Below are 115,343 nucleotides of genomic sequence, written 5' to 3' on the forward strand. Positions count from 1 at the left end.
TATCCTGACACAGGGGGGTAGCGCGAAGCGCCTCGGTGCGCTCTGTGGTCATATCTATTCTTAATTAATAAGAAGCTGCGCCTCTAGCGTGCGTCTACAAGACAAAGCTCTACCCTGTTTATTTGGCTACTCATTTTCTTCTCATTCTGTTCTCTTTGTGCAATACGGTTTTAGAGCCAATGATTCACAAAGAGGTTAAGAGGCGCTGCGCTTTTAGAGTCTGGTACTCATGATTTTATAATTATTAAGGCATAAAAAAAGCCGCATAAAATGCGGCTTTGGAGGTTAGTCTCACTTCACTTTGGGCGTGTCTCCAAAACTTAGTGAATACGTTACCAAGGAACTGTTTTATTGATTAGATAGACTCTAATGCAATTTTAACCATTTCGTTAAACGTGCTTTGACGTTCGTCAGCGGGTGTTGCTTCGCCAGTGATCACGTGGTCGCTTACGGTAAATAATGCCATTGCGTTTGCGCCGTACTCAGCTGCAACACCGTATAAACCGGCTGTTTCCATATCTACAGCTAGCACGCCTAACTTATCTAAATCTTTATAGAAAGTGTCGTCTGCTTGATAGAAAGTGTCGGTTGTGAATACGTTACCTACTTTTGCTTTAATACCTAGCTCTTTTGCTGCATTAACGCCGTTTAAAAGTAGATCGAAGTCTGCGATTGCAGAAAAGTCGTAACCACGAACACGTGCACGGTTTACGTTTGAATCTGTACTTGCACCTTGTGCAAAAATTACGTCACGGATTTTAATGTCGGTACCAATACCGCCACATGTACCAATGCGTATAATGTTTTTTACGCCAAAGCTAACAATTAGCTCACGTGCATAAATAGACATTGATGGAATACCCATGCCTGAACCCATAATGCTTACTGGCTTACCTTTGTAAGTACCTGTAAAGCCAAACATGTTGCGTACACCAGTTACTTGTACCGCATCATCTAAAAAGTTTTCAGCAATATATTGCGCACGTAGCGGATCGCCTGGCATTAAAACTGTTTCGGCGAAATCACCAACATTTGCATTTATATGAGGAGTACTCATTCGTTGTTTCCTTTTTATTTTGGCGCGTTTAATTGAGTTAAAAAGCTGTCGCCATATTCAAGCTCAGACAAGTTAAACCACTGTGCTAGTGTTTGACCAATATCTGCAAAACTGTTTCGTTCACCTAGCGGTGTATTATCCATACCAGGCTTGTACGCTATCACAGGTACGTATTCACGCGTGTGCTCAGAACCTGGAAAGGTTGGGTCACACCCGTGGTCGGCAGTGATCATTAATACATCATCTGCATTTAACTGGTTTAGTATAGTTGGTAAATAGTCATCAAATTCTTTTAATGCTTTAGCGTAACCTACTGGGTTACGGCGATGACCAAATTTTTCATCAAAATCAACCAAGTTGGTAAAAATTAAGCTGCGATCAGGTGCTGTTGAAATAACCTCGCTGGTTTTTTCAAGCAAGTTCATAAGCCCTGGTGCTTTGTGCTTTTGGGTTATGCCTTGATGCGCGTATATGTCTGAAATTTTACCAATACTAATTACTTCGCCGCCGTCTTTTGCTAAAACATCTAACAATGTTGGTGCTGGCGGAAGTACTGAATAGTCACGACGATTACCTGTTCGTGCAAAGTCTTGACTATTTGAACCCAAAAATGGCCGCGCAATCACTCGCCCTATATTCATTTCATCAAGCAGCGCCCGTGCGATTTCGCAAACTTGATAAAGCTTCTCTAGACCAAATGACTCTTCATGCGCGGCTATTTGAAACACGCTATCTGCTGAGGTGTAACAGATTGGTTTACCTGTTTTTACGTGCTCTTCACCTAGCTGTTCTAATATGGTTGTTCCTGATGCATGGCAATTGCCTAAAATGCCAGGAATACCTGTACGAGCTATAAACTCGTCTACAAATTCTTGTGGGAAACTGGGCTGTGTTTTTGGGAAGTATCCCCAATCAAATAACACAGGTACGCCAGCCATTTCCCAATGGCCTGATGGAGTGTCTTTTCCGCTAGAAAGTTCTTTAGCGTAACCCCATGCACCTTGTGGTGCTTGGCGGTCTGACACTAAACACGTTTCTCCACCGGCGGCTTCACAGGCATCGACTAAACCTAATTTTGATAGGTTAGGAAGCGAAAGTGCACTGCCTGTTTCGTCGTAATATGCTTTTAATAAGTGAGCGAAAGTATTGGCGCCAAGATCACCAAATTTATCTGCATCTGGTGCTGCACCGATTCCTAGGCTATCTGCCATTAAGATAATTGCTCTTGCCATTTTGACCTCACTTTGTTTCTAGGTGGTTACTTTATCTGCTGAACGATTTTTCCGTACAGGACAAAAGTCCTGTTTCATAAAACCTAAACATTATAAATTTGCGTTCTTAAGCGAAGCAAAAGAGATTAATCGTGTCTTTTTTGCTATTGTGATCTACCAACAATATATCCTTCTGTGTGGGTGAGAACTTTAGTGACACGAACAACTATTATAGCTATTGCTGGCGCGTCTGCGTCGGGCAAATCTCTTTTTAGCCAAACTATATACAACGAGTTGGTTAATGAGCTTGAACCGGGCGCAATTGCCATTATTGAAGAAGATGCTTATTACAAGGATCAGTCGCATTTGCCGATGGCTCATCGTACGCAAACGAACTACGACCACCCTGATGCATTTGAACATGAGTTAATGCTTGAACATTTAACTCAACTTCGTAGCGGAAATTCAGTAGAAGTACCAACATATGATTATGCACAGCATACCCGCAGCGATAAAACGCGACGTGTAGCCGCTGCAAAAATTTTAATTGTTGAAGGTATTTTATTACTGAGCGACAAAGCGCTTAATAAAGAATTTGATATTAAGGTATTTATAGATACCCCTTTAGATATCTGCTTAATGCGTCGTATGCAACGTGATATGGAGCAGCGAGGCAGAACGTTACAATCTGTTGTTGAACAGTATCAAGCAACTGTAAGACCGATGTTTTATCAATTTATTGAGCCTTCTAAGCATAATGCAGATTTAGTAGTGACTCGAGGCGGCATGAACCGCGTTGCGATTGATATTATAAAAAGTAAAATTAAATATTTACTACAAGAATAACAACGGGAAACATTTGTATGACAACATTTATGAGCTTAGTAGGCATGTGTGTGCTGCTGGGTATTGCCTTTGCCGCGTCAACTAATCGCAAGGCAATTAATTTAAGAACCGTTGCTATAGCATTTGCAATGCAAGTTGTTATTGGTGGCTTTGTTCTGTTTTTTGACGCAGGAAAAAACGTATTAGCAAGTATGTCGGCCGCTGTTTCATCGGTTATTGGCTATGCCAACGATGGTATTGGCTTTTTGTTTGGCCCTCTGGCTTCACAAGACACACTCGGTTTTATTTTTGCAATTCAGGTTTTGCCCGTTATTGTGTTTTTCTCAGCGCTAGTTGCTGTTTTATATCACATTGGCATTATGGATTGGATTATTAAGATTTTAGGCGGTGGTTTACAAAAGCTTTTAAAAACCTCGCGCACAGAATCACTTTCAGCAACGGCAAACATTTTTGTTGGCCAAACTGAAGCACCGTTAATTGTTAAACCTTTTATAGCAACAATGACCAAGTCTGAGTTATTTGCTGTAATGGTAGGTGGCTTAGCCACTGTAGCTGGGTCTGTAATGGCTGGTTACGTAATTATTGGTGTAGAGCTTAAGTACTTAATTGCAGCCAGCTTTATGGCGGCACCGGGTGGTTTTTTAATGGCAAAAATGATTGTGCCAGAAACAGAAACACCTAAAGATAACTTAGCTGATTTAGATTTAAACGATGACGATAAACCGGTAAACGTAATTGATGCTGCTGCATCAGGTGCGGCAAATGGTATGCATTTAGCACTTAATGTTGGTGCAATGCTACTGGCATTCGTAGCGTTAATTGCGCTTCTAAATGGTTTATTAGGTGGTGTAGGCGGATGGTTTGATCATCCAACATTAACGCTACAAGAAATTTTAGGTTATGTATTTGCTCCTGTTGCATGGTTACTAGGTGTACCGTGGGATGAAGCAATTATAGCCGGCAGTTTTATTGGTCAAAAGATAGTAGTAAACGAGTTTGTTGCTTACTTAGACTTTATAAATTATCGCGATACGTTAAGTGCGCACACACAAGCAATTGTTACGTTTGCTTTGTGTGGATTCGCTAACTTATCATCGATAGCCATTTTACTAGGTGGGTTAGGCGGTATGGCGCCTAGCAGGCGGAAGGATATCGCACGCTTAGGGCTCAGAGCAGTGTTAGCAGGATCTATGGCTAACCTTATGAGCGCAGCAATTGCTGGGTTTTTCCTCTCGCTAGCTTAGAAACTTAAGAGATGAACCGGTGTTGCAAAACAAGAAGTTAGTACTTTAAGGGGTTAAAGTGCTATCTGACTTGAACGATACTTCACCAAGGGCCGCAAGGCCCTTTTATCGTTTTAGGGCTTTAATAAAGTTATCTTTTTTCTTATATCCTTCTATTTATTTTCATTATGAGTTTTTTACAACTCAATTAACCGCTAATACTTTGTAAATTTAGCAATTTTAAACCACACTTAATTAAGTGTTTTCAAGCCTAAATTGACTAGTTGTAGTGAATTATAATCTGACCTTTTTTATCCTTTTTTTATCATTTAGCACTTTAGCTGAAGAGCCTTTGCTGGTTGTTACAGAATTAGCACCACCTAATCAAGTTTTAATAGACGGTGAAGTTCAAGGTAAAGGGACACAGTACATAAGAGATATATTTAAACAGGCTGGTTTAACACCAGACATACAAATGTACCCTTGGGCCCGCGCCTACAAAATGTCAAGCGAGGAAAAAAATACGTTTATTTACAGCATTGCTCGCACGCCAGAACGTGAAGATCAATTTCAGTGGGTAGGGGAAATTGGTCGCTTTGAAATGGGATTTGTTGGGCTATCAGACAGAACCGATATAGTAATCAATAATATTAACCAAGCAAAAAATTACAAAATAGCTATGCAACATAACGACTTCTCGACCCAAACTCTCACTAAAATGGGGTTTGAGGGCGTTATAACTTCAGATATACAGCATTCTTATAAGTTACTACTAGCCAAAAAAGTAGACCTAATATTGGATGACCCGCTTTATATGCTCCAATATAGTGATTACTTTAAACTTAAACCGGGCCACTTAAAATTTATTTTTAAAATAGATGCATTAACAACGGTTGCTTATTTAGCTGCAAATAAAGATACAGATAAAGTTCTTATAGAAAAAATGGAAGAAGCGCACAAACAAGTGAGTAAAACTCAAATAAGCCCTTACGGTAAATGAGTTAAATTACACGCGGGTTTTGAGTTAAATGATGTGCAGGTGAGGTAAATAATTAACAATAAGTGGTATTCGCTCAGCGGTGCTTGAACTCTCTCTTCTACGCTTTTACTAATTAAAGCTATACAGACTTTTTATAGCACCTAACACAGTCACTAAATAGGTGTTTATATTAGACCTTGGGGTCAAATAGAACCACTTTAATTGTGATCCTTGGTATTAGGTCGGGCTGTTGAATAAGTTAGGTTTGTTTCAGACACAAAAAAAGCGCCCTAGGCGCTTTTTTTCATTTTACTTAAAAAGTAAAATTATACAGCTGTGATGTTATCAGCTTGAGGACCTTTTTGACCTTGTGAAAGAGTGAACTCTACACGTTGGCCTTCAGCTAAAGTTTTGAAACCTTCGCTTTTGATTGCTGAGAAATGTGCGAAAACGTCTGGGCCATTTTCTTGCTCGATGAAACCAAAACCTTTAGACTCGTTGAACCACTTAACTGTACCTGATACGATGTTAGACATTGTAATATCCTGATATAAAAATAAAAAATATGCTCATATGAGCGGGTGTAGCAAAAAATGAGATGGTACTTTAAAAACTTCAGGACGGTACTACAAGTATTACTTATACAACAACGAAATGGAGATTTATAGCTTACATGCTTTCTTTCTAGCTGCGGCCCACTATATAGATAACCAAATATAAGTCAAGCACTTCCTTATTTTATTGAGCAATAAATAATCAACCTGTATTTATATGCTTAAAATTCAAATTCTAGGGCAAGTCTAAAACTGTGGTTTTTTTCAGACTGGCTAATTTCACTTATAAAGCCAGCTTCCCACTTTAGCTGTTTTTGGCCTTCAAACCGGTATAGCCCAATAAACCCGGGACCAATTCCGATAAAATCTTCCCCTGCATATAACTCAATAGAGGGTTGAAACGCAGACAGGTATCGGTAACGATATTGTGCCCTAAACTCTGTTTCCCATTCGTTCTCTATGTCTTGCCCCCATTCGTATACCAAAAAAGCATTCATGGTGAGACTTGCACGACCAAACTCTTTTTCAATTACAAAACCGGAGGTTGCTTCGTATGAGTCGGCGTCATGCTGTTTTTCAAATTCAAACAAAGCGCCCCAATCAGCCCATAACCGGCCTTGCTCTATTAGTTGCCATCTAAGCTCCAATTCATACGCTTGCAAGCCAAAGTCGCCGTTATCATCTCGCTCACCCACTAAATAACCTTCGAGTGCCATAGTGTCGTTAATGGCGCCACCTAAACCAATACGTTGAGCTAAAATATTGCCACTGTCGGTTTGATGCGACACAAGGCGCCACTCAAGCTCGCGCTCAAACGGCAACACATACGGGTGATAAACTTTATCTACTACTATGCCATCAGCATAAGCGAGCTTAGGTATTAATAAACAAAAACCAATTAATACAGTGGCTGCAAATAGGTTTATTGCTTTCATGATTTTTCCTTAGTGATTGATTTAGGCATAAAATAACTAGCAGATAAAAATAACACGCTGCTCAGCACATAGCTTAAAAGACTGGTTAAATTTGGCGTAGCCTCATAACCGATCAGAGCGCGCAATACTCTTCCAAACTCTGAATTTTCGGTTAAAATGTCACGTAAATCCCATACGGTTACTGTTGTTGCTATCAAATCAATTTGGCTCGCTAAATCAAGCGCCACAACTAGTTTTGCCGCACTATTTAAAGCTAACAATACCAATAAAGGGGTAAGCCCAAAGCGCTGTTTGATTGCACTCAATAAAAAATACAACAAGACGCTAAAGCTGCTGCATATTCCCAACCCTAAAAAAGTGCCAATAAATAAACTTTGAGCCGCTTCGTTGCTTTGCCAAAAGCCAATCAGGTAAATAATGTAGTGACTTAAATAAAGTGTCATTACACTGATAATCGCAATCATAAAAGCAGCTGTTGCTTGTTTAATGGCGTAGTACAGTGCACTAATAAAAATTAAAATACACAAGCCAATTTGGGCATATTCTAAACCCTGATAGTCAAACAAGGGGCTCATTAACGGCGCACTTTTTACAAACAAAAATGAAAGCCCGATCCCTAAAATAAGCCCTCCCAACAATTTCATTAAACTTTGCTTGGCTACAACTTGGAGTAAAATAAGTAAAATGGCCACCGGCAGTAACTGGTTTAGACTCATCACTAGGCTAGTTATTAGCATTAGAACGCTCCTTTTCAGTCACTATGACAGCACCACGCGCCGTATTGGGTGAAAACTCGCCAAAAAATTCATAGCGCCCAGGGATTAATGGCCCGATATAAATAACGCTTTTGCGCTTTGGGTAAAGTACTTTCTCTCGATTGAGATCGAAACTGTCGAACTCTTCAGGCGTACTATCTTGATTTTCGATTAACAAGCGTACCTTTTTATTGGCCGGCACGACGATTTCTGCGGGGTAAAACAAATGATCTTTAAGTACAATACGATAGTCTTTACTGGCGGCGTTAAATGATAAAAATACACAACAATATAAGTAAGGCCTAATAAGTTGTTTAATCACATTTAGCTCCTGCAAAAACTACCTGTACTTTTAAGCCACCCAAATCACTATCCGTTAAGTGAATTTCAGCGCGATAAATAGCAATAATATGCTGCACTATTGCCATGCCTAAGCCCGCACCTTGTTCACCCGAAGGGTGTTGGTCACCGCCAACACGATAAAAACGGTTAAATATCCGTTGTTTTTGATCGTTCGTCATACCTGGGCCACTGTCTTCTATTTGCCAAATACGCTGCTTGTGCATCTGCTTTAGTGTTATTTTTATTTGTCCATTGGCTGGTGCGTACTTTATAGCATTGCTAAGTAGGTTTGAAATTAGCGTCACTAAGGTAAATTCATCACCGTTAATGATAAAATCATCTCCCTCAAGACTGATAGTGTGATTTTTAGCCTCTATTTTTTCATACAACTGGCTAACACCTTCTTGCGTGATCGCTAATAATGACTGCTCCTTAAACTGTTTTTGCCACTGCTCTGGCTGAGTACGCCCTAGTATTAGCATTTGCTCGACTATATTGGACAGTCGATTAATACCTTGGGTCATGGCTTGTAGTTCTTGGTTATCTCCTTGTTGAGCTGCCAAATTGTGCACATTAATTTTTAAACTGCTCAGGGGAGTACGTAATTCATGTGCCGCATCAGAGGCAAAAAAACGCTCTCGTAAATAGGCGGTTTCTACGCGTTTAAATAAATCGTTTAAGCGGCTGATCACCGGTTTTATTTCTTCATCTGTCACCTGCCAATTGATCGCAGTGAAATCATTTGCTTGGCGCAGAGCTAACTGTTTTGATAAACGGGTTAATGGTGCCAGTGCATATTTAACAAAAAAGCTAATAAATAGCGCAAGCAAAGGAACCGCCCAGAGCATAGGCAACATAGCTGATAAAATAACCGCCTCGGCTAGTTCAAACCGCTTAGCAATCGGCTCGGCAACAATAACGGTGCGTAAAGATGTGGCAAAAACGAATACCCGCATTCGCTGCCCTGCAATATTAAGCGTTTGAAAACCCGCTTGATACTGGCTTAAATTTAGATTCAATTCATTAGAGCCACTAAGGAGCTCACCGCCTTGCCAAATTTGATACAGTAACTGGGCGCTGTCTTGTATTTTTGGCGCCATGGCGTTTATAGATAAAGGCTGTTGCATCAACACTCCAGCGACCACTTTTAGTTCACTATCGAGTAATTGCTCACCATGGCTCATACTTTTTTGGTAGCCTTTGACTAAAGCTAAAAAGCAGGTTAACACCATCATTGACAGTAAAATAAGGGTTAAACGCTTACGAATTGACATAGAGTATGGTTACCTTTGTAAATTCAAGTTTGTGCAATCTAGGGGCGTTTTAATCACGTGGGCTATCTCTTTCCCACGACATAGCCAATACCACGGAGAGTTTTAATAAAATCGCTGGGGAATTTTTTTCGTAGGTGATGAATATGTACTTCAATGGTGTTGGAGCCAACTTCTTCTCCCCACTGATACAGTTTGTTTTCTAACTGCTGTTTAGATTGCACGCGACCTTGGTTTTCCAACAGCGCCTTTAGCAGCATGTACTCTTTTCGTGGCAGAGAAAGTAGCCCATCGTTGAGTGTGACACTATGCGCTGACGTGTCCATAGTCACTTCGCCACACTGTAATAAACTCGACTGAGCTTGATTTACTCGGCGGCTCGCTACGCGCAAACGAGCAAATAATTCGGCTGGTTCAAATGGCTTAGCTAAATAATCATCAGCGCCCATATCAAGCCCTTGCACTTTGTCATCTATGCTACTTCGTGCAGTTAGTATAACCACCGGAATCACTTTTTTTTGTGCTTTTATGTGCTTTAAAATTTGTGAACCATCACCATCGGGTAAACCTAGGTCAAGTATAACCAACTCTATTTCACCACTGCCTAAGCATTGCAATGCATGCTTAACCGTTGCGCTATGCTCTACACTGTAGCCTTCTTGGCGCAATGAGCGGCAAAGCCCTTGCGCCACAAGATGATCATCTTCAACTAATAATAAATGCATTGTTTATTTTGCTATCTCTTTAGTTTTTTATCTACTTTAGCTAATAAAGAGCTAATTGCTTGTTGACGATATTTATCAGCTTTAGCACGAGTATCACGAATACCTGCTGCTTGCGCAACTAACAAATGGGCTTTAGCTTGCTGATATTCACGTTCGTCATATAAAAACTCACCATACAAGTAGTTAGTATCAATGCCTTTTTTGTTAAAAGCGAGCGCTTGCTTAAAAAACTTGTCGGCGGTGTCATCATCACCAAAACCAATAGGCCACCCCGGTACTTTACTGTATAAGGTTGCTAGGCTGGCATACGCTGAGCCACCTAAAGCACTGTCGTCTATTTTAAGGGCTTGCTCTAATGACGCTTTTGCATCTTTAGCATAGCCCAGCGCCCCTAACCCGCCCTTTGCGCCAGCAAAACTGGCCAGTACAATGCCGTTCCACGTATAGCTATTTGCTGAATCAGGGTAGCTTTCAATAAATTGAGCACTTTGCTCACTTAGTTGAGTAAAGGCTTTGATTTGTGCATCATCTTTAAGCTCATAATTAGCAACCGCCCACTGCTGTTGAATAGCGAGTAAATCGCTTTGTTCGTCTGCAAATACCGGCGATGAAAACACACTAACAATGCTTAAATAAGCTACTAAAGTAAATTTTTTCATAATAAATCCTCTATTAACCTAAAAACTGTTTTATTTTAGGGAGCTGTTTAGCAATTGCGTTATCCACAATACGTGGAAAAACACCATTGATACGTGCAAAAAGTTTCTCAGGAAAACCAATAAATCGTCTGGTTTTATTTGAGTTTAATAACGCAACTAACTCATCAGCTACCAACTGCGGGGAGTCCATTTGATTACCAAGCGCCTTATTCATTGCTCGTATTTGTGCATCATTAATATCTGTATCGGTTGCTCTTGGTGCTAAATAACTAACTTTAACGGGTGTGTCTGAAAGCTCTCGTGATAGCGCTTCGCTAAAACCACGTAAACCGAACTTACTAGCACAGTAAAGTGTTTGATACGGGTAACCTATGCTGCCAAATGACGACCCAACATTAACTATGGAGCCTTTATTCGCGTGCAACTGCGCTAAAAACAGCTGACATAATTTCATAGGGACGGCTAAATTAGTGCTCAGTAGATTATCAATTTGCTCACTACTCGATGCACTTAAGCTTTGCATTACATTAATGCCTGCATTGTTTATGAGTAACTTAGCGCCCCCTAATTTTTTGGCTTTAATGGCGAGTGCCAACATGTTTTCGGCAACCGTTAAATCCCCCACAAAAACTATACTACCGGGACATTGGCTACTTAACGTATTGAGGGCATCACTATTTCGCCCCACCAAGAGCAGTTGCCAACCTTGGCCGTGTAATGTTTTAGCAATCGCTTGACCAATTCCACCTGTCGCACCAGTTAATACACATAAGCCGGTATTCATGCGTGTTGCTCTTGTGCTGATGCTTTAAAAAACGGCTCGTCATCTAAAGCGCGAAAAATATCGCCGTACAAACGGTAAAAACATTTTGCGCCATGTAAAATAGCCTGCTGATCCGCCTCGTCGGTAATTTGATTCATTAAGTTTTCAAAAAACTTTACGTGCTCTATATCAAGCGCGCCGTGAGAGGTTAAATAGCTAAACGCTTTTTTAGGAAGTCCTACTGCATTTGCTATGTTTGATGCGGCTCCATCAGCAAGCGCAATTGAGGTCCCCTCTAATACGTGAACCATACCAAAAAAGCTAAGCGGATTTTTACGTGCAATACTATCGTAGGCATACGACACCATCATTTCAGTGGCGAATTGTGGCTGACTATAGCGCACACTTTCTTTATCAAACCCACAGGCTGCAATGTCGTTTAGCACCCACTCTTGATGACCAATTTCTTCTTCAATATATTCAGCTACCGCTTCACGTAACCATTCTTGCTCATCAGTTAAACGTGCGCCAAGTGACATCATTAAAGGAACGGTGTGTTTTACATGATGATAAGCCTGTGCTAAAAACGAGGCATACTCTTCAAGCGTTGCTTGTCCGTTAAATACACGCTGTATAATTGGCGCAGCTAATAAGTACTCACGCTCGTTTTGAGTTTGTGCTTTTAATGTATTAAAAAAATCACTCATGGATCACTTCTCCAAGTCGGTAAAACTGTTCAAAAATAGGGCTGTAGTGCTGGCTAATTGCCGCTCGTTTAGGGCGATTATTAGCGGTTAATAATCCTTGCTGCTCGTTTAAAGGTTGGGCTAAACGGTGCCACTTTTTAATCTGTGCGTAGTCAGGAAGTTGCTGGTTTACTGTTTTTAAATGTGCTTTTAATTGCTCATCACTAAACTCGGGTGCCGCATAAATAAGCGCGCTTAAAAATGGCTGGCTTTCACCAAACACCACCGCTTGCTGTATCGCACTTTGGCTTAAAATTAATGATTCAGGCCATTCGGTGCTAACATTACGCCCCATACTGGTGATGATCAGATTTTTTACTCGCCCTTTTATGTACAGCTTATTATTACGCTTAGATACTAAGTCGCCAGTGGCGTACCAGGTATTTGGGTTATGCGGCGCTTGATTTAAATACCCTAAAAATAACGATCCTTTAATAAATAACTCACCATTTTCAACTTTGGTTTCAACGTGCCCTAATACTTCACCAGCACTATTTATATCGTCATAGTTGGGGGTGTTTAAACTCACTACTGAGGCCGCCTCAGACAGACCATAACCTTGATAAACCGGTAGGTTATATTCTCGTGCAGTTAAAATTAAAGATTCACTAACCCGTGCTCCGCCAACAGCAATAAACTTAAGTGACTTTGGTGGCTGCCAGCCTTGTTTTGCAAAGGCAACTAAACACGTTAATAACTCAGGCACTAAAATAAGGGTGTTAGGTTTTACACTATCGATTGCACCAATGAGTTTGTTAGGTTTTTTTAACCCTGAGCCAACAAAACCTAATTCGTTTAGCGGCATTAAATGTATACAACCGCCACTTAACAAAGGCGCATACACACCCGCTATATTTTCCAGTAATACTGGCAGCGGAAGTAAGCATAAATGCACGGGGTTACTAATGTTTATTTGCTCACATAATGACTGAGCTACCTGCATTTGGCTTTGTGTTGATAAGCACACCCCTTTTGGCTCGCCAGTAGAACCTGAAGTAAATGTAATTTTTTGCGTACCAGTAAAATAGCCCACGGGTTCAATCGCATCGAGCTGATAAATATAAAGGGTATAATGCTCAAATAATGTTACCGACAATGAATGCTTGCCAAGCGAATAACGAGGCATATCACTAATAAAAAACTGCGCACCACATTGCGCTAGCACATACTGTGTTTGCTGCTGACTAAAAAAATGGGCGATAGGCACCGTAACCTTGTTTGCTGCACTGGTTGCGGCATCAACAACCAGCCAAGCTGGAGTGTTATCAAGCTGGAAGGCAATTGCACCTGAGTCTAAAGCGTTAAAAATAGCTGTTAGCTTATTAGTTTCTTGTTGTAACTCCAAAGCGCTAATAGGCATCACTTTATTGGCTAAGTAACTAACAACCACTGGCCCATTCGCTACCTTATTAATATTATTTAATAGGCTCATAAGCTCCCCAACGCGGTCATTAAGGCATTAATTTGTTGTGTGTTTTGCTGTTTAATATTTAACAGCATGGGTGTGTTAAGTACTTGCTGATGTGCCTGCGCTAAATTAACAATGCACACCGTAGGTTGGTTTGCATAATAACTCCCCCAACTTAATGGGTTTTCAACTACAAAGCTGTTAGCAACAGCAACTTCAGTGCAGTTAACACCCAGCATTCGAACCATCGCCCGTACTTTTTTTGTGGCGCAAAATACTAAATACTTAGCTTCAGTATTGTAAAGCGCCTCGTTAACAACAATAAAATGACCAAGCGTTGCCCTGCGATGTGAAGAGCATAAGTTACCTAGCTCAAATATTTTGCTACGCGGAGTTTGTTCTAATAAAAAGTGCTCAATGGGCTCTGCAGTGTACTGCTCAATAAATAAGGGAGAGGTAGCTTGCCTTAAACCTAACGTACATTGCCCCTCAATTGTTGTGTATTGACAAAGTAGTGGCATAAATGATTTAAGCGTTGCATTGTAAGCTACTAAAAAGCCATCTTTTACCGCAGATTCTAGTGCATTACGATGCTCATCATTCTCTCGAGCAGTTATTAAATGTGCCGAATTTGATATGTTATCTAGTGATAAATTTAACTGTGCTAATTGCATAAACATCGCCCGTTTAAGGAGTATGTTTATAAGTTAAAGAGCGAAACTTAAAAAAAACTTAAGAAACAAAAAAGCCCTTAAATAAATTTAAGGGCTTTTAAAGTAAAGTTTATTTTTAGCTATTTGGCAACGCGTTTACGGCGTCTATTAAACCAAACTAATGGTGCTAGTAGTAAGGCAATAAAGCCAACACTACCGCTGCTTGATTTTTTCTCTACAACAGGTGCTACCGGTTCAGCTTCGTTTTTAACCGTAACAGTAGTTTGTTGCATTACAGTTGCAGTGCCATCACTAACCGCAACTTCAAAAACAAGATCTTCATCAGCGGTGATTGCTGCTGGTGTAAATGAGAGTGTAGCTGTATCTTCCCCTGATAATGTTGCTGCAGAACCACTTACTTGAGTCCATGCAAATGTCAACGTATCGTCATTTCGATCTGATGCACTTGCTGTAATGGTCCCTGTTTCTGACTCACTAATTTCACTTGATGCGTTTTCAACTAGTAATAACGGCATCGCATTGTCACAAGAAGTGATTGAATCTCCTGCTACAACTGTTGAGAACACAGGTGACAATACATTTGACATTGTTAAATTATCAATCCACCAACCAAAATCAGAAACTACAGCGTCAGATGAAATACGGAAACGTACTTTTGCTTGGTTACCATTTAATGCAGTACCAAAGTTGATTGTTTCATAATTACCATATGCACCAGACTCCTGAATATTTCTACCAGTGAATGTACCGCGCTCTTGTAAAGCCTGAGATGTGTTTTCAATAAGCTCACCATCGTAACCTACAGAAAATTGTCCCCCCATTTCAGTAACATCAGTCCAATCACCATTATTTACGCTAATTTCTACAACACCACCATCCCAGTCTTGCTCTATAAGGTATAGATGCCAGAATGAAATTTCGAAATCACCAGCGTAACCAATTTCAAACGTTTTAGACTCGATTGCCACATCTGATTGGAAACCATTATTGTTTAAGAACATAGTCTGAGCCCCCAAGCCAAAACCAGCTTGGTCAAAGAAGCCTATGTTGCCACTATTATCCATACTCTGAGTGCCAACAGCGTTGGAGCCACCAAACATTACGTTTTCAGATAGGTCAAATAATGATGAGGCTGATACTTCCATATCATCTGACACTACTGCATTCACTGGTGATTTATCTTCAAATGCCATATTTACAGTGAATGAAATAGAATCTTCTAGTGCTTCAACAATATCATCATCTGTTTCTAGCTCAGGGAAAGTTACTTGTATCTCTAGCGTTTCAGCGGTACCTGCATCATTTAGAGTCAGCATGATTTCTTCGCTTATTGATGTAGCAAATGGCGCTGTTTCACCAAAAGTGACCAAACCTTCATTTTCAAGAGTCACATCATGGTCACTAACAACTGTCAGCTGAGCTTTAGTACCGGATAGCGTTTCACTACCACGGTTGACTATGCTTACACTGATAGACCCTGTTTCACCTTTATCTAAGATATTGTCATTTGAACAAAAACCAACTTCTGCGCCATTAAATGCGTTATTAACCATTACATCTGATAAAGCAAAGGTTGCAAGCTGAGTTTTGTCTGACTCCACAACCCCAGTTAAATCGGTACTGAAACGCTCAGGTGCTTCTGCACCTAGGCCCATGCCACGTTTAGCAAATGCTTCTAAAATTAGTGTGTAATCTGCGGGGTCAACAGCATAGGCAGCAGCCAATATTGCGTCGCGAGCTTCAGTATATAGTGGAGCTACTGGTGTTAATTTGTAACCTGCTACAAGGTAATCTGCCATACGACTTTGTGCATCTTCAAAACCATGTGCATTTATTAACGCTACATAACTTTCCCATAGCATAGTTGCCCATATTTCACCTGCAGCATGCGGCGAAGCTACGTTAGTTGGAGAAATACCTACATCTTCACCTGCTGCCTCTGTAATATGACGGAATGAAAGAGGGTTAACATCTGTATTTGTAGAATATGGTACACGACGAATACCGTAGTAGAAGTCCTCTACGAATGTGCCACTCCCGTAAGCTTTTTGGAACTTGTCGTTACCTGCAATATTAATATCATCAGCTTTTGCAATAAACATTAATGAATGGAAATCACCCCATCCTTCACCCATTGCACGTCCTTGGAAGTTAATTAACCCCGATGAATTACCAACCAAGCGGTTACTGATATAATGACCCCATTCGTGTGCAATAATACCGTTATCAAAGGTGCCGTCTTTCAATGTTGCCCTATTAAACATATCAACAGTAACAATATCACCTGCAGCAATTAAGTCATAGATAGCTTTACCATCAGCAAAATTTAAGCCCAGATTAGGAATAGATACAGCATCGTCTGCCCCACCCATTGGGGCTGGCTCATCTGTATCGGGGTTATTATTTACAACAATTGCACCGATTGCACCTGCATCTTGCGCATTAAGTACTTTTTGAGTAAACGCGCATGAACCACGGTCAATAATTGCAATTTTACCAGCGAGATCTACTGCATTTACAGCAGGCTCACATCCGTCGTTGATACTTTCAGAGTCTGTAGCATTACCATCGTCGATACGAACAACTTCACCTTCGATATCACTAAATTGATTCTGACCAAAACTTGATGGTTGTGTTGAGTTTAATAGCCCTACACTTGCATTTGATGTAACTGTTACACCAAAATCTACGCCTACCATTGCATCTTTACTATCGTATAGGTACATCTGCATACGTGGGCTAGCGCCATCAGCTGGGGTAGACATATTTGCATTATTACGACCAGAGTTATCTTGCGCTTGAGCTTCTATTGGATCGCCCTCAATCCCACCACGTTCGTAGTTAGTTAACTGAGCAACATTTGACGTTTCATCAAAGCCATGATCATAAAAGAAATCATGCAGAAAGTTATTCATGTAAAATAAGTTTACAATAGCAGCTTTTCGATTTTCGTAACTGTTTGCTACTTGGTCAACCTGATATGGATAATCGAAAGTAAAATCTGCAGTTGTTTCAGCAGTAAAATCCCCCTCACTAAAATCTTGCGGCGCTACAACATCGGCATAAGCAAATACATTATTGCCCGATGTTGTCGTTGCATCGTCAGCTAACCATGGATCCATAGTACTTATTTTGTTGTAGTAAGATAAAGAAACCATTGGCGCATCTAAAATCTCTGTTTCATCTATCTGCTCTGGTCCATCGGCAGGGATTACATCACCATGAGGACTTTCCATTGGGTAGCCGTCTTGATTAGCGTAAACGCGATAGTTGAAATCTGTTGCATGTGATTTTAAATTTTTCTTAAAGTAAACTTTATTATTTTGCGAGCCGATTACGTAGCTGTAATAATCACTTTCTAGCGAGTTAGCATCAGCAACTTCTATTTCTATATAATAAGCAGACTCTAATTCGCCAGCAACTTCGAAAAATACTTTTTTAGCTCGAGGCTCACCGATGATGACTTTTGAATCATCTGCAGATGTTGCTTTGTATTTAGCATACCCACTCTGTTCACCAATTTTTGTAAGTGACACATTAATTCCTGCCAACTCTCTAAAAACAGCCTGAATACTTTGCTCTGCAGTTAAAAAGTTATTCAATACTGCAAATGAACCATCAACAGAAGCTGTGTCGGCAAAATAACCAGAGCCAGCAACTAGGTTAAACTCTTTATCCATTACTAAATTGTATTCGCGGTTAAATACTTCAATACCATGTACTTGCTGTCTATACTTTGCAGTAATAGAGCCACGCTTTTGCTGATGTAAATCAGCTAATACAGCTGAAGCTACTGTACTTTTTTGGCTACTTACACCCGTTAATGACTCTAGATAAAAGTCAGCTGCATATTTATTTCGCATAGCAGGCTCAATCAGAGCCATATCCGGTTTAGCTTGACCAATAGCTTGCCATAAAAATGTGGCTTTACCCATTTGAGCATCAAAAATGGAATTATGGCCTGAAACTGTAGTTCGTGCTGCTAAAGCGCGTTGCTGAACTGCAGCTGGAACCATTGTTTGTGATTTAGATTGTGCGGTAACATCGAAATACTGCGCTGATTCAGCTGCGGTTAGTTGGCCTGCTGATAATGTAGCTGCAACTATTGCGGCCACAGTAGAAACTTTGAAACTAGACATAAAACACCCTGTTTATATTTTGTAATTTTTATTTGATTTTTGTATTTTAAATGCAATACATGTAAACAGTAGCAACATAATCTATAAATACAAAGCACAGACCAATCTAATTTTCAAATTAAGGTAAAGAAATGCAAACAAAAAATATTTTTTCATCTATGACAATTATTACAACTCTCATATTGATAGGGTGTACAAATGATAATCAACCTAAAGATACCCGATTGACTAGCGATGAAAACTTAGTTGATACTATTGATGAAAGAAGTGTAAAAACATATATTAAAAAAAATAGAGAGCAGCAAGTTAGAAGTATTTTTTCATCAGGTGACAAATTAACTTATTCATCTCAGATTTTAAAAAAAGGTGATGTCGTATTTAACCAAACAATGGGGCAAAAGGGAGTTATAACGGGGTCAATTATTGTAACACTTCTGGGTAACTCTATCCCAATGGATTTAAGTAAAAAATTTAAACTATCAAAGCTTACTCAGAATAATTATAAATTATTAGCAGAAAAAAATAGTGATATTGAAGAATTAGTTACTTACCTGAATAGCCATGACCAAATTTCTAATGTGGAGATTTCAGTAAATTACTCACCTATAAATACGCAATTTTAGTATATGGGCTTATCTATACTAACTAGGCTCTGCCACTACGCAGCGATTACGGCCATGCTCTTTAGCATGGTAAAGCGCTTTGTCTGCACATTTATATACTTGGTCGATGTTATTGCTGTGGGTTGGCCAAGTTGCAATTCCGATTGAAACGGTAATAAAACCGATTGTTTCCATTTGCGTTGTTTCAACAGTGGTGCGTAATCGCTCTGCTATTTTTAGAGCGCTTTGGCTATCTTCATGAGGCAATACAAGTAAAAACTCTTCACCACCAATACGCGATACAATATCCCCTTTTCGAGAGATCTTTTTTATAATATCGGCTAATACTTTAAGTGCTTCATCGCCTTTATCGTGCCCAAAGGTATCGTTCACACGTTTAAAAAAATCGATGTCTATTTCTAAAATAGCGAAGGGTGTTTGTCAGCGGATCGGTTTGGGCATCGTGCTTAAGTTGCCCTATTTGTGTTTGTAAAATATTGACGCCATTAAGCATCGCCAGCTTCAATCTTTGGCTTTCAAAGTACCACGCTTTTATTCTTTTTAGCTTTTCTATGCTGTTTACTTCGTCGAGTCTGTTTGCGCTACTAGCGAGTTGCTTTAATGGGCGTGAAATAAAATACGAAAATACACCTATGAGTATGAAGGTGAGCAACGCCATGGGGAGCGTTCTTGCAAATACTTCCATGATTAATGTATCTAGAGACGCAAGTGTTGCTTTGATGGGACGTTGGGCAACTACGCCCCAGTTTGAATTAATAACGGGTGAAAATCCTGCGAGCATTTTTACCCCTTTGCTGTTTACAACAACGGCTTGCCCGCCTCTCCTGTAATAACCGCATTAATTACTTTATTATTGGCAACGCTTGTACCTATTCGTTTACTATCTGGGTGATACAGGATTTGCTTATTAGCATCGACGACATAAAGGTGCGATCCCCCTTCGTAAAAGTGTTGCTCTAGGAGATCATTTAAAATATTTCTTTCTTTTAAATATAACGAGCCGCCCACGTAGCCTAAATAATTCCCTTCTTCGTTAAATAAGGGATGCGATATAAATATAATTAAATTATTGGCTGCTGACATGTACGGCATACTAATAAGTGACTTTTTTTCTTTTAAAGCCTGTGTTGCGCCGGGAGAGGAAATTGATTTTCCTATGATTTCAGGTAAATAAGGGGATGTGGCATTTATAACCCCATTCTTACTTATAACTACTGAATTAAAGCTATTTGTTTGCAAATTTAAACGCGTTACTTCTTCTTGCAGTAATGCTGCATTATTTATGTTTTGCTCAATTTTATTTGCTGAATATGCAAGTTGTTGTTTTGCCGACTCTAAAAAGTTGTCGGTTGCTGAAGCTAATTTATTAGCGTAAGCGAAGTTACTTTCTAATGTATGGCTTACTAACTGCTCTTTTTGTACTTGGTACGTTGAATGAAAACTACTAATAAGCGTGGCTAAAGCCGCAGAAAAAGCCAATAGCACAATAAGAAGACGCAGATTAAGCACAGGAAATAATTTATTCAGCAAAAGTAAACAGCCCACAGTACACTGCTATTAAAGCAAGTACTTTGTTAAAAAGTATTTACAATTATACCCCGCCATTTATTAATTATCTAATATTTGAGCACATAGTGTATTTTTAATAACCAGCCAAATAACTTTTTATTACATTGTGACGTTACATTCCCTCTACTAACTAGGGTGCGCTTATTTTGCAGTTATATAAAAAAATAGATAAGCTGCTTTCACTGTTCATTTTATTTAGCTTTGGAGTGTATTTTGCTAAATAAGTATGTTTTATCGTCAATTATTTTTATATCTGGGTGCTTAATGCCATCAATTAAAGCGGTTGCAAAACCAGCTCTTTCTCTTGAGGAAAAACTAGGGCAAAAGTTAATGCTCGATTTTCGCTATTTTTGTGAACAAGGCACTGGTAAACATTGCAGAACGCCTATCACAAAGCTACCAGAGTCATTGGCGCGCGTAATCAGCGACTATAACATTGGTGGCGTCATATTATTTTCAGAAAACACACAGTCAATTGAACAAACCATTACGCTTAGCCACCAACTTCAAGTGGCTGCCAGTAAATCTTCAAGTAAACTGCCACTATTTATATCAATAGATCAAGAGGGCGGAAGAGTTGCGCGTTTGCCGCGTGATATTGCAACGTCATTCACGGGCAATATGTCTATTGGTGCAACCTATAAACAGCATGGCGTTGACTTTGCTACTAAATCAGCAACAGCTATTGCCAATGAGCTAACAGCTCTGGGGATCAATGTAAATTATGCACCCACCGTTGATGTGAATATGAACCCAGACAACCCCGTTATAAATGTACGCTCGTTTGGTGAGAACCCACAACGAGTGAGTGAACTTGGCGCAGCACAAGTTGCTGGGTTTGAGAGTAATGGCATAATTACATCGCTCAAACATTTTCCGGGACATGGCGATACTCACGTTGATAGCCACACAGGACTCCCTAACGTTGCCCACTCAAAAAGGACTATTTACGAACAAGATTTAGCCCCTTTTAAACACATTATTGCTAAGCAAAACCCCGGTATGATCATGACAGCGCACATACAATATCCTGCGCTTGATAGCTCAACCTTTGTCTCTGTAGAAGACAAAACAATGATTAAACCCGCCACTATGTCGCGCACTATTATTACCGACATTTTAAGAGGTGAGCTTAACTATAAAGGCGTAGTGGTTACCGACGCACTTGATATGGCTGGTATTAGTCAGTTTTTTACACCCATTCAAGCTGTTATAAATACATTTTTAGCCGGCGTTGATATTGCGCTTATGCCTATAGAAATAAGAACGCCCGATGATATAAAAAAGCTCGATGAGCTTATTAAGTCGTTAGTTAATGCTGTCGAGTCAAATCAGTTAGATGAGCAAGAAATAACACAATCGGCTGCGCGTATTATTTCGCTTAAAAATGCATTTGAGTTATCTACTGAGTTTGACCCTATTAATGCAGTAGTTAATGCAAAAAGTATAATAGGCAATAAACAACACAGAAAAATAGAAGCTGAGCTTGCTTTAGCAGCAATAACACAGGTAAAAAACACAGAAAACACATTGCCACTAAATTTAAATGATGACCAACATATACATATTATTATGCCCGACACCCGTAAGTGTATGGCTATGCAGCAAGCAATTGAATCTGCAAGTTCATCATCTATTACGTTCAGCTGCAGCAGCTTACAAGGGTTTGACCCCGCACAAGCAACCCAGAGCATTAAAACAGCTGATATTGTTATAGCGGGTAATGCCACACCTAATCAAAGCGCGGTTGAAATTGGTGGCATGGATGATTTAAAAGATGACCCTAATTTTGCGCTTAATACGCGCGAACAGCCACAAGCGCTTGAGTCACTGCTTGCCATGGCTAACAAATTTAATAAGCGTACTGTATTTATAAGTTTGAGGGCTCCTTACGACATTGCTAAATTTGGCGACTATGCCCACAGTGTACTGGCCTCTTATGCTTACAATATTGATGTAGACAAGCTCGAGCGTGTTTCAGGCCCTGCCTTTACCGCGCTCGCTAAAGTATTAGTAGGCCAAGCCACTGCCAATGGCACCTTGCCTGTTACAATTAAACCGCAAAAAGGCAATTAACATGAAACTAAATTGTGATTTAGGCGAAAGCTTTGGTTCATGGAAAATGGGGCTAGATGATCAAGTTATGCCACATATTAATATGGCGAACATTGCTTGTGGTTTTCACGGCGGTGACCCTGATGTAATAGCAACAACATTAACGTTAGCTAAAAAAAACAACGTAACGGTAGGCGCGCATCCCAGTTACCCTGATCTTCAAGGATTTGGACGACGCTCTATGGCGTTAACAACAAGCGAACTAACTAATTGTATTCAGTATCAGATAGCAGCGCTTGAAGGCATGGCAAAAATACAGGGGCTTACGTTAAGCTATGTAAAACCACATGGTGCACTTTATAACGATATGATGGCTAACAACGACGTGTTAGCAACCATTATATCTGCTGTCGCGAGCTACCCTAGCAAACTAAAGCTAATGATTTTAGCGACTAACCAAGCAGATAAACACATCCAGTTAGCTAAACAGTTTAATGTAGAACTAGTACTCGAAGCATTTGCAGATAGGCAATACACTGATGAGGGCTTTTTGGTCTCTCGCAAACTTGATGGCAGCGTGCATGATAAACCCGCCATAATTGCACAGGTCAAACAGCTTTTACAAACAGGCAGTGTAACCACACGCTCAGGTGAGCAACTAATGCTTAATGCACATAGCCTATGTGTGCATGGAGACAATAATGATGCAATTGAGCTCATTAAAGAAATAAAAGCACTGTGTGACTGACCTTTAGTAATATACGAAAGCTGTAAACCCCCTTTACAGCTTTTTACCCCAACTTGTTAAATACACCCATAGAGTTAAATATGAGCTTCATCGCATTGCACTGTTAATTTAATAATCCCTCACTTATAACTGTACATGAGTTAACAACAGGGATTAACAATGAAACAACTTTTAGCACTTAGTTTTATATTAAGCGCAAGCCATTTGGCTAACGCAAACGACAATACACACACATTGCAACTTCAAGATGTATTTGATTTAGAATATGCAAATCAAATAGATATTACTGACGACGGAAAAACCGTTTACTTTGTGCGAAACCGCATGGATATAAAAACAGACCGAAAAGTGGGAAACATTTGGTCTGTTGATTACAAAACCAAACAAATGCAGCCGCTCACTTCAGGCGTTCATATGGATTACTCGCCGGTACTTTCTCCAGATGGGCAGCGCCTTGCTTTTATATCTACCCGCGATGGCAGCAGCCAAATTTATATGAAGTGGCTTAAAACCGGTGCCATTGCCAAAATAAGTAATTTAACCAGTAGCCCTCGCGCTATTAGTTGGAGCCCCGATTCAAGCCAGCTTGTATTCAGCATGTTTGTACCAAGTAAAAACACGCCACCGGTTAATTTGCCAGGAAAACCGAAAGGCGCAACGTGGGCAGAGCCAGCTAAATTTATTGATGACGTATACTATCGAGCTGATGGTGGTGGATACTCGCAAAAAGGCTTTAATCAATTATTTACTCTTGATGCTAACGGCGGAAATGCTAAGCAGCTTACTAGCGATGAATTTGATAACGCAGGTGATGTTAGCTTTAGCAAAGATGGCAGCTTACTTTACTACTCTGCGAATAGGCATAAAAATGGTGAACTCAAGCCTACAAACAGCGAAGTGTATAAGTTAAATCTTAATACATTAGCCATTGAAGCTATAACAAATAGAAATGGCCCAGATCAACAACCCAAAGTCTCTCCTGATGGTCGTTACCTTGCGTATACAGGATATGACGATAAACGCACTAACTACGAAAATACTCAACTTTACATTCGTGATTTAAAAACGGGTAACACCAAAAGCTTAACACCCAACTTTGATAGAAGCGTTGGACAAATAAAATGGGCTGCAAACTCTAAAGGGGTTTACTTTAGCTATGCCAATGAAGGGCAAACTACCCTTGCTTATCAACCTCGAAGTGGCAAGCGTAAAGTGATCACCGAACAAATTGGCAGTGTAGCATTTGGACGACCATACTCAGGCGGAGATTTTGATGTAAGCAGCAACGGCGATATCGCGTTTACACTTGCTGACACTCAACGCCCTGCGGATGTAGCGAGCATTAAACGCGGTAAAACTCAGCGCTTAACCACGCTTAATAGCGATGCGCTAGATGATAAACAACTAGCAAAAGTGGAAGAGATTTGGCTTAAATCAGGCCACGACCAATTACCTATTCAAGGATGGATTGCTTACCCACCAGGATTTGATAAATCTAAAAAATATCCTCTAGTACTCGAAATTCACGGCGGACCGGTGGCTAATTATGGTCCTCACTTTAGTGCCGAAGTTCAGCTTTTTGCCGCAAATGGTAATGTGGTTTTATATATGAATCCGCGCGGAAGTGATTCGTATGGGAAAGAGTTTGCACAAACCATTCATCATAATTACCCAAGTAATGACTTTGATGACTTAATGTCTGGGGTTGATGCGCTTATTAAAAAAGGGTTTATTGATGAGTCTAAACTATTTGTTACCGGTGGTTCTGGCGGAGGTGTACTAACAGCATGGATTGTTGGACATACAGATCGATTTGCTGCAGCTGTTGTTGCTAAACCTGTTATAAATTGGATCAGCTTTGTACTAACTGCCGACTTTTATCCATTTTTTGCTGATTACTGGTTCCCAGGCAAACCATGGGATCACATAGCGCATTACATGAAACGTTCGCCAATTAGCTATGTAGGTAATGTTACTACACCCACAATGCTGCTTACAGGTGAAGCAGACTACCGCACACCTATTTCTGAAACAGAGCAATACTACCAAGCACTAAAATTACAAGGTGTTGACACCGCGATGGTTCGCATACCAGATGCATCGCATGGTATTACAGCTCGCCCTTCTAATTTAATGACTAAAGTTGCTTACATTCAATGGTGGTTTGATAAGCACAGTAAATAGCATTACATTAATTAAATTACTAAAAGCCACTTTTTAAAAGTGGCTTTTACGTATGTGCAAAGTGTAAACCCCCTTTACACTTTTAGGGCATATTAAATATCGGACTTAGTCTATTTCTCAGTTAGTAAAATTTCGGTTTATAGCTTTTTTATAGTTTGAGTTAGTAAAAAATCGGTTTGAGTCACTGTTTATAGCCTTTCAGTTGGTAAAATTTTGTTTTGTGAAAGGTATACGTTAGTAAAAAATCGGTTTATAAATCGAATTTAAACACCAAAAAAAACAAAAAATAACGTTTTTGATTACTTTAATAGCTCTTTAAGGCCCCTTTACAGCAAAAAAGCACTTACAAAACGCTTTTATTAAAGGGTTAGTTAAACTCTGATCTACAAATTCGGTTAGCTAGTTAAAACGTGATCCGCATATCTATAGTTGGTTAAAACCTGATCTCAACTAACTAAGTAACCTAATGTAAGTTTTATTTCTAATACACTATCCGCTTTTAACACTAATAAAGGCTTTACTATTAGTGAGTGCAGCAAAAATATTTATGACACATAAAAAAAGGGCCTTACGGCCCTTGAGTAACACTATCTAGAAATTTTTAGAACTGGTTCATGGTGTTATCTTCACCACCGGCTTTTAACGCGTTATCACCAGAGAAGTACTCTTTGTGTGTATCACCAATATTAGAACCTGCTAGGTCTTGGTGTTTAACAGATGCTTGTTCACGGCGAATTTCTTGGCGTTGTACATCACGTACATAAGCAAGCATACCTAAGTCACCAAAGTAGCCTTCTGATAAAATATCCGTGCTAAGTGCTGCAGTATGGTAAGTAGGCAGCGTAATTAAGTGGTGGAAGATACCCGCTTCACGTGCACCATCACGTTGGAAATTTTGTACCAATACATCAGCTGCGGCTGCAAGCTCTGTTGCATCCATTTCTGGTGCCATTAGGCCTTTGTTATCACCAAGGCTTGGGTAAGCGCTCAAATCGCGACCCGCTTCTTGCCACTCTTGGTACACTTGCTCACGGAACTTAAGCGTCCAGTTAAACGAAGGTGAGTTGTTGTACACTAGTTTAGCATTTGGTACTTGCTCTTTAACACGGTTTACAAGCTCAGCAATTTGTTTTACGTGTGGCTTTTCTGTTTCAATCCACAATAAATCAGCGCCAGATTGTAGGCTAGTTACACAGTCAAGTACTACGCGGTCTTTCTCTGTCCCTTCACGGAACTGGTATAGGCCATTTTCAAGGCGAGTAGGTTTACACAGCTCACCGTTGATTTTCATTGCCGTATCACCTTCGTTTAAGTCCTCTACGCCATTAATAGGTGTAGTCTCTAAAAAGGCATTGTACTGACTTGCTAAATCACCTGGAGTTTGTGATACCGGCACTTTTTGAGTCAAGCTTGCACCTAACGAATCAGTGCGCGCAACAATAATACCGTTGTCGATACCTAGCTCTAAAAATGCATAGCGAACCGCATTAATTTTTGCTAAAAAGTCTTCGTGAGGCACGGTTACTTTACCCGCCTGGTGACCACATTGTTTAGCATCAGATACTTGGTTTTCGATTTGAATAGCACATGCACCTGCTTCAATCATTTTTTTAGCAAGTAGGTAAGTTGCCTCTTCGTTACCAAAACCTGCATCAATATCAGCAATAATTGGCACAACATGTGTTTCAAAGTTGTCAATTTTATCAAGTACAGCTTGAACGTTGCCGCCATTCGCTTTGGCTTCATCTAGGTCATTAAATAAGTGGTCAAGCTCACGGGCATCGGCTTGCTTTAGGAATGTGTAAATTTCTTCAATAAGCGCTGGAACAGATGTTTTTTCGTGCATACTTTGGTCAGGTAACGGACCAAACGCAGAGCGAAGTGCAGCAACCATCCAACCACTTAAGTAAACATAACTACGTTTAGTTGTTTTTTGGTGGCGTTTTATAGCCATCATCATTTGCTGGGCAGTAAATCCATGCCAACATCCTAAAGACTGTGTGTATTGGCTTGAATCTTTATCGTAAGCGGCCATATCTTCACGCATTACGTCAGCTGTGTATTGTGCAATTTCTATCCCAGTACGAAAGCGATTTTGTAAACGCATGCGAGTTGCATACTCTGGGTTAATTGCCTGCCATGCATTACCTTGAGATTGGCATAAAGTAGAAAGTGTGTCGGTTTCGCGTTGATATGTTGTCATAATAAATTCCTTCGAACGGGTATATAAATAATTTAATGTTGTGAGAGTGGCAACGTTGCTAGTGCTCCGTAGCGCTTAATTCAACATTAGGCTTATTTTTTAGATTTAGTAAATTTATAGTTTTTATTACGACTATATTTTTTGTGAATATCAAAAACACACTCAACATGACTTTTTTACGTTATTGTTGCTCAAACGCACAAATACTATGGCGACCGTTTAAGGAAGGCAATTATGACCCACACTCTCACACATTCAGGACTCAGCGTAGATTTAGAGCTTGCTGACTTTGTTAAAACTAAACTATTACCTGGTACACACTTATCAGAACAACAATTTTGGCAAAGCTTTGCAAAGATTGTTCAAACGCTCACGCCAATAAATAAAGCGCTGTTGGCTAAACGCGAACAACTGCAACAACAAATTGATCAGTACCACATTGCAAATAAAACGTGGGATAGCAAGCAATACCAACGTTTTTTAAGTGACATTGGCTACCTAGTGCCAGAGCCTGCAAATTTTAAAATTGAAACACAACAGGTTGAACCCGAAATAGCGGTTACAGCAGGCCCACAGTTAGTTGTTCCAGTAAGTAACGCACGCTTTGCACTTAATGCAGCTAACGCACGTTGGGGCTCGTTATACGACGCCTTATATGGCACAGATGTGTTAAGTGAAGATGACGGGGCAGAAAAAGGCACTACCTATAATCCGGTTCGTGGCTTTAAAGTAATGGCATACGCACGCCAGTTTTTAGACAAAGCACTGCCACTTGAAAACGGCTCACATATTGAAAGCACCAATTATTCTGTTGTAAACGGCGCATTAGTTATTACGCTGCGTGACAGCTCTCAAACCACTTTAGCTGACCCCTCTCAGTTAATTGGCTACCAAGGCGAAGCCCAAAACCCAAGCGTTGTATTGCTTAAAAACAATGGCTTACATATAGAATTACAGATAGATCACCACCATATTATTGGCCAAGCTGATAAAGCGGGTTTAAAAGATGTGGTACTTGAAGCAGCCCTAACTACTATTATGGATTGTGAAGATTCTGTAGCCGCCGTAGATGCACAAGATAAAGTGCAAGTTTACAAAAACTGGCTTGGTTTAATGCAAGGTAACTTAGTCGAATCGTTTAAAAAAGGCGACAAAGTTGTAGAACGTACGTTGCAAAGCGACAAAACGTATACTTCTATTGATGGCGGTACCATAACGCTTAAAGGCCGAAGCATGATGTTTGTAAGAAACGTGGGCCACTTAATGACAAATCCAGCCATTACAGACGTTTACGGCGAGCCTGTTTTTGAAGGTATAATGGATGCAATGTTTACTGCCACAGCCGCCCTGCACGACTTAAATAAAAATTCTGGCGTAAAAAACAGCAGCGCGCAGAGCATTAATATTGTAAAACCTAAAATGCATGGCCCAGAAGAAGTTGCTTTTACAAGCACACTATTTACCCATGTAGAAGAAGCCTTAAACTTACCTAAAAACACCTTAAAAATGGGTATTATGGATGAAGAACGCCGTACATCTGTAAACTTAAAAGCATGTATAAATGAAGCAAAACAACGTGTTGTATTTATTAACACCGGCTTTTTGGACCGTACAGGCGATGAAATTCACACCTCAATGCAAGCAGGTGTTGCGCTCCCTAAAGCTGAAATAAAACAACAGCCTTGGATAAGTGCTTACGAAGATCGCAACGTAGATATTGGCCTTGCCTGTGGATTAAGCCAAAAAGCTCAAATAGGCAAAGGCATGTGGCCTATGCCTGACAAAATGGCGCTGATGATGGAGCAAAAGTTAGCACACCCTAAATCGGGTGCTAATACAGCTTGGGTGCCCTCTCCTACTGCCGCAACGCTGCATGCTATGCACTACCATGATGTTAATGTTTTTACTGAGCAACACGCAATCGCTGAGCGAGCAATAGCAAGCCTTGACGACTTACTTACTCCGCCACTCATGCAAGACCCATCAACACTCTCTAAAGAAGACATACAAAGCGAACTTGAAAACAATGCACAGGGTATTTTGGGTTACGTAGTACGCTGGATAGACCAAGGTGTAGGCTGCTCTAAAGTACCCGATATTAACCATGTAGGGCTAATGGAAGACAGAGCAACACTTAGAATATCTAGTCAACATATGGCTAACTGGTTATTACATGGCATATGTACACAAGAGCAAATTACTTCCACTATGGCAAAAATGGCCAAGGTAGTAGACGGCCAAAACGAACACGATAAAGCCTATACCCCAATGGCAAGCAGCCCTGAAACACTAAAAAATAGTATTGCGTTTCAAGCAGCCCTCGCCTTAGTACTTGAAGGAACAACACAACCTAGTGGCTATACTGAACCGTTATTACATAGCTACCGTATACAGTATAAGTTACAGCAAAGTTAATACACTCCAAATGTTTAACGCTGTATCTTAATTGTTTATTTCGTGTCAAAACCAGCCTTAGGGCTGGTTTTTTATTCTCTAAAACAACAAATAAGCACACCAATATTTTTTAAAAATGTGTTTAAACACAATTAAAACAACTAACTTTAAAATAGAAACACATAAAACAATAACCTCTATGAATACCTAACATTTCTGTAAATACAAAAAAGCGTGTTTTGTATACACAAAACACGCTTTTTAATTTGTATTTGATATAAAAAATGACGTTAAGGTTATTTTTTTATTATTGCATTGTGATACACATTTTGTACGTCATCACAGTCTTCAAGCATATTTATAAATTTATCGAAGTTAGCAATAACCTCTTCATCATCAATTTCAATATTAACTTGAGGGATAAAAGTAATTTCGTCTACCTCAAAGTTAATACCTTCAAATGCGTCTTCAAGAGCTGTTTTAGCCTTAAAGTATTCTGTAGGCGGTGCAAAAACAGAAATTTTTCCATCTTCAGCTTCTACGTCAGCAACGTCAACGTCGGCCATCATTAGCGCTTCTAAAACAACTTCATCGTCATCGCCTGCAAAGCCTAATACTGCATAATGATCAAACATATGGGCTACACAACCAGGCGTCCCTATTTTTGAATCAGTTTTAGTAAACGGTAAGCGCACATCTTTAATGGTTCTGTTGGGGTTATCAGTTAAGCAGTCAACAATCACCATACAATTACCCGGCCCATAGCCTTCGTAGCGAGCAACAGAGTAATCCTCCCCTGCTCCACCGGCGGCTTTCTCTATTGCTTTTTCGATAACGTGCGCAGGAACTTGGTCTTTTTTAGCTTTTTCGATTAGACGACGCAAAGTTTGATTTACTTCAGGATCGGGTTCACCATTTTTAGCAGCAACGTAAATCTCTTTACCGTACTTTGAGTTTACTTTTGTTTTTGCATTAGCTGTTTTGATCATAGAACTTTGACGAACTACAAATGCTCTACCCATTTTGTGCCTCTAATAAATACATTACATTTTTTATTATTTTACCAATTCAAAACGTATTGGGCTAGTAAACCTTAGTGAATGAGCGCCCATATTGTGAGAGGTAAATTTACTAAAGCTAACAAAGCATCAATTTAACATAACTCGACTTTTTTGGAGTAGCTTTCAACTAAAGCAACCAAATCGTAAAAATCATGCAACACATAATCAGCTTGATCAGCATAAGGAGGCGTTTCATTGGGAGCATATAAGCAGGCACGCATATTAGCATTGTGTGCAGCTTGAATATCGTATAAGTAATCGCCTACGTACAATAGGTTATCTGCGCTAATATTCCAAAGCGTAGCAATAGCATTTAATGCACTTGGATCGGGTTTTGCCGGTGCGTCACTTCGTGTTAGTACTGTACTGATAGGAAGCGGGTTATTTTTTAATTTAAGTGCAGCGGCTTTGTCAAAATTACGCGTCACTATTGCCATAGGAATATTTCGTTCATTTAATAGTGCAATGGCTTCACTTACACCTGGCAACAACGTGGCATGTTGTGCATCTAATAATTCGTGCTGGTGAACAATGTTCATTGCCTCTTCGCGCATATAAGGAGAAGGAAGTTGCGCAATAAAGTCGAGTAAATCTTCGTTATCGGGACAGCCAATTTGGGCTTTAATAAGTGAGAAGTCGAGTTCTGACGATACCAAAGTACCATCTAAATCAAAAATAACACCATGGATAGCCTCTACCTGAGTCGTCATACCAATCCTTGTTTGTGAAAATAATTAGTTGAGCTTTTTTCAAACATAAAAATACTCTGAGCTTACACCCTTAAATGGGAACAATTAATACTAATTATATTTAAATTAATAGTGCGAGGTGGTCAGTAACTTCACTGCAACTACCAATGAACAAAAGCTTAGCAGCTAGTTGTATGTTGCGCAAAACAAGGTAAATATAAACAACCCAATTTTTTACGTAACTTGGTATTTTACCGATCAATTATGAACGCACGTTAAATAGTGTAATAAAATACGCACTTAAATAAGCGCGTATTTTATATTAACAATGAGTTAGTTAGCCTCAAAGCGAGCTTCAAGCCAGGTATCATCCTGAGCAAAGTTTAGGGTTTTAACTTTACCTTTGCCTTCAACGTTCACCATATTTACTTGTGATGGCCATAAATCACGCAGCGCACCATTACTCATTTTTATCCCTTGAATTCCCTCTGGGATAGGCGCTTCTTGATAAACCCAAAAAAACTTACCATCAACCTGAGCGCCAACAAAGTTAAGCGGCACAACGTCACCATTTAATGTTTGCAAAGCCACATGTGACTCAACATATTTGGCAAAGCGTTGTTGATCGGTTTTATTGCTAATTATATCAATTTTACCTTTAAATAAGCTGCTAACAGCATGCTCAGTATCGTGTAAGTAAAACCGATGCATAAGCTCAACATTATGCGTTCTTTTGTTAAAAAGCACAGTCGTTACTGATGATTTTAATTGATGCGCCATACTTGGCGCAGCAATTAAAAAGCAAACAACAATAAGCAAAAAACGCATTATTGCTGTTCCTCTACTTCATCCTTTGCGTCTTTTTTCTCATCGCTTTTAAGCTCTGTTTTAATATCTTGCATGATATCGCGACTCACTTTAGCTTTACTCTTACTCTTTTTAAATACTTCAATACGTGAAGGAATAATGCGACGTGGGTAGTTATTGTTTTCTACATCAACGTCTGCAGTTTCCCAGCGTGGATCAACACTTACTGATACAAGCGGCTTATTTTTATCAGTAACTATAAGCTTTTGTACATTTTTATGATTACGACGCCAAATTTCAGCAGGAATGTAACGCTCTTCTTTAGTGCCATCTTCATACGTGAGCTCAAGTAAAATTGGCATCACCAAACCGCCTAAGTTTGAAAATTCCATCACGTAATAGTTTTGATCGTCACTTAAAGCACGGTCTAGCGTTTTACGCTCCCACGGCTCAAGCCCTTTTAAAAACTTGTTGTACGCGTTGCGCTCTTTATTCGTTACCGTGAAACGATCATTTTCGTCATAAAAATCAGTAATATCAGGGTTTTTCTCAACCCATGTTTTTTTACCTTCTGCACGGTTACGCTCAACAAATAACGATGTTGGTTTGTCAGCTTCAATATCACGTAGGCGGCTATAATCTATATCTGGATTTTTAGTATCTAAACGCAGTTGATACACTTTATCCAACGAGATATCTACATGGTCGGTAGTGTAAAACCAGCCGCGCCAAAACCAATCTAAATCAACACCTGACGCCTCTTCCATAGTACGGAAAAAATCAGCAGGGGTAGGGCGCTTGTATTTCCAGCGCTGTGCGTACTCTTTAAATGCAAAGTCGAATAAATCGCGGCCTAAAATCACCTCACGTAAAATATTAAGCGCGGCAGCAGGTTTAGTGTAAGCATTAGGGCCTAAGCGAAGTACGCTATCTGATTGCGTCATAATAGGCACCTGAACTTCAGATTTCATATACGATACAATATCACGAGGCTCAACACCCCAAGGAATAGTAGGATCCCATTCACGTCCGGCAACACCATCTAAAAAGCTATTTAAGCCTTCATCCATCCACGTCCACTGACGTTCATCAGAGTTAACGATCATTGGGAAGTAAATATGGCCAACTTCATGAATCACTACGCCAATCAAAAAGCGTTTTTCAGACTGAGAATAGGTGCGTGTACCGTCATCTTGTAACTTAGTACGCGGACCATTAAAGGTAATCATTGGGTATTCCATACCACCTACCGGACCATTTACCGATTGTGCAGTTGGGTAAGGGTAATCAAACGAATACTTTGAATACACCTCCATTGTGTGCACAACAGATTCAGTAGAATACTTTTTCCATAAGTCGCCACCCTCTTTAGGGAAGAAAGACATAGCCATAACCAGTGGTTGAACATCACCGCCTTGCTGATAGCCTTTTGCATCCCACATAAATTTACGTGAAGAAGCCCATGCAAAATCACGAACATTATCGGCTTTAAATCGCCATGTTTTCGTTTTGTCTGTGCCTTCTTTTTCGTTTTCGAGTGCTTCTTCTTCGGTCACAATAAACACAGGTCGCTTAGCAGTTTCAGATTGCTTTAAACGTTTACGCTGCGTGCTTGTAAGTACCTTGCTTGGATTATCTAACTTACCCGTCGCCGATACAATGTGATCAGCGGGTACTGTAATTTCTACGTCGTAATCGCCAAATTCAAGCGTAAATTCACCTGAGCCTAAAAAGGCTTTATTCGTCCATGCTTCGTAATCTGTGTACGCTGCTAAACGCGGAAACCACTGGGCAAGTAAAAATATATCGTTGCCATCTTTTTCAAAATGCTCATAACCTGAGCGTGCGCCAACAGCATCTTCTTCAACAATATTGAACGCAAAGTCCATGCTGAACTCAACTTCTTTACCTGGCTTTAACGGCTCATTCAAGTCAATACGCATTAATGTATCTACAATTGTTACACGTAGTGCTTTACCGTCTTCGTCTTTAACATTGCTTATTGCAAAGCCAAGCTCGTTGTCACTCATAAATTGCTGGCGACGTAACTGCCCTAAGCTCAGTTTTGCAGGCTTTTGCGCAGGCAGGCTTTGTAACGTGCTTTTAAAGGTTTTAGTGGTTTCAGCAATTGAATCACTTTTAAAAATATTTTGGTCTAACTGTAACCATAAATATTTTAATGTATGAGGTGAGTTATTCTTATACTCAATACTCTGGCTTGCACTAAGGCGACGTTTTTTTTCATCTAACTTCACGTCAATATCGTAGTTAACTTTTTGCTGCCAGTAATTTTCACCTGGTTCACCCGCAGCACTGCGGTACACGTTTGGTGTCGGCAATGCTTCATCCAACTGACGAAACTTATCAACAAACGAGCCTTTTGTTTGTTCAACTGAAGACGCAATAGCACTACCCGACATTACCATTGGCAATAAAAGAGCACTAAGCGTAAGACTTATTTTTTTCATTGTTAGTCCTAAAATAATTTTGTGATCATACTGTGTCAAATGTAGCCGTTTTCTTCAATTAAATAGCGACCAAACACCCTATTTTTAGGGTGGTATTCACTAAAGTTTTGTACGCACAAATAACAATAATTTGTTAGCTATTTTAATTCATTTAAAAATGTAAAGGGGGTTTACAAATTTTAAACCGATTAGAGCATTAAAACACACTCGTATTAGCCAACTTCAGGTCAAGTTCATCAAATGAGATTACAGTAAAGTTAAGTGAGATTTTGAAGGTCCACGCTATGAAATTCTATATTGTAAAAAAAGCACACAAACTAGACGCTATTCCTGCTGAAAAAGAACTACTTGAGCGCTATAAAGCTGACCATTATTCTTATGTAGATATTGTGTCGGCCTGCAACAAAGAAGATGCCCTAAAACGGCTAACCACTGAACAAAAACACAGTAAAAAACAGCTCATAATTGGCGTAAATATTGCGGTGTTTTCACTAATTTTAATTATTTGTACGATAAATTGAAATTACCGTAGTTTTTGGTTGATCTTTGTAGTCATTTGTATTTAAAATCGCCCACCTTTTTATTTGAGGCAAATAAATAACGACTATTTATCCTCAAATATTATCGATTACAAGTAAGAAATGCGGTGGGCTCATGGATTTTTATATCCTAAAAAAACAACAAGAACTAATTGCAATCCCAGCCAACGAAAATAGCTGTAAGCAGTACCTAGATTCAGGTTATTTTTACATTGATAAAGTAGCTGCTTGTAACGAAACTAACGCACTTAAAAGACTACAATCCAAACAAACTAAAACGTTAAAAAAACCTCTGCTCATCGCATTGATTGCTTTGCCAGTAATTTTTGGCATTTGGTACAACTTAAGCTAACTGTTTAGTTATACTGAGGCTTGCATCTTTAGCAGCCTTGGGTATATTGGCGCTCTTACTGGTTTTTAAGAGCGCGACATGAAAGTCCTTCACACCTCTGATTGGCACCTTGGCCAACAATTTTACGAACACGACCGCCGTGTTGAGCATCAAGCATTTTTTACCTGGTTACTTGCCACACTTGTTGAGCAGCAAATAGATTTGTTATTAGTTGCAGGTGACATTTATCATACGGCAACACCCAGTGCCAGCGCCGAAAACCAACTTTATCAGTTTATAAAAGACGCCAAAAAGCTTTGCCCACAGCTGCATGTAGTTATTATTGCTGGCAATCATGACTCTGCAAATCGTATTTTAGCGGCTCAGCCTTTACTTGCTCAATTTGATACCCACGTAGTAGGGCGTTTTGATGTATCAGCGCCTGGCGATATTATTATAGAAATAAATACTAATAATAAACGCGCTGTAATTGCTGCTATGCCTTTTTTGCGCTCAAGCGATGTCAACTCAATAAGCCAAACAAAAAACGGCCCTAGCTATGCACAGGGCGTTGCAAATGCCTATGAGCTTGCTTTAGAGCATGCCTATAAAATTAATGAGCAAAATTCACCGTTTATAGTAATGGGGCACTTACACGCTAAAGGCGGCGACATATCAAGCGATTCAGAGCGCAACTTAGTGATAGGTGGTGAAGAGTCTATTTCAGCCAATGTGTTTGGCAATAAAGCCAACTATGTAGCTCTAGGCCATTTACACAAAGCGCAACAAGTTGCTAAAAACGAGGCTATTCGCTACAGCGGCACGCCTATTCCCATGTCGTTTTCAGAGCGTAACTATACGCACCAAGTTAATGTTATCGAATTTAAAAGCTATAAAAAACAGAGCGTTAGCACAACTGTAAACCCCCTTTACATCCCGCGCTCAGCCGACGTTATTATTTTACCAAAAGGGGAGTGTGTGCCACTGAATGACTTATGTGAACAAATTAAAGCACTCGATACATCACAACATACTATTGCCCCTTATTTACGCGTAAAACTTAAATCAAGTGATACCGACACCACCTTCAGAGAACAAATAGAACAAGCACTAGAAGGTAAGCACGTAAAATTTTGCGGTATCGAACGCGTTCGTGAACAAACAACCCAAACCGACAACGACACAGTATTTGAAGATTTGAGTGAAGTTGAAATGCTCAATCCGCTCAATTTATTAGAACAAGCCTTTGCAAATGATAAAGACATGGCAGGCCAGAGCGTACCCGATGAACTGAAAACACTGTTAAACGATGTAATAAGTGAACTGACGGAGCAAGAGCAACTATGAAAATAACCGCAGTACGCATTCATAACTTAGCATCAATAGTAGACGCCGAAATCGACTTTACTCAAGCCCCACTGAAAGATGCGGGCTTATTTGCCATAACCGGCGACACCGGCGCGGGTAAAAGTACCTTTTTAGATGCTATTTGTTTAGCACTTTATACAAAAACGGCTCGCCTAAAAGGCGATAAAGGTAACCTAATTGATTTTAATGGCGACAGCATAAAATTAAACGATGCGCGTAACTTACTACGCAGAGGAAAGTGGGAAGGCTTTGCTGAGGTTGACTTTGTAGGGCAAGACAAACACCTTTACCGCGCCCGTTATTCTATACAGCGCACCCATAAAAAAGTAACCGGTAAATTAAAAGTCGCCGAGCACACGTTAGTTACCCTACCAGATGAAACATTAATAGCCGACAAAAGCCAAACCTTAAAACAAATAGAAAGTAAAATAGGTTTAAGCTTTGAGCAATTCTCGCGTGCGGTATTATTAGCGCAGCACGAATTTGCTGCATTTTTAAAAGCCACTGGCGATGAACGCGCGCAATTATTGGAGTGCCTAACAGGCACCGACAAATTTAGCCTAATTGGTAAGCGTATTTTTGAACGTAACAAAGAGTTAAAAGATAAGTTTGATTTACTACAAGCAAGCCTTTCAAGTTATACCTTATTGAGTGAAGACGAATTAGCAATAAAACGCACCACGCTTAATGAGCTAAAAAAGCAAATAGAACACACTAAAAAAACAATAATAAGCACAGAGCAAAATCTAAACTGGTATAAGCAAGCCACTACACTTGAGCAAGCTCTTGAAGAAGCCACTAAAAATCAGCAGCATGCTACCAACGAGCTTGCAAAAATTGCTCAACAGAGTGAACAAGCAAAACAAGCACAAAGCGCACTTGAGATAAAAGATAACCGAAAACGACATGAGTATTTAACGGCGCAAAATAACACACTAAATAAACAAATAAGTGACTTAAAAAATATTGACCATACAACGCTTATTGATGAGCAAGCAAAGGCACTTAAAACCAAACAAAGCGAATTAAAAACAGCGCAAGAGCAAAAGCAATCTGCAGAGCCAATTATTGCAAAAGCCCGCGAGCTCGACAACCAGCTTGCTATTCACACACAAAGCATTACTAGCCTTACTCAGCAAAGTGATAAAGAGCAGCAACAACTTAGCGAATTACAAATTCAGTTTAAACACAGCCAAACCGTGCTTGATGAAACAACTAAGCTAAATACGCAGCACCAGCAATGGCTTACTGAACATACGCAGCTTAAACCGCTCGCGAATGATTGGAATTTTTACCAACACAGCTTTAATACGTATTTAAGTGCCAATGAGCAACTTAATGCAACAGCAACCCAAAATAAGCAACTGCTAACAGAGCAAACCAAACAGGCTGAGCTTTTAACAGCGCAAAATAAAAAGGTAGAGCAGCAAGAGCAGCAACTAAGTCATGATCAAAAAAACCTAAACGAGCTGAACGAGCACCAACGCCAATTCAATATTGAGCAATGCGACAGCGTACTTAAAAATATTGATTACTTAAAAGAGCAGCGAATACGCTACGCTCAATTTACCCAAGAGCTTAAGCAAAGCACACAAGCGCAAAATAATATTGCAGCTAAACTTAGCCAAAGTGAGCAACAGCAGCAGTCGCTTTTACAAAGCCTAGCAACGTGCGCGCAAGCACTTAAACATAACGAATATGCGCTAAACCAAGCTCGCCTGCGTGCTAGCGAAAACGTAGAGCATTTACGCACTCAGCTTATTCCCAACGAGCCATGTGTAGTGTGCGGGGCAAAAGAGCACCCGTATGCAAGCAACCAAAGCCCGCAATTAATTAACCTAATAGCCGATTTTGAAGCAAGTTATAATCAGGCTAAACAGCTACACGATAGCGCTCAAACTAAGCTGCATCAGCATCAAACACAACATGCTGTACTTGTCACTGAGCACGCCCAGCACAGTCAAGCCATACAAAGCGCACAGGCAAAACAGCTAGAAATTAAAACAACAATGCAAGGAACGCGTACAGAGCTTAACGATTTAACAGCGCAGCAGCTTGATGAAACCCACGCCCAGCTCAGCAACCAAAAGTCTCACTATTTTGAGTCGCAAAAACAGCAAACAGCCTTGCAAGAAAAAGTAAACCAGCAAACAAACATCTTGAAAGCAGAGCAACAAACACAACAGCAATTGCATAATTTAAACAGTGAACTAACCAATAAACTAAGCCAAGTAAATACAAAGCACGCTGAGCTAACGTCGCAAATTAATGAGCTCACTACAACGCTTAATGCACAATTTGAACACAGCAACTTTTGGCAACAGCTTCAATCAGGCGCACTGAACCTAAATGATTTAAGCCAACAGGTTGAGCAGTATCAGCATACATATGCGCAACTTGAGCAAAGTCAAAAACAAATAGACACAGCCAATCAGCAATTACAGCAGCTTACGCCACAAATAACTAAAAGCGAAAGTGCACTTAAAACGCTAAAAGGTGATTTAGACAATGCTCAAAAGCTACAAAATACAACACAAAGTGAGCGCCTTGCGTTGTTTAATAACGAGCAAATAAGCGTAAACGACTACCAAACAAAAATTAATGCCCAGCTTGAGCAATGCCAAGCTCAGTTAACTAACAGCCAGCAAACATACGATAACGCTGTAAAAAAACGAGACGAGCATGCAATTGAGCTTAAAAACGCAGAGCTGCGTTTAGCCGAGCAAAGCACGGAGCTTAAAACACTTGAAGAGCGCTACAATGAATGGTTTAGCGACTTTAAAGCCCAGTACAGTGAAGCAACGCACGAGCAGATCACAATTTTACTAACGTTAAGCAGTGAGCAAATTAAAGCCCATTTAACCCAGTTTGAGCAGCTTTCAGCTGCACTTACTGATGCAAATGCAGCGCTTAAACAGCAACAAAGTGCACATACAGATCACCAAAATACTAACAAGCCATCACAAAACCATACTGAACTCACCGAGCAATTAGCGGCATTAAATGCAAAGCAAACTGAGCAGCAAAACAACTTACTTATCACTAATACTGCCATAGAACAGCACAACCAAAATGCCAAAGCACTTGAGGGTAAGCAAACTGAGCTAGCCACCCTTAAAAAGCGAGTTGAACAATGGCACTTACTTAATAAAGTACTAGGCGATGCAACCGGTAAAACCATGCGTAACTTAGCGCAAACACAAACGCTAAAAATTTTACTGCATTACGCTAATAGCCACTTAAAAACCCTTAATAAACGCTACGAGCTTACAGCCATTGCGCAATCGCTCGATATTGCCATTATTGACCGCGACATGGCCGACGAACAACGTTCGGTTAATACGCTCTCTGGCGGTGAATCGTTTTTAGTATCACTAGCACTTGCATTAGGCCTTGCATCGCTTTCGTCAAACAAAGTGCAAATCAACTCTTTGTTTATTGACGAAGGGTTTGGTACGTTAGATAGCGAAACACTCAGCGTTGCTATGGACGCGCTCGATTCGTTGCAAGCACAGGGCCGCAAAGTAGGGGTTATATCGCATGTGAGCGAAATGAGCGAACGTGTAGCCACGCAAGTTCATGTAAATAAGCAAAGTGGTGGATACTCCACTATTGAAGTTTTATAAGCTGATTAAAGGAGTTAAAAATGCCGACATTTACAGGCGAGCAAGCAACACATTACGATAGTCGCATTACCCGCTTAGTACCTGGTTATGAGCTATTACACCAACTTACCAATGCACAACTACTCGCTACGTTAGCAGACAACGCGCATATTTTAGTAGTAGGAGCCGGTACAGGTAAAGAAATACTCGCCCTTGCCGCGCTTAACCCTACTTGGCAATTTACCGCGCAAGATACCTCAAGTGATATGCTCGCAATTGCTAAACAAGCGTTTGAAGAGCACGGCATAGCAAAGCGCGTTAACGTTATTGAAGGCGAGCTTGATAAGCTATCTACTAAGGCCGATTCGGCACTATGTCTACTCGTAATGCACTTTTTAAAAGACGACGGCAGCAAAAAGCAGCTACTCAAAAACATTAAAGCTAATTTAAATAAAGGCGCAAACTTATTTATTAGCGATTTAATGAAACCCGAAACCGACTTTGAGCGCGAAGCACAAATTACTGTGTGTGCCGATTTAGGCTTAAGTGACGCAGGGCAAGCCTACACAGCTCAAAATTTAGAAAGTGAGTTTTACCCACTTGATAGAATGCGCTTAAGTGAATTACTTAACGAGTGCAAATACGGCATCCCTAAGCTTTATTTTAAAGCGCTGGGATTTAGCGGATACGTTGTTAAATAGTCTTAACCTTAGCACCGACCTGGCTTCAGTCGGTGTTTTCCTTTGAACACATTCTTACATCTTCTAACAGGTACAAACAAAGCTCTCACAGTTTTATTACTAATTAGTGAATATGATTATACTCATAACCAACACAGAGAATAATCATGAAGAAAAGTTTAATTGCCCTTTTATTACTGTCTGGCTGTGCCTCTCAGGGCGTTGATCGCGATGACCAAGGTCATATCATTAAGCATTACTATGCTACGGTCGAATCAATTGAAAAGGTAAAGCTGTCATCAGAAATCGGAACCGGAATCATGGTTGGTGCAGGCATTGGTTTAGCCGAGGATTTAGATGGTAACACCGAAGACATGATCAGCGGTGCAATTGCCGGAGCATTGATTGGCGGGCTTTTTACGGCATTATTTGAAGGCGGTAACACAGCATATCAATACACACTTAACGATGTAGATAACGGCGAGTTTAATGTAATTCAAAAGAAAAAACTGCCGAAAAGTACTCGCTGTGTAAGAGTAAAAACAGGAAATAAAGTAAAGCTAGAAGCGGCTAATGACAGCTTTTGCCTAAATATAAATAACACCAAAAGCTAACCTAGCTTCAAGGCTCGTATTATTAATTACTTACAAAATGTTGCAATTAAACAAACCCATTAAAATTACTTTTTGGTGTGCTTTGGTATAAGCTCTTTAGCAGTATTTTTATCCATCAAGGAAGCACTATGAAGTTTGAACAGTTATTAAATAATTTTGATATGGGCGTGTGTGTTGAGCAACTTCAAAAAGAGTCGTTATTAGACCTGGCTTTACTTTTTGTCACTGTTGATGGTTCTATTGCTGACGAAGAGTTAAATGTAGTGAGTGCTTGGGCACAAAAAATTGAATGGAACTCAGCAATAGAAATAGACAATTACATAATAGAAATGACTAAAAAATGTGTTTCAGCGGTGCAAACAAACGAAATAGAGTCATTTATTCAACACCGTATGTCGCACATTATTGACCAACCAATGAGAGTGTTTGTTTTAGAGCTTCTTAAGCAAGTAATTGAAGCTGATGGCATAACCCACGAAAACGAACTTAAAGCATTGAAAATTGTTGAATCTATAGTGTAATTAAAATATTAAAAGCTCGGTTACTGAACGTTAAACAACCCAGAACCGGGGACTTTTAATCAAATTAAGTTTAACCAATCTCTTTAAGCGCAGATAGCGCCGCCTGCGCTTTATCGGTTTGTACAAAAATATGGTCGTGATAAAACGCAGCCACTACATTGGCGCTAATATTATGCTCGGTTAATTTGGCCGATACCGCAGCGGTTAAACCAACAGCCTCCAGACTTGAATGCACATTAAGGGTGATTAAATTATATTTACCTTCGTAAGTAATACCGGCTTTATCGGCGGTATCTGCATTTAAAATAAGGGTTAGGCCTTCTTCTTCAACGTAACTAGCAAGCGGGTTTAAATGAACGTAGTCAGCAAGGTCGCCTGCTAAACAGCAAAATATATATTCACCCTGTTTAAGCTCGGGGTTCATTGATTTTAATAACGTATTTAGCTCTAAAATTCCCACCATGCTGACTCCTTATATTTTTAATTAGCTGTTTTAAGCTTAGCTACAAGCTCGCTTAAACGGGCTATTTTAATATTACTTAACTGCCTGTAATCAAAGTACGGGCACACAATAATGTTATTCGTTGTATCAATTGCAAACTCATCATCTAGCCAATTAAATTGCGCATTAAGCTTACCTTGCTCTAATAAGTTTTTAGCATGGGTTCGCCCAGCAATAATATGCAGCTGGTTTTTATTAGTGCCGTTAATAATGGGGACACTAAATAGCAGCGCTGTTTTACTGTTTTTTTGCAGTAAAAATGTATCGCGATACGCTTGCCAGCTATCGGCTTGTTTAGCAAAGCTGTAATGCTCGCTGGGTAGCGCAAACAATACTTTAGCGTATACGTTAAACACTTTACGCCAGCCATTACCACAGTGCTGGTTTATGGTATTTATTTGCTCGTTTATTACAGGCTCAACACTTTGCAGGGTTTCAAAGTAGGGCATAGGCGGTGCTTTTGCCACATAAACGGCTACGCTAAAGGCTTGCTCACCTAGACCAATAGCTTGCTCACTCACACTAGCTCGCCTTTTTTTGCGCTAAAATACGGTCGAGGTTATTGGCAAAGTTTTGGCGGTCGGTTTGGCTAAGCGGTGGTGGCCCGCCACTCATTTCTACGCCGCTTGAGCGCATGGTATCCATAAAATCGCGCACGTTTAATAGCGAGCGAATATTCTCTGGCGTGTAAAGCTCACCACGCGGGTTAAGTGCTTGACCACCGTTATCTATAACTTCACTGGCTAGGGGTATGTCGCCAGTAATAACTAAATCGCCTTTTTCTACACGCTTTACTATTTCGTCATCGGCCACATCAAACCCGCTCGAAACCTGTACGCGGCTTATAAATTTTGAAGGCGGAATGCGCATTGCATGGTTAGCCACTAAAATGGTTGGTGTTTGCGTGCGCTCAGCGGCTCTAAAAAGTATTTCTTTTATTACCACAGGGCATGCGTCGGCATCTACCCATATTTTCATGCTTAAATCTTTTAATTGCTCTAGTATTTAGCTGATCCTATAGCAATTTATTTTAATCGGCTAGCAAACTTTATTTGGTTAAAGCCGTACAAACTGCATCACATTTAAAAAGGAGCTTTCATGAAGGCCATTACGACTATTTTACTTATTACAGGGTTATTTTTACTCACTGCCTGCACAAGTGCACCTGAGGGCATTACTCCGGTTAAAAACTTTGACCTTGAGCAATACAAAGGTAAGTGGTACGAAATCGCCCGCCTAGATCACTCATTTGAAGAGGGCATGGAGCAAGTAACCGCAACTTACACAGTAAACGACGACGGCACAGTAAAAGTGCTCAACAAAGGTTTCATAACTAAAGAGCAAAAGTGGGATGAAGCAGAAGGCTTAGCAAAATTTGTAGAAGGGACTGACACAGGCCATTTTAAAGTCTCGTTTTTTGGCCCATTTTATGGTGCTTACGTAATTTTTGAATTAGACCAAGACCACTACCAATATGCATTTATTACAAGTTATAACCGTGATTATTTATGGTTTTTATCACGTACACCTACCGTTAGTGACAAGCTTAAACAGCATTTTATAGCTAAAGCAAACAAACTAGGCTTTGCCACAGAACAAATTATTTGGGTTAAACAGTAGGCTATTTAGCTATGTAAAGGGGCTTTACAATTGTTGTGCTAATGATTGTTACAGCTGTAATAAAACGATCATCTTACTGTAAGGTAAGTTAAATATGTTCGGGCTATATTAGCTGCACTTGCAACGAGACATGCAAGTGTTGGACATACTGAATATCCCCCCTATTGTTGGCAAGCTTTATAGCTTGCCATTTTTTTTGCCTAAAATTAATGGCTTTCTTTGGATCAGATTTTTACTAACTAAAGTGAGTTTACTATCAATAATAGTCCTGATGAGCCAATCAGTAACATATTTAAAAAGCTAAATGGCTTAATCAAACTTTCTATAAAATTATAAAAAATCGTTATAATTAATACACTTAACCCCATAAAACCACAAAACAGTAAAGCTCCATATCCTTGCTGCGTAACAACACAGAACAATAAACTTAGTAAAATACTGATCCAAGCAACTATTAGCAGCAAATTACTTTGCAGCTTAGAGGGACGCGTTGTAAACACCGTTTTAAAATGCGCTGGTTTTGCCAAAGCAAAACCATTAAAAGCAAGCAAACAGAGGCTAAAGCTAAGTAAATCAATCATGCTTTTTGCCTCTTTTTATTATTGGTTAGGTTATTAGCTGTTTTTTTAGATGCGCTAGAAGCAGTACGTAATTTTTCGGTTTGTACTAAAAACAATATGCTAAACAGTAAAAATACCGCATCGAAAATAAACAAGGCCCATTGTTTATTAAGTAAGTAGCTCACTATATTGCCCTGTGTAGTGAGCGCATTTATTGCCGGTACACTCAAACACGCGAGGGCATTTATGGCAGCCATTACACGCCATAGCAGCCTATCGCGCTTTAAAAGTGCCATAAGGGCAACCACTAACCATGCTAAAAAGAACGCTGTAACTTCTTTTTCACCACGCCCTGCTAAGGTTGGACTAAGTAATCTATTGGCAATAAAAAAAGCGCAAGTAGCCAGTGGTAAACCCATAATAGTGGCAAGGTTTAAACCTTCGACTAACTGTAAGCCATATGAGACTTTACCCTTATTACGCTCGCGTATGCGTTTAGCCCACATTATGCAGCCAGAGCCAATCATTACGCAGCCTGCAATACCGCCAAGTACGTATAACCAGCGCAGTAAAGGCGTAGCAAAGCGCCCTGTATGCATAGAGTTAAGTGATTCATAAAGTGCTTTACTACTGCTAAGTTCGTCATCAGTCTGTGCAACTAATTCGCCAGTAGCGCCACTAAACAAAAGCCGCGGAGATTGATCGCGAAGCGCCTTTGCAGGGCTCACCAATACCGTTACTGTTGAAGCGGCCATATTCGGTTTACTAACCTGAACACGCGTAATATCTGCGCTAGGCCACTTAGTATAAACTTGATCCAAAATAGTGTTTATAGGGAGCAAATCTGCACTGCCTTGGGCGTTATTAGTCACGTTATTGCTAGGTGTTACATCGTTAAAAAAGCCACGCATACCCTTGTCGTAGGTCGTTAACGCAGGGTAGGGGAACAACATAAATATAAGCGTAATAATGCCTGTGTAGGTAATCATTAAATGAAACGGCAAAGCAAGTACCGAGCTTAAATTATGCGCATCTAACCAGCTACGAGTCCCTTTATTGCGCCTAAAAGTAAACATATCTTTAAATATGCGCTTATGAATAACCACGCCCGAAATTATTGCCAGCAGCATAAAAAAGCTGGCAAAACACACCACCCAACGCCCTGTTATGGCATCTAAATAATAAAGCTGATAGTGCAACCTATAAAAAAAGTTACCGCCTTTGGTTTCAACAAATGCGGGCAGCGCTTGCATAGTGTTTGGGTTTAATTGGGTATTTACAAACTGGCTGCGGCGCTGTCCTGGCTCTTTAGGTTTTGCATAGCCATATACTAAATACGGTATTCGCTCTTCGGGCAAGGTAATACGCCAACTAGGGGAGTTTGCAGCGTGCTGATTTAAGTAATCAAAGCCCTTTATAATTTGCTGCCTTTGCGCGGCCACTCTGTCGGTTTGAGCTTGCACATTGTGAATAGCAGGTTGATTCCGAAGATTTATTTCGTCTCTAAAAAAACTCGCTGTGCCTGCAAAAAATATTACATAAATAATCCAACAGGTAAGTAAGCCCACCCAGGTATGCAGCCAGGTCATCGACCTAAAAAAGCTGTCTTTCATAGCCAACCCTTCAGTAAAGCCAATACAGCAACAAAAAAACCGGTACTTAGTAAAATACTGATCCATGCAGTTTTTAACGACTTAACCGAAAACGCATAAATAAACACACCGGCGTAAATTAAAATACTGATAGACACACACAGTAATACGGCATCTTGCTTAGGAATGGGCAGTAGCACACTTAATAATGAAATACACGCTGAGGTAAACGCATAGCCACCCACTATGGCAATAATAAAACGCAAAAATACTAGCACTCTATAGCTTTGGGCCACCTTTAAAAGCGCAGCTAGGTTAGTTTTTGTAAAAGGTGCTATGTGCAGAGGTGCCTGCATAGTTAACAAATCCCTTATTCAAATACGAGGATAAAAATAAGGGGTTATTATAAAGCTTACAAATACAAAAGATAGTGATTCTCATTTGTATATTATAGATAATTTTACATTAGTGGCTAGCATGTTGGTAAAATACTGATCTCTGCCGTTTTAGGGTTATTGCTTAGCTAATAACGAAGGTTTACAGTGGTCAATACTGGCAAGCCAAAGAGTAAATTTAAAATGAGCAACCACGAAAAACTAAATTATGTAGAGTTACCCGCGTGCGATTTAACAGCCACAAAAAGCTTTTTTACTAACGTGTTTAACTGGCAATTTACCGACTACGGCCCAGAGTATACGGCGTTTAGCGGCCAAGGACTTGATGGTGGCTTTTTTAAAGCACCGCTTAAATCACTTACTCAACATGGAGCCGCACTGCTGGTGTTTTACAGTAACGACATTCACGCAACCTATAAAAAAGTAGCGCAATATGGCGGCAAAATAGTAAAACCTATTTTTGAGTTCCCCGGTGGTTGCCGCTTTCATTTTACCGAGCCTAGTGGTAACGAATTTGCCGTATGGTCAGAAAAACAATAAATATATCAAGTGATTAGTTGTTATTTTTAGATGAGATCACGATTTTACCAACTAATAGCTAGTTTGAGTAAAATAAACCGATTTTTTACCAACTCATTAGGTCTAAATGGCCATTTAGAACAAAATTTAAGCATTTAAGGCCAAATTTATATGGTTCCCATCAATTTAATTGAGCAAGTTAGTAAATGCGTGATCTGTGAACCTCATTTACCGTTAGGTGCTCGCCCCGTTATACAATTTAATGCCAATGCGCGTATTTTAATTGCCGGCCAAGCACCGGGCATAAAAGTACACGAAACTGGCAAGCCCTTTAACGATGCTAGCGGAAACCGCCTACGCGAATGGCTTGGGCTAAGTGTTGATGAGTTTTATGACCCGCAAACAATAGCTATTTTACCTATGGGCTTTTGCTACCCAGGTAAAGGTAAGTCGGGCGACTTACCTCCGCGTAAAGAATGTGCACCCGCATGGAGAGCGCAATTACTGGCCGCTTTGCCAAATTTAGAGCTTACAATCGTGCTCGGTAAATACGCGCAGGCTTATCATTTACCGCATACTAAAAACAGGCCCTTAACCGAGTTAGTAAAATCGTGGCGTGAGTATTGGCCGGAGCATTTGGTGCTACCACACCCAAGCCCACGCAATAATATTTGGCTTAAAAAGAACCCATGGTTTGCAGAAGATGTACTGCCAGAACTTGCTGAGCGTGTTGCTAAAATATTAAACAAAGAGCCACAATGAATAGCTATAAATCAAACGGTTATATGCTTGTAAAGGGGCTTTACAGCGCCAACGAGCTAAATGTACGTCTTGCAAAACATAATAAACGGCCAAGCGATAACTTAACTACAGGTAAAACAATTAAGCTTAATGCGGGTGACTTACTGCTATTTTCAGCCAATATGATTCACCGAGGCTTATACGGCAAAAGCCGTTTAGCACTGGATATTATTTTTTGCGAAAATGCACCACAGCTTACCGCCTTTATCAATGCAGCAAACACTCCAAACTCGGCAATCGCTAATAAAACCGCTAATCCACAAGTATTTTTTAACCCACTTTAAACCCGCTATAACCCCATTTAACACAACACTTTTTCGCTTAACTATAAATATTACTAATAGTTTTGAATAAATAAACATCACTGTTATTTATTTTAAGACTCGTCAGTATGAAATAGACGCAAAATTATCCAATAAAAATAACCTCTATAATGGAGTTGCAGCTATGACAACTGAACACACACAATCACACACACGTTTAAAGCCTGCTTTATTAAAGCAAAAAGCACTGACTTTATTTACGCTCAGCGCATTAAGTGTGGGTATGGCACAAGCCGCCGAGAATAAAGTGAATAAAAGTGAGCTTGAAACCATTACCGTCACTTCGCAAAAGCGGGTGCAATCACTGCAAGATATTCCTACCTCTATTCAAGCGCTTTCTGGCGATTACCTCGAGCAAAACAGTGTTGACGATTTACTCGCCCTAAGCGAAAACCTACCTAACGTGCATATAACCGAAACCTCAAGCAGCAAACGTATTTTTGTACGCGGTATAGGCTCGGGTACTAACTCAGGCTTTGAGCAATCGGTTGCTATGTATAAAGATGGCGTGTATTTAGGGCGCGGGCATCAGGCTAAATTTCCATTTTTAGATATGCAGCGCCTTGAACTTATAAAAGGCCCGCAGTCGGTTATGTTTGGTAAAAACGCCACAGCAGGTGCCTTTAGTATGATCTCAAATTCGCCAACCGATGTACTTGAAGGCAACGTATCGGCAGAGTTTGGTTCTGATAACGAAAAGCGCTTTACAGGCGTTATAAATATTCCTATTAACGATGATTTAGCCATACGTATTGCCGCGTTTGACCACTCTGTTGATGGCTTTTTATATAACCAAGCGCGCCAAAGCGACGAGCAATCTAACGACTCATCAGGTGCGCGTTTATCAATAGATTGGCAAATAAACGATGATATAAACGTATTGTTTAAGTGGGAACACGGTGAGTTTGAATCGCATGGCTCGCGCTACCAATACATTATTGATACTCCCAACCGCGACTTACAAATAGCAAGCGATCCAACAAATCCGGGTAACGTGGGCTATCGCTCACTTTTACTAAGCGACAACTCAGGCCTTGATTACACAAGTTTGGTATCGGGCGATGGGCACCCAGGTGGGCTTAATGAGCAAAGTAAAACCACGCTTGATAACGCATCACTTAAATTAACCTATAACCATGGCGAATACGAATTTGCCTCTGTAACCACGTATAGCGAGTACGATTGGGATTCAACTTTTGATGCCGACTTTTCAGAAGTTCCGCTTATAAAACAAGACTACTTAGAAACCTATAACCAGTTTACGCAAGAGTTTAGAGTAAGCTCGCCAACAGGGCGCACGCTTGAATACGTAGCGGGCATTTTTTACATGAGCAGCGAACTGAAACACCCAAACGATATTTTATTTGGCGCATCGTTACTTATTCCTGATTTAGTGGGTACATCATTGGGCGTAAATGCGCTGTTTGATCAAGACCAACAAAGCTACTCAGCATTTACCGCCCTTACGTGGAATGTAAACGCGCAATGGCGCGCTAATTTTGGCTTGCGTTATCAAAAAGAAGAAAAAGAAGTAAGCAGCGTACAAAGTGTGTATAGCGTATTTGAGCCAAACACACCGCAAGCAGTACAACAATTTGCCAATGCCGCTGCGCCCACTATTGCAGGGCAGCTCTCAGGCGCGGGGGTACATAACCTTAACGCTAAGCGTGATGAATCGCACTTATCACCCAATATTAGTGTGCAATATTTAGGGTTTAACAACACCATGTTATTTGCAAGCGCTGGCATAGGCTACAAAGCCGGTGGTTTTGATGGCTCTGGCTTAAATGGCTCGCAAGGTAATACGGTTGATGAAAATTCAGGCTTTGAGTTTGACGACGAAAAAGCCACTAATTTTGAATTTGGTATTAAAGCCGAGCCAATTAAAAATACTCTACAAGTAAACGCTACACTGTTTTACACCCTGTACGATGACCTACAAGTATCTGAATTTAATGGTAATGCATTTGTAGTTAAAAATGCTGCCGAAACCAAAGTAAAAGGGATTGAGCTCGATTCGCGCTGGGCAATAAATCAAAGTTGGCAGCTATCGGCAAACCTTGCTGTGCTTGATTTTGAATACGAGCAATACGCCAGTGCCTCGCCAACAGTTATGCAAAGCGAACTACTTGGCCAAGCATTCCAAGATTTAACCGGGCAAACGGGCGCGTTTGCTCCCGATTACTCAGGCAATATAGCGATTGATTACAATACCGAGGTATTTTCTAATTTAACTTTAAGTAGCAATTTAGCGCTTAACTTTAGTGACGATTACTTTTTAGAGCAAGATCTTGACCCAATAGCCAAGCAAAGCGCTTTTGAAAAGCTAAATTTACGCATAGAACTAGGCAGCAGTGAAGGAGATTGGTCGGTGGCGTTATTGGCTAAAAACCTAACCGATAAGCAAACTTTTTCGCAGGCCAACGATGTGCCGGTAATTAGCTACGCACACCGTTTTTTATCAGAGCGTGGGCGTAGTTATCACGCACAATTTAATTATCGCTTTTAAGTTTGTCAGCAGGGATAAGTTGCTGGGCTAAACCTAGCAGCTTTTCTCGCATCCAACTATTTACTAAATCGTCGTCGGCTTGTTCGTGCCAATACATGTGGACGGGCATTAACGGCACATCAAACGGCAAGCTAGTTACATGCACAGGCATTTGCTCTTTTAATACCTGCGCGTATGCGTTTGGCATGGTCATTATCATGTCGCTTTGGCTAATCACTTTAGTCGCCGCAAAATAATGTTCACATTTAAGCACTACATTACGGGCAAGTGCATGCTTTGCCAGCGCCATATCAATAATATCTACCTGCGCACCTTTTAACGACACCAACGCATGCGATGCCTTTGCGTAACTTTGTACGGTTAAGTCATTTAATATGGGATGACCGTGCCTACAAATTAGCGAAAAATGCTCATTACAAATAAATGAATTTTTTATGTGGTTGCTCGTTGGGGTAAGCACATCAATGACTATGTCTAGCTCTTGGTTTTCGAGTGATTTTTCCATATCAACATGCGAAACCTGTCGGCTGTTAATTGTAATATTAGGAGTGTTTGTAAGTAGGTCGCTCATTAGTGGCGGAAAAAATATCGATTCTAAAATATCTCTAAAGCCAAATTTAATTTCCCGCTTAAAGGCAGCTATATCAAAAAGCCGCTCGTTGTTCATGGTTGCCTCTAATACCTGCACCGACTCAATCACTTGGGCTATTATTTTTTGGCAAAAAGGCGAGGGCACCATACGCCGACCATGGCGAATAAATAAGGGGTCGTCAAACTTATCTCTTAGGCGCGAAAGCGCATGGCTAACTGCTGGTTGCGTTAAATGCAGCTTATCTGCAGCACTGGTAATGCTCCCCTCTTGGTATACCGTTTTAAGTATTACAAACAGGTTTAAATCTATCTTTCCATGCATAGCATTTATGTTTAACCATTAATTAACATCACTTCTATTTATCTTAAGCGAGACTAAACTAAAGTCAATAGACTTTAATTTAGGATTATTATGAGCAATACACTAGAGCAGCAAGCCGCAAAAATGACCATAGGCAGCGATAAATTTAAACTTATTATGCCGCCTAAATTTAACACCCTAAACGAGCAACGCACCTACGAAAAACAGCGCCTAGCCGCGGGCTTTAGAGTATTTGCTATGTACGGTTTTGATGAAGGGCTTGCGGGGCACATAACACTTCGCGACTGCATAGAGCCCGATACATTTTGGGTAAACCCCGTAGGTATGCACTTTGCGCATATTAAAGCGTCAGATCTTATTCGGGTTGATCATAAAGGTAATATTATTGAAGGCAGCACACCGATTAATAATGCGGCGTTTGCTATACATTCACGTATACATATGGCGCGCCCCGACGTAAACGCAGTAGCCCATGCGCATACACGTTATGGCCGTGCGTTTTCAGCACTAGGTGAGTTACTTAAACCAATTTCGCAAGATGCTTGCGTATTTTACGAAAACCACAGTGTATTTGATGTATTTAGCGGCGTAGTAGCCGACAGCGAAGAGGGCGACATGATAGCTAAATCGCTGGCTGATCACTGCGCTGTTATTTTGCAAAACCATGGTTTACTTACCGCTGGTTGGTCGGTTGATGCCTCAGTTGCCAACTTTGTATTGCTAGATAGCTGCTGCCAAAGCCAGTTATTAGCACAAGCCGCAGGCGAGCCTAAGCTTATCTCACACGAGGTAGCACTACATACAAAACAAGCCAATGGCTCAGAGCTGGTTACATGGGGGAACTTTCAGCCCATGTATCAGGTCGTTGCTGCACAAGATAACAGCTTTTTAGATTAAAAAATGGCAATAACTTAGTTTTTGATAGACTAAATTTTACGCGGTAATGGCCCACCCCCCCAAAGCCGCATTAAACACCATGCACTCACACGCAAACACACATTATAAAAATACGTTGAGAGTTTTATGACTATAACAACAATTAAAAACCACGCCGATGTTGGCAATTTAAACCTTGCTGAAATATCACCAGCGCAACTTCCTCGCTCTACTTATCATGCCATTTTACAATCGGCCCAAAACTTTGGTGATACAACCGCTATTGAATACATTTTAGATGGCGACTGTATTAGCGAAGCGCAAATTCCGTTTGCAAAAAAGCTTATTCACCGCATTTTAATGACCTTTAAAGGCAAAAGCTTTGCTAATCCGCACCGTAAAATGAGTTACAAAGCGCTCGCAAAAAACGTAACAGGGCTTGGCAATGCATTGCACTCGTTGGGTATTACTAAAACCGAGGTAACCTCGCTGGTGTTACCTAACTTTCCAGAAACCTATGTATCGCTTTGGGCAGCAGAGGCCGCAGGCATTGCAAACCCCATAAACCCCTTGCTTGATGAGTCCATAATGAAAGAAATTATGATCTCAGCCAATACCAAAGTAATTATTGCCCTAGGCCCAGTGCCTGGTAGCGATATTTGGCAAAAAGTAATGGCAATTAAAGAGCATATACCCGGCCTAAAAGCGGTTATTAGCTTATTTGGTGACGACATAGCGTGCTCGAAAAATAATAAAGTACCCGTGTATGGGTTTAAAAAGTTACTGGCTGCGCAAAATACGCAAGCAGCTAATTTTACTTTGCCTGAGCAAAGCGATGTGTGCGCGTATTTTCATACGGGTGGTACCACCGGCCTACCAAAACTTGCAAAGCACTTGCACTTAAACCAGCTCACCAATGCAGGGCAGGTTAATTTACTTTCGCCAGTAAACGCAGGCGATACCATGCTAGTAGGCTTACCTATATTTCATGTAAATGCGGCGGTAGCCACGGGCATAGCCTCAGTTATGAAAGGCTGTAAAATTTTACTCGCAAGCCCATCTGGCTTTAGGGGTAAAAACATCATTCAAAACTTGCTCACCCTAATTAATAATTACGATGTAGCCGTTATGACCGCCGTACCTACGGTTTACGCTGCTATGGTTGAACAAATTACTTCGCAAAAAATTACTGTACCACCGCTTAAAATGAAGTTTGCCATTTGTGGGGCTGCGCCGCTTTCATCAGATTTACAAGCCCTGTTTACTAAACTCACCAATACCCCACTGGTAGAGGGTTATGGCTCAACTGAGGGCAGCTCGGTAAGTACGTTAATGCCTGTAAATCCAATTAATAAAGAGGCTTCTGTAGGACTACCAATACCGGGGATTACGCTTAAAATTGCCGATATAAACGAGCAAGGCACGCTTGTTAAAATGTGCGATACACTCGATGTTGGCGAAATAATAATAACCGGTAATAACGTATTTCCGGGTTACGTAGAAGATGCGCATAACCAAGGCGCATGGGTAGTTGATGAAAACGGCCAACAATATTTTAGAACAGGGGATTTAGGAAAAATAGATGAGAGCGGGTATGTATCGTTATGCGGTAGGCAAAAAGAGCTAATAATACGCGGCGGGCACAATATAGACCCCAAAATGATAGAAGATGCCGCAACCAGCCACCCCGATGTAACACTTGCAGCCGCCGTGCCACGCCCAGACAGCTACGCAGGCGAAGTGCCGGTACTTTACGTCATGCTAAGCCTACAGAGCACGCTTAAACTTGATGATCTCACCACATATGTTAGCGCCAACATACCTGAGCGAGCAGCAATACCAAAAGCTATTTATATAATTGACGAAATACCGCTTACTGCTGTAGGTAAAATTTATAAACCCGAACTGGTTTGCCTAGAAATAAAACAAACCATTACAGAGGCAATTAACGCGCATTTAAAAAACAAAGCCGTGCAAATAAACGTATTTGCTGATAAAAAGTTAGGCATAAAAGCAAATATTTTTGTGAATGAAAACGAAATAAACGAGTTACAGCCTCAAATAAAGGCGCTGTTAACCCCGTTTTCATTTAACTATGAAGTACTCGCTATAAAAACAATAACTAACGAGGTCGCCTAATTTGAATGCATCTTTTTTAACAGAAATAATATTACCCCTAGCCTTAGCGCTCATTATGTTTGGTATGGGTTTAGGCCTTACAACTACTGACTTTACAAGACTTTTTAAAAAGCCCATAGCAATTGCTATGGGCTTGGTAGGCCAAATTATCGCCATGCCGCTACTGGCTTTAGGTTTATGCTATTTACTTAATTTACCCACACCAATTGCAATAGGGTTAATGATTTTAGCCGCATGCCCTGGCGGTACTATGTCAAACGTAGTGAGCCAGCTAGCAAAGGCTAATTTAGCGCTTTCGGTAAGCTTAACCGCTGCCTCAACTGCTATTAGCATTATTACCACACCGTTTATTATTGGCTTTGCCATGCACCAATTTGCGCCGCAAGACGATGCCAGCTTTTCAATATTAACTACATCACTTGGGCTATTTGTAATCACCTTAGTGCCTGTAACCATAGGTATAAGCCTGCGCCATTTTAAAAGCGAATTTGCGATTAAAAGCGAGCCGTTTTTTAGGCGTTTTTCGTTATTTTTTATGCTCGCCATGATAGCCGCGCTAGTAATAAAAGAACGCGCCTTACTGGCAAGCTCGTTTAACGATGTGTTTTGGGCGTGTATAGCACTTAATATTGGTTCAATGATCATTGGCTTGCTAATAGCAAAGCTTTCAAAACTATCTTTAACTGATTCGCTAACACTTGGCATTGAAGTAGGGATTCAAAATGCATCGCTGGCTATTTTAATTGCTATAAGCTTTTTAAATAAGCCTGAGTATGCCGTAACTGGTGGTGTATATGGCCTTGCCATGTTTATTGGGCCACTGTTATTAATTGCTGGGCTTAAGTTTAAAAACAAACGCCTTGTAAACGCTTAAAAAATAATGCGAAGCGCCAAATTTTAGTTCACTAAGTTTGGCGCTTTTTTTTATAGCTATTAACGTTTAAAAATATGCTGCACTTGCCCACGTAACCATACTAAAGCGTCGTCTTTATCAGTACTTTGATGCCAGTATAAATGCTGATAAATAGCAGGCATAGTGGTGGGCACAGGCCTTGCTATTAGTGTGTCATCCAGCAATTGACTTGCAACCATTGAAGGCAAGGTAAGTAAAAAAGGCGCGTCTTTTATTACCTCTTTCGCGGCAAAATAATTTTGACAACGTATAGCTACCTGCCTATTAAAACTCAATTGCAACAACGCAATATCTTCAATAACAGTACCTGTTGCCCGGTTAGATACCGCCACATGCTTAGCCGCTAAATAATTGTCTATATTGAGTTGGTTTTTAAGCGGGTGGTTTTTTTTCATGAGTACACAAAAGTGATCACTTGAAAGAACAGCATGGCTAATGGGCGCTTTTATTGGCCGTGCTACATCAATTGCCATATCTATTTGATGATTAGCTAATTGCTTATGCATATCTTCACGGCTTAATTTTACGCTCGCTAAGCTTGCATTGGGAGCATGTTTTGCCAGTGCAAGTTGCAATTTAGGCAAAACAATAGGCTCTATTGCATCGTGCAGAGCTATTTTAAAGGTTTGCGCAGTGGTCGCTAAATTAAAGTCACCGCAGGCTTGTAGCACTTGGCGTAATTTTTCGAGTAAATCTATTAGCTCGGGTGCCATACGTTGGCACGCAGGGGTGGGCAGCATTAATTGCCCTTGGCGCTCAAATAACGGATCGTTTAATACAGTGCGCAAACGTTTTATAGCATGGCTAACTGCTGAGGGCGTTATGTACAGCACCTTTGCGGTTTCGCTCATGTTTTTTTCACGGTATAGGCATTCAAATATTTTAAGTAAATTTAAATCTAACTGTTGAATATTTTTAGCTTCTATCATTATTACCCGCCCATACTATGAATGTAATTCACACTTAACTGGTAATATATTTCATTTAATTCATTGGGGCGAATGTTTTATGCTGGGTTAACTAAAAAATAAACAGGCAACCCTAATGAACTTTGAGCCAAGCCAAAAAAGCCAAGACTACCTAAAGCGTGTAACTGCCTTTATGGATGAACACGTATTGCCTATTGAACAAGCAGTAGTTGCGCATAACCATGCTAAAAATAATTCAAACGATTGGACCACTTGGCAACTAAGTGAGCACATTGAGCCATTAAAAGCGAAAGCAAAAGCCGCTGGCCTGTGGAACTTATTTTTACCCGATGCAGAACTAGCACAAGGTTTAACCTGCTTAGAATACGCCCCTATTGCAGAGCAAATGGGTAAATGCTTATTTGCATCAGAAATATTTAATTGTAATGCCCCCGACACCGGCAATATGGAAGTGCTTTATCACTTTGCAAACGATGAGCAAAAACAGCAATGGTTAACCCCATTATTAAATGGCGATGTTCGCTCAGTATTTGCTATGACCGAGCCCGATGTCGCTTCATCAGATGCGACAAACATGCAAGCAACCATAGATGTTGATGGCGACGAGCTTATTTTAAATGGCAAAAAATGGTGGACCACCGGCCTTGGTCATCCTAATGCACAAGTGGCTATTTTTATGGGGCTTTCCAATCCCGAAAACGATAAACACAGCCAGCATTCAATGGTACTTGTGCCGCTAAACACACCCGGTGTAAACATTAAGCGTATGCTAAGTGCCTGTGGCGATTTTGATGCCCCCTACGGCCACGGCGAAATGGAATTTAATAACGTACGCGTACCAAAGAAAAACCTTATTTTAGGGTTAGGCAAAGGCTTTGCCATTGCACAGGGGCGCTTAGGGCCTGGGCGAATTCATCATTGTATGCGCGCAATTGGCGCAGCAGAGCGCTGTTTAGAGCTCATGATTAAACGAGGCCTGTCGCGCAGCGCTTTTGGTAAACCCTTACTTAAATTAGGCGGTAATTTAGAACGTGTAGCGCAAGCGCGTATGGCAATAGATCAAGCCCGCTTATTAACGCTGCACGCGGCATGGAAAATAGACACTCAAGGCGTTAAACATGCCATGACCGAAATATCGAGCATAAAAGTAGTCGTGCCTAATATGCTGCAAATGGTCTCAGATATGGCAATACAAGTGTTTGGTGGCGCTGGGGTGTCGAGCGACTTTCCTATTGCCTCGTTTAATGCAATGGGGCGTATTTTACGCCTTGCAGATGGCCCAGACGAAGTACACATGGGCATGGTTTCGCGCCTCGAACTTAACAAATACCGCTAAGGCAACACCATGAAAACACGACTAATAATAACAGGTGGAGCCACAGGACTGGGTAAAGCGTTAGCCCTGAGTTACGCAAGTAATTTGGGCGCTAACTTACAAATTTGTATTGCCGATATAAACGCCGAGCGTGCAGCCATAACCATTAGTGAGCTGCAAGCACTAAAAGCCGATGCTTTTTTTTACGCCTGCGATGTAACCAAGCAAGCAGATGTAAAGGGGCTTTACGATATTATCCAAACCAAGTGGCAGGGCGTAGATATTGTTATTAATAATGCAGGCGTAGCCACGGGTGGCTCGCTTGAGGGCGAATCGCTTGAGCAATGGCGGTGGATTATGGATATTAATTTGCTCTCTATGGTGCGGGTGTGCCAAACGTTTTACCCCGTATTTAAGCAACAAGGCGGTGGCTACTTTATTAATATAGCCTCACAAGCAGGGCTTACCCCTATTCCGTTTATGAGCAGTTATAACGCCGTAAAAGCAGCGGTTATTGGCTTTAGCGAAACCCTAAAGCTTGAACTCGCCCACGATAATATAGATGTAAGCGTAGTGTGCCCAAGCTTTTTTAAAACCAATCTTGATGAATCAATGCGCACTAGCGAGCCGGCCATGAAAACCATGCTTAACCGTGCCTTTGAGCGCTCTCCCATAAACGCAGAGCAAGTTGCCGATATTATTTATACGCAGTCACTTAAACGCCCATTTTTAATTTTGACCCATAAATTAGGTAAACAGGCCTTTTTAATGAAAAAACTACTCCCCGTTGAGTGGTACATTAAAAGCATGCTGAAAAAAACACGCTCTATGCAACGTTTAAAATCAAAATAATAAAGGCTAGCAATGAACACACAATTATTAGATCAAGCCAAAAACGTACGCCAAGGCGAAGAGCTCGACACACAAAAAGTAGATGCCTGGCTTAAGCAACACATTACACAATTAACTGGCGAGCCAAGTGTTACTCAATACGCAGGGGGGGCATCAAACTGGACCTACTGCTTAGAATACCCAGAGCAATCGCTTATTTTACGCCGTGCGCCCAAAGGCACCAAAGCCAAAGGCGCACACGATATGGGCCGCGAGTTTAAACTTCAGCAGGCACTAAAACCAGTTTACGGCTATGTGCCAAATATGGAGGCGTTTTGCGACGATGAAAACATACTCGGCACCGATTTTTACGTTATGGAAAAGCTTACGGGGATAATTCCGCGTAAAAATTTACCACGCGGATTAACCCCCACGCCCGAGCGCACTAAAAAGCTGTGCGAAAACGTACTCGACTGCCTAGTAGAATTACACAAAGTAGATTACAAACAGGCCAATTTAAGTCATTTAGGCAAAGGCGAAGGCTACACCCAGCGCCAAATTAGCGGCTGGAGCGAGCGCTTTACTAAAGCCAAAACTTGGAATGTACCCAGCGGTAAAAAAGTCATTAAGTGGCTTGAAAACAACATGCCAAGTAACGAGCGTATTTGTATAACACATAACGATTTTAGGTTTGATAACGTTGTGCTTGATGCAAACGACTACACCAACGTATTGGGTATTTTAGATTGGGAACTTGCCACCCTTGGCGACCCATTGATGGATTTGGGCAATACATTGGCTTACTGGGTAGAGCCAGGAGATGACTTTTTAGCCCAAGCCACGCGCCGTCAACCCACTCACTTAGAGGGTATGCTAACGCGCAAAGAAGTAGTGGCCTACTACTGTAAAAAAATGAATATAACCGTAGATGACTTTACCTTTTACGAAGTGTACGGGCTATTTAGGCTTGCCGGCATTGTGCAGCAAATTTATTACCGCTATCACCATGGGCAAACTAAAAACCCCGCCTTTAAACACTTTTGGGTGTTTGTACATTACCTTTTATGGCGCTGTAAAAAAGCCATTAATAACCAAGGTAAAGTCTAATGTGTATTTTATATTTAGTACGCCATGGGCAGGCCAGTTTTTCGGCTGATAATTACGATACGCTCTCAAGAAAAGGGCAACAGCAAGCCACACTACTGGCTGAATATTTAGCTCAAAAGCAGCTAACACCCGATGCTGTATTTGCAGGCACTATGCTGCGCCATAATCAAACCGCAGAGCTTAGTTTAGCAAGTGCTAATAATACGCCTGTGGTAATAAACGATGCGCGATTAAACGAATACGATCACGAGCATATTTTAGCCGTTTATAACCCACAGCTTGCCACCCCAAGCCAAGTTCGGGCGGTACTTAGCAAGCAAGCCGAGCCTATGGAATACTTTAAAACGGTATTTATTAGCGCCATACAGCAATGGGTACTCAATCCCGACAGCACTCAATATAACGAAAGCTTTAATGCATTTACTGCGCGTGTACTGGGCGCATTTGAACAAATAGCCAATGAAAACCACGGTAAAAAAGTACTTATTTACACCTCTGGCGGGCCTATTAGCATTATAACCAGCCATTTAATGGGGCTAAAGCTCGAGCGCTTTATTGATATTAATTGGAGCTTAGTAAACGCAGGCGTAACCAAAGTAGTGGCGCGCGGCAAAGGAAAAAATCAAAAATTAACGATAAGTAGTTTAAACGAGCATCACTTTTTAGAATGCCACCTACAACAAAAATTAATTACATACACCTAAGGATCTAATTATGCGCAAAAACATACTAATAACAGGTGCAAGTTCAGGCTTAGGCAAAGGCATGGCAAAGGAGTTTGCAAAACAAGGTTGTAATCTTGCTTTATGTGCTCGGCGCTTTGAGCTGTTAGAGCAGCTAAAAAGTGAGCTTGAACAAATAAACCCAAATATAACCATTAGCATAAAAGTGCTTGATGTTAACGATCACGAACAAGTATTTAGCGTATTTAATGCCTTTAAAGAAGAGCTAAACGGCCTTGATAGAGTAATTATAAATGCAGGGATGGGCAAGGGTTCTTCTATTGGTACGGGTTACTTTAATGCCAATAAACAAACCGCACAAACTAACTTTGTGGCCGCACTTGCGCAAGCTGAAGCCGCAATGGAAATTTTTAGAGCGCAAAACCATGGTCATTTAGTGACTATTTCATCTATTAGTGCTGTACGTGGTTTTAGGCGCGCCATGACCGTTTACGCTGCCACTAAAGCGGCTATTACCTCATTAAGTGAGGGCATACGCATAGATGTAATGCACACGCCTATAAAAGTAAGCTGTGTACATCCAGGTTTTATAAGAAGCGAAATAAACGAAAAAGTAAAAACAGTGCCGTTTATTGTTGATACCGAAACTGGCTGCAAAGCACTGGTAAAAGCAATAAATAAAGAAAAAGCCAACAGCTTTGTGCCAAGCTGGCCGTGGGCATTCCTGCATTGGATTTTACGCATAGCACCGCTGAGTACAATTCGTAAAATGTCTTGAGTGTTATAAATTTTAGGTATTAAAAAAGGTGGCAAATGCCACCTTTTTTAATTGTTTAATACTTATAAAAGTGCAAACAACTTTTTAAGCTGTGGCATGTATTCACTTACTAATGCTAAATTACTTTCGCTAACAAGTGACTCGGTTGTATCAGCAGCGCTTGACGCATTACCTAACGAACCCATTAACGATGTAGCGCCTTTATCTTTAGCGCTTTTCATGCTTTGAAAACCACCCATTAATTTGTTTGCTGTTTCTTTATTTTCATCAGACAAACCCGATTTAAGGTTTTCTATGTATGCCATAGACACTTCAGAACCCACGGTAATTAACTGCTCAGGCGTAAAGCCATAGCGAGTTGTTACGCTCGCAAAGCTTTTATACAGTGATTGCTCTTTAATCATATTGAGGGCTGTATTTGCAAGCGCGCCTTGCTCTGCTGTAGTTTGATCTGCGGTTGCACCTAGCATGCTGCCTAAGTCTACGTTTTTTAACGCGTCTTGAGAGCTCGCCCAGCTTGTTACAGCAGGTAAGGCTTTCATGTAGCTTTGTAAATCACCTTCGGTGATATCTTTAGCAAAACCAGAAAAGCTCATTGCTAACAAGCTCAGTGATACAAGTAATTTTTTCATGCAGGTACTTCCTATTATCGAAAATCGATTATTATATTAGGCCCGTATAAGGGCTGCGCAATTAAAAACTAAATAATTGCCTATGCCAATCTAAATTTATTTATTGGCGTAAATGCTTACTCAACTTTGCATTAACCGCCTATTTAGCTTATTCACCCTAAGTCAATGTACAAATGGTACAATGCATTTTTAACAACGGAAACTGAATGCAATGTTAACAATTTCAAATACAGTCACTATTGATGAGTGGGAATTAGAGCTCACCGCTATTCGTTCTCAAGGTGCCGGTGGCCAAAACGTTAACAAAGTCGCCAGCGCTATTCATTTACGTTTTGATATTAATCGCTCTAAATTACCAGACTTTTATAAAGAACGTTTACTTGCTTTAAACGATTCGAGGATCACTAAAGAGGGCGTTCTCATCATTAAAGCACAAAGCCACCGTACCCAAGAGCTTAACCGCGAAGACGCGTTAAAACGCTTAAAAGATCTCATATTAAGCGCTACCAAGGTCAATAAAGCCCGCCGTGCAACTAAACCAAGCCGTAATTCGCAGCGTAAACGCATGGATAAAAAAACTAAACACGGCCAAACAAAAGCATTGCGCGGTAATATTAAGTTTTAGCAATAAACCTAAATGGATGCGCCTAACTATATCAGTGCAAGGCGCATTACATATTAAAAGTTAAGTAGGTTAGCAGGAGAGTATTGGTCGGTTAGAATTTTGGTATTTTTAGGCCAATCTTGCTCATCTTGTGTGTACTGCATGTAATTGCTTATGGCGTTTATATCTACATCATATTTTTTAAGCTTGGGCCCAAGCGCTTTAACACGTTCGTTAAGTTGAGCCTTAGTTGGCATAGCTTTAAAACCCGCTAAAATAATACGGTTGCTTCGATTAGCGCGGCTTACGTTAATAAAATCGCCAAACACGCTATGGTAAGTTGCCGACTCGTGCTCGTATAGTTTACTACTCGAAAATGTATTCGCAGCAACTACGCCGCCATCAGCCAACACACCTTTAACCTCTTCAAAAAACTCTTTGGTTAACAGGTGCTCAGGAATGTAGTCACCGTTAAACGCATCAAGAATGATCCAATCGTACTTTTTCTTTTTAATAGCCGCGCGTTTAATAAAAATACGGCCATCTTGAACACTAGATGTCACTTTATCGTTTTCAATAAAGCTAAAGTAGTCGCGAGCCACACTCAATACAGCGGGGTCTATTTCTACATTGTGTATTTTAGCCGCAGGGTATAACTCATGAATAACATTCGACAATGTGCCTCCCCCAAGCCCAATAATTAATACATTTTTAGGGTTTTCGGTTACTAATAAACTCGCAAAAGTAAGCTTTGTGTAGTTGAAAACGAGCTTGTCGGGGTCGTTTTTGTACATGCAACTTTGACTTGTTTGGCTACTTTTAGTGTTAAATTTTAAGCAGCGTAAATCGCGAGTTTCATCAACAATAATATTGCGATATAAAGAGCGCTCTTCGTGAATAACATTAGCTAAAGCAGCGCCTGAAAACACACTAAGTGCTAAAAATACATATTTAAGCATGCGCAAGCTCCTTATTATTAGCAACACTGTTTACAGCAATTGCAACAACACCTAGCACACCCAACGTAGTAGCAAAGGCACTAATAATGGTGTTTACATCAAACGCGAGTACAAAGTAAAAAGAGGTAATAATAGTGCCCAAGGCACTGCCAAGCGTGCTTACAAAATACAAAATACCTGCAACTTGGCCGCTTCTTTCGCTGTCGGTAACCAGCAACCTTACTGAGTACGGCGAAATCATACCTAATATAATGGTTGGAATAAAAAACAACGCAGTAGAAGCGAGTAACGAGCCATAACGGCTATCTTCAATATGGGTAAAAATAAATTCCATTATGGGCTCAGCAAACAACGTAATAGGCACAACCATAATGCTCGCAACTAAAAATATTAATCCGTATTTAGTCAGCGACGCATTTTTTGTACTTAGCTTACCGCCAAGCAAGTAACCAAACGACAAGCTAAGCATAAACACAGTAATAATACTGCCCCAAATATGTACACTACTGCCGAAGTAAGGCGCTAAAATACGCCCTCCTAATAGCTCAATCCCCATAATGCAAAAGCCACTGCAAAAGGCTAAAAAGTAAATCAAAGCGTTTGTTTTTAAAGTCATGTTTTTATCGTTATGTAACTATAAGTAGAGCACCATATTAACGTGATGCCACCAGAGTCGCTAGTGTAATAATTAGCCGTTTGTAGGAATAAAAAAAGTATTGCTTATTAATTTATTGCGCTATCATTTTTGTTATAATATAACACAATTTACTTTGTTGTATTGTCGGTTAATTGTACTTGTACCATTTCGCTTGATTAAGTGATCTACTTAAGTGTGGAAAAACGTGTTGATAGCCAGCCAAAATATTTGTTATTTAGTTGCTCTCGGCAATTTCTCCTGCTTTGCTCTACCTTCTGCATCTGTGCAGTCGTAAATAAGAGTTTTTTTACGCAGGTATTTCCACCTTTAGCCCCGCAAAGTAATTAAGTATTATTGCGGGTTAGTATTTTTAACCACCTTGCTATTTTGTAATGTAGTTTTCACCCTAAAGCGCTTTAGTGTAGTGGCTAAAGCGCTTTTTATAACGAATACATAAGTTTATTAAGCCACCCATCGGCCTTCGATGGTTTATAAATTAACACAATGTCTTCACTGTAATGACTGTTAACCCCCTTTACAGTTAATTTTGTAAACCCTAAATCATCAATCACAAAATTTGCTAAATACGCCAACGCCAAACCATTTTGTACTACCTCTATTAGTGCACTGTAATCGCTACATCTAAATACAATATTGCGCGGTGCAATATCGTCTTGCCAGCCGTCGGAGCCTATTCCTTGCTCAAGGCCGCACAGGGGTGAAAACAAAGGGCATGCAAAAGCTGCGTGCAGTAATTGATTTTTATTAAGCGTTAAAGAGCCAGTTTGTACTAGCTGATGATCAGCAGCTCCAGCCACACTAAACCCAGTATTAAATACATCAACCGCTACTAAATTAGTATGTGAGCTGTTTTTTAATGCCTCGCGAGTTACTAGCGCAATATGCGCAGCGCCTGATGCAACTTGGCTTATAGCTTCACCTTCAAATACATTATTAATACGTACCGAACAAGGCAGGTTGCCAAGAGGGATAAGTAACTTTTTTAAACCACTTTTAAGTAAAATTGCAGGGCCTGCAATAACTGCATTAAATTTATGATTATCGCTTTTAAAACGGCTAGTAAGCTGCTGGTAATTATGAACTAAATCGCTACTGTGCTTAACAAACTCTTTGCCTTTATCATTAAGTACTAAAGTTTTGCCCACACGATTAAACAGCTCAGTGGCTAAGTTTGCCTCAACCTTTTTTAGCGTTTTAGACAGCGCCCCAGGAGTAATATTAAAATGCTTAGCGGTTGTGTGCAGGTTTTGCGAACTCGCCATATGAATTACTTTTTCAATGTCATCTAAATGCATAGCACCAAACCGTATTGATTAATAGGAAACAACTAACAACTTATTATCGATTATTTATATATAAAAATCAGCTTATAGTGGCGCTATATTTATTTTTGAGCATTAACATGAAACACATACTGCTATTTTTTATTTTATTGTCGAGCGCAGCACTTGCAAGCGCCCCTCAGCACAATGCACACAACACACATAAAACCCACAGTTATGTGGGGTTTCATGGCATGGCGCTTATATTAGCCGGCGATAAAATACTTGCCAGCCACATGCCTTTATACGCCCCCCCACACAACTACCAAATAGTGTACGAAGTTACTACCAATGACACCCACCTTAAAATAATTAAAAAGGCACTGAACGAATCACTAAAAAAACAAACTCAGATCACTATTTTACCCACTAAATTTGATTTAAATTTATTAATAAATAAGATGACACCCACATTAAATACCACTGTGTTTAATGGCCATTTTGAGCGCGGTGGTACAGCTCTGTTTTCGACAAAGCTGACTTTTAAAAACCCGCTATACATTAAAAAACTCGCTTTAACAAAACCCACAAAAGCAGAGTTTGATTTAATAAAGCTATCTGCAGGGCGAGGGTTGGTTATTCATAAAATACAAAGTAAACCAAGCTATGACTCGTTAATTTTAGTAGCACTAACTAACGGGAAATATAACGGAGAATTAAAGTGTGATGCGCCAGTAACCACAGCGCTTACCAGTAAGCTGAAGGCCTGTTTTAAAAGCGCCCCAAGCTATTTAGAAACTCGCGATTTTGCAGTTAATTAATCTATAGCCCTATATACAATGACACCCACTGCTAAATATTGAAGCGTGACGTGTAGTGGCTGATACCTGAAGTTAGCGTTTAGATGGAAAGATTATAAATGCATGACTGGCTGTTATGAGCGATAACCGGTCATTGAGGATGGCTAAATTTAGGGCTAATTAATAGATAAAGTTGTGTCGTTTATTCATATAGTCAAGCAAACGAGCAACGCGTATATCCTACATTTAAATTTATTTAAAATCTTGAAATACCCTCGGTTATTTGTTGGAATGTGGATAGATGATCTTGAAGTCAGCAAAAATATGCGTGATGAGCGCACTATTAAATTGTTAGGCGTTGCTGAACAAGGAGAGATATTCAATGGCTTTTGCCCTCGCACCAGATCAAGAAAATGCTTACCCATCACTCATTACGGCATTGTGCGCGCGCGATGCGTATACTAGAGGCCATTGTGACCGCGTCTGTGCGCTTGCGTTGGAAGTGGGGCGTGCGGCCGATTTGAGTGCCCCCTCATTAGATGACTTGCGTATTGCCAGTCAATTACACGACGTGGGTAAGATTGGAGTTCGTGATACTGTTCTCTCGAAGCCTGGAAAGCTCACACCTGATGAAAGGGAAGAGATAAAGGCTCACTCGGTTATCGGTGAGAGAATAATTAGTGAGACATTCCTGACAAACAGAGACGAGGTCGCGTCTATTGTCAGACATCATCATGAAGCATTTGATGGAAGCGGATACCCAGACGGACTGGCTGGTGCCGATATTCCCCTGAGTAGTCGAATACTTTCGATCATTGATGCGTATGATGCACTGACGACTAGCAGGCCATACCGCATGGCTAAATCGCACCTTGAAACTATGAATATCTTGAAGCATGAAGTGGACACGAAGTTTGATCCAAATATTTTTTTGTTGTTTACAAAAGTCATAAAGGCCAGTTCGGCACGTGCCTCGTAAACGCTCGTTCCTAGAATACGGTGAACGCTGCCTAAAAAGTCTCTGCAGATGACATTTGATCCGCCACCCACTTTTTTGCTAACGCAAAAGCAGGCGTTGTCTCAAATGCACCTGAGCTCAGGCGTTGCTAATGTCTGCAAATGGCACTCAGCAGTCACTTGATAACCTAGAATACTGATAATAATTGGCAAGATATTTTGCTTTAGTGATTAGTTTTTTCGGCGGCCACAATGGCCGCTAATATGGTTTAATACTAGTCAAAGGCACATACGTACTTATTGCGCTGTTTGTGTGATTATAAACCCACTATGGCGCTGCGCCTTTCCATTAAAATTACATTGCGCCACACACCATTTAATTTACCTAGTTTCTCTCGGTTTCCAACCTGCCTAAAACCATTGCGAGCATGTAAAGCAATACTATTAGTATTTTCAGGGAAGATACTGGCTTGTAGCATCCATATACCGTTGCTTTCTGATTCATTAATGAGTGCACAAAGCAATGCGTGCCCTAAACCTTTACCTTGGGCTTGGTTTGCAACATATACACTTACCTCGGCAACGCCCGAGTATACCTCACGGCTAGAAACGGCAGATAACCCGGCCCAGCCAAGCACCTTTTCATCCTCAACTGCTACAAGACGACAATAGTTGAGCATAGAACTATTCCACTGTTGCCAACTTTTCGCTTTAGTTTGAAAAGTCGCGTTGCCGGTATCAATACCTTGCTGATAAATATTTTGAACGGCTAAAAAATCGTTCTCTGAAAATGATCTTATGATCACAGTATTTCCTTTCAACTATTATTATTCCTTAAAATTAGCGGTCTACTTATCAATGAGTTAACGGCTAATTTTAATAACCGCTAACATATCGTCGTCATCCTCATCGAGGCCAACTTCTTCGAACCCAAAACTTGTATAAAAGTTTTTAGCAACAGGATTTTGCGGGTTATAACAAATCTCGATTTGTTTAAGCTTAGGAGTTGCTTTAATCTCTTCAATTGCCATAGCCAGTGCTTTGCGCCCAATGCCTTTATTTTGATGAGTTTGATCTACCATAAAGCGCCAAATAGAAACCTTTGTAGGGGTTTCTTGTACCCACATAAAAAAGCCTACTGGTACACCATTTAAGTAAATAGCTTTACAGGTATAACCGCTATTGTAGTGCGCCTCTATTAATGACCACATATTGCATGCCACGTATTCTTCTTGTGTTTTAGCAACCTCTAAATCGCATATGGCTTCGTAGTTATCGGCGGTGATGTCTTCCAATGACAAATTCATGTTTTTCCTTTAGAGAAACTTTGTGTAATTAGTAAGCTACCAATGAATGTACCTATAATCAATCAAATGAAGATATTGATTTTTATAAACCCTAAATTAGCCAAATTAATAATCTACAAGTCTATTTAAAACAAAAAGGCCGCTGTAAATAAATACTGCGGCCTTTGTTTTTAGCTAAACTTTTTTAGATTAGCTATGTTTAGTAAGCGCCTGCGCTGTAAATAAGCTCGTAGCTGTGGCTGTAAATCTCAAGGATGTTACCAAACGGGTCTTCCATGTAGATCATGCGGTATGGCTTTTCGCCAGGGTAGTAGTAACGTGGCTCTGGCATACGTTTTTTACCACCTGCAGCAACAATACGATCCGCTAAGCCTTCTACATCTGGGTCTTGTACACAGAAATGAAAGATACCGGTTTTCCAGTATTCAAAGTTATCTTTAGGGTTTTCTTGGTCTTTAAATTCAAAAATTTCTACACCAATACGGTCGCCTGTTGAAAGGTGCGCTATTTTAAATTTTTCCCAATTTGGACCAAATACATCGGTACACATTTCGCCGATGGGGCTGTTATCTTCAGTGATCACGGTAGGCTCCATTATGGTGTACCAGCCCATCACCTTAGTGTAAAACTCTACGGCTTTTTCAACATCTGGTACTGAAATACCAATGTGCGAAAAACTACGTGGATATGTATGACTCATAATGCTTCCTCTTTAACGTGTGACTTATCTAAGTTGATGGAGTTAGTTTACGAACCTGTACTTATTAAGTAAAATTATCATTAATCATCATTTTGAGTACGTTTTGTAATGATAAACCCGACATGGTTAAACACGTTTTGTACGTTGGTTGAGGTAAATCATTTTACCCAAACCGCCGAGCGCCTTTTTATGACCCAATCAGGCGTGAGCCAGCATATTAAAAAGCTAGAGCAGCAAGTAAACTGCGCGCTATTAGAGCGCCACGGCAAACAATTTACCCTTACCGTCCATGGGCAGAACTTGTATCAACAAGGCAGCTTGTTATTAAAAGAATGGCAGTTTTTAGAGCAGCAATTAAAAGATGACTCGCCTTACAGCGGTTTAGTAAAAATACAATCGCCTGGTAGTTGTGGGCTAAAGTTTTACAATCAATTATTAGCAATGCAGGTAGAGCACAAGGAGCTAGTAATAGATTACCGCTTTGCTCCCAATACCAGTGTTGAACAAGCGGTGGCAAATCACAGTGCAGATATTGGCTTTTTAACTCAAGCGCCAACCCTTAGCGAAGTTACTAGCCACAAAATTGGTAAAGAAGCTTTATTATTAGTAACCCCTGCACATATTAAAAACCCAACATGGGAGGTTTTATGTGAGCTTGGCTTTATTGGCCACCCCGATGCAAAACACCACGCGCAGCTATTACTTAGCGAAAACTACAGTGAGTTTGAGCATGTTGATCAAATTAAGCAAACGGGGTTTTCTAACCAAATAAGTTTAATACTGGAGCCGATAAGTTTAGGGTTGGGTTTTACGGTTTTACCTGCGCATGCTGTTAGCGCATTTAATAAACCCGGACTGATAAAAACGCACCACTTAGCTAATCCGATTAGCGAAAATATTTATGTGTGCCATCACCGTAATAGGCCAATGGCAAAGCGCATGAATACAGTAATTGAAGCAATAAAATCAGGCTAGGGCGCGTATAACTGCGCCCGTAAAGCCCCTTTACAGCGTTGGTTTTTGATAAGGCTCAAAAAAGGGGCTCGTTTTTAACTTACTAATTTGGCTTTTAAATCAACTAAATCGGTTGCAATGGTGGTTGGCTGAATTTCCCATGGGTCAAAAATAGAATCCTCAGAACGCTTTATCCACGCACCGCGCATGCCATGCGAAATAGCGCCGGTTATATCAAACGGATTACTCGAAATAAGCCACGTGTTAGCACCCGTTGAATTTGCCTCGCGTAAAAAGTGGCTGTAAACACCTGGGTTTGGTTTAAATGTTTTTATATCGTCGGCGCTTACTACGCCTTCAAAATAATCACTTATGCCTGCCGTTTCGAGCAAAGTATTTACCGCATCAGCAGCGCCATTAGAAAATGCAAACAACCGGTAATTTTTTGCTTTAAGTTGCTCAAGCCCTTTTTTAACATCGTCAAAGGCGGGTAAAATTTTATATTGTTCAAGCAATTGCTGTTTTTGATCATCAGAGAGTGTTGTTTTGTGCGCTAGGCAAGCGTAGTCTAACGCCTGTTTAGTACACACTGAAAACGGAACATAGTTTTGCATTAAGCCGCGCCTAAACGAATACTCCAACTGTTTTTCACGCCATGTATTTGAAAAATTTTGTGCTTTATCGCCAATCATATTTTCAAGTAAAGATAGTACGCCGTGGGTGTTTATTAGCGTGCCGTATACGTCAAATGCGAGTGTGGTTGCCATGTTTGCTCCCAAAATTTAAGTTACTTGTAGCCTAATTGTTTCGATCTTAACTTACTTTGAACAACTGCTCAACGTTGTTGATTTGTTATATAATAAGGTACAGCAACAACACCCACGCTATAAACGCTAACAGAAACCCCGCAACATTTTAATTAAAGAAACAGCGCTTTCAAACCAGAGATACTCGCTCGTTTTAGAATGGCTAGAACGGCTGTTGAGCTTATAAGTGCAAGTTATAAATCAAATTAAGTAATAGCTAAAAGTAGAGGGTTACTGATTTATCTGATTGCTTTAGACTTTATCTAATAGGCAAAATAAGGATAACGGGTCAGTCAATAAATTTGATGTCTGAAGTCAAGATTTGACCCATTTGGTTTCACATTTGGTTTCATTTGGTTTCATTTGGTTTAGACCCCTTTGGTTTAGCAAAAGATTATATTTCTTTCATATATAATCACCTACCCTTAACCCTAGATGAGGAGTAACAATAGGCAATTAAACAGATTTAGTAAGAGGTTTTTTCAATGAAATGAATTATTTTGATATATCAGTTTAATGGTGGATATTTTTTTTCAAAAGCTTTATAAACTTCGGCCTCACATGAAGAGATGACACCATAAATACTTCTCAATATTTTCGCTCTCTCTTGATCATCAGTAATTTTTAATGCCTTAGTGCTTTCTAAAGTGCAAGCGCTCCTGACAGGGAAAATAGCTTTAGCGCCATCCTCCGAATTCAGATGCCTACCTGATAGTACTTTTAGAAGATCCTGAACCTCTCTAAGCTTTAACGCTACGAAAGTATCATAAGCTATTGGTGAATCGTTATTTTTCTTTTTGAGCCAAAAGTCATCACTCGCTTTTTTTACTTCTTTTAGTAAAGAATTTATTGAAGAAATAATAGTATAAGTTTCAGACCTTGAAGCTAACTTTTTTGCATTTTTAAATAATATATGCCAGCCAATAAAAGCAATAATAGCCGAACATAAAATACTTACTATTACAGGAGTGATTTCCATATCTAATTCCCTACATATCATATTTTATTGCACTAGGGTCTTGTATAGCATTTGAGATATATTCATTAATTTCATAAATATATGACATATCATCTGATTTTAATTTTAAGATACGCAGTAAATCTGCTTTTTCTACATAGCCAAACCTTATAAGTCCACCAAAAGATTCCTCCATAAATGAAGAGGTCATTGGAATATCTAGGTCATTGAGGTCTAGCTCCAAATGTTCATCAGACGCTAAGCAATCAGAAACCCATTTTCTTAAGTGCACTTCTCTGAACTTCGTGCCATTATCTTTTCCATCGATCTTTGAACGACCAAATGGAATTTTAGAAAAATCTTTTGAAAGTTTTTTAAACATGATCATCCTGCTTTGTATGGGATTTGCCATTCTATAATAGTTCCCTTTATAGGGTATTGTCCTTCTTCTACAATTTTAATATCATCTTCTTTATCCCTATAATATATGCCTTTTCCACTATAAATCAATAAACTAGTATCATGGTTTTTATCGTATGTTCTTAAGATTTCTCTAGAACCTTTACCTCGCCCAGGTTCATCTATCTTACTTGAGACATCTAAGACAAGTGCATGTTCAATTCTTTGACCCTCATTATAGTGGTCCGGACTAATTGTGGACATTGTTGAAGGTATACCCCTGCCTCTATCATATACAACAAAATGTAGGGCTGAGTTATTTTTGTCAAAGTGGGCGAATTGCCACCACCTTTTATTTTGTTCATTTGTGTCAGGTTTGTAGCTATGATGCCTAACATTAGACATTGCCTCTAGTATGCTTGCTTGGAAAATGTGCGCTTCTGATTTAACAACAGTAAGTCCCGATCTTTTTAAAGCTTCAATTGCAGACTTCGCATGTGCTACAGGTTCTGTACCGGATTGAAAAAAACAATTTTGCTTAAATAAACTTTCGATTTTTTTTAATGAACCTGGTTTAATTGCTTTGTAAAAATCATATTCAGAAAAGACCTTCTTAGCACCTTTACTTTTTGGTTGAGAAAAAGTAATCACGTCTGGCTCACTAGCAATTAGTTGAGCTGACGTAATTTCTGCAAATAACATTACCGCCGCTGCTGCAGACATTCTTTCAAGATGTTCAAAGTTTATATGCAATTTTAAACGAAAGCGAAATACAATATGATGAATTGAGTTGATAAAAGTTAACGTTTCATACCTGCCATCATTTGAGTATACATCAATGAACTCAGGTGAAAATATTTCTACTCGCCCTTTAGTCTTTATATCAAAAACAATACCATTACTTTTTAGGAATTCTATTACACTATTTAACGGATGAGTCATGTTAGTATTGAGCACTAAAATATCCTTTCATCTAACCTTAACCCCTGAGGCATTTGAAGATTAAGCGATATTTAAAGGGGTTTTCCTTTAAATTTTTTAATTTTAATGTAAGTACTAACTTTTAGCTTTATGAAGATGATAGTTCTCACTAAATCAATGATATATATATACCCTGTTGGTTGCAACGTTTCTTATATTAACAAGCTATTCTCTGTTCTCAACACTATTTATAGCAAGTAACCGTTTCTTTAATTACAAACATTATATTTGAAGAGTTTGCAAACCAAATGAATCTAATATTGACTTCATATGTCATTATTTAATAGGTTCTGTTGCACTCAACCCAACCAATATTCAACAAACTTAAAACCTTTCTCCTGATACCTTTAACCTTTTACCTCGTTGTGTAAACCCCCGTTACATTTTGATTAAAAAACCCACACCTCAACATGTGCTAAGGTGTGGCTTTTTTGCAGCAGCTGTAACTAAAAATTAAGCGACATTAGCTACTAATAACTCGTTACGTACAAGCTCTGCGCCTTTGCTTAGGGCGTTAAGTTTGCCGTTTGCGATGTCGCGGGGCAGGGGGGCCATGCCGCAGTTGGTGCATGGGTAGAGTTTATCGGCATCTACATATTTAAGTGCTTCGCGTAGGGTGCTGGCCACCTCTTCAGGGGTTTCTATAGTGTTGGTGGCTACATCAATTGCGCCTACCATTATTTTTTTACCGCGTACCAGTTCTAGTAGCTCTATGGGTACATGTGAGTTTTGGCATTCTAGCGAAATAATATCTATATTCGATTTTTGCAGCTTAGGGAATACTTCTTCGTATTGTCGCCACTCGGTGCCGAGGGTTTTCTTCCAATCGGTGTTGGCTTTAATGCCGTAGCCGTAGCAAATATGCACGGCGGTTTCGCATTTTAACCCTTCTATAGCTCGCTCAAGGCTGGCTATGCCCCAGTCGTTTACCTCATCAAAAAACACGTTAAAAGCGGGTTCATCAAATTGAATTATGTCGACCCCTGCGGCTTCTAACTCTTTGGCTTCTTGGTTGAGTATTTTAGCAAATTCCCATGCTAGTTTTTCACGGCTTTTATAGTGATCGTCATACAGGGTGTCGATCATGGTCATTGGCCCAGGCAGTGCCCATTTAATTGGTTGACTGGTTTGCTGGCGTAAAAACTTGGCGTCTTCAACAAATACCGATTTAGTACGAGACACAGGGCCAACCACTGTGGGTACGCTGGCGTCGTAACGGTCGCGAATTTTAACTGTTTTACGGTTTTCAAAATCAACGCCATTTAAGTGCTCAATAAAGGTGGTTACAAAGTGTTGACGTGTTTGTTCGCCATCGCTGACTATATCTACGCCTGCGGTTTGCTGCTCGTGCAGAGCAATTCGCAGGGCGTCATGTTTGCCATCAACCAGCTCACTGCCTTTTAGTTTCCACGGTGACCATAAGGTTTCGGGTTCGGCAAGCCATGACGGTTTTGGCAAGCTGCCTGCTGATGATGTGGGTAATAGTTTTTTCATTATAAATGCTGCCTTTAATTTTGTTGTGTGATTAAGCGATACTTGCCGAGAACTGCTGAAGTACTGACTGATAAGGCTTAATAAAGTGCTGCTCGGTAAATTTGCCTTGCTCAACCGCTAATTGACCTCGCTCTGCGCGGTCATACACAATTTGCGTTAACGAATGATCGTCATTTTTTAAATTCGGTTTATAACGGCTACCAGCGGCGGCGTTGGCGTTATAAATTTCTGGACGATAAATTTTTTGAAACGTTTCCATAGTGCTAATGGTGCTAATTAGTTCAAGGTTGCTGTAGTCGTTGAGTAAGTCACCAAAAAAGTAAAACGCTAACGGTGCAACGCTGTTTGGTGGCATAAAGTAGCGCACTTGTAAGCCCATTTTTTTAAAGTATTGCTCTGTTAACGATGACTCATTAGGCTGATACTCTACGCCTAAAATAGGGTGTAAATTTTCGGTTTGCTGATAGGTTTTGTTATCAGACACGCTTAAGCAAATAACCGGTGGCTTTTTAAAGTGCTGTTTATAGGTATTTGAGTTTACAAAGCATTTAAACAACTTGCCGTGTAAGTCACCAAAGTTATCAGGGATACTAAATTGCGGTTTGCTTTTGTTATGCTCAAGCAATAACACGCTAAAGTCGTAGTCGCGCACATACGATGAAAAGTTATTACCCACCATGCCTTCAAATTGCTCGTTGGTTTGGCGGTCAATAATATTGGTTTTTAATACCTCAATTGACGGAAATACCTTACCACTGCCTGCAATGTCTAAATCAACCGAAATGATTTTGAGCTCAACCTCGTAACGATCCCTTTGTGGGTTATCCCAACTGGCCAGTGCATTAAAACGATTGTTGATCATTTTTAGGGTATTACGCAGGTTTTGTTGGCGGCTTTCGCCCCTTGCTAAATTAGCGAAATTGGTTGTAATACGTGTGTTATTTGATGGGTGGTAGTTTTCATCCAAGCTAGTGCTTTTAATAGTAAATGTAAGATCAGTGCTCATAGCCGTATCCTTTCAATTTGAGTGGTTACTGCTTTTATTAATTGGTTGTTAAACCGATATAACGGTTAAGCAGTAGTGATGCTTTGCAGAGTTAATGAATTTATACGCGGTATGCAGCATGAAGAAAAACGGGTTTATTTCAGGTAAAACATGAGACAGATTCACGCTTGAGTGAATTCATTAAGTTAGCAATATTGATTAGTTGCTGATGAGGGGTAAAACTCAAATTAGACGTCTAGATTTCTATTTAACAAAGTAAGCTATGCAGTTTATTCATATAAAACCTGAATAATATTCAACGCTTTTAGAACACGCTTATCGTTTGTACTGGTAGGTCTGCTATTTAATAAAGTCTAATTAATTTAATGATTTAAAAGTCACAACCCACGTTAAAAATTTAATATAAAGCTAAATGAGGAAATGTTTATTTTTTAAATACAATGTAGTATTTAAAAATAGGGCGCGTAATTAAACACATTGATAACCACGTGACGAGGAGCGCTAAGCTTACGTTGTTTGAGCGTGCTTTATAAATTCATCGTAAATACTGTCTTTAATAAGCCTGTCGGGCGTAAAAGCATAATAATGCTGATAAACATTTTCAATTGTACCAATATAATTAACGTCGTAGTGACGCTCTACTTCGGCTCTTACCGAAATAGGCGCAGGGAATATGCCAAACCCTTGTTCACCTAACGACTTCATTAATGCGCTGTCGTCAACATGGCCAGCTATTGTCATTTCAATCTTGTGTTCTTGCAGCCAATAATACATAGCACGCGCAACGGGGCTTTCTTTTGCAGGCAGCACTAAAGGCTTGTTATTTAAAGATTGCGGAAACTGCTTATGTAGCTGCGTATGCCATTTTTTGTTTCCAAAAAGAGCGATTTGGCTTTTGCCTATTTCATGGCAAAACGCCTTAAACGATAAAGTGGTATCGAGCGGTTTATCGGCTAACACTAAATCAAGCTTATGAATCGCCATTTGTGCAAGCAGTTCATCTTGTTGGCCATCAATACAGTGTAAGTTGGTAATACGGTCGTTATTAATTAAAGGGGCTAGCCACTTTGACACCAGTGATTTGGGTAACACATCTGAAATACCGACCTTTAACGTTCGTGAATAGTGCGTGGTATCACCTTGCGTGGTTTCGAGCCATTCGTGAGCAATAGCAAACATATCATTAGTGTACTGCTGTGTAACATGGCCAAACTCCGTTAACTGTAGGCCTCGCCCTTGGCGAACAAACAGTGGTTTTCCTAGTCGTTGCTCTAAGTTAGTAATTTGTGAGCTGACCGTTTGCGGCGTTAAATTAAGTATTTTACTCGCCGCTGCAATACTGCCGTGCTTACTTACTTGCCAAAAATAATATAAGTGATTGTAATTGATGTTGGTAATCATTCGAAAATACCTGTTTTAAAGTAAGAAATAATCAGCTTTTTCCTTTGCCTCTAAGTTAGTAGATTACAGTCATGCCTGCAACATAGGTACTATTAAAAGGTGTAATTGCATGAAGCTAAAACTTACAGTTAAAAACAAGATAATTAACGCAAGTGAAAAGATGTCGCTTTTAAAGCTGATCAAAACACAATTGGCAAAACATGCTTTAAATATTCGCAAAGTGGAGATTCAAATAAATGATCTTTCGAGTGATCGCCACGGCACTTTGCAGCAGTGCAAAATTAATATTCTTGTACCTGGGCTACCCAGTATTAATGTAAATACAAAAGGACGAAGTATGCTGCAAGCGATAAAGCGTGCACTTAAAAGTTTGCAGCACATTCTCGTTAATAAGTATCAACCTTCGCAACCAAGCTCTTAATATCGCACTTGTAGTAGCAAGGATGCTACTTTTTTAATGTATCTCTAATTCCAAGCTATCTTTAGTATTAAACGATTCAATTATTACCATTGAGCAGTATTTCCTTGTTAGGTCTTGTTGCAATCAACCCAACGAACGCTTTGTAAACCCTCGTTACACTTTAATTAAAAAAGCCGCACACTAATAGTTAGTGTGCGGCTTTAGTATTTTACTTTTTAAAGCGGTTACTTGGTTAGTAGGTGCTTTTCAAAAAAGTCAGCCATCATAGTATGGTAATGCAAGGTGGTTCCTTTGCCTTCACGTAAGCTATGTGAGCGGTTTGGGTATGAGAAAAACTCAAACTGCTTATTGTGCTTTACAAGCTCGTCAATTAATCGCTCTGAACCTTGATAATGCACGTTATCATCGCCCGTACCGTGAATAAGCAACAGCTTACCGGTTAGGTTTTTAGCAAAGGTAATCGGCGAGGTGTTATCATAACTATCAGGGTCTGTATTTGGGTTGCCCGCATAACGTTCTTGGTAAATGGTGTCGTACAAACGAATGTCTGGCACGGGTGCTGAGGCAATGCCCACTTTAAATTTATCACCGTGGCGGAATAACAAGTTAAGGGTTGAACTACCGCCCCCAGAATGTCCCCATACGCCAACACGGTCGGTGTCTATTACACCCCAGCGTTTAGCCATAGCATCTAGGGCGTCAACTTGGTCTTGTACGGTAATTGAGCCAATTTTTTTATAAATCGATTTGCGCCAATCGCGGCCTTTTGGTGCACGTGTGCCACGGTTATCAACCGATGCCACAATAAAGCCTTTTTGCGTTAACAGTGATTTATACAAGTAACTGTTGCCTTCCCAGCGGTCTTGCACAGTAGAGCCCCATGGTTCGCCGTATACGTAAAACACAATTGGGTATTTTTTACTTTTATCCATGTTCTCTGGGAACATAATGTAGCCGTCAAGCTCGGTGCCATCTTGCGCGTTTACTTTAAAAAACTCATGCTTTGGTAAGCTTTGTTCAGCCAGTTTTTGTTTAAGCTTTGTATTTTCAACTAAGGTTTTTACATTACTATGATCGCTCACTTTAATGATCTCTTTAGTCGGTGGCGTACCAAATTTAGAGTAAGTGTGCATTGCCCATGAGGCATCTTTTGACATGTAGTAGCTGTTTGAACCTTCAAACTCAGCAGGTGTGACCCGTACCGGTTTGCTGCTGCCATCAAGCGGTGTGCTGTATAAATAACGCTGACCAGGATCGTTTGGCGAGGCAATAAAATACATCACGTTTTTGTCTTCATTAATGCTCAGCATATCAATAATGTCGTAATCGCCTGGGGTTAGGTCGATAATAGTTTTGCCATCGCGCGATACACGGTAAAGATGACGCCAACCGTCGCGTTCGCTATGCCAAATAAAAAACTCGCCGTCTTTTGACCAGTTGGCTTTATAAAACCATTCTATAAACGCATCGTCTTTGTCTTCTAAAATCTTGGTCAGTTGCTGCTTTTTCCAATCAAACAACCACACTTTGTTATGGCTTTGAGGGCGGTTTAAGTCTTGAATCATTAATTCATTACCGGTGCCTGCCCAGCTAATACGCGGAATATAACGGTCGCGGTTATCGCCTTCAAGTTCTGCCCAACGGGTTTGTTTATCAGCAAGGCTTACCACACCAACACGCACGGCAGAGTTGGTTTCACCCGCTTTAGGATAAGGGAATTCTTTAAGGGTAGGGTACAGTTCGTCAGTGTTGTTGATCATAGTGAAAAATTTAACGTCACTGGTATCAAGCTGCCAATAGGCGATTGATTTGTTGTCGGGGCTCCAACGAAAACCATCGGCAATAGTAAATTCTTCTTCGTATACCCAATCAAAATTACCGTTAACAATGGTGGCACTGCCATCGGTTGTGAGCGCGGTTACATCGTTACTACCAACCGCTTGCATATAAATATTGTTATCGCGTACATAAGCCACTTTTGAGCTATCTGGCGAGAACTTAGCAAACATTAACTTAGTTGGCTCAACGTCTTTACCACCTAATTGCTGTAATTGGTTGGTCCCAAGGTTAAGTAACCAAAAGTCGCCTCTGCTGCGCGAACGCCAAACTTGCTCGCTGTTGGTAAATACCATCAACCATTTACCGTCTTTTGACCACTGATAGCTTTCGATTGCAAATGGCTCGTCTGCGCCCTCTGGCAACAGCTTTTCAAACTCAACCAGTACTTTACGGCCTGTACCGTCAGCATTGTAAAATACAATGTCGTTACCTTTAACGCCGTGCTCTTTTTCGTCATCGGCGTTGTTATCGTCTGCTTTTTCTTTTTCGCTTTCGCGCTCTTCAAGTACGGTGTAGCCAGTGCCATCGTCTAGCCATTTAAAGTAAGTGCTACGCTGGGTTTTAAATTCTTTATCTTTATAAATTTGCGCTAGGCTTAATGGATTATTCACGGTACTCATCGCTGCATTATTGTTGGTTGTTATGCTGGTACTTGAACATGCTTGCAAGCCTAAGCCCGCAACAATGGCCAGTGCCAAGCCCGATGTTTTGATCAGATTCATTGTTATTGTTCCTTGGGTCTGCTGACCTTTATAGATTAAGGCGCTTATGACATTTACTGTAACAAAATAACCTACAGAATATCAGCATGCTTAACGCACAAAGCTATGGTTTAAACCCAAACTTTTATAATTTATTACCATGCTGGATTTTTAAATTCATCACTGAGCGTGTCGATTAGTGCTCTTACTGTTGCCGATAAATGCTGACGAGAAGGGTAAAGCACATATATTTTCATTAGGTTTGATGTCCATGGCGCTAATACACGCTGCAAGCGACCATCAAGTATATATTGATTTGCCAAATACGTAGGCTGTACTGAAATACCACCACCGGCTATGGCTGCATGAAGTAATGTGGTGGCCTCGTTTGCACTTAAATTGCATTTAACATCAACTGATTGAAACTCATCCCCGTTGTGTAAATGCCAAATATATCGGTCAAAGTTTTTATAGCCTAAACACTGATGAGCACTTAACTGTTGTGGTGTCGTTATTGGCGGATAATCAGCAAGGTAGCTGGCTGAGGCCACTAATATAGATTCACACTCGGCAATAGGTTTACCTATTAACGAAGGATCAGGATTGGCTGCAATACGTATTGCTAAATCAACACGTTGCTCTATTAGATCTGTGGTTGAGTCTTCAAGATCTATGTCTATTTGCACGTTAGGGTGACGTTTCATAAAACGTGTAAATATAGGGGCTAATTGTGCAAAACCTAACGACATACTGGTCGCTACTCGTATTTTACCTGACAACTGTTGCTGGCTTTTAGTTTGTTCAACTAAACGGTTAGCCTGTGCTAACCATTGCTCTATTTCGGGTAAACAGGCCTCGCCGGCGGTGGTAAGCGTTACTTTACGGGTAGTGCGATGCAATAAGCGCGTATTTAACCAGGCCTCTGCCGACTCAATATGACGAGTAACCATAGGGCGTGACATTTCAAGCCGATCGGCAGTGGCAGTAAAACTGCCTGAGTAGGCAACATCCACAAAAACCTGCGCTGCGGTGAGTTTATCCATAGTATTTGCACGATTTATGAAACAATGATGCTAATTATTGGTTGTTTTTCTGAACATATCAAACCTTTATTATGCTCGCATTAGCAACCAATGATGAGAATACTATGAACCTACGCACTCTTTTACTAAGCACACTATTAGCCAGCAATATCGCTATTGCAGACGAAACCCCACTAACCCTTGATGTGTATAACGCTGACAGCAATAGCTTTCATGTTAATGCCACGCTGGTTTATGGCCATACCGATGCAATTTTAATTGATACCGGATTTACCAAAGCAGATGCACTGCGCATTGCCGCCAAAGTAATTGACTCTGGTAAACAACTAAAAACTATTTTTATTAGCCAAGCCGATCCTGATTACTACTTTGGCGCTGAAGTGTTACAGCAGTTTTTTCCTGACGCAAAGATTATAACCACACCGGCAGTGCACCAAAAAATAGCAGCAAAGCTTAAAGGTAAACTTGCTTTCTGGACGCCAAAAATGGGGGGAAACGCCCCAAAAAACCCCGTTGTTCCTGAGGTATTTAATGGTAATAGCTTAAAAATAGAAGGCCACAGCATAGAAATTCGTGGCACAGAGGGTGAGCATAATCATCGTCCTTATTTATGGATACCTGATAACAAAGCTATTTTAGGAAATGTGGCTGTATACGCTAATGTTCATTTATGGATGGCCGATGCACAAACTCAAGCAGAGCAAAATGCATGGGCAAAACAACTTAATGAAATGAAAGCACTTAAACCTGACGTGGTGATCCCTGGGCATATGAAAGCAGGCACTCAATTAGATGCTGCAAATATCGATTTTTCAATCCAGTATTTAAAGGATTTTGCACACACTAAGCAAAATAGTGATAACAGTAAGCTGCTGATAGATAAAATGACCAACTCATACCCAGAGGCTGTATTACCTATGGCTCTTAGCATTGGTGCTAAAGTTCATAAAGGCGAAATGAAATGGTAATTGCTTACGCTTAACCACTTTAATAAATACAGTAGTACCAAAAAACACGCCTAGTAAAGTCTGGCGTGTTTTTTATTATTGCCACAAATACATACTGGCTCGCTTATTAGCAATATTTAATTCAAATACCTCAGTGCTTGCACACATAGCAGCGCCATAGCATACATGTAGTGGTAACAAGTGCTCTTCTCTGGGGTGATTAAAGCGTGCAGCTGGAGCTTGCTGCCATGCTAATAATTGCTGTTCACGCTGATGCTCGGTTAATGTTTGATCTGCGACTGTGCTTACCAGCCAATTTTCAAATGCCAGGTTTTGCTGATTAACATCGCTTGATTGGGTAACACCAAAAGCGCGCATATTATGGAAGGTAAAGCCTGAACCTATAATTAATAAGTTATCATAATCAATACTTTGCAGCGCTTTACCAATTTCAACATGCAACAGCGGATCAAGACTTGGATGCAAGGATATTTGCACACAGGGAATGTCGGCCTCTGGGTACATAATTTTTAACGGCACGAACATCCCGTGATCAAAACCACGCTGAGAATCGAGTTTTGAGTCAATATTACGTGTTGCGAGCGCTTGCTGTACTAAATTAGCAAGTTGCGGCTGGCCAGCACAAGGGTAAGTTAATTGATACGCCTGCTCAGGAAAACCGTAGTAATCGTAAATTAATTTAGGTGTTGCTGAGGCTGTGATTGCAATAGGGGTTGCTTCCCAATGTGCGCTGATCATTAAAATAGCGCTAGGCTTTTTGATTTTAGCAGCAACGGTTTGTAAACATTCCACCATATCTTTATGGCTTGGCTCTCCTAGCAGCGGTAATGGACCGCCGCCATGAGATAAAAAGAAAACATTTGCTGGTTGCGGCATACTTAACCCTTAATTGTTCGATGTGGTTATTATAATGCATGCTCAAATCACAATTAACTAGCCACAAAAATGCACAGCTAAAGTGCAAATTCTAAGAAGCTCTAGCAGTCATCAACCAAACCACAATACTGGCAGGGGTAACACCTTTAATACCTTGGTTTAATTTTTCGCAGCTGAGCATTTTTAAGCTGTACTGCTTTGCATAAATACTCTGTACCTCTGCCGCAGGCACACTGTATGGCGTGCCACTACGTTGAGATTGGTCGTAAATACAGGTGATCAATAATTGCGGTGCAGCATCACTTAGGCTAATCAAGTGTTGGGCATATTGACTGCGAATAGTGTAGGGTAGCGCGACTAAGGCACCGCGATCATATATTGCATCAACATGACCTAAATGCTCAACCGTTAAAGCAAACACATCACCGACCCAAATACAGATCCCCAGAGCCTGATACGCAGTAAGTAGACCATGTGTCGTTATTTTTGGCGTAAGTGCTAATTCATCAAACAGTTGTTGAACAGCAAGCTCACTAAGTTCTACACCCACAACTTGCATGCCCTTATTGAGCAAGTAGTGTATATCAACTGTTTTGCCACACAAAGGTACAAACACACGACTATCTAGCGGTAAATTTAAATTAGTAAAATAACGATCTAAACTCGGGTTTACATTATCGCCATGAAAGCCAACATCATTATTTTGCCAGCGCTTTAACCAATATTCTGCTTGCATAATAACCTCTCAAAAGAGTGACAGCGCTAATGCGCTTAGGTATAAACCCACACCAAACACTGCGTGCGATAAAATGCTTTTAATTCTAGCTGTGATTGGCTTTGATGTTTTAGCCGCAGCAATACCTAGCCCGAGAGCTGGTTGCATCAAAAAAAAAGGTATAACAACCGTTAGCACGCCAAAAAATAGAGCAGGCATTAAGCTTGGCGCTGTTAACCAATGATTTGGCAACAATAGTATAAATACCAATGCAAAAATAACCCCTATGAAGTAATGACTAAACCAACCAATTGCGCATTCATTAGGTTGTGCAGCGGTTTTACTAATAGCAAGGTGTTTCCACTTGCCATAGCGCATTAAACATAGCCAGCGACCCACTATACAAAAGTTTAAAGAGTTAATACCAAACTTACTAAGTAGTAGCGCCCACACATCAAGTAATGCCGTAGCACCTATACCAATAATTATGACCGCCAACCAATCAATTGTTGAAAACATAATGTCACCCTTTGCTGAAAACTTAAGCACTATGATATACACTTGCAAAAACGTTAAATACAAAGATTTAATCAAACTTAAATTGCAAAAGTGGAATCATGTTAGACGATATAGTGTTGTTTGTGCACATAGTTCAACAAGGGGGCCTGTCTCAAGCAGGCGAGTATTTATCGCTCCCTGCGGCAACCGTTACAAGGCGATTACAACGCCTAGAGTCTCGACTGGGCCAAAAGCTGCTGCACCGCTCTGCGCGCCAATTTACACTAACCCAACAGGGAGAGGTTTATTACCAAAGCTACGCAAGTTTAGTTGAGCAGTTTGAACAAACCAGTCATCACCTCAATCAACAAAAAGAGCAATTAAGCGGCAAACTTAAAGTGCTTGCGCCGCTTAATATTTGCCATGGCTTTTTAAAGTCAATGTGGTTGTCGTTTACTAAAGAGTATCCTGATATCCAATTGGAACTTGTTTTAAGCAATCAACTTGAAGACATAATTAAAAGCCAAGCCGACTTAGCATTAAGAATCGGCCCACAAGCGGATTCACTTTTGCAACAAAAAAACTCGGACAAGCAGATTCGATTTTGGTGGCTACCCCAATTTATTTAACCAATGCACCAGTGCTCACAGAACCAAGCGACCTTAAACAACACCGCTTAATTGGCACGACACTAAGAAATAAATGGCCACTCACTCACATTACTTCACGCGCAAGCTATACACACATGTGTCGATTTAGCAGTATTTATAACGATACTGGCTTTGTTAAATACCAAGAGGCTGATCATCAAGGAGTAGGCTTATTACCTAGATTTGAAATTATAAACGAGTTGGCAACAGGAGAGTTTGTAAGGGCATTACCAAACTGGCAAAGCCATAATCGCGAAATCTTTGCTATTTGGCCAAGCGGTCGTTTACTTAGTAAAAAAGCGGTTTGTTTACGTGATTACATACATAATTTTATTCAGCAACAGTTACCAGGGAGTTAACCATTTTTATGCCATCGGTATTCCATTTGCTTTGCTGTATGCTCAGCGTGTGATGGGCTTATTAACTGCGCAACTAATGCCAAACTCATATCAACTCCCGCAGAAATACCACCAGAGGTAGTAAATTTACCTTGTGACACCCAACGCTTATTTGCAACTACGTTTAGGCTTGGGAACATAGCAGCAAGATCGGCTTGATCTTCCCGATGCGTAGTCACCGTTAAGCCATCGAGCTAACCCGCTTTGGCTAATAAAAAAGCCCATGTACACACCGAAGCAACGTGATTTGCAGAATCAGCCGCTTTTTTTACCCAGCTAATTACTTGCGACTTACTTAGCTCACCAGTATGAACACCACCAACCACAATAAGCAAATCAATAACCGGATGATCGGCAAAACTGTAATGGGGGTTTACACTAAAACCCCTCGCGCATTGACAGGCTGATTATGTTGCGCGACTAAAAATATATTCCACTCGTTTTTAGCTAAACGTTTAGCAGTACTAAATACTTCAAATGGGCCTGAAAAGTCGAGCACTTCAGCATCATCATATATATAAATACCTATGTTCATTTAACGTTCCTTCTATTTCAAACGTTTAAATTAGCATGTTTTACATAAAAAAAGCCCACTATTTAAGGGGAAAAAGCGGGCTTAGGGTAGTCATTTAAAGCTTTATGTATAGCTATTTTTTAGCGTTTAACTTAACAGCTTCAATTTTATAGCTGTATTTGTAGTCTAACCATGGGAGCTCATATTCGTACAAGGGTTTACTACCCCACGAATCCGTTCCACCCACACCACGCTGCTTGTAATCTATATTCACAAAAATGTACGGGGCTTTGGTTAAATCTGATGGGTGCAGATTGCGCCTATTAACTTGTTCAGTACTCTTATCGTAGTCGTGTATATCGTAGAAAGATGCATTAAAGCCAATTAAGGGATCGCCAGAGAACTTAACACCAATTCCTTTATCATCATAAAACGTAACGTACCGTACATCCGTTTTGTGACCGTTTTCTTGCGGGCGAACATACGGTACACGTAAAGAGTCAACGTCAGATTGATATAAGCCAACAAAAGCCGATGACTTACGATCGTCGTAGTTTTCGTGAGGCCCTCGGCCATACCACTGTACGTTTTTAAAGTTCTCGTTCACAACAAACTGCATACCTAATCTGGGTAAGGCTGAGTACGAATTATGAGGTGCAGCATAAAAGTAAACATCTACATCAACTACGCCATTGCCATTTATTGTGTATGTTGTGAAGTACCGACTTTCAACGTTATTTAATGTGTGCTCTGTTTCGACTTTGTATTGTGTTGAGGATACTTTTTTACTACTAAAACTAGTCAGTGTTGTATTTGATCCCGCGTGTTGCCACACAGCAAACGAGTCACCATATCCCTTTTGCGGTAAATCATTATCGGTAGGCGCACGCCAAAAGTTAGGCTGCACAGGTTGGTCTACACTATTGGCTAGTAATGGCTTTCTAAAGACATTAATTTCATTTAATAAGCCTGTTTTTTTGTTAAACGTAAATTGAGCGTTTTTAGTAGAAAAAGCTAAAGAATTTTCAGAATCCTTTACTTTTAACGAGGCTGATTTTGTATTATTAGTCAGTGCAAAGCCTGTTAATGCAAGTTGCTCTGACGCAACCACATGACCCGTTGGCAATGTATTTTTAGCGTTTTTGAGAACGGCTTGTACATTTAAAAAATATTCAATTCCTGCTTTTAGTTTTGTCTTAATTGGCAAACTAACACGCTGAGATGTTTGTGGTTTGGCATTAATACCAAGGTTAGCACCTTGCTCTACTTCAACACCGTTGGCCATTAGCTGCCATGACAAAGTAAAGTCAGACAGGCCGGCAAAAAACTGTTTGTTAATTACGCTTATTTCGTAAGGTGTTTTGCTCGTTAACTCAAAGTCGATGTTTTGCTGTACTTGTTTAACCTCCCACAAATAAGGGTAGGGCGTTCTGTCGGCGTAAACTAACCCATTTGCAGCAAAACTTTTTGCGCTTACTGCAAATGGAGGCTCTAAGTCGCCACCATATGCCCAAAAAAGCTCACCTTTACTGTTTTTCATGGCAAAAGTTTGATCGACCCAATCCCAAATAAAACCGCCTTGTAGCTGTGAGTATTTTTCAAAGGCCTGCCAATATTCTTCAAGGTTACCTAACGAATTACCCATTGCGTGTTCGTATTCAATTAAAATCATGGGTCTTGATACATCATGCATTGTTTTAGCATAGCGAATAGCCGATTGGATTGGCGCATACATTTGACCGTATACGTCGGTGTGGCGCCTTAACTGTGCTTGTTCAGATACAACTGGAAACCCTGGGGCTTGACGCTTTAGCCAATCGTACGACGCCTCTAAATTAATACCATCGCCCGATTCATTACCCAGTGAGCGCATTACAACCGATGGATTATTTTTAGAACGGTGATACATGTTTGAAATGCGATCTATGTATGCATTTTGCCAACTAAGCTTATTTACCAAGTGTGCCGAGGGGTCGTACTTACCTTGGTTTGCGGCTCCCATTCCATGTGACTCAATATTAGCTTCGTCCATAACGTATAAGCCATATTTGTCTGCAAGGTGATAAATGTACGGATCTTGCGGGTAATGAGCCATTCGTATTGCATTAATATTAAAGGCCTTCATTAATGCAACATCTTTTTCCATAGACTCTTTAGAAACGACGTGCCCTGTTTCTGGGTCGTGCTCGTGTCTATTTACACCTTTAAATAAAACTGGTTTGCCGTTAACTAAAATATTACCATTTTTTAATTCACTGCTTCTAAAGCCTATTGATTTTCCAATCCACTCAACAACCTTATCATTACTATTACGTAAGCCTATTTTTAATTTATAAAGGTTAGGAATTTCAGCACTCCAAGGCAGTACATCATTTACTTTAAACACTGTTTTTACTTGCGTACTTTGTTGTTTTTTTATTTTAGGAACTGACAATGTTTTAGTACTCATTACCTTATCGTTTGCGTCTAAAAGTGAAACGAGTAAGTCAAAGTTAGTTTGGGTTTGCTTAGTGTGATTTTGTACTGTTGTGGTTAGCGTTAGTTCACCGTTTGTGTAATTGTCAATCAAAGTGGTATTAGCTTCAAAATCACTTATACGCACTTTTGGCGCTGCATATAAATATACATCGCGCTCAATACCACTCATACGCCACATGTCTTGGCATTCAAAGTAAGACCCTGTTGAATAGCGGTAAACTTGTAATGCTAAAGTATTTTCACCTTTAGAAACGTATGGCGTAATATCAAATTCGGCGGCAGTTTTAGAATCTTCTGAATAACCAACTTGCTGACCATTTACATAAATATAGAACGCAGACTTTACCGCCCCAAAATGAATAAGGATTTGTTTGTTATTCCAGCTTTCGTCGATGTTAATTATTTTTCGGTATGAGCCAACCGGATTATAGTAACGCGGCAGCTCAATTTGCTCAGTATTAGGTATTAAACAGTAGTGAGAGTGATAAAAAGGAGAACCGTAACCATTTAGCTCCCAATTGGCAGGGACGGCTATTTCATCCCAGCTTGCGTCATTGAAGGTTACTTTTTCAAATCCATTTGGTTTTCTACTAGGCGAGTCAACCCAGTTAAACTTCCACTGCCCATTTAGTAATTTATAACTATCTAACTGCCAAGGCTCTAGTGTAAATGCGTTTTGCTCATTTTCTGTAGGATAATAGAACGCGCGGGGTGGGAGTTTATTTACTCTAAATATACTTGGATCCTGCCAAGCCTGAGCAACTTGCTGTTCTATTGCAATGCTTGGCAAGCTAGTTATTAATAAATAAAGTCCCCCAAAGCATAGAAGCTTTTTTAGATAACCTTTAAGCCGCATCCTGTTCTCCTTTAATTTTTTATCATATAAATATGCTAATTAAACTTTAGCGTATTTTTAACAATTAAGAAACCTAATTAATAGAGACTACAACGGCGGCTATGGGGACTATTTCTAATCAACTAAGTTTCAGACTATTCAATATAATGTTTTTTATAGCGCTTTGTTAATTTAAGAGATCTAATTTGGTCGCAAATTAAAGTAAACACTGCTGATGCATTTTCTTTCGCACCTTTGCCTTGGCCTATACGACGAATTTGCCTTTTTACTAATGCCATGGTGGCAAGGCCTGCTATGGTTTTATCTTTAATCTGAACGTTTGGCGCTGCAGGAATAAACTCGGGTTGTTTTTGCCAAATACTGACTAAATCAGGTTTATACGCAAGTGCCGTTGCAATACCGGCCAAAGCTACGCCAGAATCAATAACATTATTAGCCACTGATAGGCGACTGATACCACCCGTGGTCATAATAGGAATACTGGATTGTTCACTAATTGTTTTGGCAAATTCTAAAAAGTACGCTTCACGAGCGAGTGTACGTTCATCGGCCGTTTTACCTTGCATGGCAGGTGCTTCGTAACTACCGCCCGAAAGCTCAACAAAATCTATATTTAAGTCACTTAATAGATTAATTACTGCTTGGGCGTCGCTAGGTTCAAATCCACCGCGCTGAAAATCAGCCGAATTTAGTTTAACCGATACCGAAAAGTTATTTGCGCAACTAGCCTTAATCTTTTGCGTTATTTCTGTGAGTAAACGCGCTCGATTTTCAAGGCTACCACCGTATTTATCATCACGCTTATTGGTTAAAGGCGATAAAAACTGTGCTAATAAGTAACCATGAGCCGCATGTATTTGCACGCCATCGAACCCTGCCTTTTGTGCTTGTAATGCCGTATTTGTGAATCGCTCAATCACATCATCAATTTCATTGTGTGTCATTGCTTTTGGCTGGCCAAATAAATGAGAGTGTTTTCCCATGCTTAATGCCACATTGGAGGCTGAAAGAACCTTTCCCCCCATTTTTTTAAACACTTGACGACCTGGGTGATTAATTTGCATCACAATTTTACTGTCGTTTTGCTGCCCTAAACGCGCAAGCTCCGCAAAAGGCGTTATATCGGTATTATGCTCAAGCGCAAGGCCACCGGGGCCAGTCATAGCTAAGTGATCAACCATTACATTACCGGTAATAATTAAACCAACCCCGCCCTTAGCCCATGCGTTATAACAATTTTTAAGTACTTGAGAGGGGGGTGAGATCGGCATCTGCTAGGTTTTCTTCCATGGCCGCTTTTACTAGCCTATTTTTTAATACTAAACCGCTAGGTAAAGTAACCGATGTAAATACGCTCTGTTGTTGATTTTTTGGCATGTTAGTAACCGTTTAAATTGACATTAATGCCACTATAACTTTAAAGTCAGCTTTAAGGTCAAGGCAGTATTTATAACTAATTTAGGACCACTATGAAAATAAGTGAGCTTGCAAAACTTGTTGGCGTTGCCCCCAGTACAATTCGTTATTACGAAGGCAAAGGTTTATTACCAAAAGGCAGCCGCAACAGTAATGGTTATAGACAATACGACCATTCAAGCATTGAGCAAATAAAAATGATTAAGTTTGCACAGAGTTTAGGGTTTTCGTTAGAGGAGATACCAACATTAAAAACGCCAGAAAACGATCTGGATCACACTGTTATTATTGAACGTTTGCAGCAAAAGCAAAACGAAGCGAATGCGCTGATTGCTCAGCTGCAAAAAAAGTCGCAGCGTATCGGTGATTTAGTCACGCAATTAAATGCAAGCTGGTCAAATGGACAATGTTTAACACAACAACAAATGAGTGACTTATTGGATGAGGTTCAGTTTTAACGGTTAGGTGCTTTGATGTGTGTTAAGAATACCCAAGCAAAAAACAGCATAAACACAAAATCGTTGATACCGTAAATACTGTAAAAAATTCCCGCGAATACATCTTTATCGTAAACGTCATCAAGGTTATTGTTTGCTAACCATAATGACCAAGCAACAACATAAACCAGTTTTTCAATTACAAAAGCGCCAGCTAACCACTTTATATTTGAGGTAATAAAAGCACTAGCCAAATATGCTAAGCCCCATATAACAATCATTAACAAGCCAAAATTAGACATAACAACAGGGTCTAGTTCGTTTATTATGGAATTTGTAAAAAACCGCGAGAACAGTAAAACGCCACCTATATTCATGGCTGCAGCCATAATAAAACCCAATTTTATTAGTTTATTTTTTGTCATTTTTTTCTTCCTATCAGGCTTATTAATTAAAGCGGAAAACTTAATCACATATTTTGTTAGTGAACTTCAAGCTGCATTGCTGTTTTTAAAATACCATGTGCGGGCAACCATTGTTTATATTCAGAAAAGCCATGTTTTTTATATAAATTTATTGCTGGCGTATTTGCTACAGCCGTTTCTACTATAGCTTTATTATACGTATACAAAGTAAGCGCATGAGCAATTAGTTTACCTGCGATTCCTTTTTTAAAGTAGCAAGGGTGCACTGTTAAGCTTTCGATACTTAAGCAATTATTTTTTACTGTAATTTCTATAACCCCCGCAAGCGTACTCTCACAATAAAAACCATAAAATAGCGCGTTGCTGCGCACAATGGCATGCTGCGTTCTACTAAGAGGAGGAAAATGTTCAGCCTTTATTAAAAGGGCCTCTGTTTTATAAGCACATTGAAAAACGTTATAAATTTGCTCTGCAACAGAAGGAACTGCATTTTTTAGTTGAGTGATCATTTTAATTTCACTTATTTATTTTTAGATACTGCAGCGATTGGAAAAAATGAATTATTAATTGGTATATTCAATTAGCTCTTCAACGTATAAATACCCTTTTTGACGCTGAGTTAACTTAATGAATGTTTTTAGTGTTGGTGCATACAAGTGTATGTCTTGTGTGTCGGCTGAATAGCCTCTCGAATTAGTAATTTTACCCGTGTACTCAATGGTGTAGGCTTTATATGTGCCAGCTTCTACTTTTTCATCTTTAAAAGAGACAACTTTAGCGTTTTGAATTGTTGAGCCTTTGGTGCCATCTTCGCTTTCCCAGTGCTCTTCAAACACCCATGTTTTGCCTACATATAACGGCCAATAATAACGCGAGGTTTTGCTGTTATTTGGTTTTGTTAATACCTTTAGTAACGTAGATCCCTTAGCCGTTAACATACTAAGTGCGCCATTTTCGCTGACTATTTGTTTAGTATCGGTGCCTTGTGCACGTATTTCATTGCTAGGTGTTACCCCTTTATATTTCCATACCCACTTTTCCCCTTCACTATAATCAGCTTCTGTTGGCTGATACGCTTTTTCATTTGAAGCTTGAGCAAAAAAGCTTAATAGGCTTAAGGCAAAAATAATAATTTTAGCGTTCATTCACGTTGTTCCTTTTATTGATTTTTGTATGTGTGTTCAAACCAAATAATTAGGTGTATTGACCTGAAAAAAGTGTGAACAATAGCGCTTACAATTTATATGCGCTTTTATAAAGCTAAAAGGACTAATCTAACTCTAACTGTGCTCGCTCTACGCTCTCGTTGGGTAACTCTTTTTGAACAGATACACCAAGCTCTTTAAATTCGGCGGCTTGTTTAATTAAGTTTCCCTTACCTCGGTAAAGCTGAGAAAAGGCCTTGTCGTAACTTTCTTTTGCTCGGTCTAATTGTTTACCAACACCTTCCATGCTGAGTAAAAAGCCATTTAATTTGTTGTAGAAGCGCTCTGCACGATTTGCCAGTTCCTTTGAATATTTAGTTTGCTCTTCAAAACGCCACAGCTGTTTAACAATATTTAAACTGGTTAACAGCGTAGTGGGAGTAGCGACCAGAATGTTTTTTTCTATCGCTTGTTGATAAATATCACTTTGATATTTAAGCGCCTCTACAAAGGCTGACTCTATAGGTACGAACATAATGACAACCTCTGGTGAATTTAACCCCGGGAGGCGGTCATATGATTTACTGGCTAGTTCGTTTATTCGAGCCGTAACTGCATTTACATGCTCTTTAATAGCTTGATTAGCATCTAGTTCATTTTCAGCATTTACATAACGGGTGTAGGCATTAAGGGATGTTTTTGCATCTATAACTAAATGTCGCTCTTGTGGTAAGTACACTACAACATCTGGGCGCAAACGACCGTCCTCGGTATTAAACGAGACCTCGCGTTTGTAATCGGTACCCGCGCGTAAGCCTGCGCTATCGAGTACATTTTCGAGCATGAGTTCGCCCCAGTTACCTTGGGTTTTCTTTTGCCCTTGTAAGGCGTTACTTAGCTTATCGGCTTGCTCTGTGATGGATTGGCTTTTGGCTTGTAAATGTAAAAGCTCAGTTTTTAATTGTGCACGCTGTTTTAAGTCCTCAACATGAATTGATTCCATTTTATCTCTAAAGCCTTTTAACTCACCTTGAACGGGTTTAAGCAGTTGTTCAATACTTTCTTGGTTAGTCACTTTAAAGCTTTGGGTTTTTTCATCGAGGATTTTATTGGCTAAATTTTCAAACTCTTTTTTAAGTACGTTTTTACTTTCTTCTATTTGAGCTAACTGCTCAGTAAAGCTTTGCTGCTTTTGCTCAAGCATAGTTCGCATGGAGTTAAGCTCTACATCGCGTTGATTATATTGTGCACGCAACTGCGTTATTTCTGTTTCGGCTTTTTGCCAAAACTGATTGTATTGCATGCTTTGTTTTTCTTGTTCACTGCAGCGCGTTTTAAAATGCTGCGCTTCGTCGCGTTGTTCTTGGTGGCTATGCTCAAGCAACTCATGTTCATCTTGTAAGGCGCTAAGTTGCTCAGCTTTGTTATCGAACTGACTTTGTAATAAAGAGAGTTGCTGTTGTTGCTCGTTAATTGCTTTTTTTAATTTTCTGCGAGGCAAAACACCAATAACACTATAAAGCACAACACCTGCCGTAAACCCTGCAGCTGTGCTTACCCAATCAATTTGGGTGAGTATTTGAGTAATCATAAAATAAACTTATAAAATTTATGGACATGCCATCATAACGAATAAGTTTGAGTAGAAGTAGGGGGTAACAAATAACAGCCATAAAAAAAGCCAGTTCAAATGAACTGGCTCAACCATTACTAAATAAGTAACACAACAGGGGAATCAACATAAAACTTGAATTAACTGCAATTAATCAACAAGCACAATAGTAGACGCCCTGTTTTGAATTAAGTTCATTAAAAGATCAAATTATTTTAAAAAACTGATCTTTGGCAAATAAAGCATTAAACGGTAAAAATTAAACATAAAAAAAGCCAGTTCAAAGTGAGCTGGCTTGATCATTACTAAATAAGTAACTAAATGGGGGGGAATCAACATGAAAACTTGTGTTAACTGCAATTAATCAACAAGCATAATAGTAGACGCCGTGCGTTCAAATAAGTTCAAAAAAAAGATCAAATTAGTTTAAATAACTTAAGCCCCGACTAATAACCAACTAAACACTAAAAACAGGCATAAAAAAAGCCAGTTCAAAATGAACTGGCTTAATCATTACTAAAAATTAGTAACTAAATAGGGAATCAACATGAAAACTTGTGTTAACTGCAATTAATCAACAAGCATAATAGTAGACGCCCTGCAGTTAAATAAGTTCAAAAAAGATCGCACTAATTTTAAAATAAATTAATTTTTTATAAGTGACAGCATTTGTTGCTCATCGAACTGTGTAAAACTCATTGATTTGTCTGTAAATAATGCATCAACAAGTGCTTGTTTATCTTCTTGCATTTTAAATACTTTTTGTTCAATTGAATGACTCATAATCAACTTATAAACAAAAACTGGGTTTGTTTGCCCAATGCGATAGGCACGATCGGTGGCTTGTTTTTCTACTGCGGGGTTCCACCATGGATCGAAATGAATAACCGTATCGGCTTGCGTTAAATTAAGCCCAGTGCCGCCTGCTTTTAAGCTAATTAAAAAAACAGACGTTTTGCCACTGGTAAACTCATCTATAACTTTATCGCGATGGCGAGTTTGGCCTGTTAATAAACTAAAGTTAATGTCCAATTCAGTTAATTGCTTTGCAATTAAATCTAACGCTGATGTAAATTGGCTAAATATAATTACTTTACGCCCCAAACTTAGCATTAAAGGGAGGTGAGTAGATAACCATTCTAATTTGGCAGACCCGGCTTGTGTATCGGGTTCAATGAGCTTTGGATGACAACAAATTTGTCTTAGCTTCAGTAAAGCCTCTAAAAAGGCAAGTTTACTTTTTTGAACGCCTTGCTCAGCAAATAAATCAATAAGTTTTTCTTCAAGGGCACGTGTTATCCCTTGATACATTTCTTTTTGTTTAGGCTCAAACTCAAACTCTTTAGTTATTTCTGTTTTTTGCGGCAGTTCTTGCGCCACTTGTGCTTTTGTTCGGCGTAGTATAAACGGCATTATGAGTGCTTTTAATTGCTCTGCACGCTGCATGTCGGCCTCACGCTCAATAGGCGTTTGAAAATGTTGTTTAAAATGAGCCTGAGAGCCTAAAAGAGAGGGCATAGCAAAGTCGAGTAAAGACTTGAGTTCAAGCAAGTTGTTTTCGATTGGGGTACCGCTTAAGCACAATTTAAAATCAGCATTAAGACGTTTTACCAATCGAGATACTTGCGCCGTGTCATTTTTAATATATTGCGCTTCGTCTAGCACTATGTTTTCAAAAAAAAGCGGTGAGTAATAAGCTATATCACGTTTTAACAAAGGGTAAGTAGTCAATATACACTGTGCTTGCGCTAGATGTTGCAGTGGCTCGTTACGATTAGACCCAAATATAGTAGTTACCTTTAATCCTTTGGTAAATTTAAGTATTTCGTTTTGCCAGTTACTCACTAAACTGGTTGGACACACGATTAGTGTAGGACCTGCCTGCGGACGATTGTACGTACTCGTTAAAAACGCAATGACCTGCAGTGTTTTACCCAACCCCATATCGTCAGCTAAAATGCCACCAAGTTTGTGGCGTTTTAAAAAACTAAGCCAATCAATACCTTGCTGTTGATACTCTCTAAGTTCGACAGACTCATTTAAACCATGCAGCGATACGCTCGGCATTGTTTTATGTGTATTGTTAAGCTCCTCAAGATAGAGCTCGAGTGAGTCGTCGTGCAGCTCAACATTAATTGCAGTGTGTTTTACAAGTTCTGGCAAGTACGAAAGGGGTATATTAAATTCGTCACGTGTTTTTACAAACTCAAAACGTTGCTTAAAATCAGACAAAACGTTCATGGCTGACTTATTAATAACACCAAATTGGCGACCAACAGGGTAGTAATGGAATAACTGACTTTGTCGATTTAACGATTGATAAAGTGAATCTTCGTTACTAAAAAGTTGTGCAAGCTTGCTGCTGTTAATAAGCACTTTACAGTGCATTTGATGCCCTGCAGCTCTATTAGCAATCAGTGTAACTTCACTTTGCGGATTGGCGATATCCATCTTACCAACAGTTACTTTCCAACCATGCTCTTTAAAGCTAGGAAATACCTCGTAAGTTAACCAGTGCAAATGAATTGCTGATTGCTTATTAAAAGTAAACTCGCTTTGTAAACCCCCTTTACAAAATTCAAAACCTAAATTAACAAGCTCATTGGTTACTGTATTTTCAAACGCGCTGTTAATTAAATTATTTGGCGCTGTACCTGCGGGGTAATGTTTATTTTTATACTTAAATGATAAAGACAGCCTTAAACCAGCCTCTTCCATAGTCACTTTAATTACTGCATTACTCGCTGTATGCGGTAAAACAGATTGCGTATTGGTGGGATGGGGGATAACACCCGCACCAAAGTTATCTGCAAGCTGTTTATAAATACGGTCAAAATTAGGGCTGTGTATTGCAGGCATGGTTTGTAAATGGGCTATTTCATCGCCACTTAACGGTGTGCGTATACGGCCAACTTTTAAGTGGTCAAGGTCAAGGTATGTAGGAGGTGTAGTTTTGAGTACCGCCCAATTTTTACTTTGTTCTAAATTAACGACTAATTTTGTAAGCTCTTTTTCTTGTTGCCAATTAAAACTAAGCGCCTGGCCACTTTGAGGCTTTATTGCAGTTCGAGAACGATGCAAAAATAAGCGCTCGGTTGCAATCAACTGCTGTAACGCGCTAAACCCCCATTGACCTTTTAACTCAAGACTACCAACTGCATTTTGTGAACGGATCCAACTATAAAGTCTAAAGTCGCTTTCAAGTAAATCATTTGGCGTTATAAAGCTATTTAATTGCTGGTCGGTTAGATTGCGCCCTAAGGTATAATTTTGGTCTTTGTCGAAATTAGCTATTTTAGGAGATATAAATACTTTTTTATTTTCAACACATAATACAAAAAGTAGTACTTGAGACGGTGTTGTTGATCCGGTACTTTTAAGTGTACTTAATTCGCTGAACCAATCATTTATAAAATAGTCTTCGCCATACTCACCGGAGTGCTCAATTTTGAGCTTTAACAAAATGGCTGCTAGGTGTAGGCATTTAGATTTGATATTACAGGTACAGTGGGTATCAACAGAATAACCTGTTGGTAATTTACTGATCTCGATTCGCTGATTATAAGAGGCGCCGGTATCACTTTGAACGGTTGAGTCTATCACCGAAAAGTCACTGTTATGTTCTAACCAGGCGATTTTACCATTTTTATAATACGCTTTACCCTTTGCCAACACATTTGGCTTAAACAGTTTATTTATAAAACGCTCAGAAAGAGGAAACTGGGTAGCCTGCTCATTTTTAATTTCTTCAAAAATAGCCAGTAAATCATTTTTTGATAAGTTAGCAGACATGTCACTCAAAGGATTAATTTTTTAAAATAATTTTCCCAGTATATGCCTTATAAGCGCTGAGCTAAAGCACTATTCACAGTAATGTAAACTGGTTGGAGTTGATAGGTTAGTAAAAATTCGGTTTATGATGGTAAACGGTAGCGTAATAAAAAACGAACAGTAACCCACAAATAACAAACAAAATATAAACACCTTACGCACAACGTAGGGGCTTTACAGATCATAATTTTACTAAGAGATAAGCTAATGACAGAAAAAATACTGGGAAGTGGAAAATAGTTAGTAAAAAAATGATCTCATTAATGCTATTTAAGTAAAATCGCTATGACAACACGAACATGGATCAAATTTTTACTAACTAGACAGACTGCTAGATCATGTTTTAACTAACTGATAGAACCTAGCAGATCGTTATTTTACTAACTAATTAAATGCACTTAATAACTTAGTCAACTGCTCTAAACGTTTGTCGGTCATTACTTTATTATTAATTTTAATCGACACATCGCCACTTTTTAAATTTCGTTGCAACATTACATACTCGTTTTCCAACACAGCTTCTTTCTTTGAAGGGGCTTGAGGTTCTGCAGTCAATAACTTAGTGATAGCCATAGCACGCTTGTCGTCACTTGTGATGGCGTTTACCACAGTGTTACTAGCGACATCAGCTACTAATTGGCTAAAGCTCTCAGCGTCGCGCTCCTTGGCAATAACAAGCTTTTTAGCGACTTCTCTTCCAACGTGATTTGCTGTTGGGTACAAAACAATAACAGAAGACGGTATTTGCTCATACGCTTTTATTGCATCTGCAATTGCTGTGTGGGATACACCTTCAATGGCTGCAATTTCGCGATACGATCCTTTTTTACCCTGTTCGAGAAGTTCGTTTTTGGTTTGTTGATAAGCTTGACCTAATTCCCACAAGCTGGGTGCTATGTATTGGTCAGACGAAACAGCTAAAATTTTAGCATCTTGCTCTGTGAAATCGCTTGAACTTAAAACAAGATAATCTGCTTTACCTAAAATACACGCCATTCTGCGGCGAGAACCAGCGAGTACTAAACTTGTATCTCCTTGCTCCCAAAGCAGAGCTGGATGCTGATTTCGTCCATCTTCACGAATAGCAGGAAGAATATCCGACACCGATTTTTCGTTTAAAAGCGACTGAACACGACGGTTTTTGCCATAAACATGAGTCGTTTTTTCAATATCAGCATGTGAAATTACTTTACAAACAAGGGTAATTTGTCGCGAAGAATCACTCGGTGCCGGCATTTTAATTACATCGCCAGCATTAGCTTGTTCTAAAAGCGCATCAAGGCTGCTATTTCCTACAGCTGTTGCAAATGGGTCTAAGCGGGTGTCGTTTTTACGTTTTTTAGCCATTATTATTTAACATCCTTACTTAGGTGTATTTAATTTTGATTGAGTAGACTGCCAGTTTGATCGGATCAGCATTTCAAGTTCGTCAACAACATCTTTAATATTTTCTTGTGCTCGCATAAGAGACTCGCGACTTGCTAAACTGTCTGATGCTTTTTGATCAAAAATGGTATTAAACGATGATGAGCTCGCCGTGATAGCTGAACTATGGTTAATTGGGTAACTCATTACTTGGCGACCAAAAGCACTACGTACATCTTTAACAATGTCACGTTGTGAATGGTTACCTTTTACGTAATTAGTAACTAAAAACTGCATAAAGTCCCAACCTTCATGGCCAAGTGCGGCAACAGTATGATAAATCTCACCTAAACGTTTTAAATATTTATTATTAGCATCAAAATCAACAGCTTCTGGATGAACAGGAATTAACATAGCTGTAGATGCCATTAATGCATTATAAAACATAAAGTTGAGGGTAGGGGCAGTGTCGATTAGTAATATGTCGAACTCGTCTTTTACCGGATCAATTACTTTTTCGAGTAATTTATGATAATGACGTGTTTCTTCATAATTTGATGTGTCTTTGAGTAAAGTGGCGGTTTCGTGTTCAAAGTAAAAGTCATCCATACCGGAAGGTAAAACACGAATATTAGGAATATGTGTTGGTAAAAATGAACTTGAAACAAATTCTGGCCAGGTTTCACCGTCGTCTAAGTCGATACAATCGCGCATTAGATCTCCGACAGTAATGGGATCGTGTTCACTCGATGGGAAAAAACTCGATGAAGAACCTTGAGGGTCTAAATCTATAATCCCAATTCGGTATCGCTTAATATTAGTGGTGGCAAGTGCCGCTGCAATATTAACCATACTGGTTGTTTTGCCACAGCCCCCTTTGAGTGAATTAATAACAATAACTTGTAGTTTATCACTATCAGAACGGTGATCTGGCTTTATGTCCATAATATCTGCCATTGCAAATATATTAACCAATGTGTAAGCATAATGGCCGTTAGCGCCCCGTTTGATATTCAAATCGTCAAAATCGCCATTATCATGACGACGTTTTAGTGTACGATTGTTACATCCTAATAAATCAGCGGCTGCTTTTTGGGTGTATGTTCTTAATTCTTTTTCTTCTGATTTAAGATGAGCGCGATAATGTTGAATACGTCCTTCTAATGACTTTTCAGCAACTTCGGCAGTTGCTTTTAAAAGTCGATAGGTATCAAGCGCATTATTGTTAATTGACATACTTTCCTTCCTCAAAGTTAAGCAATTAGTATAATGTCCATTCAAATACCTGTAAACAACTATTTATGACGACATGTGTTTTAAAAAGAAGACATCATAATATAAATTTACACCTTTAATATTGCTTAGTATAAATAAAGAAGTTTAAAGGTGGTTAAATATATAAGGTAATAAAGGTTAAGAGGTTAAAAGTGTAGTTTAACTATATGATAAATATAAATAAACTATAAAAAGTTAGATCAGCATTATACGTGGTTAAGATCAGATCTTTAATAACTAACAGATCAGCATTTTATTAACTGCTAAATAAATTTTATAGTTATACACAGCTTACCCTTAAGGTTATAAACAAATAGGTCGATTAAGATCATGCTTTTACTAAGTAAATTAGAATGTTATGCACCGTTCAATGTAGAAAAAGCAGCTATCAATTGGTATAGATCTGATCTGTAGTAAGTACAGATCAGATCTATGCTAACTAACTAAGTCCTTATCCACAGGCTAGTATGAAAAAGAGCAAATTTGTCGTGCTTTGCAGTCTAAATTTAGCATAGCAGTGGACAAATTTATAACTGAGTTAGTAAAAATGAGATTTGAAATGCACGTGTTAGTATAATAATGATCTTAAATTAAAGAAAAATGCTAGTACTTAGTATAAAACTGATCTGAGTAGATTAATTAGAGCCAGATCACTTTTATACTAACTTAAACATTTAACTTTTTTTGTTTTATGTGTTGTTATTAGCTGTCGCAATAATAAATGGAAATAAGAACAATGAGCCGAAAGGTCAACATCTCGGTAGATAACTTGCCTGATACACTAAGAGGCCAAATTCACGGGGTGGAAAGTGCAATTGATAATGAAAGTTTAGCACTATTTACAGATAACAAAGATGTTCGCATTTCTATCGAGAATGCAGCTCATGGTTTACGTGCCTATTCAAATACATTTAATCATTACGATTTATGGGGACGTTTTGTTCGATCGGGTCATAAAAAACTTCCATTAGAAGAAGCGCCTAAAAAAACAATCATTACACGTAAAATATCAGAAAAAGTAGATGGTATTTTATACGATGGCGAAATAAAAATAACACCCGCCGTTGTTAGTACCCGCAAAGATGGTGAAGATATTGAATACCTAGTATGGCCATCAGATAGAGAAGAAAAAGTAGAGCGAGCTCTTATCCGTTTAGCCTCAAAAGGTAAAATAGTAAAAATAAATTTTAAGTCCGGTATTCAATATGCCGTTGTTTTTTCGATGAATGAATTAGCACAAGAACTTAAAGCCGTTGGTCAGTCCATGCCATATCCTGCAATTAAAGAATCACTTGAAGCACTTCAAGGGTCAAAACTTTCATTTAAATACTCTGCAACAGATACTAAAAATTCAGACATTGATGATTCATTCTACGAGTCAAACATGAATTTTTTATCGTCTTTGCATTTTAGTGGGAAAAAAGGTCAGGGCGGTAATGTTAAATGTGTTGCCTGTTTAAATGCTTTCGTTCATAACATGATCGATAACTTAGAATATAAAGGTTATTATTTTAACAGTGCACAAGAACTAAAGCGTGGTTTATCACGTTGGATGATGCTGCGTTTGTATCACTTATGGCGCTACGCGGCACCAGGTAAAACATATCATTTTAGATTACTTTCTATTATGGAAAAATATGGTTCGATATATTCAACCGACAACATAACAGAAAACAAATTAAAAGCATTACGTCGTGATATGACAACTACCATGAAAGACCTTATAGAAAAGGGTGCCATTTCAGAATACAGCATTACCAATGTTAAAGACGATAAGACCGGTAATATTATAGATTACACCTATGAAATGCATCCGTCAGATCAATTTTGTGATGAAATACTTACATTGAATAAGCATAACAAACGTATAGAAATTCAAGGCGGTAAACGCATAGTTGAAAATGCCGTTTTAATAGATGAAGATAAAATAGAAGAAATAGTCGAAAAATAGTTTATTATTTATCTTTGCTATACAAATACTAAAAGGCCACTAAATGTGGCCTTTTTAACATAATTAATTTGTTACTTGTTCAAGGTAAAGCCTATCAACCAGGAAATCATAATCTCGTTTTCGAGGATGACTATCTGGCTTTTCGTAATCTGGTAAGGTTCCTATTTTAACATCGGGCTCTGGGTTTATTAATATAAATGGTAATGCAGCACTAACGTGGTAACGATTTTGTGCAGTGTATCTGATATTTACTTGAGGACTAACTCGAGTAGGGCGTCTTATTCTTAGTTTTTCCTTCTCACCTAAGCTAGCAATCCTCATTTGTTCTTGAGCGACTAGAGATTGCCACTTTTGCTGATCGATCATTCTTGGATTTGTATAACCTGCAGATTTACTCAACATTTCAAGAGCCATCTTTTTAGTGAGGGTTTTAGTTGCATGTTTGTGCATCCATGTAAATCTAACAGAAAAAGGTGATTCACTCTCACTGTGTATTTTTCTGTATGCAGCTAAAGTAATTAAATTTGGTACTGCATTATGAACAGCTTCAAAACGAGCGTCGTTGTTATCAATACTTAGAATACATTCCTTAAATGCTGCTTTAGCTTTATTAACCTGATTAATCCTATCATTGAGTGCCTGCTTATTAGCATTTTTTATAACTAACAAACCAGGGTGCCTTTTAAGTACTCGGCTACTTAACCCTGACTTTGTATACATATCAGTAAATGAATTAAGAATAGCTCGTAGGGCATTATCTCCCGTTAGTTTTGAAACGGGTATACTTTGCGGGACATTATTTTCTTCACTAGTAAGAACCTCAGGCAATTTATAGTATTCAGCTTTTGAGTATTCACATTGTTTGAGTTCATCAATTAACAATGAGGTAAGCTCACTCATAAAATCAAACTGACTTCTTATTTTTATTTTAGAGACCATCACACACCAAGAACACATCGTACTTTAATAAGAAATGATACTAACCTTTTGCTTTGATCGCTAGTTCTTTATAAATTTATTGTGCTGAGATAAACATTTCTTATAGATTTAGTATGATGTGTTCTTTGCTGTTTAGCATATAAGCCCTTATTTATATTAGATATTATTAATGTTATAGGTAGGCCGCTTAAACTTGGTTGTGCTCCTTTAGCATATATGAGTATAAATACAATCCTCATGATTATAATTGTTAAATTTAACTGTAAAGTTTAGAATACAATTGACGCAAATTAAGTATGATGTGTTCCTTCTTATTCTGTATATAATATCTGGTATTAAGCTTAGTGTTCTCGAACTCTTTGAAATTAACATTTACAGGTGTAATTAACTGATAATAAATGGTTTTAATAATAGTTTGATTAAGCTAATTTATGAAATATACACATATGGAAAGTTGTTAATTGGTGTTTATAACTAGCCCATAACAAAATAATTAGTAAATAGTGAATTTAGTACTTGAACAGAGGTACGTGCATACGTTAATTTCAGTACATCAGGTAAAGTAGGAATGAGGAAAGAATATGCAATCGTGGAACCCAAATAGCTGGAGAGAGCTGCCAATACTGCAGCAGCCACAATACCCAGATCAAGACGTGTTAAAATCTGTTGAAGGCCAATTAAAAACTGCACCCCCGTTAGTTTTTGCAGAAGAAACTCGTAGTTTATTTAAGCAACTTGAAGATGTATGTGAAGGCCGTGCATTTTTACTTCAAGGTGGAGACTGTGCAGAATCGTTTAGTGATTTTAATGCAGCAAACATTCGCGACACATTTAAAACAATTTTACAAATGGCTGTAGTTTTAACCTACGGCGGTAAATGCCCAGTTGTAAAAATTGCCCGTATGGCTGGACAGTATGCAAAACCACGTTCTGCTGATTTAGAAACTATTGACGGTGTTTCACTTCCATCATACCGTGGCGACATAATTAACAACATAGACTTCACAGCTGAAGCCCGCATACCCGATCCGCAACGTTTAATGACTGCTTACCACCATAGTGCAGCTACATTAAACTTACTACGTGCATTTGCACAAGGTGGCCTTGCAGATTTACACCAGGTCAATCGCTGGAACATGGGGTTTGTAGCCGCCAATCCTCAAAAGCAAAAGTACCAACAGCTTGCTGATAAAATTCAAGACGCATTAGAGTTTATGGAAGTATGTGGTATTAATTCGACCATTGCACCAAGCCTTAAAGAGACAGATCTCTACACATCTCACGAAGCATTGTTATTGGGCTATGAAGAAGCACTAACACGACGCGATCACTTATCAGGCGACTGGTATGACTGTTCAGCGCATTTTGTTTGGATCGGTGAGCGCACACGTCAATTAGACCACGCACACATTGAGTTTTTTAAAGGAATTAAAAACCCAATTGGTGTAAAAGTAGGTCCTGGTATGGACCCAGATGAATTAATCCGCCTAATTGATGCATTAAATCCTGACAATATTCCAGGACGATTAACCTTAATTACACGCATGGGTGCAGATATACTGCCAGAGAAACTACCAGCACTCGTACGTAAAGTACAACAAGAAGGGCGTAAGGTAATTTGGAGTTCAGATCCAATGCATGGCAATACTGAAAAAGCGACCTCTGGATACAAAACGCGTAATTTCGACAATATAATGCGCGAAATCAGCCAGTTTTTCTCTGTTCACAAAGCAGAAGGTTCATATGCAGGTGGCGTTCATCTAGAAATGACAGGTCAGCACGTTACAGAGTGTACCGGCGGAGCGTATGGTCTATCAGACGACGATTTAGCACAACGTTACAAAACACAGTGTGACCCACGTCTTAATGCAGACCAAGTATTAGAGCTAGGGTTTTTAGTTGCTGATTTATTAAAAGACGCACGTAAATAAAGACTCTCACATATAAAAAAAGCCGCTTAACAGCGGCTTTTTTGTGGCGTAAATATTTAAATAAGTTAGTACTTACGACGCTCTAAATCCGTATCCATCAATATTTTTGCAGAAATTTCTTCAACCGAATGATGGGTTGAATTGAAGTAGGCAATTTTATGACGCTTGTAAAGCATTTCAACCTCACGTACTTCAATACGACACTGCCTTATAGATGCATATTTAGAGTTGGCCATGCGTCGATGCCTAATTGCAGCAAGTCTCTCTGGGTCAATAGTTAAACCAAACAATTTATGTTTATAAGGTACTAAACATTTAGGCAAGCCTTCGCTTTCTAAATCTTCTTCGGTAATAGGGTAGTTTGCTGCTTTAATGCCATATTGCAACGCTAAATATAAGCTCGTTGGGGTTTTACCACTTCGGCTCACACCTATTAAAATAATATCAGCCTCGGAAAAGTTTTTGATATTGCCGCCGTCGTCATTCATTAAAGCATAATTCACCGCGTCTATTCTAAAGTCATAACTTTTTTCATGTATAGAGTGTGTACGATGCATTTTTGGTACAGGTGCCACCTGTAATTCTTTTTCAATTTTTTCGCTATACGTGGTCAAAAAATCATATGGGATAGCATCCGCTGACTTTATGATTTCGCTTAAACTGTGATTAACAAATGTAAAAAACACAAAGGGCTTTTCACCCGTTTTTGCAGCTGTTGCATTTATTAACGCTTTAATTTCGTGTGCTTTTTCTTCTGTTTCTACGAAAGGAATAGTTTTGTGATTAAAATCGATTGGAAACAAAGATAACGTTGCATGCCCAAACACTTCTGATGTAATTGCTGTTCCATCAGATATATAAAATGCAGTTCTCATAATTAACCTTTTTGTTACTTTTAATCCCTAAAATGGGTTACTCACGGTTTACGCGAGGACTGTTGCCAGTGTAGAATGAAGGTGGCCTTTATAAAAGGTTTTCTTTCTTAACTCTCACAGTTTCAACTACAATTTGTTTTTTGGAGAAAGACCCGTGCAAGAATACGTTCTCTGGTATCAAGAGCTTGGTATGCAAGATGTTCCTCGAGTTGGCGGCAAAAATGCCTCTCTTGGTGAAATGATCTCTAACCTAGCTAACGCTGGTGTACAAGTACCGGGTGGTTTCGCAACAACCGCCGATGCTTTTAATGAGTTTTTAGACCAATCAGGACTCAATGCCAAAATTCATGACATCTTAGATACACTCGATGTTGATGATGTAAATACACTCGCCAAAGTAGGTGCCGATATCCGCCAATGGATAATCGATACACCATTCCAACCAAATTTAGACCAAGCCATTCGCGATGCATACAGCCAACTTCATGGTGATACATCAGCTGATGTGTCATTTGCTGTACGTTCATCAGCAACCGCTGAGGATATGCCAGACGCATCTTTTGCAGGCCAACAAGAAACATTTTTAAATGTTGTTGGTATCGATTCGGTTATGGTTGCTATAAAGCATGTATTTGCATCTTTGTTTAACGACCGCGCAATTTCTTATCGTGTTCACCAAGGTTATGATCATCGTGGTGTTGCATTATCTGCAGGCATACAGCGTATGGTACGCTCTGATAAATCAGCATCTGGCGTTATGTTCAGTATCGACACTGAATCTGGCTTTGAAGATGTTGTATTTGTAACCTCAAGCTACGGTTTAGGTGAAATGGTTGTACAGGGTGCTGTTAACCCAGACGAATTTTATGTACATAAACCAACATTACTAAAAGATAAGCCATCTGTAGTGCGTCGTAATATTGGCTCTAAAGCCATTCAAATGATTTATTCAAACGACAAAGCACATGGTAAACAAGTAGAAATAGTTGACGTAAACCCTGAACTTTCTAACAAATTTTCGATTACAGATGAAGAAGTACAAGACCTTGCCAAGCAAGCTGTAATCATTGAAAAACATTACGGTCGTCCAATGGACATCGAATGGGCAAAAGACGGCAACGACGGCAAACTATATATAGTACAAGCTCGTCCAGAAACTGTGCGTTCAAACGAAGATACAAATGTAATGGAGCGTTTTCAGTTAAACGGTTCGAGTAAAGTTGTTGTAGAAGGTCGTGCAATTGGTCATAAAATTGGTAGCGGTGTTGTTCGTGTTCTTGACTCGATTGATGAAATGGATCAAGTGCAAGTTGGTGATATTTTAGTCACCGACATGACCGACCCAGACTGGGAACCTATCATGAAGCGTGCAGCAGCGATTGTTACAAATCGTGGTGGCCGCACATGTCACGCAGCAATCATTGCTCGTGAACTGGGTATCCCTGCAGTTGTAGGATGTGGCAATGCAACCGACCTAATCAAAGCTGGTCAAGAAGTCACTGTATCATGTGCCGAAGGCGATACTGGTTTCATTTACGAAGGTATTTTAGACTTTGAAGTGCTTACTTCACGTGTTGACGAAATGCCAAACCTACCAATGAAAGTAATGATGAACGTGGGTAACCCGGACCGCGCATTCGACTTTGCACGTTTGCCACACTCAGGTGTTGGCCTTGCACGTGTTGAATTCATCATCAACCGTATGATTGGCGTGCATCCAAAAGCATTATTAAATTTCGACGCACAAACAGATGCCCTTAAAGAAGAAATAACCGACATGATTGCTGGTTACGATTCACCAGTAGAATTTTATATTTCAAAACTTGTTGAAGGTATTTCTACGCTAGGTTGTGCGTTTGCTCCCGAGCGAGTAATTGTTCGTATGTCTGATTTTAAATCGAACGAATACGCTAACTTAGTGGGCGGCCAACAATACGAACCTGAAGAAGAAAACCCAATGATAGGTTTTCGTGGTGCAGCACGGTATATATCTGAAGACTTCCGCGACTGTTTTGCTTTAGAGTGTGAGGCAATCAAGCGTGTACGCAATACTATGGACATGACTAACATTGAGATCATGATTCCATTCGTACGTACACTTGAAGAAGGTAAACGTGTAATTGAATTACTAGAAGAGCATGGCCTAAAACGTGGCGAAAATGGTCTTAAAGTAATTATGATGTGTGAGCTGCCGTCAAATGCATTACTTGCCGAAGAGTTCTTAGAGCACTTTGACGGTTTTTCAATTGGATCTAACGATTTAACACAGTTAACACTAGGTTTAGACCGAGATTCTGGTTTAATTGCTCATTTGTTTGACGAGCGTGACCCAGCAATTAAAAAGCTTCTTTCTATGGCAATTCAAACAGCCAAAGCAAAAGGAAAGTATGTAGGCATTTGTGGACAAGGTCCTTCAGATCACGAAGACTTTGCTGCATGGTTAGTTGACCAAGGTATAGACTCTGTATCATTAAACCCAGATACAGTAATCGAAACTTGGTTATACTTAGCTAAAAAATTAGCTTAGTAACCTGTTATAGCTATGTAAAAGCCAGCATATATTGCTGGCTTTTTTGTTGGTCAATTTATTTTAACTGCGTGCTAATTTTTTATCTAAATACTGACAAGATTTAGTCAGTGCTTTTTGACAAAGGGTCAAATAATAACGCGCTTTTGGGTAATAAAACGAATAACACAATAAACCAGCCATAAAAAATATAAGTGATGGACCAGGTACAACCGCAAATATTAATCCTAATAAAATAAATAACGCACCCATGATCTGTAATACAATTTTTTTCATATAAATGACCTCTCATGTAGTTAACTTGATTATAATTACAGCAGCGCTTAAATCGACTAAAAGAGTGTTACAAACTGTAAATTCTTCAATTTCTATTAGCAATCAGCATGATATAATTAACCAAATGTCTAAAAGTATGCCGTTATGATCGCAACAATTACTCAGCAAGATGCCGCGTCAGACCTTGTCGCAAATTACCTAAATACATTACAAAAGCAAGGCTTTACCGGTGATACCGATGCAAGTTATGCAACACGTATTACCGCTTCAACCGATAACAGTATTTACCAGCAATTGCCACAAGGTGTCATTTTTCCCAAAAATGAAAAAGACATTCAACTTGCTTTGCAAACTGCATCACGGGACCCTTTTTTATCATTAACATTTGGACCGCGCGGTGGTGGAACTGGCACTAATGGTCAGTCTTTAACTCCGGGTATCGTTGTTGATTTATCTCGCTACATGCGTGAAATTCTCGAAATTAATGTCGAAGAAGGGTGGGTTAGGGTTCAAACTGGCGTAATAAAAGATCAGCTAAATGACTTTTTAAGGCCTTATGGATTTTTCTTTTCTCCCGACTTATCTACCAGTAATCGTGCAACTATAGGCGGTATGATAAGCACCGATGCTTCAGGGCAAGGTTCACTTGTTTACGGTAAAACAAGCGATCATGTTTTAGGCCTTACAACCTATTTAGTAGACGGTACACCAATGAGTACCGCTCCAATAAACGTCGAAAAAGCAAAAATAATTGCAGAGCAAGACACGCTAGTTGGCACAATATATAAAACTGTACTTAATATAGCCATCGATGAACGTGATGCTATTTTAAATAAGTTTCCACGGTTAAATCGTTTTTTAACCGGCTATGACTTAGAGCACGTCCTAAGTGATGACTTACTTACTTTTGATATGAGCCGTTTAATAACAGGTTCAGAAGGTTCACTAGGTATTGTCACCGAGGCAAAATTAAACCTTACACCGATTGCCGAATTTAAAACACTTATAAATATTAAATACGATAGCTTTGATTCAGCACTTCGACACTCTCCATTTTTAGTTGATGCCCGTGCAACTTCAGTTGAAACTGTCGATAGCAAAGTATTAAACCTTGCTCGCGAGGATATCATTTGGCATTCAGTATCGGACTTAATAACCGATGTACCAAATAAAGATATGCAAGGGCTCAACATGGTTGAGTTTAATGCAGTATCACCCGACGATATAAAAGGCAAAGTAAACACGCTTTGTACATTATTAGATGAATGTGTAGCCAACCAAACCAATGGTGTAATAGGTTACCAGCTAACAAATGATAAAAGTGACATTTTAAAAATTTACGCAATGCGTAAAAAGTCAGTTGGTTTACTTGGAAACGTAAAAGGCAGCCAAAAGCCATTGGCCTTTGCAGAAGATACTGCAGTACCGCCTGAAAATTTAGCCGATTATATAGTTGAGTTTAGAGCCTTACTCGACAGTCATAATCTACAATATGGTATGTTTGGCCATGTTGATGCCGGTGTTTTACATGTAAGACCCGCACTGGATATGTGCGATCCTGAACAAGAAAAACTTTTACGTACCATTTCAGATGAAGTGGTTAAACTCACAGCTAAGTACGGCGGTTTAATGTGGGGCGAACATGGTAAAGGCTACCGCAGTGAATATGGACCTGAGTTTTTTGGTGAACATTTATTTACCCAACTGCGCATTATTAAAACAGCGTTCGACCCATATAACCGAATAAACCCAGGGAAAATATGCACACCTATCGATAGTGAAGACTCACTAGTTAGTGTTGATGGTCAGAAAAGATCGTGGTTCGACAAACAAATTTCAATTGATGTTAAAACGAGTTTTAACAACGCCATGACCTGTAACGGAAATGGTATTTGTTTTAATTATGATGAAAACTCGCCAATGTGTCCGTCGTATAAGGTAACCGGCGATCGCCGTAACTCACCAAAAGGGCGAGCCAGTTTAATGCGTGAATGGCTACGCCTTCAAGAATCTAAAAACATAGATCTGCTGGGTGTAGAAAAAGAATTGAATAAAGGTGAAGTAATTACCTGGTGGGAAAGGTTTGTACATAGCCGCGAAAAAAAGAAAGGCCTTTACGATTTTTCACACGAAGTAAAAGCCTCTATGGATGAATGTTTAGCCTGTAAAGCATGTACAACTGCTTGCCCTATTAAAGTTGATGTACCTACTTTTCGTGCTCGCTTTTTAAATTATTATCACAGTTATTATGCGCGTCCACTCAAAGACTACTTAGTGGGTAACATTGAAAGTAGCGCGCCACTTATGGCTAAATTCGGTAAGATAATAAATCCAATTGTTAAAACAAAAATTGTTAGCAGCATAATTAAAAACACGGTGGGTTATGTTGATACACCACAACTTAGCATTCCGTCATTAGCAAAACGGATAAACAAAGCACAGCAATTTAATTTTGAATTTTTAAATAGTTTAACCGCCGAACAACAAAGTGAATACGTTTTAATAGTTCAAGATCCGTTCACCAGCTTTTATGAAGCCGAACTAGTTGAAAGTTTTATAACCTTAATTGCTCAACTTGGTAAAAAACCAATGTTGTTACCCTTTAAACCCAATGGTAAACCGCAACATGTAAAAGGTTTTTTGCACGAATTTAAAGTAACTGCCAAAAATGCCGCAGAATTTTTAAATCAGTTAAACGATATTAATGCGCCACTAGTGGGATTAGATGCGTCTTTGGTTATGTGTTATCGCGATGAATACAACACAATTTTAGAAAATAACCGCGGCGATTTTAACGTACAACTTGCTCACGAATGGTTAGAAACGCAATCTTTTGAAGGGCTAACTGCAAATAATAATAATGAAACTGAATTTACATTATTAAGTCACTGCACAGAAACTACATCTTTGCCAAAAGCAGCTAATGTTTGGAAAACTATATTTACAGATATCGGACTAACTTTAAATACAACGAATACCGGTTGCTGTGGTATGGCGGGTACTTACGGACATGAAGCACAAAATCAAGATAACTCACGCGCACTTTACGAAATGAGTTGGAAACCCATAGTTGAAAAAACTAAATCAGAGCAACTTTTGTCAACTGGGTTTTCGTGCCGTAGCCAAGTAAAACGCTATGAAAAGTTTAAGCCTAAACATCCTATCGAATTACTTGCCCATGTACTAAGTTAAAAATTTTTTTAAACATATTTAAAAGGCGTAACTTAAATTTAGTTACGCCTTTTTTATTTTACTTTGCATTTTTAAAACTATCAGCAATCGGTTTTGTACTAATGCCATGAATAAATACACTAAACAAAATTGTAGTCATGGCAATGCTCGCAATCTGAAATTTATTTTCTATTTGCTCATCAATCACCATAAGCGTAAATACAATTGAGGCCAATCCTCTTGGCCCAAACCATGCAAAAGTAAAACGCTCTTTTAAATTTAAAGATGTAAAAAGTAGTGACAACATTACAGGTATAATTCTTATCAATGTAGTACTTAATAATGCATACGTTACTATTTCAAAATTTAATTTTGGCAAGACTAAATAAGCACATGCATAACCGAACAAACACCAAATCATCAGAGACGTAAAGTCAGCAATATGTTCTGAATCTTCTATTAATTCAGTACGCACTGTTTTAGTTGAAAACTTATCAAACAATAAACCCGCTACAAACACAGCAATAAAACCACTGCCATGCAAATATTGGGTAACAGAAAATACCGCCATTGCAAAACCTAATAACAAAAATGGGCTAGTGTTTTGAGCAAAGTAATGCCGCTTCATTGCAAAATTTAAACTCGGAATAAAAATCGAAATACTCGTTATAGCAACAAGTAATGCAATACCTAACTCTCTTGAAAATACACTCACTACATGAGAGGTAGTTATTGCTGACTCAGGATTTTTTGCCAATAAAATAAATATTAAAAATACGGGTACACATAATCCATCATTTAATCCGCTTTCGGTATTGATACCTTCACGAATTTTTTCGGGCACTTCACTGCTTGATAGTAATCCTTTGCTAAGTGCTGCATCTGTTGGCGTTAAAATAATAGCAATTAATGCCGCTTGAATTAACGAAAGCTCAGCAAACAAAAATAAACCAACCGCAATTCCCAGTAATAATGTTAAGGGGAGGGCAATAAATAATAATAAGCCAGGGTATTGAAAACTATGCCTTAATACACTTAGTTTAGATTTGGCCGCATCCGAAAATAAAAATATACTCAAAGTTAATTCTATAAACGGCAGTAATAAATCAACGCCCGCTTTTAACTCACCGCCATTATTGGGCACTAAATTGGCTAATGTAATACCGCCAATAACAAAAAACATTGGGCCAGTTACTTCTGTTTTTTCTAGTTGGCGAAGCGTCAATGAATATATTAAAAACAAAGCGCCTATAAACGCTATCACTAAGTAGGTCATTAAATTTTCCTTTTAGCTCCGGATTTTGCTCGCTCTTTAATATTTGTTTGAATATAAATTTGATCGGTGGTCGCAATTTTTGCATGTCCTAAATCTTCAGATAAATGCTTAAGTGGCCGCGTTTGCGCGTCGTGTGTTGCTCCCGTATGGCGCAGCCAATGAGCAGTTGCTGCACCTAATTGTTCAGCATCATCTTTAAAACCATCATCCAACAATGATTGTTGCGCATAATCAAAACTTTGTTGAACTAATCGCCTAATTTGCCTAACAGTCATACCACCTTGGCCTCTAATTTTATGAACCAGTGGCTCGGCTTCATCAACGCGGGGAAGGGCAGGCAGCCCTCGGTATAATCGGTAACGTTTTAAATATTCAACAAAATCATCACTTAACGTAACATCTCGTAGCTTGTTACCTTTACCCATTATTCGTAAAAACCAAAAGCCGTCGTTATCTTGCCAAAAGTGAGACATAACCGGTGACCATTGAGGTCGCTCAGATAATTCAGAAATTCTTAAATATAATCCCTTTAAACACGCTAGGGTAAATAAGTTCCGTTCTAAATCTGGGTTTTGTTCACATAAATCGCGAGTCACTCCAAACACATACTCCCATTGTATATCGCTTAATGTGTCTGGGATCTGAATTTGAGATTGCACAACTAAATACGGGCTATTTTTTTTCACTACTGGTACAAAGTTAGCAAACGTTTTTTCTTCAAGTAATGAAAATTTATAAAATACATTAAGCGCTGTGAACATAGCCGACAATGTTTGTTGGCTAGCAGTAGATTCTTTAAGCATAAAAGGGCGCCAGTTTTTATTTAATCGTCGAATCCCTTGCTCGTCTTTATAACGCCACTGAACAGAAGTTGATGCCCACTTTTTATCGGGTTCAACCATAAAATCAACATAGGCTTCAATATCTTCACGTTTTAATTCGAATACTGACTTTTCGGCAATTAACCACGACCATAAATAAAATCGTTCAAGTTCGTTTCTAAAT

General features: G+C 39.6%; 101 protein-coding genes and 3 pseudogenes (1 of these 104 running past the window's edge). 40 read left to right on the forward strand and 64 right to left on the reverse strand.

Annotated features, from left to right (window positions below; genetic code table 11):
• Positions 1 to 355: 355 nt before the first annotated feature.
• Positions 356 to 1,057, reverse strand: a complete 702-nt coding sequence (gene deoD / locus CWB65_RS12200) for a purine-nucleoside phosphorylase (protein ID WP_006794609.1) — start codon at positions 1,055 to 1,057, stop codon at positions 356 to 358.
• A 14-nt stretch (positions 1,058 to 1,071) separates the two neighbouring features.
• Complete coding sequence (locus CWB65_RS12205; protein WP_008132937.1) at positions 1,072 to 2,289, reverse strand: phosphopentomutase; 1,218 nt, start codon at positions 2,287 to 2,289, stop codon at positions 1,072 to 1,074.
• Positions 2,290 to 2,481: 192 nt separating this feature from the next.
• Here CWB65_RS12205 and udk point away from each other — a divergent pair, with 192 nt between their 5' ends.
• The 3 genes from udk to CWB65_RS12220 all read left to right on the forward strand — a co-directional run bounded on the left by udk (position 2,482) and on the right by CWB65_RS12220 (position 5,337).
• Positions 2,482 to 3,114, forward strand: coding sequence for a uridine kinase (gene udk, locus CWB65_RS12210; protein ID WP_006794607.1), 633 nt, complete (start codon positions 2,482 to 2,484; stop codon positions 3,112 to 3,114).
• 17 nt (positions 3,115 to 3,131) lie between these two features.
• Positions 3,132 to 4,358 (forward strand): NupC/NupG family nucleoside CNT transporter, encoded by a 1,227-nt coding sequence (locus tag CWB65_RS12215; protein ID WP_008132935.1) that lies wholly within the window; start codon positions 3,132 to 3,134, stop codon positions 4,356 to 4,358.
• 268 nt (positions 4,359 to 4,626) lie between these two features.
• Positions 4,627 to 5,337 (forward strand): substrate-binding periplasmic protein, encoded by a 711-nt coding sequence (locus CWB65_RS12220; RefSeq protein WP_171047587.1) that lies wholly within the window; start codon positions 4,627 to 4,629, stop codon positions 5,335 to 5,337.
• A gap of 305 nt (positions 5,338 to 5,642) precedes the next feature.
• On the opposite strand, the gene CWB65_RS12225 is transcribed toward CWB65_RS12220, so the two are convergent.
• From CWB65_RS12225 to CWB65_RS12280, 12 genes are all read right to left on the reverse strand, one after another.
• On the reverse strand, positions 5,643 to 5,852 hold the full coding sequence (locus CWB65_RS12225) for a cold-shock protein (RefSeq protein WP_002959120.1): 210 nt from the start codon (positions 5,850 to 5,852) through the stop codon (positions 5,643 to 5,645).
• 239 nt (positions 5,853 to 6,091) lie between these two features.
• On the reverse strand, positions 6,092 to 6,805 hold the full coding sequence (locus CWB65_RS12230) for a hypothetical protein (RefSeq protein WP_138740674.1): 714 nt from the start codon (positions 6,803 to 6,805) through the stop codon (positions 6,092 to 6,094).
• Positions 6,802 to 7,542, reverse strand: a complete 741-nt coding sequence (locus CWB65_RS12235; protein WP_010556091.1) for an FTR1 family protein — start codon at positions 7,540 to 7,542, stop codon at positions 6,802 to 6,804. The genes CWB65_RS12230 and CWB65_RS12235 overlap by 4 nt, the downstream gene beginning before the upstream one ends.
• The gene (locus tag CWB65_RS12240; RefSeq protein ID WP_006793322.1) at positions 7,529 to 7,882 is read right to left on the reverse strand and encodes a cupredoxin domain-containing protein; all 354 of its coding nucleotides are present in this window, start codon (positions 7,880 to 7,882) and stop codon (positions 7,529 to 7,531) included. The genes CWB65_RS12235 and CWB65_RS12240 overlap by 14 nt, the downstream gene beginning before the upstream one ends.
• The gene (locus tag CWB65_RS12245) at positions 7,875 to 9,176 is read right to left on the reverse strand and encodes an ATP-binding protein (protein ID WP_138740675.1); all 1,302 of its coding nucleotides are present in this window, start codon (positions 9,174 to 9,176) and stop codon (positions 7,875 to 7,877) included. The genes CWB65_RS12240 and CWB65_RS12245 overlap by 8 nt, the downstream gene beginning before the upstream one ends.
• 62 nt (positions 9,177 to 9,238) lie before the next feature.
• Complete coding sequence (locus CWB65_RS12250) at positions 9,239 to 9,898, reverse strand: response regulator (RefSeq protein ID WP_138740676.1); 660 nt, start codon at positions 9,896 to 9,898, stop codon at positions 9,239 to 9,241.
• A gap of 11 nt (positions 9,899 to 9,909) precedes the next feature.
• On the reverse strand, positions 9,910 to 10,557 hold the full coding sequence (locus tag CWB65_RS12255) for a tetratricopeptide repeat protein (RefSeq protein WP_138740677.1): 648 nt from the start codon (positions 10,555 to 10,557) through the stop codon (positions 9,910 to 9,912).
• 13 nt (positions 10,558 to 10,570) lie between these two features.
• On the reverse strand, positions 10,571 to 11,341 hold the full coding sequence (locus tag CWB65_RS12260; protein ID WP_138740678.1) for an SDR family oxidoreductase: 771 nt from the start codon (positions 11,339 to 11,341) through the stop codon (positions 10,571 to 10,573).
• Positions 11,338 to 12,027, reverse strand: coding sequence for an iron-containing redox enzyme family protein (locus tag CWB65_RS12265; RefSeq protein WP_055011601.1), 690 nt, complete (start codon positions 12,025 to 12,027; stop codon positions 11,338 to 11,340). Before CWB65_RS12265 ends, CWB65_RS12260 begins: the two co-directional genes overlap by 4 nt.
• Complete coding sequence (locus CWB65_RS12270; RefSeq protein ID WP_138740679.1) at positions 12,020 to 13,498, reverse strand: AMP-binding protein; 1,479 nt, start codon at positions 13,496 to 13,498, stop codon at positions 12,020 to 12,022. The genes CWB65_RS12265 and CWB65_RS12270 overlap by 8 nt, the downstream gene beginning before the upstream one ends.
• Positions 13,495 to 14,148: a thermostable hemolysin gene (locus tag CWB65_RS12275; protein ID WP_138740680.1), complete on the reverse strand. Its 654-nt coding sequence runs from the start codon at positions 14,146 to 14,148 to the stop codon at positions 13,495 to 13,497. The genes CWB65_RS12270 and CWB65_RS12275 overlap by 4 nt, the downstream gene beginning before the upstream one ends.
• Positions 14,149 to 14,267: 119 nt before the next feature.
• Positions 14,268 to 18,287: a rhombosortase-dependent M36 family metallopeptidase gene (locus tag CWB65_RS12280; protein ID WP_138740681.1), complete on the reverse strand. Its 4,020-nt coding sequence runs from the start codon at positions 18,285 to 18,287 to the stop codon at positions 14,268 to 14,270.
• A gap of 131 nt (positions 18,288 to 18,418) precedes the next feature.
• Here CWB65_RS12280 and CWB65_RS12285 point away from each other — a divergent pair, with 131 nt between their 5' ends.
• Positions 18,419 to 18,910: a serine protease external chaperone gene (locus tag CWB65_RS12285; protein ID WP_138740682.1), complete on the forward strand. Its 492-nt coding sequence runs from the start codon at positions 18,419 to 18,421 to the stop codon at positions 18,908 to 18,910.
• An 18-nt stretch (positions 18,911 to 18,928) separates the two neighbouring features.
• Here the strand turns inward: CWB65_RS12285 and CWB65_RS20245 are convergent, their stop codons facing one another.
• From CWB65_RS20245 to CWB65_RS20255, 3 genes are read right to left on the reverse strand one after another with little or no spacing between them, the layout of a single operon-like run.
• Complete coding sequence (locus CWB65_RS20245) at positions 18,929 to 19,282, reverse strand: GGDEF domain-containing protein (protein WP_502704842.1); 354 nt, start codon at positions 19,280 to 19,282, stop codon at positions 18,929 to 18,931.
• Positions 19,283 to 19,286: 4 nt separating this feature from the next.
• The gene (locus CWB65_RS20250) at positions 19,287 to 19,691 is read right to left on the reverse strand and encodes a hypothetical protein (protein ID WP_502704843.1); all 405 of its coding nucleotides are present in this window, start codon (positions 19,689 to 19,691) and stop codon (positions 19,287 to 19,289) included.
• A gap of 17 nt (positions 19,692 to 19,708) precedes the next feature.
• Positions 19,709 to 20,440: a cache domain-containing protein gene (locus CWB65_RS20255; RefSeq protein WP_502704844.1), complete on the reverse strand. Its 732-nt coding sequence runs from the start codon at positions 20,438 to 20,440 to the stop codon at positions 19,709 to 19,711.
• Positions 20,441 to 20,743: 303 nt separating this feature from the next.
• Here CWB65_RS20255 and CWB65_RS12295 point away from each other — a divergent pair, with 303 nt between their 5' ends.
• The 3 genes from CWB65_RS12295 to CWB65_RS12305 all read left to right on the forward strand — a co-directional run bounded on the left by CWB65_RS12295 (position 20,744) and on the right by CWB65_RS12305 (position 25,466).
• A complete protein-coding gene (locus CWB65_RS12295; RefSeq protein ID WP_138740683.1) occupies positions 20,744 to 22,555 on the forward strand; it encodes a glycoside hydrolase family 3 protein in 1,812 nt (603 codons plus the stop codon).
• Between the two features lies 1 nt (position 22,556).
• Positions 22,557 to 23,282 (forward strand): 5-oxoprolinase subunit PxpA, encoded by a 726-nt coding sequence (locus CWB65_RS12300; protein ID WP_138740684.1) that lies wholly within the window; start codon positions 22,557 to 22,559, stop codon positions 23,280 to 23,282.
• Positions 23,283 to 23,441: 159 nt separating this feature from the next.
• Complete coding sequence (locus tag CWB65_RS12305) at positions 23,442 to 25,466, forward strand: S9 family peptidase (protein ID WP_138740685.1); 2,025 nt, start codon at positions 23,442 to 23,444, stop codon at positions 25,464 to 25,466.
• Between the two features lie 601 nt (positions 25,467 to 26,067).
• On the opposite strand, the gene CWB65_RS12310 is transcribed toward CWB65_RS12305, so the two are convergent.
• The gene (locus CWB65_RS12310) at positions 26,068 to 27,669 is read right to left on the reverse strand and encodes an isocitrate lyase (protein WP_138740686.1); all 1,602 of its coding nucleotides are present in this window, start codon (positions 27,667 to 27,669) and stop codon (positions 26,068 to 26,070) included.
• A gap of 234 nt (positions 27,670 to 27,903) precedes the next feature.
• Here CWB65_RS12310 and CWB65_RS12315 point away from each other — a divergent pair, with 234 nt between their 5' ends.
• On the forward strand, positions 27,904 to 30,084 hold the full coding sequence (locus CWB65_RS12315; RefSeq protein ID WP_138740687.1) for a malate synthase G: 2,181 nt from the start codon (positions 27,904 to 27,906) through the stop codon (positions 30,082 to 30,084).
• A 275-nt stretch (positions 30,085 to 30,359) separates the two neighbouring features.
• On the opposite strand, the gene CWB65_RS12320 is transcribed toward CWB65_RS12315, so the two are convergent.
• The 4 genes from CWB65_RS12320 to CWB65_RS12335 form a co-directional block, all read right to left on the reverse strand.
• Positions 30,360 to 31,085, reverse strand: a complete 726-nt coding sequence (locus tag CWB65_RS12320; protein ID WP_008132889.1) for a YebC/PmpR family DNA-binding transcriptional regulator — start codon at positions 31,083 to 31,085, stop codon at positions 30,360 to 30,362.
• A gap of 131 nt (positions 31,086 to 31,216) precedes the next feature.
• On the reverse strand, positions 31,217 to 31,834 hold the full coding sequence (locus CWB65_RS12325; protein WP_006793307.1) for an HAD family hydrolase: 618 nt from the start codon (positions 31,832 to 31,834) through the stop codon (positions 31,217 to 31,219).
• 312 nt (positions 31,835 to 32,146) lie between these two features.
• On the reverse strand, positions 32,147 to 32,641 hold the full coding sequence (locus CWB65_RS12330; protein ID WP_006793306.1) for a DUF6702 family protein: 495 nt from the start codon (positions 32,639 to 32,641) through the stop codon (positions 32,147 to 32,149).
• The gene (locus CWB65_RS12335; RefSeq protein ID WP_039037298.1) at positions 32,641 to 35,088 is read right to left on the reverse strand and encodes a M1 family metallopeptidase; all 2,448 of its coding nucleotides are present in this window, start codon (positions 35,086 to 35,088) and stop codon (positions 32,641 to 32,643) included. Before CWB65_RS12335 ends, CWB65_RS12330 begins: the two co-directional genes overlap by 1 nt.
• 284 nt (positions 35,089 to 35,372) lie before the next feature.
• Here CWB65_RS12335 and CWB65_RS12340 point away from each other — a divergent pair, with 284 nt between their 5' ends.
• From CWB65_RS12340 to CWB65_RS12370, 7 genes are all read left to right on the forward strand, one after another.
• Positions 35,373 to 35,609: a hypothetical protein gene (locus CWB65_RS12340; protein ID WP_010556105.1), complete on the forward strand. Its 237-nt coding sequence runs from the start codon at positions 35,373 to 35,375 to the stop codon at positions 35,607 to 35,609.
• A 133-nt stretch (positions 35,610 to 35,742) separates the two neighbouring features.
• Positions 35,743 to 35,979 carry a hypothetical protein gene (locus CWB65_RS12345; protein ID WP_138740688.1) on the forward strand — a complete coding sequence of 79 codons (237 nt, stop codon included), beginning with the start codon at positions 35,743 to 35,745 and terminating at the stop codon, positions 35,977 to 35,979.
• Between the two features lie 78 nt (positions 35,980 to 36,057).
• Entirely contained in the window at positions 36,058 to 37,305 is a 1,248-nt protein-coding gene (locus CWB65_RS12350) for an exonuclease SbcCD subunit D C-terminal domain-containing protein (protein WP_138740689.1), read from the forward strand.
• A complete protein-coding gene (locus CWB65_RS12355; RefSeq protein ID WP_138740690.1) occupies positions 37,302 to 40,952 on the forward strand; it encodes an AAA family ATPase in 3,651 nt (1,216 codons plus the stop codon). The genes CWB65_RS12350 and CWB65_RS12355 overlap by 4 nt, the downstream gene beginning before the upstream one ends.
• Before the next feature lie 20 nt (positions 40,953 to 40,972).
• Positions 40,973 to 41,632, forward strand: a complete 660-nt coding sequence (locus tag CWB65_RS12360) for a class I SAM-dependent methyltransferase (protein WP_138740691.1) — start codon at positions 40,973 to 40,975, stop codon at positions 41,630 to 41,632.
• A 146-nt stretch (positions 41,633 to 41,778) separates the two neighbouring features.
• The gene (locus CWB65_RS12365) at positions 41,779 to 42,225 is read left to right on the forward strand and encodes a hypothetical protein (protein WP_138740692.1); all 447 of its coding nucleotides are present in this window, start codon (positions 41,779 to 41,781) and stop codon (positions 42,223 to 42,225) included.
• 128 nt (positions 42,226 to 42,353) lie between these two features.
• Positions 42,354 to 42,746 carry a tellurite resistance TerB family protein gene (locus tag CWB65_RS12370; RefSeq protein ID WP_006793298.1) on the forward strand — a complete coding sequence of 131 codons (393 nt, stop codon included), beginning with the start codon at positions 42,354 to 42,356 and terminating at the stop codon, positions 42,744 to 42,746.
• A gap of 70 nt (positions 42,747 to 42,816) precedes the next feature.
• Here CWB65_RS12370 and CWB65_RS12375 read toward each other — a convergent pair whose 3' ends face one another.
• The 3 genes from CWB65_RS12375 to CWB65_RS12385 are packed head-to-tail and all read right to left on the reverse strand — an operon-like array spanning position 42,817 to position 44,226.
• Complete coding sequence (locus CWB65_RS12375; protein ID WP_138740693.1) at positions 42,817 to 43,209, reverse strand: ACT domain-containing protein; 393 nt, start codon at positions 43,207 to 43,209, stop codon at positions 42,817 to 42,819.
• 17 nt (positions 43,210 to 43,226) lie between these two features.
• The gene (locus CWB65_RS12380) at positions 43,227 to 43,769 is read right to left on the reverse strand and encodes a DUF6942 family protein (RefSeq protein ID WP_138740694.1); all 543 of its coding nucleotides are present in this window, start codon (positions 43,767 to 43,769) and stop codon (positions 43,227 to 43,229) included.
• Position 43,770: 1 nt separating this feature from the next.
• Positions 43,771 to 44,226 (reverse strand): YaiI/YqxD family protein, encoded by a 456-nt coding sequence (locus CWB65_RS12385; RefSeq protein WP_004588273.1) that lies wholly within the window; start codon positions 44,224 to 44,226, stop codon positions 43,771 to 43,773.
• A gap of 120 nt (positions 44,227 to 44,346) precedes the next feature.
• Between CWB65_RS12385 and CWB65_RS12390 the strand changes: the two genes are divergently transcribed.
• On the forward strand, positions 44,347 to 44,868 hold the full coding sequence (locus CWB65_RS12390) for a lipocalin family protein (protein ID WP_138740695.1): 522 nt from the start codon (positions 44,347 to 44,349) through the stop codon (positions 44,866 to 44,868).
• A gap of 239 nt (positions 44,869 to 45,107) precedes the next feature.
• Here the strand turns inward: CWB65_RS12390 and CWB65_RS12395 are convergent, their stop codons facing one another.
• From CWB65_RS12395 to CWB65_RS12405, 3 genes are read right to left on the reverse strand one after another with little or no spacing between them, the layout of a single operon-like run.
• Positions 45,108 to 45,449 (reverse strand): DUF3325 domain-containing protein, encoded by a 342-nt coding sequence (locus tag CWB65_RS12395; protein WP_138740696.1) that lies wholly within the window; start codon positions 45,447 to 45,449, stop codon positions 45,108 to 45,110.
• Positions 45,446 to 47,041, reverse strand: coding sequence for a PepSY-associated TM helix domain-containing protein (locus tag CWB65_RS12400; protein WP_138740697.1), 1,596 nt, complete (start codon positions 47,039 to 47,041; stop codon positions 45,446 to 45,448). Before CWB65_RS12400 ends, CWB65_RS12395 begins: the two co-directional genes overlap by 4 nt.
• On the reverse strand, positions 47,038 to 47,376 hold the full coding sequence (locus CWB65_RS12405; RefSeq protein ID WP_138740698.1) for a hypothetical protein: 339 nt from the start codon (positions 47,374 to 47,376) through the stop codon (positions 47,038 to 47,040). The genes CWB65_RS12400 and CWB65_RS12405 overlap by 4 nt, the downstream gene beginning before the upstream one ends.
• Positions 47,377 to 47,598: 222 nt before the next feature.
• Here CWB65_RS12405 and CWB65_RS12410 point away from each other — a divergent pair, with 222 nt between their 5' ends.
• The 4 genes from CWB65_RS12410 (at position 47,599) to CWB65_RS12425 (ending at position 51,567) form a co-directional block, all read left to right on the forward strand.
• On the forward strand, positions 47,599 to 47,955 hold the full coding sequence (locus tag CWB65_RS12410) for a VOC family protein (protein ID WP_058429424.1): 357 nt from the start codon (positions 47,599 to 47,601) through the stop codon (positions 47,953 to 47,955).
• 150 nt (positions 47,956 to 48,105) lie between these two features.
• Entirely contained in the window at positions 48,106 to 48,696 is a 591-nt protein-coding gene (locus CWB65_RS12415; RefSeq protein WP_138740699.1) for a uracil-DNA glycosylase family protein, read from the forward strand.
• Positions 48,693 to 49,019 carry a phytanoyl-CoA dioxygenase gene (locus CWB65_RS12420; RefSeq protein ID WP_138740700.1) on the forward strand — a complete coding sequence of 109 codons (327 nt, stop codon included), beginning with the start codon at positions 48,693 to 48,695 and terminating at the stop codon, positions 49,017 to 49,019. The genes CWB65_RS12415 and CWB65_RS12420 overlap by 4 nt, the downstream gene beginning before the upstream one ends.
• A gap of 163 nt (positions 49,020 to 49,182) precedes the next feature.
• On the forward strand, positions 49,183 to 51,567 hold the full coding sequence (locus CWB65_RS12425; protein WP_138740701.1) for a TonB-dependent receptor: 2,385 nt from the start codon (positions 49,183 to 49,185) through the stop codon (positions 51,565 to 51,567).
• Here CWB65_RS12425 and CWB65_RS12430 read toward each other — a convergent pair.
• Positions 51,551 to 52,480 carry a LysR family transcriptional regulator gene (locus CWB65_RS12430; protein WP_138740702.1) on the reverse strand — a complete coding sequence of 310 codons (930 nt, stop codon included), beginning with the start codon at positions 52,478 to 52,480 and terminating at the stop codon, positions 51,551 to 51,553. The genes CWB65_RS12425 and CWB65_RS12430 overlap by 17 nt on opposite strands.
• Before the next feature lie 90 nt (positions 52,481 to 52,570).
• Here CWB65_RS12430 and CWB65_RS12435 point away from each other — a divergent pair, with 90 nt between their 5' ends.
• From CWB65_RS12435 to CWB65_RS12445, 3 genes are all read left to right on the forward strand, one after another.
• A complete protein-coding gene (locus tag CWB65_RS12435) occupies positions 52,571 to 53,377 on the forward strand; it encodes a class II aldolase/adducin family protein (protein WP_138740703.1) in 807 nt (268 codons plus the stop codon).
• Positions 53,378 to 53,503: 126 nt separating this feature from the next.
• Positions 53,504 to 55,495, forward strand: coding sequence for an AMP-binding protein (locus CWB65_RS12440; RefSeq protein ID WP_138740704.1), 1,992 nt, complete (start codon positions 53,504 to 53,506; stop codon positions 55,493 to 55,495).
• Position 55,496: 1 nt separating this feature from the next.
• On the forward strand, positions 55,497 to 56,369 hold the full coding sequence (locus CWB65_RS12445; protein WP_138740705.1) for a bile acid:sodium symporter family protein: 873 nt from the start codon (positions 55,497 to 55,499) through the stop codon (positions 56,367 to 56,369).
• A 59-nt stretch (positions 56,370 to 56,428) separates the two neighbouring features.
• Here the strand turns inward: CWB65_RS12445 and CWB65_RS12450 are convergent, their stop codons facing one another.
• Positions 56,429 to 57,337, reverse strand: a complete 909-nt coding sequence (locus tag CWB65_RS12450) for a LysR family transcriptional regulator (protein ID WP_138740706.1) — start codon at positions 57,335 to 57,337, stop codon at positions 56,429 to 56,431.
• 115 nt (positions 57,338 to 57,452) lie between these two features.
• Here CWB65_RS12450 and CWB65_RS12455 point away from each other — a divergent pair, with 115 nt between their 5' ends.
• The 5 genes from CWB65_RS12455 to CWB65_RS12475 are packed head-to-tail and all read left to right on the forward strand — an operon-like array spanning position 57,453 to position 62,051.
• Positions 57,453 to 58,673 (forward strand): acyl-CoA dehydrogenase family protein, encoded by a 1,221-nt coding sequence (locus tag CWB65_RS12455; protein WP_138740707.1) that lies wholly within the window; start codon positions 57,453 to 57,455, stop codon positions 58,671 to 58,673.
• Between the two features lie 9 nt (positions 58,674 to 58,682).
• The gene (locus tag CWB65_RS12460; protein WP_138740708.1) at positions 58,683 to 59,504 is read left to right on the forward strand and encodes an SDR family oxidoreductase; all 822 of its coding nucleotides are present in this window, start codon (positions 58,683 to 58,685) and stop codon (positions 59,502 to 59,504) included.
• Positions 59,505 to 59,516: 12 nt separating this feature from the next.
• Positions 59,517 to 60,590, forward strand: a complete 1,074-nt coding sequence (locus CWB65_RS12465) for a phosphotransferase family protein (protein WP_058429324.1) — start codon at positions 59,517 to 59,519, stop codon at positions 60,588 to 60,590.
• Positions 60,590 to 61,294, forward strand: coding sequence for a histidine phosphatase family protein (locus CWB65_RS12470; RefSeq protein WP_138740709.1), 705 nt, complete (start codon positions 60,590 to 60,592; stop codon positions 61,292 to 61,294). Before CWB65_RS12465 ends, CWB65_RS12470 begins: the two co-directional genes overlap by 1 nt.
• A gap of 10 nt (positions 61,295 to 61,304) precedes the next feature.
• Positions 61,305 to 62,051, forward strand: a complete 747-nt coding sequence (locus CWB65_RS12475; RefSeq protein WP_171047588.1) for an SDR family oxidoreductase — start codon at positions 61,305 to 61,307, stop codon at positions 62,049 to 62,051.
• A 62-nt stretch (positions 62,052 to 62,113) separates the two neighbouring features.
• Here the strand turns inward: CWB65_RS12475 and CWB65_RS12480 are convergent, their stop codons facing one another.
• A complete protein-coding gene (locus tag CWB65_RS12480) occupies positions 62,114 to 62,683 on the reverse strand; it encodes a hypothetical protein (RefSeq protein ID WP_006793277.1) in 570 nt (189 codons plus the stop codon).
• A gap of 211 nt (positions 62,684 to 62,894) precedes the next feature.
• On the opposite strand from CWB65_RS12480, the gene arfB reads away from it, so the two are divergent.
• Entirely contained in the window at positions 62,895 to 63,308 is a 414-nt protein-coding gene (gene arfB, locus CWB65_RS12485; RefSeq protein ID WP_006793276.1) for an alternative ribosome rescue aminoacyl-tRNA hydrolase ArfB, read from the forward strand.
• A 53-nt stretch (positions 63,309 to 63,361) separates the two neighbouring features.
• On the opposite strand, the gene CWB65_RS12490 is transcribed toward arfB, so the two are convergent.
• The 3 genes from CWB65_RS12490 to CWB65_RS12500 form a co-directional block, all read right to left on the reverse strand.
• Positions 63,362 to 64,246, reverse strand: a complete 885-nt coding sequence (locus tag CWB65_RS12490) for a spermidine synthase (RefSeq protein ID WP_138740711.1) — start codon at positions 64,244 to 64,246, stop codon at positions 63,362 to 63,364.
• Positions 64,239 to 64,862: a fused MFS/spermidine synthase gene (locus tag CWB65_RS12495; RefSeq protein WP_039037322.1), complete on the reverse strand. Its 624-nt coding sequence runs from the start codon at positions 64,860 to 64,862 to the stop codon at positions 64,239 to 64,241. The genes CWB65_RS12490 and CWB65_RS12495 overlap by 8 nt, the downstream gene beginning before the upstream one ends.
• 461 nt (positions 64,863 to 65,323) lie before the next feature.
• Positions 65,324 to 66,199: a LysR substrate-binding domain-containing protein gene (locus tag CWB65_RS12500; protein ID WP_138740712.1), complete on the reverse strand. Its 876-nt coding sequence runs from the start codon at positions 66,197 to 66,199 to the stop codon at positions 65,324 to 65,326.
• Positions 66,200 to 66,306: 107 nt separating this feature from the next.
• Here CWB65_RS12500 and CWB65_RS12505 point away from each other — a divergent pair, with 107 nt between their 5' ends.
• Positions 66,307 to 66,987, forward strand: coding sequence for a hypothetical protein (locus tag CWB65_RS12505; RefSeq protein ID WP_008130520.1), 681 nt, complete (start codon positions 66,307 to 66,309; stop codon positions 66,985 to 66,987).
• Positions 66,988 to 67,348: 361 nt separating this feature from the next.
• Positions 67,349 to 67,945, forward strand: coding sequence for an HD-GYP domain-containing protein (locus CWB65_RS12510; RefSeq protein ID WP_004589546.1), 597 nt, complete (start codon positions 67,349 to 67,351; stop codon positions 67,943 to 67,945).
• A gap of 295 nt (positions 67,946 to 68,240) precedes the next feature.
• On the opposite strand, the gene CWB65_RS12515 is transcribed toward CWB65_RS12510, so the two are convergent.
• The 3 genes from CWB65_RS12515 to CWB65_RS12525 form a co-directional block, all read right to left on the reverse strand.
• The gene (locus CWB65_RS12515; protein ID WP_033025563.1) at positions 68,241 to 68,729 is read right to left on the reverse strand and encodes a GNAT family N-acetyltransferase; all 489 of its coding nucleotides are present in this window, start codon (positions 68,727 to 68,729) and stop codon (positions 68,241 to 68,243) included.
• Between the two features lie 57 nt (positions 68,730 to 68,786).
• On the reverse strand, positions 68,787 to 69,230 hold the full coding sequence (locus CWB65_RS12520) for a GNAT family N-acetyltransferase (RefSeq protein ID WP_008130523.1): 444 nt from the start codon (positions 69,228 to 69,230) through the stop codon (positions 68,787 to 68,789).
• A gap of 199 nt (positions 69,231 to 69,429) precedes the next feature.
• The gene (locus tag CWB65_RS12525) at positions 69,430 to 69,930 is read right to left on the reverse strand and encodes a lactoylglutathione lyase family protein (protein ID WP_008130525.1); all 501 of its coding nucleotides are present in this window, start codon (positions 69,928 to 69,930) and stop codon (positions 69,430 to 69,432) included.
• Between the two features lie 108 nt (positions 69,931 to 70,038).
• On the opposite strand from CWB65_RS12525, the gene CWB65_RS12530 reads away from it, so the two are divergent.
• Positions 70,039 to 70,905, forward strand: a complete 867-nt coding sequence (locus CWB65_RS12530; RefSeq protein ID WP_008130527.1) for a LysR family transcriptional regulator — start codon at positions 70,039 to 70,041, stop codon at positions 70,903 to 70,905.
• 74 nt (positions 70,906 to 70,979) lie between these two features.
• Here CWB65_RS12530 and CWB65_RS12535 read toward each other — a convergent pair whose 3' ends face one another.
• The 7 genes from CWB65_RS12535 to nhaR form a co-directional block, all read right to left on the reverse strand.
• The gene (locus CWB65_RS12535) at positions 70,980 to 71,651 is read right to left on the reverse strand and encodes a haloacid dehalogenase type II (protein WP_138740713.1); all 672 of its coding nucleotides are present in this window, start codon (positions 71,649 to 71,651) and stop codon (positions 70,980 to 70,982) included.
• Positions 71,652 to 72,198: 547 nt separating this feature from the next.
• Positions 72,199 to 72,669 carry a hypothetical protein gene (locus CWB65_RS12540; protein WP_138740714.1) on the reverse strand — a complete coding sequence of 157 codons (471 nt, stop codon included), beginning with the start codon at positions 72,667 to 72,669 and terminating at the stop codon, positions 72,199 to 72,201.
• Between the two features lie 10 nt (positions 72,670 to 72,679).
• Positions 72,680 to 73,030 carry an STAS-like domain-containing protein gene (locus CWB65_RS12545; protein ID WP_138740715.1) on the reverse strand — a complete coding sequence of 117 codons (351 nt, stop codon included), beginning with the start codon at positions 73,028 to 73,030 and terminating at the stop codon, positions 72,680 to 72,682.
• Positions 73,031 to 73,032: 2 nt separating this feature from the next.
• Positions 73,033 to 74,004, reverse strand: a complete 972-nt coding sequence (locus CWB65_RS12550) for a hypothetical protein (protein WP_138740716.1) — start codon at positions 74,002 to 74,004, stop codon at positions 73,033 to 73,035.
• A 477-nt stretch (positions 74,005 to 74,481) separates the two neighbouring features.
• Positions 74,482 to 75,522: a methionine synthase gene (locus tag CWB65_RS12555; RefSeq protein WP_138740717.1), complete on the reverse strand. Its 1,041-nt coding sequence runs from the start codon at positions 75,520 to 75,522 to the stop codon at positions 74,482 to 74,484.
• 31 nt (positions 75,523 to 75,553) lie between these two features.
• The gene (locus CWB65_RS12560) at positions 75,554 to 76,528 is read right to left on the reverse strand and encodes a DUF1852 domain-containing protein (protein WP_138740718.1); all 975 of its coding nucleotides are present in this window, start codon (positions 76,526 to 76,528) and stop codon (positions 75,554 to 75,556) included.
• A gap of 507 nt (positions 76,529 to 77,035) precedes the next feature.
• Positions 77,036 to 77,929, reverse strand: a complete 894-nt coding sequence (nhaR, locus tag CWB65_RS12565) for a transcriptional activator NhaR (RefSeq protein WP_138740719.1) — start codon at positions 77,927 to 77,929, stop codon at positions 77,036 to 77,038.
• Between the two features lie 109 nt (positions 77,930 to 78,038).
• Between nhaR and CWB65_RS12570 the strand changes: the two genes are divergently transcribed.
• Complete coding sequence (locus CWB65_RS12570) at positions 78,039 to 78,350, forward strand: hypothetical protein (protein ID WP_008130547.1); 312 nt, start codon at positions 78,039 to 78,041, stop codon at positions 78,348 to 78,350.
• 224 nt (positions 78,351 to 78,574) lie between these two features.
• On the opposite strand, the gene CWB65_RS12575 is transcribed toward CWB65_RS12570, so the two are convergent.
• Positions 78,575 to 80,911, reverse strand: coding sequence for a S9 family peptidase (locus CWB65_RS12575; RefSeq protein ID WP_008130555.1), 2,337 nt, complete (start codon positions 80,909 to 80,911; stop codon positions 78,575 to 78,577).
• 134 nt (positions 80,912 to 81,045) lie between these two features.
• On the reverse strand, positions 81,046 to 81,933 hold the full coding sequence (locus tag CWB65_RS12580) for a LysR family transcriptional regulator (protein ID WP_008130557.1): 888 nt from the start codon (positions 81,931 to 81,933) through the stop codon (positions 81,046 to 81,048).
• Between the two features lie 104 nt (positions 81,934 to 82,037).
• On the opposite strand from CWB65_RS12580, the gene CWB65_RS12585 reads away from it, so the two are divergent.
• Complete coding sequence (locus tag CWB65_RS12585) at positions 82,038 to 82,901, forward strand: MBL fold metallo-hydrolase (protein ID WP_008130559.1); 864 nt, start codon at positions 82,038 to 82,040, stop codon at positions 82,899 to 82,901.
• Between the two features lie 75 nt (positions 82,902 to 82,976).
• On the opposite strand, the gene CWB65_RS12590 is transcribed toward CWB65_RS12585, so the two are convergent.
• From CWB65_RS12590 to CWB65_RS12600, 3 genes are all read right to left on the reverse strand, one after another.
• Positions 82,977 to 83,777: a DODA-type extradiol aromatic ring-opening family dioxygenase gene (locus CWB65_RS12590; protein ID WP_008130561.1), complete on the reverse strand. Its 801-nt coding sequence runs from the start codon at positions 83,775 to 83,777 to the stop codon at positions 82,977 to 82,979.
• 91 nt (positions 83,778 to 83,868) lie between these two features.
• The gene (gene tmpT / locus CWB65_RS12595; RefSeq protein ID WP_008130569.1) at positions 83,869 to 84,513 is read right to left on the reverse strand and encodes a thiopurine S-methyltransferase; all 645 of its coding nucleotides are present in this window, start codon (positions 84,511 to 84,513) and stop codon (positions 83,869 to 83,871) included.
• 9 nt (positions 84,514 to 84,522) lie between these two features.
• The gene (locus CWB65_RS12600; protein ID WP_138740720.1) at positions 84,523 to 85,011 is read right to left on the reverse strand and encodes a DUF2938 domain-containing protein; all 489 of its coding nucleotides are present in this window, start codon (positions 85,009 to 85,011) and stop codon (positions 84,523 to 84,525) included.
• A gap of 98 nt (positions 85,012 to 85,109) precedes the next feature.
• Between CWB65_RS12600 and CWB65_RS20060 the strand changes: the two are divergent.
• Positions 85,110 to 85,999 (forward strand): annotated as a pseudogene (locus CWB65_RS20060) (LysR family transcriptional regulator).
• On the opposite strand, the pseudogene CWB65_RS12615 reads toward CWB65_RS20060, so the two are convergent.
• The 3 genes and pseudogenes from CWB65_RS12615 to CWB65_RS12625 form a co-directional block, all read right to left on the reverse strand.
• A pseudogene (locus CWB65_RS12615) lies at positions 85,996 to 86,573 on the reverse strand (DJ-1/PfpI family protein). The pseudogenes CWB65_RS20060 and CWB65_RS12615 overlap by 4 nt on opposite strands.
• 112 nt (positions 86,574 to 86,685) lie before the next feature.
• Positions 86,686 to 89,886, reverse strand: a complete 3,201-nt coding sequence (locus CWB65_RS12620) for a glycoside hydrolase family 2 TIM barrel-domain containing protein (RefSeq protein ID WP_138740722.1) — start codon at positions 89,884 to 89,886, stop codon at positions 86,686 to 86,688.
• Between the two features lie 134 nt (positions 89,887 to 90,020).
• A pseudogene (locus CWB65_RS12625) lies at positions 90,021 to 91,263 on the reverse strand (NADH:flavin oxidoreductase/NADH oxidase family protein).
• A gap of 92 nt (positions 91,264 to 91,355) precedes the next feature.
• Here CWB65_RS12625 and CWB65_RS12630 point away from each other — a divergent pair.
• Positions 91,356 to 91,760: a MerR family transcriptional regulator gene (locus CWB65_RS12630; protein ID WP_008130578.1), complete on the forward strand. Its 405-nt coding sequence runs from the start codon at positions 91,356 to 91,358 to the stop codon at positions 91,758 to 91,760.
• Here the strand turns inward: CWB65_RS12630 and CWB65_RS12635 are convergent.
• From CWB65_RS12635 to CWB65_RS12665, 7 genes are all read right to left on the reverse strand, one after another.
• A complete protein-coding gene (locus CWB65_RS12635; protein ID WP_138740723.1) occupies positions 91,757 to 92,164 on the reverse strand; it encodes a hypothetical protein in 408 nt (135 codons plus the stop codon). The two genes, CWB65_RS12630 and CWB65_RS12635, sit on opposite strands and share 4 nt — an antisense overlap.
• 56 nt (positions 92,165 to 92,220) lie before the next feature.
• Positions 92,221 to 92,673 carry a GNAT family N-acetyltransferase gene (locus CWB65_RS12640; protein ID WP_138740724.1) on the reverse strand — a complete coding sequence of 151 codons (453 nt, stop codon included), beginning with the start codon at positions 92,671 to 92,673 and terminating at the stop codon, positions 92,221 to 92,223.
• Positions 92,674 to 92,727: 54 nt separating this feature from the next.
• Positions 92,728 to 93,309 (reverse strand): hypothetical protein, encoded by a 582-nt coding sequence (locus CWB65_RS12645; RefSeq protein ID WP_138740725.1) that lies wholly within the window; start codon positions 93,307 to 93,309, stop codon positions 92,728 to 92,730.
• Between the two features lie 124 nt (positions 93,310 to 93,433).
• Positions 93,434 to 94,900, reverse strand: a complete 1,467-nt coding sequence (locus CWB65_RS12650) for a DNA recombination protein RmuC (RefSeq protein ID WP_138740726.1) — start codon at positions 94,898 to 94,900, stop codon at positions 93,434 to 93,436.
• A 666-nt stretch (positions 94,901 to 95,566) separates the two neighbouring features.
• Positions 95,567 to 98,713, reverse strand: a complete 3,147-nt coding sequence (locus CWB65_RS12655; protein ID WP_138740727.1) for a DEAD/DEAH box helicase — start codon at positions 98,711 to 98,713, stop codon at positions 95,567 to 95,569.
• Positions 98,714 to 99,136: 423 nt separating this feature from the next.
• On the reverse strand, positions 99,137 to 100,099 hold the full coding sequence (locus CWB65_RS12660; protein ID WP_138740728.1) for a transcriptional regulator: 963 nt from the start codon (positions 100,097 to 100,099) through the stop codon (positions 99,137 to 99,139).
• A gap of 15 nt (positions 100,100 to 100,114) precedes the next feature.
• Positions 100,115 to 101,353 carry an AAA family ATPase gene (locus CWB65_RS12665; protein ID WP_006793244.1) on the reverse strand — a complete coding sequence of 413 codons (1,239 nt, stop codon included), beginning with the start codon at positions 101,351 to 101,353 and terminating at the stop codon, positions 100,115 to 100,117.
• A 775-nt stretch (positions 101,354 to 102,128) separates the two neighbouring features.
• Between CWB65_RS12665 and CWB65_RS12670 the strand changes: the two genes are divergently transcribed.
• Positions 102,129 to 103,343, forward strand: coding sequence for a hypothetical protein (locus CWB65_RS12670; RefSeq protein ID WP_006793243.1), 1,215 nt, complete (start codon positions 102,129 to 102,131; stop codon positions 103,341 to 103,343).
• A 63-nt stretch (positions 103,344 to 103,406) separates the two neighbouring features.
• On the opposite strand, the gene CWB65_RS12675 is transcribed toward CWB65_RS12670, so the two are convergent.
• A complete protein-coding gene (locus tag CWB65_RS12675; protein WP_008131802.1) occupies positions 103,407 to 104,282 on the reverse strand; it encodes a DNA replication terminus site-binding protein in 876 nt (291 codons plus the stop codon).
• 581 nt (positions 104,283 to 104,863) lie between these two features.
• Here CWB65_RS12675 and CWB65_RS12680 point away from each other — a divergent pair.
• Complete coding sequence (locus tag CWB65_RS12680) at positions 104,864 to 106,213, forward strand: class II 3-deoxy-7-phosphoheptulonate synthase (RefSeq protein WP_008131800.1); 1,350 nt, start codon at positions 104,864 to 104,866, stop codon at positions 106,211 to 106,213.
• Between the two features lie 65 nt (positions 106,214 to 106,278).
• On the opposite strand, the gene ppsR is transcribed toward CWB65_RS12680, so the two are convergent.
• On the reverse strand, positions 106,279 to 107,088 hold the full coding sequence (gene ppsR / locus CWB65_RS12685; protein WP_006793240.1) for a posphoenolpyruvate synthetase regulatory kinase/phosphorylase PpsR: 810 nt from the start codon (positions 107,086 to 107,088) through the stop codon (positions 106,279 to 106,281).
• Between the two features lie 154 nt (positions 107,089 to 107,242).
• Between ppsR and ppsA the strand changes: the two genes are divergently transcribed.
• The gene (gene ppsA / locus CWB65_RS12690; protein ID WP_033025757.1) at positions 107,243 to 109,615 is read left to right on the forward strand and encodes a phosphoenolpyruvate synthase; all 2,373 of its coding nucleotides are present in this window, start codon (positions 107,243 to 107,245) and stop codon (positions 109,613 to 109,615) included.
• A gap of 63 nt (positions 109,616 to 109,678) precedes the next feature.
• On the opposite strand, the gene CWB65_RS12695 is transcribed toward ppsA, so the two are convergent.
• Complete coding sequence (locus CWB65_RS12695; protein ID WP_008131796.1) at positions 109,679 to 109,891, reverse strand: PGPGW domain-containing protein; 213 nt, start codon at positions 109,889 to 109,891, stop codon at positions 109,679 to 109,681.
• 144 nt (positions 109,892 to 110,035) lie between these two features.
• Between CWB65_RS12695 and ydiJ the strand changes: the two genes are divergently transcribed.
• Entirely contained in the window at positions 110,036 to 113,083 is a 3,048-nt protein-coding gene (ydiJ, locus tag CWB65_RS12700) for a D-2-hydroxyglutarate dehydrogenase YdiJ (protein ID WP_138740729.1), read from the forward strand.
• A gap of 58 nt (positions 113,084 to 113,141) precedes the next feature.
• Here the strand turns inward: ydiJ and CWB65_RS12705 are convergent, their stop codons facing one another.
• Both CWB65_RS12705 and CWB65_RS12710 read right to left on the reverse strand, forming a co-directional pair.
• Complete coding sequence (locus CWB65_RS12705) at positions 113,142 to 114,338, reverse strand: cation:proton antiporter (protein ID WP_138740730.1); 1,197 nt, start codon at positions 114,336 to 114,338, stop codon at positions 113,142 to 113,144.
• Positions 114,338 to 115,343, reverse strand: the 3' portion of a protein-coding gene (locus CWB65_RS12710; protein ID WP_138740731.1) for a tyrosine-type recombinase/integrase. Its footprint extends 206 nt past the window's final position; only the last 1,006 of its 1,212 coding nucleotides appear in the window; the start codon falls outside the window, past its right edge; the stop codon is at positions 114,338 to 114,340. The genes CWB65_RS12705 and CWB65_RS12710 overlap by 1 nt, the downstream gene beginning before the upstream one ends.

It is taken from the genome of Pseudoalteromonas sp. S554, from assembly GCF_005930865.1.
Lineage (GTDB): Bacteria > Pseudomonadota > Gammaproteobacteria > Enterobacterales > Alteromonadaceae > Pseudoalteromonas > Pseudoalteromonas marina.

What these genes read in the sequence shown, in the direction of transcription:
- CWB65_RS12510 (WP_004589546.1), top strand. Translation starts at nt 67,349, where the DNA reads ATGGCTTTTGCCCTCGCACCAGATCAAGAAAATGCTTACCCATCACTC.
- CWB65_RS12655 (WP_138740727.1), bottom strand. Translation starts at nt 98,713, where the DNA reads ATGTCTGCTAACTTATCAAAAAATGATTTACTGGCTATTTTTGAAGAA.
- CWB65_RS12400 (WP_138740697.1), bottom strand. Translation starts at nt 47,041, where the DNA reads ATGAAAGACAGCTTTTTTAGGTCGATGACCTGGCTGCATACCTGGGTG.
- CWB65_RS12555 (WP_138740717.1), bottom strand. Translation starts at nt 75,522, where the DNA reads ATGAAAAAACTATTACCCACATCATCAGCAGGCAGCTTGCCAAAACCG.
- CWB65_RS12665 (WP_006793244.1), bottom strand. Translation starts at nt 101,353, where the DNA reads ATGTCAATTAACAATAATGCGCTTGATACCTATCGACTTTTAAAAGCA.
- CWB65_RS12520 (WP_008130523.1), bottom strand. Translation starts at nt 69,230, where the DNA reads ATGAATTTGTCATTGGAAGACATCACCGCCGATAACTACGAAGCCATA.
- CWB65_RS12315 (WP_138740687.1), top strand. Translation starts at nt 27,904, where the DNA reads ATGACCCACACTCTCACACATTCAGGACTCAGCGTAGATTTAGAGCTT.
- CWB65_RS12680 (WP_008131800.1), top strand. Translation starts at nt 104,864, where the DNA reads ATGCAATCGTGGAACCCAAATAGCTGGAGAGAGCTGCCAATACTGCAG.
- CWB65_RS12590 (WP_008130561.1), bottom strand. Translation starts at nt 83,777, where the DNA reads ATGCCGCAACCAGCAAATGTTTTCTTTTTATCTCATGGCGGCGGTCCA.
- CWB65_RS12215 (WP_008132935.1), top strand. Translation starts at nt 3,132, where the DNA reads ATGACAACATTTATGAGCTTAGTAGGCATGTGTGTGCTGCTGGGTATT.
- CWB65_RS12500 (WP_138740712.1), bottom strand. Translation starts at nt 66,199, where the DNA reads ATGCATTTAGATGACATTGAAAAAGTAATTCATATGGCGAGTTCGCAA.
- CWB65_RS12490 (WP_138740711.1), bottom strand. Translation starts at nt 64,246, where the DNA reads ATGCTTAAATATGTATTTTTAGCACTTAGTGTGTTTTCAGGCGCTGCT.
- CWB65_RS12340 (WP_010556105.1), top strand. Translation starts at nt 35,373, where the DNA reads ATGAAATTCTATATTGTAAAAAAAGCACACAAACTAGACGCTATTCCT.
- CWB65_RS12650 (WP_138740726.1), bottom strand. Translation starts at nt 94,900, where the DNA reads ATGATTACTCAAATACTCACCCAAATTGATTGGGTAAGCACAGCTGCA.
- CWB65_RS12265 (WP_055011601.1), bottom strand. Translation starts at nt 12,027, where the DNA reads ATGAGTGATTTTTTTAATACATTAAAAGCACAAACTCAAAACGAGCGT.
- CWB65_RS12705 (WP_138740730.1), bottom strand. Translation starts at nt 114,338, where the DNA reads ATGACCTACTTAGTGATAGCGTTTATAGGCGCTTTGTTTTTAATATAT.
- CWB65_RS12280 (WP_138740681.1), bottom strand. Translation starts at nt 18,287, where the DNA reads ATGTCTAGTTTCAAAGTTTCTACTGTGGCCGCAATAGTTGCAGCTACA.
- CWB65_RS12230 (WP_138740674.1), bottom strand. Translation starts at nt 6,805, where the DNA reads ATGAAAGCAATAAACCTATTTGCAGCCACTGTATTAATTGGTTTTTGT.
- arfB (WP_006793276.1), top strand. Translation starts at nt 62,895, where the DNA reads ATGTTAACAATTTCAAATACAGTCACTATTGATGAGTGGGAATTAGAG.
- CWB65_RS12585 (WP_008130559.1), top strand. Translation starts at nt 82,038, where the DNA reads ATGAACCTACGCACTCTTTTACTAAGCACACTATTAGCCAGCAATATC.
- CWB65_RS12350 (WP_138740689.1), top strand. Translation starts at nt 36,058, where the DNA reads ATGAAAGTCCTTCACACCTCTGATTGGCACCTTGGCCAACAATTTTAC.
- CWB65_RS12540 (WP_138740714.1), bottom strand. Translation starts at nt 72,669, where the DNA reads ATGGAAATCACTCCTGTAATAGTAAGTATTTTATGTTCGGCTATTATT.
- CWB65_RS12305 (WP_138740685.1), top strand. Translation starts at nt 23,442, where the DNA reads ATGAAACAACTTTTAGCACTTAGTTTTATATTAAGCGCAAGCCATTTG.
- CWB65_RS12430 (WP_138740702.1), bottom strand. Translation starts at nt 52,480, where the DNA reads ATGCATGGAAAGATAGATTTAAACCTGTTTGTAATACTTAAAACGGTA.
- CWB65_RS12640 (WP_138740724.1), bottom strand. Translation starts at nt 92,673, where the DNA reads ATGATCACTCAACTAAAAAATGCAGTTCCTTCTGTTGCAGAGCAAATT.
- CWB65_RS12530 (WP_008130527.1), top strand. Translation starts at nt 70,039, where the DNA reads ATGATAAACCCGACATGGTTAAACACGTTTTGTACGTTGGTTGAGGTA.
- CWB65_RS12390 (WP_138740695.1), top strand. Translation starts at nt 44,347, where the DNA reads ATGAAGGCCATTACGACTATTTTACTTATTACAGGGTTATTTTTACTC.
- CWB65_RS12465 (WP_058429324.1), top strand. Translation starts at nt 59,517, where the DNA reads ATGAACACACAATTATTAGATCAAGCCAAAAACGTACGCCAAGGCGAA.
- nhaR (WP_138740719.1), bottom strand. Translation starts at nt 77,929, where the DNA reads ATGATTACCAACATCAATTACAATCACTTATATTATTTTTGGCAAGTA.
- CWB65_RS12410 (WP_058429424.1), top strand. Translation starts at nt 47,599, where the DNA reads ATGAGCAACCACGAAAAACTAAATTATGTAGAGTTACCCGCGTGCGAT.
- CWB65_RS12435 (WP_138740703.1), top strand. Translation starts at nt 52,571, where the DNA reads ATGAGCAATACACTAGAGCAGCAAGCCGCAAAAATGACCATAGGCAGC.
- CWB65_RS12275 (WP_138740680.1), bottom strand. Translation starts at nt 14,148, where the DNA reads ATGCAATTAGCACAGTTAAATTTATCACTAGATAACATATCAAATTCG.
- CWB65_RS12620 (WP_138740722.1), bottom strand. Translation starts at nt 89,886, where the DNA reads ATGCGGCTTAAAGGTTATCTAAAAAAGCTTCTATGCTTTGGGGGACTT.
- CWB65_RS12535 (WP_138740713.1), bottom strand. Translation starts at nt 71,651, where the DNA reads ATGGCAACCACACTCGCATTTGACGTATACGGCACGCTAATAAACACC.
- CWB65_RS12320 (WP_008132889.1), bottom strand. Translation starts at nt 31,085, where the DNA reads ATGGGTAGAGCATTTGTAGTTCGTCAAAGTTCTATGATCAAAACAGCT.
- CWB65_RS12495 (WP_039037322.1), bottom strand. Translation starts at nt 64,862, where the DNA reads ATGACTTTAAAAACAAACGCTTTGATTTACTTTTTAGCCTTTTGCAGT.
- CWB65_RS12395 (WP_138740696.1), bottom strand. Translation starts at nt 45,449, where the DNA reads ATGATTGATTTACTTAGCTTTAGCCTCTGTTTGCTTGCTTTTAATGGT.
- CWB65_RS12330 (WP_006793306.1), bottom strand. Translation starts at nt 32,641, where the DNA reads ATGCGTTTTTTGCTTATTGTTGTTTGCTTTTTAATTGCTGCGCCAAGT.
- ydiJ (WP_138740729.1), top strand. Translation starts at nt 110,036, where the DNA reads ATGATCGCAACAATTACTCAGCAAGATGCCGCGTCAGACCTTGTCGCA.
- CWB65_RS12295 (WP_138740683.1), top strand. Translation starts at nt 20,744, where the DNA reads ATGCCATCAATTAAAGCGGTTGCAAAACCAGCTCTTTCTCTTGAGGAA.
- CWB65_RS12560 (WP_138740718.1), bottom strand. Translation starts at nt 76,528, where the DNA reads ATGAGCACTGATCTTACATTTACTATTAAAAGCACTAGCTTGGATGAA.
- CWB65_RS12670 (WP_006793243.1), top strand. Translation starts at nt 102,129, where the DNA reads ATGAGCCGAAAGGTCAACATCTCGGTAGATAACTTGCCTGATACACTA.
- CWB65_RS12460 (WP_138740708.1), top strand. Translation starts at nt 58,683, where the DNA reads ATGAAAACACGACTAATAATAACAGGTGGAGCCACAGGACTGGGTAAA.
- tmpT (WP_008130569.1), bottom strand. Translation starts at nt 84,513, where the DNA reads ATGCAAGCAGAATATTGGTTAAAGCGCTGGCAAAATAATGATGTTGGC.
- CWB65_RS20250 (WP_502704843.1), bottom strand. Translation starts at nt 19,691, where the DNA reads ATGCTCGCAGGATTTTCACCCGTTATTAATTCAAACTGGGGCGTAGTT.
- CWB65_RS12570 (WP_008130547.1), top strand. Translation starts at nt 78,039, where the DNA reads ATGAAGCTAAAACTTACAGTTAAAAACAAGATAATTAACGCAAGTGAA.
- CWB65_RS12375 (WP_138740693.1), bottom strand. Translation starts at nt 43,209, where the DNA reads ATGGTGGGAATTTTAGAGCTAAATACGTTATTAAAATCAATGAACCCC.
- CWB65_RS12225 (WP_002959120.1), bottom strand. Translation starts at nt 5,852, where the DNA reads ATGTCTAACATCGTATCAGGTACAGTTAAGTGGTTCAACGAGTCTAAA.
- CWB65_RS12425 (WP_138740701.1), top strand. Translation starts at nt 49,183, where the DNA reads ATGACAACTGAACACACACAATCACACACACGTTTAAAGCCTGCTTTA.
- CWB65_RS12260 (WP_138740678.1), bottom strand. Translation starts at nt 11,341, where the DNA reads ATGAATACCGGCTTATGTGTATTAACTGGTGCGACAGGTGGAATTGGT.
- CWB65_RS12345 (WP_138740688.1), top strand. Translation starts at nt 35,743, where the DNA reads ATGGATTTTTATATCCTAAAAAAACAACAAGAACTAATTGCAATCCCA.
- CWB65_RS12475 (WP_171047588.1), top strand. Translation starts at nt 61,305, where the DNA reads ATGCGCAAAAACATACTAATAACAGGTGCAAGTTCAGGCTTAGGCAAA.
- CWB65_RS12635 (WP_138740723.1), bottom strand. Translation starts at nt 92,164, where the DNA reads ATGACAAAAAATAAACTAATAAAATTGGGTTTTATTATGGCTGCAGCC.
- CWB65_RS12675 (WP_008131802.1), bottom strand. Translation starts at nt 104,282, where the DNA reads ATGGTCTCTAAAATAAAAATAAGAAGTCAGTTTGATTTTATGAGTGAG.
- CWB65_RS12440 (WP_138740704.1), top strand. Translation starts at nt 53,504, where the DNA reads ATGACTATAACAACAATTAAAAACCACGCCGATGTTGGCAATTTAAAC.
- CWB65_RS12360 (WP_138740691.1), top strand. Translation starts at nt 40,973, where the DNA reads ATGCCGACATTTACAGGCGAGCAAGCAACACATTACGATAGTCGCATT.
- CWB65_RS12365 (WP_138740692.1), top strand. Translation starts at nt 41,779, where the DNA reads ATGAAGAAAAGTTTAATTGCCCTTTTATTACTGTCTGGCTGTGCCTCT.
- deoD (WP_006794609.1), bottom strand. Translation starts at nt 1,057, where the DNA reads ATGAGTACTCCTCATATAAATGCAAATGTTGGTGATTTCGCCGAAACA.
- CWB65_RS12645 (WP_138740725.1), bottom strand. Translation starts at nt 93,309, where the DNA reads ATGAACGCTAAAATTATTATTTTTGCCTTAAGCCTATTAAGCTTTTTT.
- CWB65_RS12285 (WP_138740682.1), top strand. Translation starts at nt 18,419, where the DNA reads ATGCAAACAAAAAATATTTTTTCATCTATGACAATTATTACAACTCTC.
- CWB65_RS12450 (WP_138740706.1), bottom strand. Translation starts at nt 57,337, where the DNA reads ATGATAGAAGCTAAAAATATTCAACAGTTAGATTTAAATTTACTTAAA.
- CWB65_RS12660 (WP_138740728.1), bottom strand. Translation starts at nt 100,099, where the DNA reads ATGGCTAAAAAACGTAAAAACGACACCCGCTTAGACCCATTTGCAACA.
- CWB65_RS12405 (WP_138740698.1), bottom strand. Translation starts at nt 47,376, where the DNA reads ATGCAGGCACCTCTGCACATAGCACCTTTTACAAAAACTAACCTAGCT.
- CWB65_RS12370 (WP_006793298.1), top strand. Translation starts at nt 42,354, where the DNA reads ATGAAGTTTGAACAGTTATTAAATAATTTTGATATGGGCGTGTGTGTT.
- CWB65_RS12470 (WP_138740709.1), top strand. Translation starts at nt 60,590, where the DNA reads ATGTGTATTTTATATTTAGTACGCCATGGGCAGGCCAGTTTTTCGGCT.
- CWB65_RS12525 (WP_008130525.1), bottom strand. Translation starts at nt 69,930, where the DNA reads ATGAGTCATACATATCCACGTAGTTTTTCGCACATTGGTATTTCAGTA.
- CWB65_RS12270 (WP_138740679.1), bottom strand. Translation starts at nt 13,498, where the DNA reads ATGAGCCTATTAAATAATATTAATAAGGTAGCGAATGGGCCAGTGGTT.
- CWB65_RS12575 (WP_008130555.1), bottom strand. Translation starts at nt 80,911, where the DNA reads ATGAATCTGATCAAAACATCGGGCTTGGCACTGGCCATTGTTGCGGGC.
- CWB65_RS12235 (WP_010556091.1), bottom strand. Translation starts at nt 7,542, where the DNA reads ATGCTAATAACTAGCCTAGTGATGAGTCTAAACCAGTTACTGCCGGTG.
- CWB65_RS12420 (WP_138740700.1), top strand. Translation starts at nt 48,693, where the DNA reads ATGAATAGCTATAAATCAAACGGTTATATGCTTGTAAAGGGGCTTTAC.
- CWB65_RS12545 (WP_138740715.1), bottom strand. Translation starts at nt 73,030, where the DNA reads ATGTTTAAAAAACTTTCAAAAGATTTTTCTAAAATTCCATTTGGTCGT.
- CWB65_RS12250 (WP_138740676.1), bottom strand. Translation starts at nt 9,898, where the DNA reads ATGCATTTATTATTAGTTGAAGATGATCATCTTGTGGCGCAAGGGCTT.
- CWB65_RS12480 (WP_006793277.1), bottom strand. Translation starts at nt 62,683, where the DNA reads ATGAAAAAATTACTTGTATCACTGAGCTTGTTAGCAATGAGCTTTTCT.
- CWB65_RS12415 (WP_138740699.1), top strand. Translation starts at nt 48,106, where the DNA reads ATGGTTCCCATCAATTTAATTGAGCAAGTTAGTAAATGCGTGATCTGT.
- CWB65_RS12300 (WP_138740684.1), top strand. Translation starts at nt 22,557, where the DNA reads ATGAAACTAAATTGTGATTTAGGCGAAAGCTTTGGTTCATGGAAAATG.
- CWB65_RS12335 (WP_039037298.1), bottom strand. Translation starts at nt 35,088, where the DNA reads ATGAAAAAAATAAGTCTTACGCTTAGTGCTCTTTTATTGCCAATGGTA.
- CWB65_RS12505 (WP_008130520.1), top strand. Translation starts at nt 66,307, where the DNA reads ATGAAACACATACTGCTATTTTTTATTTTATTGTCGAGCGCAGCACTT.
- CWB65_RS12205 (WP_008132937.1), bottom strand. Translation starts at nt 2,289, where the DNA reads ATGGCAAGAGCAATTATCTTAATGGCAGATAGCCTAGGAATCGGTGCA.
- CWB65_RS12600 (WP_138740720.1), bottom strand. Translation starts at nt 85,011, where the DNA reads ATGTTTTCAACAATTGATTGGTTGGCGGTCATAATTATTGGTATAGGT.
- CWB65_RS12455 (WP_138740707.1), top strand. Translation starts at nt 57,453, where the DNA reads ATGAACTTTGAGCCAAGCCAAAAAAGCCAAGACTACCTAAAGCGTGTA.
- CWB65_RS12355 (WP_138740690.1), top strand. Translation starts at nt 37,302, where the DNA reads ATGAAAATAACCGCAGTACGCATTCATAACTTAGCATCAATAGTAGAC.
- CWB65_RS12255 (WP_138740677.1), bottom strand. Translation starts at nt 10,557, where the DNA reads ATGAAAAAATTTACTTTAGTAGCTTATTTAAGCATTGTTAGTGTGTTT.
- ppsR (WP_006793240.1), bottom strand. Translation starts at nt 107,088, where the DNA reads ATGAGAACTGCATTTTATATATCTGATGGAACAGCAATTACATCAGAA.
- CWB65_RS12630 (WP_008130578.1), top strand. Translation starts at nt 91,356, where the DNA reads ATGAAAATAAGTGAGCTTGCAAAACTTGTTGGCGTTGCCCCCAGTACA.
- CWB65_RS12385 (WP_004588273.1), bottom strand. Translation starts at nt 44,226, where the DNA reads ATGAAAATATGGGTAGATGCCGACGCATGCCCTGTGGTAATAAAAGAA.
- CWB65_RS12325 (WP_006793307.1), bottom strand. Translation starts at nt 31,834, where the DNA reads ATGACGACTCAGGTAGAGGCTATCCATGGTGTTATTTTTGATTTAGAT.
- CWB65_RS12310 (WP_138740686.1), bottom strand. Translation starts at nt 27,669, where the DNA reads ATGACAACATATCAACGCGAAACCGACACACTTTCTACTTTATGCCAA.
- CWB65_RS12695 (WP_008131796.1), bottom strand. Translation starts at nt 109,891, where the DNA reads ATGAAAAAAATTGTATTACAGATCATGGGTGCGTTATTTATTTTATTA.
- CWB65_RS12245 (WP_138740675.1), bottom strand. Translation starts at nt 9,176, where the DNA reads ATGTCAATTCGTAAGCGTTTAACCCTTATTTTACTGTCAATGATGGTG.
- CWB65_RS12580 (WP_008130557.1), bottom strand. Translation starts at nt 81,933, where the DNA reads ATGGATAAACTCACCGCAGCGCAGGTTTTTGTGGATGTTGCCTACTCA.